At 69.4% G+C, this 114,624-nt stretch carries 107 protein-coding genes, 2 tRNA genes and 1 pseudogene (2 of these 110 only partly in view); 30 read left to right on the forward strand and 80 right to left on the reverse strand.

The features are described from left to right. Positions 1–175, reverse strand: the start of a protein-coding gene (gene dinB, locus ITJ62_RS09315) for a DNA polymerase IV (RefSeq protein WP_194601282.1). It extends 1,124 nt beyond the left edge of the window; only the first 175 of its 1,299 coding nucleotides appear in the window; its start codon is at positions 173–175; its stop codon lies beyond the left edge, outside the window. 82 nt (positions 176–257) lie between these two features. On the opposite strand from dinB, the gene ITJ62_RS09320 reads away from it, so the two are divergent. Further along, positions 258–1,583 carry an acyltransferase gene (locus tag ITJ62_RS09320; RefSeq protein WP_194601285.1) on the forward strand — a complete coding sequence of 442 codons (1,326 nt, stop codon included), beginning with the start codon at positions 258–260 and terminating at the stop codon, positions 1,581–1,583. On the opposite strand, the gene ITJ62_RS09325 is transcribed toward ITJ62_RS09320, so the two are convergent. The 4 genes from ITJ62_RS09325 to gatC form a co-directional block, all read right to left on the reverse strand. Then, positions 1,554–2,150, reverse strand: coding sequence for a hypothetical protein (locus ITJ62_RS09325; RefSeq protein ID WP_194601288.1), 597 nt, complete (start codon positions 2,148–2,150; stop codon positions 1,554–1,556). The genes ITJ62_RS09320 and ITJ62_RS09325 overlap by 30 nt on opposite strands. Positions 2,151–2,265: 115 nt before the next feature. After that, the gene (gene gatB / locus ITJ62_RS09330; protein ID WP_064295122.1) at positions 2,266–3,765 is read right to left on the reverse strand and encodes an Asp-tRNA(Asn)/Glu-tRNA(Gln) amidotransferase subunit GatB; all 1,500 of its coding nucleotides are present in this window, start codon (positions 3,763–3,765) and stop codon (positions 2,266–2,268) included. 3 nt (positions 3,766–3,768) lie between these two features. After that, positions 3,769–5,280 (reverse strand): Asp-tRNA(Asn)/Glu-tRNA(Gln) amidotransferase subunit GatA, encoded by a 1,512-nt coding sequence (gene gatA / locus ITJ62_RS09335; protein WP_064295121.1) that lies wholly within the window; start codon positions 5,278–5,280, stop codon positions 3,769–3,771. Beyond that, positions 5,277–5,576: an Asp-tRNA(Asn)/Glu-tRNA(Gln) amidotransferase subunit GatC gene (gene gatC / locus ITJ62_RS09340; protein WP_064295120.1), complete on the reverse strand. Its 300-nt coding sequence runs from the start codon at positions 5,574–5,576 to the stop codon at positions 5,277–5,279. Before gatC ends, gatA begins: the two co-directional genes overlap by 4 nt. 90 nt (positions 5,577–5,666) lie before the next feature. Here gatC and ITJ62_RS09345 point away from each other — a divergent pair, with 90 nt between their 5' ends. Beyond that, a complete protein-coding gene (locus tag ITJ62_RS09345) occupies positions 5,667–7,388 on the forward strand; it encodes a long-chain-fatty-acid--CoA ligase (RefSeq protein WP_240773595.1) in 1,722 nt (573 codons plus the stop codon). A 2-nt stretch (positions 7,389–7,390) separates the two neighbouring features. On the opposite strand, the gene ligA is transcribed toward ITJ62_RS09345, so the two are convergent. Further along, positions 7,391–9,718, reverse strand: a complete 2,328-nt coding sequence (ligA, locus tag ITJ62_RS09350) for an NAD-dependent DNA ligase LigA (protein WP_194601291.1) — start codon at positions 9,716–9,718, stop codon at positions 7,391–7,393. Between the two features lie 151 nt (positions 9,719–9,869). Here ligA and ITJ62_RS09355 point away from each other — a divergent pair, with 151 nt between their 5' ends. Then, positions 9,870–11,348, forward strand: a complete 1,479-nt coding sequence (locus ITJ62_RS09355) for a sugar porter family MFS transporter (protein WP_191940897.1) — start codon at positions 9,870–9,872, stop codon at positions 11,346–11,348. 60 nt (positions 11,349–11,408) lie between these two features. Here the strand turns inward: ITJ62_RS09355 and mnmA are convergent, their stop codons facing one another. Both mnmA and ITJ62_RS09365 read right to left on the reverse strand, forming a co-directional pair. Continuing rightward, positions 11,409–12,527, reverse strand: a complete 1,119-nt coding sequence (gene mnmA, locus ITJ62_RS09360; protein WP_229938575.1) for a tRNA 2-thiouridine(34) synthase MnmA — start codon at positions 12,525–12,527, stop codon at positions 11,409–11,411. 60 nt (positions 12,528–12,587) lie between these two features. Next, on the reverse strand, positions 12,588–13,811 hold the full coding sequence (locus ITJ62_RS09365) for a cysteine desulfurase family protein (protein ID WP_194601294.1): 1,224 nt from the start codon (positions 13,809–13,811) through the stop codon (positions 12,588–12,590). A 68-nt stretch (positions 13,812–13,879) separates the two neighbouring features. Here ITJ62_RS09365 and glgX point away from each other — a divergent pair, with 68 nt between their 5' ends. Together glgX and ybaK are read left to right on the forward strand one after the other, a co-directional pair. After that, positions 13,880–15,922 (forward strand): glycogen debranching protein GlgX, encoded by a 2,043-nt coding sequence (gene glgX, locus ITJ62_RS09370; protein ID WP_194601297.1) that lies wholly within the window; start codon positions 13,880–13,882, stop codon positions 15,920–15,922. A gap of 2 nt (positions 15,923–15,924) precedes the next feature. Beyond that, positions 15,925–16,416, forward strand: coding sequence for a Cys-tRNA(Pro) deacylase (ybaK, locus tag ITJ62_RS09375; RefSeq protein ID WP_194601315.1), 492 nt, complete (start codon positions 15,925–15,927; stop codon positions 16,414–16,416). 56 nt (positions 16,417–16,472) lie between these two features. Here the strand turns inward: ybaK and glgP are convergent, their stop codons facing one another. Then, the gene (gene glgP / locus ITJ62_RS09380) at positions 16,473–19,046 is read right to left on the reverse strand and encodes an alpha-glucan family phosphorylase (RefSeq protein WP_194601318.1); all 2,574 of its coding nucleotides are present in this window, start codon (positions 19,044–19,046) and stop codon (positions 16,473–16,475) included. Between the two features lie 149 nt (positions 19,047–19,195). On the opposite strand from glgP, the gene ITJ62_RS09385 reads away from it, so the two are divergent. Further along, positions 19,196–21,250, forward strand: a complete 2,055-nt coding sequence (locus ITJ62_RS09385) for an alpha-1,4-glucan--maltose-1-phosphate maltosyltransferase (protein ID WP_194601321.1) — start codon at positions 19,196–19,198, stop codon at positions 21,248–21,250. Between the two features lie 65 nt (positions 21,251–21,315). Then, the gene (gene glgB, locus ITJ62_RS09390) at positions 21,316–23,538 is read left to right on the forward strand and encodes a 1,4-alpha-glucan branching protein GlgB (protein WP_194602465.1); all 2,223 of its coding nucleotides are present in this window, start codon (positions 21,316–21,318) and stop codon (positions 23,536–23,538) included. Positions 23,539–23,616: 78 nt separating this feature from the next. Here glgB and ITJ62_RS09395 read toward each other — a convergent pair whose 3' ends face one another. The 11 genes from ITJ62_RS09395 to rpsB all read right to left on the reverse strand — a co-directional run bounded on the left by ITJ62_RS09395 (position 23,617) and on the right by rpsB (position 33,469). Continuing rightward, entirely contained in the window at positions 23,617–24,597 is a 981-nt protein-coding gene (locus ITJ62_RS09395; RefSeq protein WP_194601324.1) for a tetratricopeptide repeat protein, read from the reverse strand. Continuing rightward, positions 24,594–26,459 (reverse strand): hypothetical protein, encoded by a 1,866-nt coding sequence (locus ITJ62_RS09400; RefSeq protein ID WP_194601326.1) that lies wholly within the window; start codon positions 26,457–26,459, stop codon positions 24,594–24,596. The genes ITJ62_RS09395 and ITJ62_RS09400 overlap by 4 nt, the downstream gene beginning before the upstream one ends. 118 nt (positions 26,460–26,577) lie before the next feature. Then, entirely contained in the window at positions 26,578–27,321 is a 744-nt protein-coding gene (locus ITJ62_RS09405) for an alpha/beta hydrolase (protein ID WP_194601329.1), read from the reverse strand. 52 nt (positions 27,322–27,373) lie between these two features. Next, positions 27,374–27,664 (reverse strand): hypothetical protein, encoded by a 291-nt coding sequence (locus ITJ62_RS19005; protein WP_071260877.1) that lies wholly within the window; start codon positions 27,662–27,664, stop codon positions 27,374–27,376. Positions 27,665–27,714: 50 nt separating this feature from the next. Continuing rightward, complete coding sequence (locus ITJ62_RS09410) at positions 27,715–28,383, reverse strand: lytic transglycosylase domain-containing protein (RefSeq protein WP_240043904.1); 669 nt, start codon at positions 28,381–28,383, stop codon at positions 27,715–27,717. A 75-nt stretch (positions 28,384–28,458) separates the two neighbouring features. Beyond that, positions 28,459–29,016, reverse strand: coding sequence for a DivIVA domain-containing protein (locus ITJ62_RS09415; RefSeq protein ID WP_370581881.1), 558 nt, complete (start codon positions 29,014–29,016; stop codon positions 28,459–28,461). A 55-nt stretch (positions 29,017–29,071) separates the two neighbouring features. Further along, positions 29,072–30,118 (reverse strand): phosphatidate cytidylyltransferase, encoded by a 1,047-nt coding sequence (locus ITJ62_RS09420; RefSeq protein WP_240043907.1) that lies wholly within the window; start codon positions 30,116–30,118, stop codon positions 29,072–29,074. A 71-nt stretch (positions 30,119–30,189) separates the two neighbouring features. After that, positions 30,190–30,744: a ribosome recycling factor gene (gene frr, locus ITJ62_RS09425; protein ID WP_194601335.1), complete on the reverse strand. Its 555-nt coding sequence runs from the start codon at positions 30,742–30,744 to the stop codon at positions 30,190–30,192. 72 nt (positions 30,745–30,816) lie between these two features. After that, positions 30,817–31,530: a UMP kinase gene (gene pyrH, locus ITJ62_RS09430; RefSeq protein WP_056006822.1), complete on the reverse strand. Its 714-nt coding sequence runs from the start codon at positions 31,528–31,530 to the stop codon at positions 30,817–30,819. A gap of 169 nt (positions 31,531–31,699) precedes the next feature. After that, entirely contained in the window at positions 31,700–32,527 is an 828-nt protein-coding gene (tsf, locus tag ITJ62_RS09435) for a translation elongation factor Ts (RefSeq protein ID WP_064295106.1), read from the reverse strand. A gap of 18 nt (positions 32,528–32,545) precedes the next feature. Next, complete coding sequence (rpsB, locus tag ITJ62_RS09440) at positions 32,546–33,469, reverse strand: 30S ribosomal protein S2 (protein ID WP_064295105.1); 924 nt, start codon at positions 33,467–33,469, stop codon at positions 32,546–32,548. A 313-nt stretch (positions 33,470–33,782) separates the two neighbouring features. Here rpsB and ITJ62_RS09445 point away from each other — a divergent pair, with 313 nt between their 5' ends. Beyond that, a complete protein-coding gene (locus ITJ62_RS09445; protein ID WP_194601338.1) occupies positions 33,783–34,307 on the forward strand; it encodes a murein hydrolase activator EnvC in 525 nt (174 codons plus the stop codon). On the opposite strand, the gene ITJ62_RS09450 is transcribed toward ITJ62_RS09445, so the two are convergent. The 11 genes from ITJ62_RS09450 to ITJ62_RS09500 all read right to left on the reverse strand — a co-directional run bounded on the left by ITJ62_RS09450 (position 34,280) and on the right by ITJ62_RS09500 (position 43,470). Further along, entirely contained in the window at positions 34,280–35,209 is a 930-nt protein-coding gene (locus ITJ62_RS09450; RefSeq protein ID WP_194601341.1) for a tyrosine recombinase XerC, read from the reverse strand. The two genes, ITJ62_RS09445 and ITJ62_RS09450, sit on opposite strands and share 28 nt — an antisense overlap. A gap of 57 nt (positions 35,210–35,266) precedes the next feature. Next, a complete protein-coding gene (gene dprA, locus ITJ62_RS09455) occupies positions 35,267–36,607 on the reverse strand; it encodes a DNA-processing protein DprA (RefSeq protein WP_228498137.1) in 1,341 nt (446 codons plus the stop codon). Next, positions 36,604–38,133, reverse strand: coding sequence for a YifB family Mg chelatase-like AAA ATPase (locus ITJ62_RS09460; protein ID WP_194601345.1), 1,530 nt, complete (start codon positions 38,131–38,133; stop codon positions 36,604–36,606). Before ITJ62_RS09460 ends, dprA begins: the two co-directional genes overlap by 4 nt. After that, on the reverse strand, positions 38,133–38,489 hold the full coding sequence (locus ITJ62_RS09465) for a YraN family protein (RefSeq protein ID WP_064296323.1): 357 nt from the start codon (positions 38,487–38,489) through the stop codon (positions 38,133–38,135). Before ITJ62_RS09465 ends, ITJ62_RS09460 begins: the two co-directional genes overlap by 1 nt. Positions 38,490–38,611: 122 nt before the next feature. Then, positions 38,612–38,935, reverse strand: coding sequence for a DUF2469 domain-containing protein (locus ITJ62_RS09470; protein ID WP_071260887.1), 324 nt, complete (start codon positions 38,933–38,935; stop codon positions 38,612–38,614). A 12-nt stretch (positions 38,936–38,947) separates the two neighbouring features. Continuing rightward, a complete protein-coding gene (locus tag ITJ62_RS09475; protein WP_194601348.1) occupies positions 38,948–39,592 on the reverse strand; it encodes a ribonuclease HII in 645 nt (214 codons plus the stop codon). After that, positions 39,592–40,341: a signal peptidase I gene (gene lepB, locus ITJ62_RS09480; RefSeq protein ID WP_124769107.1), complete on the reverse strand. Its 750-nt coding sequence runs from the start codon at positions 40,339–40,341 to the stop codon at positions 39,592–39,594. Before lepB ends, ITJ62_RS09475 begins: the two co-directional genes overlap by 1 nt. 76 nt (positions 40,342–40,417) lie before the next feature. Next, the gene (rplS, locus tag ITJ62_RS09485; protein ID WP_056006851.1) at positions 40,418–40,765 is read right to left on the reverse strand and encodes a 50S ribosomal protein L19; all 348 of its coding nucleotides are present in this window, start codon (positions 40,763–40,765) and stop codon (positions 40,418–40,420) included. A 186-nt stretch (positions 40,766–40,951) separates the two neighbouring features. Next, complete coding sequence (locus ITJ62_RS09490; protein WP_086473558.1) at positions 40,952–41,482, reverse strand: hypothetical protein; 531 nt, start codon at positions 41,480–41,482, stop codon at positions 40,952–40,954. A gap of 78 nt (positions 41,483–41,560) precedes the next feature. Beyond that, entirely contained in the window at positions 41,561–42,220 is a 660-nt protein-coding gene (locus ITJ62_RS09495; RefSeq protein WP_194601351.1) for a response regulator transcription factor, read from the reverse strand. Continuing rightward, complete coding sequence (locus tag ITJ62_RS09500; protein ID WP_194601354.1) at positions 42,217–43,470, reverse strand: ATP-binding protein; 1,254 nt, start codon at positions 43,468–43,470, stop codon at positions 42,217–42,219. The genes ITJ62_RS09495 and ITJ62_RS09500 overlap by 4 nt, the downstream gene beginning before the upstream one ends. A gap of 112 nt (positions 43,471–43,582) precedes the next feature. Between ITJ62_RS09500 and ITJ62_RS09505 the strand changes: the two genes are divergently transcribed. Together ITJ62_RS09505 and ITJ62_RS09510 are read left to right on the forward strand one after the other, a co-directional pair. Continuing rightward, positions 43,583–45,088, forward strand: a complete 1,506-nt coding sequence (locus ITJ62_RS09505; RefSeq protein ID WP_194601357.1) for a PspC domain-containing protein — start codon at positions 43,583–43,585, stop codon at positions 45,086–45,088. Beyond that, complete coding sequence (locus ITJ62_RS09510) at positions 45,085–45,453, forward strand: hypothetical protein (RefSeq protein WP_194601360.1); 369 nt, start codon at positions 45,085–45,087, stop codon at positions 45,451–45,453. Before ITJ62_RS09505 ends, ITJ62_RS09510 begins: the two co-directional genes overlap by 4 nt. Positions 45,454–45,481: 28 nt before the next feature. On the opposite strand, the gene trmD is transcribed toward ITJ62_RS09510, so the two are convergent. From trmD to rpsP, 4 genes are all read right to left on the reverse strand, one after another. Then, positions 45,482–46,189 carry a tRNA (guanosine(37)-N1)-methyltransferase TrmD gene (gene trmD / locus ITJ62_RS09515; protein ID WP_194601363.1) on the reverse strand — a complete coding sequence of 236 codons (708 nt, stop codon included), beginning with the start codon at positions 46,187–46,189 and terminating at the stop codon, positions 45,482–45,484. Between the two features lie 141 nt (positions 46,190–46,330). After that, a complete protein-coding gene (gene rimM / locus ITJ62_RS09520) occupies positions 46,331–46,978 on the reverse strand; it encodes a ribosome maturation factor RimM (protein ID WP_370581882.1) in 648 nt (215 codons plus the stop codon). Then, complete coding sequence (locus tag ITJ62_RS09525; protein WP_064296312.1) at positions 46,979–47,230, reverse strand: RNA-binding protein; 252 nt, start codon at positions 47,228–47,230, stop codon at positions 46,979–46,981. A 2-nt stretch (positions 47,231–47,232) separates the two neighbouring features. Beyond that, a complete protein-coding gene (rpsP, locus tag ITJ62_RS09530; RefSeq protein ID WP_064296311.1) occupies positions 47,233–47,658 on the reverse strand; it encodes a 30S ribosomal protein S16 in 426 nt (141 codons plus the stop codon). Between the two features lie 251 nt (positions 47,659–47,909). On the opposite strand from rpsP, the pseudogene ITJ62_RS09535 reads away from it, so the two are divergent. Then, a pseudogene (locus ITJ62_RS09535) lies at positions 47,910–49,017 on the forward strand (glutamate--cysteine ligase). Positions 49,018–49,027: 10 nt separating this feature from the next. On the opposite strand, the gene ITJ62_RS09540 reads toward ITJ62_RS09535, so the two are convergent. Continuing rightward, entirely contained in the window at positions 49,028–49,408 is a 381-nt protein-coding gene (locus ITJ62_RS09540; protein WP_194601366.1) for an META domain-containing protein, read from the reverse strand. A 16-nt stretch (positions 49,409–49,424) separates the two neighbouring features. Continuing rightward, positions 49,425–50,978, reverse strand: coding sequence for a signal recognition particle protein (gene ffh, locus ITJ62_RS09545; protein ID WP_064296308.1), 1,554 nt, complete (start codon positions 50,976–50,978; stop codon positions 49,425–49,427). Between the two features lie 103 nt (positions 50,979–51,081). Between ffh and lipB the strand changes: the two genes are divergently transcribed. Together lipB and lipA are read left to right on the forward strand one after the other, a co-directional pair. Beyond that, positions 51,082–51,756 (forward strand): lipoyl(octanoyl) transferase LipB, encoded by a 675-nt coding sequence (gene lipB / locus ITJ62_RS09550; protein WP_194601369.1) that lies wholly within the window; start codon positions 51,082–51,084, stop codon positions 51,754–51,756. Then, entirely contained in the window at positions 51,753–52,769 is a 1,017-nt protein-coding gene (lipA, locus tag ITJ62_RS09555) for a lipoyl synthase (RefSeq protein ID WP_064296306.1), read from the forward strand. Before lipB ends, lipA begins: the two co-directional genes overlap by 4 nt. A 24-nt stretch (positions 52,770–52,793) precedes the next feature. Here the strand turns inward: lipA and ITJ62_RS09560 are convergent, their stop codons facing one another. Genes ITJ62_RS09560 through ITJ62_RS09570 form a run of 3 tightly spaced genes read right to left on the reverse strand, consistent with a single transcriptional unit; the run spans position 52,794 to position 57,898 of the window. After that, on the reverse strand, positions 52,794–53,294 hold the full coding sequence (locus ITJ62_RS09560; protein WP_192005129.1) for a DUF2004 domain-containing protein: 501 nt from the start codon (positions 53,292–53,294) through the stop codon (positions 52,794–52,796). Continuing rightward, a complete protein-coding gene (ftsY, locus tag ITJ62_RS09565; protein WP_064296361.1) occupies positions 53,294–54,172 on the reverse strand; it encodes a signal recognition particle-docking protein FtsY in 879 nt (292 codons plus the stop codon). The genes ITJ62_RS09560 and ftsY overlap by 1 nt, the downstream gene beginning before the upstream one ends. Before the next feature lie 54 nt (positions 54,173–54,226). After that, complete coding sequence (locus ITJ62_RS09570) at positions 54,227–57,898, reverse strand: AAA family ATPase (RefSeq protein WP_194601372.1); 3,672 nt, start codon at positions 57,896–57,898, stop codon at positions 54,227–54,229. Positions 57,899–58,047: 149 nt separating this feature from the next. On the opposite strand from ITJ62_RS09570, the gene ITJ62_RS09575 reads away from it, so the two are divergent. Next, positions 58,048–59,130 carry a GNAT family N-acetyltransferase gene (locus ITJ62_RS09575; RefSeq protein WP_194601377.1) on the forward strand — a complete coding sequence of 361 codons (1,083 nt, stop codon included), beginning with the start codon at positions 58,048–58,050 and terminating at the stop codon, positions 59,128–59,130. Between the two features lie 3 nt (positions 59,131–59,133). Here ITJ62_RS09575 and mutM read toward each other — a convergent pair whose 3' ends face one another. The 6 genes from mutM to ITJ62_RS09605 form a co-directional block, all read right to left on the reverse strand. Further along, entirely contained in the window at positions 59,134–60,024 is an 891-nt protein-coding gene (gene mutM / locus ITJ62_RS09580) for a bifunctional DNA-formamidopyrimidine glycosylase/DNA-(apurinic or apyrimidinic site) lyase (protein ID WP_192005132.1), read from the reverse strand. Further along, positions 60,008–60,685 carry a ribonuclease III gene (rnc, locus tag ITJ62_RS09585; RefSeq protein WP_086473824.1) on the reverse strand — a complete coding sequence of 226 codons (678 nt, stop codon included), beginning with the start codon at positions 60,683–60,685 and terminating at the stop codon, positions 60,008–60,010. Before rnc ends, mutM begins: the two co-directional genes overlap by 17 nt. A 91-nt stretch (positions 60,686–60,776) precedes the next feature. Beyond that, positions 60,777–60,986, reverse strand: a complete 210-nt coding sequence (rpmF, locus tag ITJ62_RS09590) for a 50S ribosomal protein L32 (RefSeq protein WP_056006932.1) — start codon at positions 60,984–60,986, stop codon at positions 60,777–60,779. 3 nt (positions 60,987–60,989) lie between these two features. Continuing rightward, positions 60,990–61,502: a DUF177 domain-containing protein gene (locus ITJ62_RS09595; RefSeq protein WP_071261222.1), complete on the reverse strand. Its 513-nt coding sequence runs from the start codon at positions 61,500–61,502 to the stop codon at positions 60,990–60,992. Positions 61,503–61,613: 111 nt separating this feature from the next. Continuing rightward, complete coding sequence (gene coaD / locus ITJ62_RS09600; RefSeq protein ID WP_194601380.1) at positions 61,614–62,096, reverse strand: pantetheine-phosphate adenylyltransferase; 483 nt, start codon at positions 62,094–62,096, stop codon at positions 61,614–61,616. Between the two features lie 19 nt (positions 62,097–62,115). Next, positions 62,116–64,284 (reverse strand): ATP-dependent DNA helicase RecG, encoded by a 2,169-nt coding sequence (locus ITJ62_RS09605; RefSeq protein ID WP_194601383.1) that lies wholly within the window; start codon positions 64,282–64,284, stop codon positions 62,116–62,118. Positions 64,285–64,355: 71 nt separating this feature from the next. Here ITJ62_RS09605 and ITJ62_RS09610 point away from each other — a divergent pair, with 71 nt between their 5' ends. After that, the gene (locus ITJ62_RS09610) at positions 64,356–64,928 is read left to right on the forward strand and encodes an RsmD family RNA methyltransferase (protein ID WP_194601386.1); all 573 of its coding nucleotides are present in this window, start codon (positions 64,356–64,358) and stop codon (positions 64,926–64,928) included. Between the two features lie 64 nt (positions 64,929–64,992). Here ITJ62_RS09610 and thiL read toward each other — a convergent pair whose 3' ends face one another. Then, the gene (gene thiL / locus ITJ62_RS09615; RefSeq protein WP_194601389.1) at positions 64,993–66,009 is read right to left on the reverse strand and encodes a thiamine-phosphate kinase; all 1,017 of its coding nucleotides are present in this window, start codon (positions 66,007–66,009) and stop codon (positions 64,993–64,995) included. A 25-nt stretch (positions 66,010–66,034) separates the two neighbouring features. Here thiL and ITJ62_RS09620 point away from each other — a divergent pair, with 25 nt between their 5' ends. Further along, entirely contained in the window at positions 66,035–66,526 is a 492-nt protein-coding gene (locus ITJ62_RS09620) for a DUF3515 family protein (protein ID WP_138946803.1), read from the forward strand. 21 nt (positions 66,527–66,547) lie between these two features. On the opposite strand, the gene ITJ62_RS09625 is transcribed toward ITJ62_RS09620, so the two are convergent. The 11 genes from ITJ62_RS09625 to ITJ62_RS09675 form a co-directional block, all read right to left on the reverse strand. Further along, a complete protein-coding gene (locus ITJ62_RS09625) occupies positions 66,548–67,639 on the reverse strand; it encodes a D-alanine--D-alanine ligase family protein (RefSeq protein ID WP_194601392.1) in 1,092 nt (363 codons plus the stop codon). Next, complete coding sequence (locus tag ITJ62_RS09630) at positions 67,542–68,633, reverse strand: NAD(P)H-dependent glycerol-3-phosphate dehydrogenase (RefSeq protein WP_229938610.1); 1,092 nt, start codon at positions 68,631–68,633, stop codon at positions 67,542–67,544. The genes ITJ62_RS09625 and ITJ62_RS09630 overlap by 98 nt, the downstream gene beginning before the upstream one ends. 37 nt (positions 68,634–68,670) lie before the next feature. Continuing rightward, a complete protein-coding gene (locus ITJ62_RS09635; RefSeq protein ID WP_191940861.1) occupies positions 68,671–69,411 on the reverse strand; it encodes a 1-acyl-sn-glycerol-3-phosphate acyltransferase in 741 nt (246 codons plus the stop codon). A 6-nt stretch (positions 69,412–69,417) separates the two neighbouring features. Further along, entirely contained in the window at positions 69,418–70,788 is a 1,371-nt protein-coding gene (gene murA / locus ITJ62_RS09640; protein ID WP_064296294.1) for a UDP-N-acetylglucosamine 1-carboxyvinyltransferase, read from the reverse strand. 19 nt (positions 70,789–70,807) lie between these two features. Beyond that, complete coding sequence (gene leuD, locus ITJ62_RS09645; protein ID WP_194601395.1) at positions 70,808–71,404, reverse strand: 3-isopropylmalate dehydratase small subunit; 597 nt, start codon at positions 71,402–71,404, stop codon at positions 70,808–70,810. Next, entirely contained in the window at positions 71,404–72,900 is a 1,497-nt protein-coding gene (gene leuC, locus ITJ62_RS09650) for a 3-isopropylmalate dehydratase large subunit (protein WP_079705635.1), read from the reverse strand. Before leuC ends, leuD begins: the two co-directional genes overlap by 1 nt. Before the next feature lie 192 nt (positions 72,901–73,092). Then, positions 73,093–73,461, reverse strand: coding sequence for a DUF4333 domain-containing protein (locus ITJ62_RS19315; RefSeq protein ID WP_194601397.1), 369 nt, complete (start codon positions 73,459–73,461; stop codon positions 73,093–73,095). 734 nt (positions 73,462–74,195) lie between these two features. Continuing rightward, entirely contained in the window at positions 74,196–75,122 is a 927-nt protein-coding gene (locus tag ITJ62_RS09660; protein WP_194601400.1) for a hypothetical protein, read from the reverse strand. Further along, complete coding sequence (locus ITJ62_RS09665; protein WP_121290177.1) at positions 75,119–76,174, reverse strand: serine protease; 1,056 nt, start codon at positions 76,172–76,174, stop codon at positions 75,119–75,121. The genes ITJ62_RS09660 and ITJ62_RS09665 overlap by 4 nt, the downstream gene beginning before the upstream one ends. A 164-nt stretch (positions 76,175–76,338) precedes the next feature. Further along, positions 76,339–76,411, reverse strand: a tRNA-Glu gene (locus ITJ62_RS09670). A gap of 108 nt (positions 76,412–76,519) precedes the next feature. Then, positions 76,520–77,422, reverse strand: a complete 903-nt coding sequence (locus ITJ62_RS09675; protein ID WP_194601416.1) for a YegS/Rv2252/BmrU family lipid kinase — start codon at positions 77,420–77,422, stop codon at positions 76,520–76,522. Between the two features lie 83 nt (positions 77,423–77,505). On the opposite strand from ITJ62_RS09675, the gene ITJ62_RS09680 reads away from it, so the two are divergent. Continuing rightward, a complete protein-coding gene (locus tag ITJ62_RS09680; RefSeq protein ID WP_124769078.1) occupies positions 77,506–78,144 on the forward strand; it encodes an MBL fold metallo-hydrolase in 639 nt (212 codons plus the stop codon). A 10-nt stretch (positions 78,145–78,154) separates the two neighbouring features. Here ITJ62_RS09680 and ITJ62_RS09685 read toward each other — a convergent pair whose 3' ends face one another. Further along, positions 78,155–79,249, reverse strand: coding sequence for an acyl-CoA desaturase (locus tag ITJ62_RS09685; RefSeq protein WP_191940856.1), 1,095 nt, complete (start codon positions 79,247–79,249; stop codon positions 78,155–78,157). A 372-nt stretch (positions 79,250–79,621) separates the two neighbouring features. Here ITJ62_RS09685 and ITJ62_RS09690 point away from each other — a divergent pair, with 372 nt between their 5' ends. Further along, the gene (locus tag ITJ62_RS09690; protein WP_056006986.1) at positions 79,622–79,825 is read left to right on the forward strand and encodes a cold-shock protein; all 204 of its coding nucleotides are present in this window, start codon (positions 79,622–79,624) and stop codon (positions 79,823–79,825) included. Between the two features lie 172 nt (positions 79,826–79,997). On the opposite strand, the gene ITJ62_RS09695 is transcribed toward ITJ62_RS09690, so the two are convergent. Next, entirely contained in the window at positions 79,998–80,699 is a 702-nt protein-coding gene (locus ITJ62_RS09695) for an SOS response-associated peptidase (protein WP_194601419.1), read from the reverse strand. 141 nt (positions 80,700–80,840) lie between these two features. On the opposite strand from ITJ62_RS09695, the gene ITJ62_RS09700 reads away from it, so the two are divergent. From ITJ62_RS09700 to ITJ62_RS09725, 6 genes are all read left to right on the forward strand, one after another. Next, on the forward strand, positions 80,841–81,578 hold the full coding sequence (locus ITJ62_RS09700; protein ID WP_194601422.1) for a hypothetical protein: 738 nt from the start codon (positions 80,841–80,843) through the stop codon (positions 81,576–81,578). After that, positions 81,575–83,170, forward strand: coding sequence for a DNA polymerase Y family protein (locus ITJ62_RS09705; RefSeq protein ID WP_194601425.1), 1,596 nt, complete (start codon positions 81,575–81,577; stop codon positions 83,168–83,170). The genes ITJ62_RS09700 and ITJ62_RS09705 overlap by 4 nt, the downstream gene beginning before the upstream one ends. A gap of 44 nt (positions 83,171–83,214) precedes the next feature. Continuing rightward, entirely contained in the window at positions 83,215–86,637 is a 3,423-nt protein-coding gene (locus ITJ62_RS09710; RefSeq protein WP_194601427.1) for an error-prone DNA polymerase, read from the forward strand. 154 nt (positions 86,638–86,791) lie between these two features. Next, entirely contained in the window at positions 86,792–87,268 is a 477-nt protein-coding gene (locus ITJ62_RS09715) for a DapH/DapD/GlmU-related protein (protein ID WP_079002213.1), read from the forward strand. Between the two features lie 106 nt (positions 87,269–87,374). Further along, complete coding sequence (locus ITJ62_RS09720; protein ID WP_194601430.1) at positions 87,375–88,781, forward strand: polysaccharide biosynthesis tyrosine autokinase; 1,407 nt, start codon at positions 87,375–87,377, stop codon at positions 88,779–88,781. Then, on the forward strand, positions 88,778–89,389 hold the full coding sequence (locus tag ITJ62_RS09725) for a low molecular weight phosphatase family protein (protein ID WP_194601433.1): 612 nt from the start codon (positions 88,778–88,780) through the stop codon (positions 89,387–89,389). Before ITJ62_RS09720 ends, ITJ62_RS09725 begins: the two co-directional genes overlap by 4 nt. 109 nt (positions 89,390–89,498) lie before the next feature. Here ITJ62_RS09725 and ITJ62_RS09730 read toward each other — a convergent pair. From ITJ62_RS09730 to ITJ62_RS09745, 4 genes are all read right to left on the reverse strand, one after another. After that, positions 89,499–89,570, reverse strand: a tRNA-Gln gene (locus tag ITJ62_RS09730). A gap of 91 nt (positions 89,571–89,661) precedes the next feature. Then, on the reverse strand, positions 89,662–90,582 hold the full coding sequence (locus ITJ62_RS09735) for an NAD(P)/FAD-dependent oxidoreductase (RefSeq protein ID WP_194601436.1): 921 nt from the start codon (positions 90,580–90,582) through the stop codon (positions 89,662–89,664). Beyond that, positions 90,579–92,099, reverse strand: coding sequence for a glutamate--tRNA ligase (gene gltX / locus ITJ62_RS09740; protein ID WP_194601439.1), 1,521 nt, complete (start codon positions 92,097–92,099; stop codon positions 90,579–90,581). The genes ITJ62_RS09735 and gltX overlap by 4 nt, the downstream gene beginning before the upstream one ends. Further along, a complete protein-coding gene (locus tag ITJ62_RS09745) occupies positions 92,092–93,054 on the reverse strand; it encodes a LysR family transcriptional regulator (RefSeq protein WP_370581883.1) in 963 nt (320 codons plus the stop codon). The genes gltX and ITJ62_RS09745 overlap by 8 nt, the downstream gene beginning before the upstream one ends. An 81-nt stretch (positions 93,055–93,135) precedes the next feature. Here ITJ62_RS09745 and ITJ62_RS09750 point away from each other — a divergent pair, with 81 nt between their 5' ends. Then, on the forward strand, positions 93,136–94,209 hold the full coding sequence (locus ITJ62_RS09750) for an aminotransferase class V-fold PLP-dependent enzyme (RefSeq protein ID WP_194601444.1): 1,074 nt from the start codon (positions 93,136–93,138) through the stop codon (positions 94,207–94,209). Positions 94,210–94,215: 6 nt separating this feature from the next. Here the strand turns inward: ITJ62_RS09750 and ITJ62_RS09755 are convergent, their stop codons facing one another. From ITJ62_RS09755 to ITJ62_RS09770, 4 genes are all read right to left on the reverse strand, one after another. Continuing rightward, a complete protein-coding gene (locus ITJ62_RS09755) occupies positions 94,216–94,980 on the reverse strand; it encodes a fumarylacetoacetate hydrolase family protein (RefSeq protein ID WP_192018155.1) in 765 nt (254 codons plus the stop codon). Between the two features lie 78 nt (positions 94,981–95,058). Then, positions 95,059–96,174 (reverse strand): branched-chain amino acid aminotransferase, encoded by a 1,116-nt coding sequence (locus tag ITJ62_RS09760; protein ID WP_194601446.1) that lies wholly within the window; start codon positions 96,172–96,174, stop codon positions 95,059–95,061. Positions 96,175–96,214: 40 nt separating this feature from the next. Further along, positions 96,215–97,270 (reverse strand): 3-isopropylmalate dehydrogenase, encoded by a 1,056-nt coding sequence (locus ITJ62_RS09765; RefSeq protein WP_194601449.1) that lies wholly within the window; start codon positions 97,268–97,270, stop codon positions 96,215–96,217. 100 nt (positions 97,271–97,370) lie between these two features. Next, the gene (locus ITJ62_RS09770) at positions 97,371–98,894 is read right to left on the reverse strand and encodes an MFS transporter (RefSeq protein WP_370581884.1); all 1,524 of its coding nucleotides are present in this window, start codon (positions 98,892–98,894) and stop codon (positions 97,371–97,373) included. A gap of 114 nt (positions 98,895–99,008) precedes the next feature. Between ITJ62_RS09770 and ITJ62_RS19180 the strand changes: the two genes are divergently transcribed. Then, positions 99,009–99,566 carry a TetR/AcrR family transcriptional regulator gene (locus tag ITJ62_RS19180; RefSeq protein ID WP_194601452.1) on the forward strand — a complete coding sequence of 186 codons (558 nt, stop codon included), beginning with the start codon at positions 99,009–99,011 and terminating at the stop codon, positions 99,564–99,566. A 114-nt stretch (positions 99,567–99,680) separates the two neighbouring features. On the opposite strand, the gene serA is transcribed toward ITJ62_RS19180, so the two are convergent. The 3 genes from serA to ITJ62_RS09790 all read right to left on the reverse strand — a co-directional run bounded on the left by serA (position 99,681) and on the right by ITJ62_RS09790 (position 102,314). Continuing rightward, complete coding sequence (gene serA / locus ITJ62_RS09780; protein ID WP_194601455.1) at positions 99,681–101,273, reverse strand: phosphoglycerate dehydrogenase; 1,593 nt, start codon at positions 101,271–101,273, stop codon at positions 99,681–99,683. A 115-nt stretch (positions 101,274–101,388) separates the two neighbouring features. Continuing rightward, entirely contained in the window at positions 101,389–101,760 is a 372-nt protein-coding gene (locus tag ITJ62_RS09785) for a bacitracin resistance protein (RefSeq protein ID WP_194601458.1), read from the reverse strand. A gap of 5 nt (positions 101,761–101,765) precedes the next feature. Beyond that, entirely contained in the window at positions 101,766–102,314 is a 549-nt protein-coding gene (locus tag ITJ62_RS09790; RefSeq protein WP_194602593.1) for a hypothetical protein, read from the reverse strand. 71 nt (positions 102,315–102,385) lie between these two features. Between ITJ62_RS09790 and ITJ62_RS09795 the strand changes: the two genes are divergently transcribed. Then, positions 102,386–102,772: a hypothetical protein gene (locus ITJ62_RS09795; RefSeq protein WP_370581885.1), complete on the forward strand. Its 387-nt coding sequence runs from the start codon at positions 102,386–102,388 to the stop codon at positions 102,770–102,772. 45 nt (positions 102,773–102,817) lie between these two features. On the opposite strand, the gene ITJ62_RS09800 is transcribed toward ITJ62_RS09795, so the two are convergent. The 6 genes from ITJ62_RS09800 to ITJ62_RS09825 form a co-directional block, all read right to left on the reverse strand. Beyond that, positions 102,818–103,573, reverse strand: a complete 756-nt coding sequence (locus ITJ62_RS09800) for a copper homeostasis protein CutC (protein ID WP_064296255.1) — start codon at positions 103,571–103,573, stop codon at positions 102,818–102,820. Positions 103,574–103,626: 53 nt separating this feature from the next. Beyond that, positions 103,627–104,538, reverse strand: a complete 912-nt coding sequence (locus tag ITJ62_RS09805) for a carbohydrate ABC transporter permease (protein WP_079705611.1) — start codon at positions 104,536–104,538, stop codon at positions 103,627–103,629. Further along, positions 104,535–105,539, reverse strand: a complete 1,005-nt coding sequence (locus tag ITJ62_RS09810) for a carbohydrate ABC transporter permease (RefSeq protein ID WP_079705610.1) — start codon at positions 105,537–105,539, stop codon at positions 104,535–104,537. Before ITJ62_RS09810 ends, ITJ62_RS09805 begins: the two co-directional genes overlap by 4 nt. Further along, the gene (ngcE, locus tag ITJ62_RS09815; RefSeq protein ID WP_079705609.1) at positions 105,536–106,942 is read right to left on the reverse strand and encodes an N-acetylglucosamine/diacetylchitobiose ABC transporter substrate-binding protein; all 1,407 of its coding nucleotides are present in this window, start codon (positions 106,940–106,942) and stop codon (positions 105,536–105,538) included. Before ngcE ends, ITJ62_RS09810 begins: the two co-directional genes overlap by 4 nt. 95 nt (positions 106,943–107,037) lie before the next feature. After that, positions 107,038–107,817: a sugar isomerase domain-containing protein gene (locus tag ITJ62_RS09820; RefSeq protein ID WP_194601463.1), complete on the reverse strand. Its 780-nt coding sequence runs from the start codon at positions 107,815–107,817 to the stop codon at positions 107,038–107,040. Between the two features lie 10 nt (positions 107,818–107,827). Further along, entirely contained in the window at positions 107,828–108,775 is a 948-nt protein-coding gene (locus ITJ62_RS09825) for a MurR/RpiR family transcriptional regulator (protein ID WP_194601466.1), read from the reverse strand. A 90-nt stretch (positions 108,776–108,865) separates the two neighbouring features. Between ITJ62_RS09825 and ITJ62_RS09830 the strand changes: the two genes are divergently transcribed. From ITJ62_RS09830 to ITJ62_RS09840, 3 genes are all read left to right on the forward strand, one after another. Next, positions 108,866–109,894 (forward strand): N-acetylglucosamine kinase, encoded by a 1,029-nt coding sequence (locus tag ITJ62_RS09830; RefSeq protein ID WP_194601469.1) that lies wholly within the window; start codon positions 108,866–108,868, stop codon positions 109,892–109,894. Further along, entirely contained in the window at positions 109,891–110,892 is a 1,002-nt protein-coding gene (locus tag ITJ62_RS19320) for a Gfo/Idh/MocA family protein (RefSeq protein ID WP_194601471.1), read from the forward strand. Before ITJ62_RS09830 ends, ITJ62_RS19320 begins: the two co-directional genes overlap by 4 nt. A 124-nt stretch (positions 110,893–111,016) precedes the next feature. After that, positions 111,017–112,339, forward strand: coding sequence for an alpha-L-fucosidase (locus tag ITJ62_RS09840; protein ID WP_194601474.1), 1,323 nt, complete (start codon positions 111,017–111,019; stop codon positions 112,337–112,339). A gap of 88 nt (positions 112,340–112,427) precedes the next feature. Here the strand turns inward: ITJ62_RS09840 and ilvC are convergent, their stop codons facing one another. The 3 genes in view from ilvC to ITJ62_RS09855 are tightly spaced (at most 48 nt apart) and all read right to left on the reverse strand, a layout consistent with a single transcriptional unit that may run on beyond the window. Next, entirely contained in the window at positions 112,428–113,456 is a 1,029-nt protein-coding gene (ilvC, locus tag ITJ62_RS09845) for a ketol-acid reductoisomerase (protein WP_194601477.1), read from the reverse strand. A gap of 48 nt (positions 113,457–113,504) precedes the next feature. Beyond that, a complete protein-coding gene (gene ilvN, locus ITJ62_RS09850; RefSeq protein ID WP_064296248.1) occupies positions 113,505–114,014 on the reverse strand; it encodes an acetolactate synthase small subunit in 510 nt (169 codons plus the stop codon). Positions 114,015–114,016: 2 nt separating this feature from the next. Beyond that, positions 114,017–114,624: the 3' portion of an acetolactate synthase large subunit gene (locus ITJ62_RS09855; protein ID WP_085510581.1), read on the reverse strand. 1,198 nt of this gene lie beyond the right edge of the window; only the last 608 of its 1,806 coding nucleotides appear in the window; its start codon lies off the right edge, out of view; its stop codon occupies positions 114,017–114,019.

Here is a 114,624-nt window from a genome sequence, read left to right on the forward strand (position 1 = left end):
CGACCGACCGCCCCTCCTTGTTGCCGACGATGATCGGCAGACCGCGCAGCTCGGGCCGTTCCAAGAGCTCGACCGAGACGAAGAACGCGTCCATGTCGACGTGGAGGATGGGGGTACCGCTGTCGTCGGCATCGTGCGCCGAGACGCGACGAGACGCTCCATCCTGCCGACTCATGACTCCATTGTCGCAGTCGCCTCCGACACGCTCTCCACAGGGGCCAAGGAGGGAGGGCTCGGCGACGCTAGGCTGTCCGGCGATGAGCACGCGAACGCGGACCGGGTCAGCCCCGGCGGTCCCAGACCTCTCCGGGCGGGACCTCGCCCTCGACCTCGTGCGCGTCGCGTGCGTCGTGACGGTCGTCATCGTCCACCTCCTGATGGTCGCGGTGGCCGTCGAGCCGGACGGCGCGATCGGCATCTCCCGAGCGTTGGAGCAGCAACCCTGGTTCGACACGGGTACCTGGTTCGGCCAGATCATGCCGCTGTTCTTCATCGTTGGCGGCTTCGCGACGATCACCGGCTGGCGCAGCACCGTCCGACGTGGTGGCGGGACCAGCGACTTCCTCCGGTCCCGGGTCTTCCGACTCGCCCTGCCGACGATCCCGGTCCTGCTCTTCCTCGCCGCGGGGCTGTGGCTCGCCGGGGCGCTCGGCGTCGACCCCGCCATCATCGAGGCCGTCGCCGCAGGCGTCGGGTCCCCGCTCTGGTTCCTGGCGGCCTACCTGCTGTGCCAGGCGGTCGCCCCGTTCCTCGCCACCTGCCACGACCGCCACCCCTTCCTGACCTGTGCGGCACTGCTGGCCGGCGTGATCCTCGTCGACGTCGTCCGTTACTCGACCGGCCTCCTCGGCATCGGTCTCGTCAACCTGGTGTTCGTCTGGCCACTGCTGCAGCAGTTCGGGTTCTTCCTGGCCGACGGACGTCTCCGCTCCGTTCCGCGCCTCGTCCTCGTGGCCGTGGTGCTGGTCTCCTACGGTGCGCTCGTGCCGATCACGACCTGGCTGCCGTACTCGACCAGCATGCTCGGCAACCTCAACCCACCGACCCTCCCCCTCGTCGTCCTCGGCGTCGGGCAGCTCGCCCTGCTCGCCCTGGCGCACCCGCTGCTCACGGCGATCATGCGGACCCGCGCCGCGCGAGCCGTCGTCTTCCTCATCGGGTCCCGGCTGATGACGGTGTACCTCTGGCATCTCCCCCTGATCATCGCGGTCGCCGGTCTCCAGCTCGCCCTCGGTATCCCCTTCGCGGAACCGCTGAGCGCGGCATGGTGGTGGACCCGACCGGTCGTACTGCTCGTCGTCGCGGTCCTGCTCGCGGGCGTCGGCACACTCCTCGGCCGCGTCGAGCACCCTCGCAAGCTGCGCCTCGACCCGGAGCGCAAGCCTGCACACGTCGCCGTGTGGATCGCGCTCGCGAGCGCCTTCATCATGCCCTTCGCGGAGATCTCCCACCCGCTCACCGCCGCGATGGCGGCTGCAGGTGCTGTCGGCTCGATCATCGCGGTCGTGCTCCTGAACCCGACCCGTCGGCCGGTCGAGCGCGTCGCGAGCGGATCAGACCAGGCCGTGGACCAGCGGCCGTAGCCATTCGCGGAAGGCCTCGCGGTCGTCTCGGAGCGACTCACTGACCACGATCGTGTCGGGCGCGACCACCCAGGCCCCCGGTCGGCAGATCGGGAGCACCTCGAGGTCCAACCGGAACGAGCTGGATTGTCGGCGCAACTCGAACTGGCGCTCGCGGATGAGTTCGTAGACGTCGGTGAGACGGCTCGGCGATCGACCTGCGAGCGCGCGTTCGTACTCACGGATACGAGCCGACGCCCAGCGGTGCGCCTCGTCGTACGCCCGGTAGGCGAGCTCCTGCAGATCGAGGGCTCGATCGAACACCTCGAAGTGTGGTGGACCGACCTCGGCCATGAAGAGGCGCGTGTCGCGACGGACGATCCCGGTCCACCAGCCGTCGAACTGGACCGCGAGCGCGTCGAGGTCGAGGCCGGCGACGTCGACCCGCTCCAGCCCCGGCGTGACTGCGGGAAGCTGCGCGACGCATCGCTCGCCGAGCCCTGCCATGTCGCGGAACGCGAGCGCCAGCATGAGGGCCATCGGAGCGTCTTCCGTGACCTGCCACCGCATGGTGCCTTCGACCAGCATGGCGGAAGTGTATGCCGGGCCCGCAGTCGGCACCAGGGCTTCCCCTGGCCGACGACATCGGGCCCGTGCCGCCGTCGTCGACGGTGGCATGGGCCCGATGGTGCAGCAGAGGCCGCTACTGCGAGGCGCGCTCCAGGACGAGTTCGCGCACACGTGCCGCATCGGCCTGTCCGCGCATCGCCTTCATCACGGCGCCGATGACCGCGCCGGCGGCCTGGACCTTGCCGTCGCGGATCTTGGCGAGGACGTCCGGCTGAGCGGCCAGTGCCTCGTCGATGGCGGCGATGAGCGGCCCGTCGTCGGACACGAGCGCGAGACCGCGAGCGTCGATGACCTCCTGAGGAGTGCCCTCCCCGTCGATGACGCCCTCGAGCACCTGGCGCGCGAGCTTGTCGTTGAGCGTTCCGTCCTCGACGAGCGCAGCGAGTGCCGCGACGTGCTCGGGCGACACGAGGCTCGTCGCCTCGACGTCGCGCTGGTTCGCGATCCGCGAGATCTCGCCCGTCCACCACTTCCGTGCAGCGGCCGGAGCTGCACCGGCCTCGACGGTGGCCGTGATCTCGTTCAGCAGACCACCGTTCACGACGTCCTGGAACTCCAGGTCGGTGAAGCCCCACTCGCTCTTCAGCCGGCGACGACGGACGGCCGGCTGCTCGGGCAGGGCCGCTCGGAGTTCCTCGATGAGTTCGGGCGACGGCACGACCGGGAGCAGGTCGGGCTCCGGGAAGTACCGGTAGTCGTCAGCGTCGCTCTTGGGCCGGCCGGCGGACGTGGCACCGGTGTCCTCGTGCCAGTGCCGCGTCTCCTGGACGATGGATCCGCCGTCCTTGAGGATCGCGGCCTGCCGCTGGATCTCGTAGCGGACGGCGCGCTCGACGGAACGCAGGGAGTTGACGTTCTTCGTCTCGGTGCGCGTGCCGAGCTTCTCCTGGCCGCGCGGGCGCAGCGAGATGTTGGCGTCGCAGCGGAGGTTCCCGCGCTCCATCTTCGCGTCGGAGATGCCGAGCGCCACGACGATGTCGCGGATCGCGGAGACGTAGGCCTTCGCGATCTCGGGCGCCCGGTGCTCGGTGCCGTAGATCGGCTTCGTGACGATCTCGACGAGCGGCACACCCGCGCGGTTGTAGTCGACGAGCGAGTACTCGGCACCCTGGATACGGCCGGTGGAACCGCCGATGTGCGTGAGCTTGCCGGCGTCCTCCTCCATGTGCGCGCGCTCGATCGGCACCGTCACGATGGTCCCGTCGGCCAGCTCGACGTCGACCGAGCCCTCGAAGGCGATCGGCTCGTCGAACTGCGAGATCTGATAGTTCTTCGCGAGGTCGGGGTAGAAGTAGTTCTTCCGCGCGAACCGGCTCGAGGGTGCGATCGAGCAGCCGAGGGCGAGCCCGAGGCTGATCGAGTACCGCACCGCCTGCTCGTTCACGACCGGGAGCGACCCGGGCAGACCGAGGCAGACCGGCGAGATGTTCGTGTTCGGAGCGTCGCCGAAGCCGTTCGGCGCCGAGGAGAACATCTTCGTCTTGGTGTTCAGCTCGACGTGCACCTCGAAGCCGAGCACCGGCTCGTACAGTTCGAGGGCTTCTTCGTAGGAGAGGAGCTTGTCCTTGGCCATGGGTTACCGACCTCCGAGAGCGGGTGCCTGCGAGATGAGGGTGTGCCCCCACGTCGATTCGAGGAGCGCCTCGAGGGCGGCGCCGACCCGGTAGAGCCTGGCGTCCTCCCGTGCTGGCGCCATGAACTGGATGCCGACGGGCAGACCGTCTTCCGGGGCGAGACCGATCGGCACGCTGATGCCGGGCACGCCGGCGAGGTTCGCCGGGATGGTGGTGACGTCGTTGAGGTACATCGCCAGTGGGTCGTCGATACGCTCGCCCAGCTTGAACGCCGTCGTCGGGGCGCTCGGGCTCACGAGGACGTCGACCTGGTCGAACGCCGCCGCGAAGTCGCGCTGGATGAGCGTCCGGACCTTCTGGGCGCTGCCGTAGTAGGCGTCGTAGTAGCCCGCGCTGAGCGCGTACGTGCCGAGGATGATCCGTCGCTTCACCTCGGGACCGAAACCGGCCTCGCGCGTTGCGGACATGACCTGCTCGACCGTGCCGCCACCCTCGGGCGTGACCCGCATGCCGAAGCGCACCGAGTCGAACTTCGCGAGGTTGCTCGACGCTTCGGCGGGGAGGATGAGGTAGTAGGCGGCGACGGCGTACTCGAAGTTCGGAGCGGAGACCTCGACGATCTCGGCACCGTTCGCCTCGAGTACCGCGAGCGCCTCCTGGAAGCGGCTCTTCACGCCGGCCTGGAAGCCCTCACCGTTGAGCTCGGTGACGACGCCGACCCGGAGGCCGCGCAGCACGTCGCCGCGCGCGCCCTCGCGGGCCGCAGCGGCCATCGACGGCCAGGCGTCGCGGAGCGAGGTGGAGTCGAGGGCGTCGTGCCCGGCGATGACGTCGTGGAGGAGGCCCGAGTCGAGGACCGTGCGGCTGACCGGCCCGACCTGGTCGAGTGAGGAGGCGAGTGCGATCGCCCCGTAGCGGCTGACCGCGCCGTAGGTGGGCTTCACGCCGACCGTGCCGGTCACGTGCGCCGGCTGGCGGATGGACCCGCCGGTGTCGCTGCCGAGGGCGATGGGTGCCTCGAACGCGGCGACCGCGGCGGCGGAGCCACCGCCGGAACCGCCGGGGATGCGGTCGAGGTCCCACGGGTTGTGGGTCGGGCCGTACGCGGAGTGCTCCGTGCTCGAGCCCATGGCGAACTCGTCCATGTTCGTCTTGCCGAGCGGCACGAGACCGGCGGCACGCGACCGGGCGACGACGGTCGCGTCGAACGGTGACAGGTACCCCTCGAGGATCTTGCTCCCCGAGGTGGACGGCATGTCCGTCGTGACCAGCACGTCCTTGATGGCGAGCGGGACGCCCGCCAGCTCGCCGAGGTCCTCGCCCGCGGCACGGCGTGCGTCGATGTCGGCGGCGACGTCGAGTGCGTGGTCCGACACGTGGAGGAAGGCGTGGACGTCGCCGTCGACCTGGGCGATGCGGTCGAGGTGCGCCTGGGTGGCTTCGACGCTGGAGACCTCGCCAGCGCGGAGCTTGCTCGACAGCTCGGCTGCCGTGAGACCGATCAACCCGCTCACTGCTCCTCCCCCAGGATCGCCGAGACCTTGAAGCGACCGTCGGCCGATTCCGGCGCGTTCTGCAGCGCCTGCTCCCGCGTGAGCGTGTTGCCGACGACGTCGTCGCGGTACACGTTCTCGAGCGGGATCGGGTGGCTCGTCGCCGGGACGTCAGGCGTGGCCACCTGCTGCACCTTCTGGATGTTGTCCACGATGGAGTCGAGCTCCGTCGTGAGGTGGGCGATCTCGTCCTGGCTCAGGGCGATTCGAGCGAGGTTCGCGAGATGCGCGACCTGCTCGGTAGTGATTTCCGACATGCGTCTCCCGTACGTGTAGCGGTGGCGGTCGCTCCAGTCTATTCGCCAGGGACGTGGTCGTCCGTCGGGCTCCGCCCCTACAGTGGGACGGTGACCCAGAACGACTCGAGCAGCCGTCCCCGTCCCCCGCACGAGCGTCCCTGGCTCGCGAGCTACGCCGCCGACGTGCCGGACGACATCCCCGAGCAGACCGGCAGCCTCGGCGATCTCGTCGAAGCCTCCGCCGCGAGCTACCCGGACGCCGTCGCGCTGGAGTTCTTCGGGTCGACCACCACCTACACGGAGCTCGAGGCGCTCATCGCCCGTGCCGCCGCCGGCCTGCGCGCACTTGGTGTCCGGGCGGGAGACCCCGTCGCCCTCATGCTCCCGAACTGCCCGCAGCACATCGTCGCGTTCTACGCGGTCCTCAGGCTGGGCGCCGTCGTCATCGAGCACAATCCGCTCTACACCCCCCAAGAGCTCCGCCACCAGTTCGAGGACCACCGCGCGACGTTCGCGATCGTCTGGGACAAGGTCGCCGAGCACCTGCAGGACTTCCCGGCCGATCTGGCGGTGCACTCGCTCGTGACGATCGACGTGACCCGGGCGATGCCGCTCCACATGCGCGCTGCTCTCCGTCTGCCCATCCCGAAGGCGAGAGCCTCACGGGCTCAGCTCACCGCGCCGGTCTCGGGCACCGTGCGGTGGGAGCAGCTCCTGACCTCGGGGCCGCTGCCGGCGAGCCATCCGAAGCCCGCGACCGACGCCCTCGCACTCATCCAGTACACGAGCGGGACGACCGGCTCGCCCAAGGGGGCCGCACTCACCCACGGCAACCTGCTCGCGAACGCGGCGCAGTCCCGCGCCTGGGTGCCCACGGTCAAGCGCGGGGAGGCCGTCGTCTACGCGGTGCTCCCGATGTTCCACGCCTACGGACTGACGCTCTGCCTGACCTTCGCCATGAGCATGGGCTCGCGCCTCGTCCTCTTCCCGAAGTTCGACCCGGCGCTCGTCCTCAAGGTCATGAAGAAGCGCCCGCCGACCTTCCTGCCCGCCGTCCCGCCCATCGCCGACCGACTCCTGACCGCGGCGACCGAGCAGGGCGTGTCACTGCAGGGCACCGAGATCGCCATCTCGGGCGCGATGCCGCTGCCGCACGACCTCGTCGTCCCGTTCGAAGCCGCGTCCGGCGGCTTCCTCGTCGAGGGCTACGGGCTCTCCGAGTGCTCCCCGGTCATCTCCGCGAACCCGGTCTCGACCGCACGGAAGCCCGGGACCATCGGCCTCCCGTTGCCGAGCACCGAGGTGCGCGTCGTGGATCCCGACGACCCGGAGACCGACCGGCCGGCCGGCGAGGCGGGCGAGTTGCTCGTCCGCGGCCCGCAGGTCTTCCACGGCTACTACAACAAGCCCGAGGAGACCGCCGCCGTCCTGCTCCCAGGCGGTTGGTTCCGCACCGGCGACATCGTGTCCATCGACGAGGAGGGGTTCATGACCGTCGTCGACCGGATCAAAGAGCTCATCATCACCGGCGGGTTCAATGTTTCGCCGAGCGAGGTCGAGCAGGTGCTCCGCGGGCACGCGTCGGTCGCCGACGCCGCCGTCGTCGGGCTCCCCGATCCCCACTCCGGCGAGCAGGTCGTCGCGGCCGTCGTCGCGGCTCCCGGTGCCACCGTGGATCCGGATGCCCTCCGAGCCTGGGCGCGGGAGATCCTCACCCCGTACAAGGTGCCGAAGCGGGTCGTCGTCGTCGACGAACTCCCCAAGTCGCTCATCGGCAAGGTGCTGCGGCGCCAGGTCCGCGACGAGCTGCTGCAGGCCGACGCGGGCTGAGCTCAGTCGGTCGGCGCCTCGTCGGCGGACGCCGCACCCTCAGCCTCATCCTCGGCCGGGGAGTCCGGCTCGCCGAGTGCTGCTGGACCCTCGGAGACGAGCAAGGCGAACTGCTCGGCGTCGATGATCCGCAGACCGAGTGCTTCGGCCTTCGCGAGCTTCGACCCGGCACCCGGGCCGGCGGCGACGAAGTCGGTCTTCTTCGAGACGCTTGACGCCGCCTTCCCGCCCGCCTGCACGATCGCTTCCAGCGCACCCTCCCGGGTGAAGCCCTCGAGCGAACCGGTGGCGACGACGGTGACACCGGACAGCACACCACCGGCCGCGACCGCCGCGCCGGGCCCCGGGTGTCCGGGTGTCGCCCACTGCACGCCCGCCGCAGTCCACTCCTCGACGATTTCGCGATGCCAGTCGACCTCGAACCAGGCGATGAGGGCGTCGGCGATGATCCCGCCCACGCCGTCGACCTCCGCGAGCTCGTCGCGGGTGGCCGCACGGATGGCGTCGAGCGAGCCGAAGTATTCCGCGAGTGACCGGGCGGCCACCGGGCCGACGTGGCGGATGTTCAGTGCCACGAGCAACCGGGCGAGCGGGCGGGTCTTCGCGCCGTCGAGGTTGGCGAGGAGTTCGATCGCGTTCTTGGACGGCACCGAGGACTCGTCGCCGTCGAACTCGTCCGCGGCCGGGTCGTGCACGCCGTCCTTCTTGGCGCGTCGGCGGCGGAAGGGCGTGACGCGCTTCTCGGATCCGTCCTCGTTGAGCTTGGGCAGCCCGGTCTCGTTGTCGCGGACGATCACGGTGACCGGGAAGATGTCGGCCATCGTGAGCGAGAAGAGTCCGGCCTCGGTCGTCAGCGGTGGTTCCGCGGGCTCCACCGGCTGGGTGAGCGCCGCTGCCGCCACCTCGCCGAGCGCCTCGACGTCGAGCGCGCCACGTGAGCCGATGTGCTCGACGCGTCCGCGCACCTGCGCCGGGCAGCTCCGCGCATTCGGGCAGCGCAGGTCGATGTCGCCCTCCTTCGCGGGGGCGAGGGTGGTACCGCACTCGGGGCAGTGCTCGGGCATGACGAACTCGCGCTCCGAACCGTCGCGGAGCTCGACGACCGGGCCGAGGACCTCGGGGATGACGTCGCCGGCCTTCCGGAGGACGACGGTGTCGCCGATGAGCACCCCCTTCGCCTTCACGACGTCCTGGTTGTGCAGGGTCGCCTGACGCACCTCGCTGCCGGCGACGAGCACCTTCTCCATGACGGCGAACGGGGTGGCGCGACCGGTGCGCCCGACGCTCACGACGATGTCGAGGAGCTTCGTGTTCACCTGCTCGGGCGGGTACTTGTAGGCGATGGCCCATCGCGGAGCACGACTCGTCGCGCCGAGCTCGCCGTGGAGCGCGAGATCGTCGACCTTCACGACGACGCCGTCGATCTCGTGCTCGACGCTGTCGCGGTGGGCGCCGAAGTACTCGATGAAGTCCGCCGCGCCGGTCGCCTCGTCGTGAACCCGGTAGTGCGAGGAGGTCGGGAGCCCCCAGCTGTGCAGCAACTCGTAAACCTGCGACTGTCGGGCGACGGGCGGCTGTTCCCACGCGCCGATGCCGTGGACGAGCATCTGCAGTCGGCTGAGCCGGTCGTGCATGAGTGCGAGCTGGGCCGGGTTCTTGCTCTCCGCCTTCTGGCGCAGGGAACCGCTGGCCGCGTTGCGCGGGTTGGCGAAGACCCGTTCGCCGGCCGCCGCCTGGTTGGCGTTCAGTTCGCGGAAGGCCTCGACCGGGAAGAAGATCTCGCCCCGGACCTCGACGACCTCCGGGAACTCGACCTCGGGGTCGGACGACGTCAGGCGCTCGGGGATGGAACGGATGTACCGCACGTTCTCCGTGACGTCCTCGCCGACGACGCCGTCGCCGCGCGTGGCCGCGCTCACGAGGCGGCCGCGCTCGTACCGGAGGTTGATGGCGAGGCCGTCGATCTTCAGTTCACAGAGGTACTGGACGGACCCTCCGGCGTCGCGCTCGACCTTGGCGGCCCAGGCGAGGAACTCCTCGATCGAGAAGACGTTGTCGAGGCTGAGCATGCGCTCGAGGTGCGTGACGGGGGCGAACAGCGTGGTCTCGGCGCGCCCGCCGACGGTCTGGGTGGGGCTGTCCTGGCTCTGCAGCTCGGGGAACAGACGCTCGAGCTCCTCGAGCCGCCGGAGCATCGCGTCGTACTCCTCGTCGGAGGCGAGCGACTCGTCGCGCTCGTAGTACGCGTCGCGGAGCTCGAGGATGCGCGAGGTGAGTTCCTCGGCCTCGGTCGATGCCTGCTGGAGGGTCTGTCCGGTGCTGTTCGCCACGGCGTCCAGTCTACGAGCGGCGTCCGACACCGGCGGGCGCTTGACACCCGGCACGTCCTCCCGGATGTGCGCAACGGGGTCGGGACGGGTCTCATCGAGGAGTAGGGTGTCGCAGTGCCGCAGGAACCATGCGCGCGGAATCGGAGGAACCATGTCCCAGTCCAGCAGTCCGGGAACGGGGGCGGCTCCTACCAGCAAGCAGCTGACCGCGCGCGTCATCGGCATCTCCGTCTCTGCCGCGGTCGGTGGCTTCCTCTTCGGGTTCGACTCCTCCGTGGTGAACGGCGCGGTCGACGCGATGCAGGACCACTTCGCGCTCAGTGAGGCGCTCATCGGCTTCGCGGTCGCGTCAGCGCTGCTCGGTTGCGCGCTCGGCGCCTACCTCGCGGGCCGGATCGCCGACAGCCGCGGCCGCATCTTCACGATGCTGCTCGGTGCCGGCCTGTTCTTCATCTCCTCCTTCGGAGCCGGCTTCGCCTTCTCCCCCTGGGACCTCGTCATCTGGCGCATCGTCGGCGGGCTCGGTATCGGCATCGCCTCGGTCGTGGCTCCGGCGTACATCGCCGAGATCGCGCCGAGCGCCATCCGCGGCCGTCTCGCCTCGCTGCAGCAGCTCGCCATCACGCTCGGCATCTTCGCCGCGCTCCTGTCCGACTCCGTCCTGGCGGGCGCCGCCGGCGGCGCCTCGAACCCGCTGTGGTTCGGCGTCGAGGCCTGGCGCTGGATGTTCATCGCCTGCGCGCTCCCGGCCGTGGTCTACGGCGTGCTCGCGATGCGGCTCCCCGAGTCGCCCCGGTTCCTCGTCCGCAAGGGCAAGTCGGACGAGGCCCGTCGGATCTTCGCGACCGTCTGGCCGCAGGAAGAGGTGGATCGCGCCGTCAAGCTCGCCGAGCAGGCGGTGAAGGACGATGAGCAGCAGAAGAAGGCGACCCTCTGGGGCGGACGCTTCGGGCTCCTGCCGATCGTCTGGATCGGCATCATCCTGTCGATCTTCCAGCAGTTCGTCGGCATCAACGTGATCTTCTACTACTCGACGACGCTGTGGAAGGCCGTCGGGTTCCAGGAGTCCGACTCGCTCCTCATCTCGGTCATCACCTCGGTGACGAACGTCGCGGTCACCGTCGTCGCCATCCTGCTCGTGGACCGCATCGGTCGACGGCCGATCCTCCTCGCGGGTTCCATCGGCATGACGGTCTCGCTCGGCGCGATGGCGATCGCGTTCACGCAGTCGATCACCGACAGCGCCGGCGAGGTCTCGCTGCCCCAGCCGTGGGGCACGATCGCCCTCGTGGCCGCCAACGTGTTCGTCGTAGCGTTCGGCGCGTCGTGGGGACCGCTCGTCTGGGTGCTCCTCGGCGAGATCTTCCCGAACCGCCTGCGCGCGAAGGCACTCGGTGTCGCGGCGATGGCGCAGTGGATCGCGAACTTCCTCATCACGGTCAGCTTCCCGGCCCTCGCCGCGTTCTCCCTGCCGGTGACATACGGCATGTACGCGCTGTTCGCGCTCCTCTCGTTCGTCTTCGTCCTCGCGAAGATCCCCGAGACGAACGGCCTGACGCTCGAGGAGGCGGAGACCCTCTTCGTCAAGAAGCCCAAGAAGTCCAAGGCGGGCGCACAGACCCGATCCTGACGACCCACGCGGAACGCCCGACGAGCCTGGCTCGTCGGGCGTTCCGTCGTTGCGGCGTCCTCAGGCGGAGGCGGCGGCTCCGACGGGCACCGCACTGACGGTGCGGTCGATCGTGAACTGGCCGAGGACGCGCGTCCCGCTGTACAGCACGGCGGTCTGTCCGGGAGCGACGCCGTCCAGCGGCGTCTCCGGGTGGACGACGAGCTCGCCGTCGACGAGCGTCAGTGCGGCGGGAACCGGGTCGGCGTGCGCACGGATCTGGACGTCGCACGGGATCGGCGCGACACCGACCTCCGGAGCCCTCCCTGCCCAGGTGAAGCGCGAACCGGCGATCTCGCCGATGGCGAGCGCCTCCTTCGGCCCGACGACGACCGTGTTGTCCTTCGGACGCACCTCGAGGACGAAGCGCGGACGTCCATCCGGCGCCGGCACGCCGAGGTGCAGGCCCTTGCGCTGGCCGACGGTGAAGGCGTGCGCACCCTCGTGCGAACCGACGACGGCTCCGTCTCGGTCGAGGACCTGGCCGGTCTCGGTGCCGACCCGCTCCCCCAGCCAGCCCTTCGTGTCGCCGTCGGGGATGAAGCAGATGTCGTGGCTGTCGGGCTTGTTCGCCACCGTGAAGCCGCGCTCCGCGGCCTCGGCACGGACCTCGGCCTTCGACGGCGTCGCCCCGAGCGGGAACATCGAGTGCGCGAGCTGTTCGGCGGTGAGCACGCCCAGGACGTACGACTGGTCCTTCGCCCAGGCACTCGCGCGGTGCAGCTCACGATCGCCCTCGGGGCTCGTGACGATGGTGGCGTAGTGACCGGTCACGACCGCGTCGAACCCGAGGTCGAGCGCCTTCTCGAGCAACGCCGCGAACTTGATCTTCTCGTTGCAACGCATGCACGGGTTCGGGGTCCGGCCGGCGCGGTACTCGGCGATGAAGTCGTCCACCACGTCGAGCTTGAAGCGCTCCGAGAAGTCCCACACGTAGTACGGGATGCCGATCAGGTTCGCCGCACGCTGGGCGTCCATCGAGTCCTCGATGGTGCAGCACCCGCGACTGCCGGTCCGGAGCGTGCCCGGCATCCGGCTGAGCGCCAGGTGGACGCCGACCACCTCATGGCCTGCGTCGACGGCGCGTGCCGCTGCCACGGCGGAGTCGACTCCGCCACTCATCGCTGCCAGAACTTTCACCGGGCAAGTCTACGCGCCAGCCGCTGGACGGCCACCCGCAAGCGGTGACGGGACGGCTGCTCAGGGACGAGCGCCCAGCGCCGTGTCGCGGTCGGCGGAACCGGCCCGACTCGCCTGTGCGTACGCGCGCGGCAGGGCCTGGAGGAAGTCGTCCACGTCCGTCTCGGTCGTCGTCCGACCCAGCGTGATCCGGAGGACCGATCGGGCCTCCGTCTCCGGGCGTCCCATCGCGAGCAGGACATGCGACGGTTCCGGGACGCCGGCCTGGCAGGCGGAACCCGTCGAGACCGCCACCCCTGCGAGGTCGAGGAGGAAGAGCATCGAGTCGCCCTGTGCGCCGGGGAACACGAAGTTCGCGTTCGACGCGAGTCGCTCGCTGGGATCACCCGTCAGCTTGGCCTCCGGAACGGTCGCCCGCACGCCGGCCACGAGTCGGTCGCGCAAGGCGCTGAGACGCTCCTGCTCCGCGGTCCGCTCGAGTGCCATGAGCTCCGCGGCGACGGCGAACCCGACGGCTGCTGCGACGTCCTGCGTGCCGGAGCGGAGTCCGCGCTGCTGTCCGCCACCGTGCTGCAACGGCTCCACCACGGCTGCGCGGCTCACGACCAGGGCTCCGATCCCCACGGGACCACCGATCTTGTGCGCGGAGACGCTGAGCGCGACGAGACCGCTGGCACCGACCGATCCGGATGCGGCGCGAAGGTCGGCGAGGTCGATGGGGAGGTGTCCGTAGGCCGAGACCGCGTCCAGGTGGAACGGCACCTCGGCGGCTGCGGCGAGCGCCGCCAGCCGGACGACGGGCTGGATGGTGCCGACCTCGTTGTTCGCCCAGAGTGCCGTCGCCACGGCGATGTCGGGGCCCTGGTCGGCGAAGCGCTCGGCCGCCGTGTCGAGTGAGACCCGGCCGAGGTCGTCGAGCGGGATCCAGAGCGGGGATGCACCCTCGTGGCGCTCGAGCCATTCGACGGTGTCGAGCGTGGCGTGGTGCTCCCCCGCGGGTGCGAGCACGGCGGCACGGCGTCGATCCTGCTGGCGGTGCCAGTAGAGCCCTTTGAGGGCGAGGTTGATGGATTCGGTGCCGCCGGAGGTGAAGACGAGTTCGATGGGGTCGCATCCGAGGGTCGCCGCGACCCGCTCACGTGCCTCTTCGAGGAGGCGGCGGGCCTGTTGCCCGGGGCCGTGGATGGAGGCCGGGTTGCCGACGGTCGCCATCGCGGACGCGTAGGCCTCGATCACCTCGGATCGCACCGGGGTCGTCGCGGCGTGGTCCAGGTACACCACCATGCCGCTCCTCCCCTCGCCGCGGTGTCCGCGGATCTTCGCGCACTCCCGCACTCACTACTGTAGAACCCATGAACGCTGGTGACCCCTTCCACGATCTCGGCGTCCGCCTCGGCCCGTCCGGTGGTGAGCTCCGCGTGTGGTCCGAGCATGCGGATGCCCTCGAACTCGTGATCTTCGACGACAAGGATCTGAACTGGATCACCCACTCGGTCGAGATGACCCGCGACGACGACGGGGTCTGGAGTGGGAGTTCCGAGGAGCTGGTGCTCGGCCGACGCTATGCGGTCCGCGCCTCCGGGCCGTCCTCGCCGAACAACGCCTTCGACCCGAGCCTGCTGCTGCTCGACCCCTACGCCCGCGGGCTCGCACGCGTGTCGGCCGAGCAATGGCGTTCCGTGGTCGTCGACGACGCGTTCGACTGGGGCGGTGTGCAGAAACCCCGCATCCCGCTCGACCGGACCGTCGTGTACGAGGCGCACGTCAAGGGGCTGAGCAAGCTGCACCCCGACGTGCCGGAGGAGCTGCGGGGCACGTACGCGGGCCTCGCCCACCCCGCGATGATCGCGCATCTGCACGATCTCGGGGTGACGAGCGTCGAACTGCTGCCGGTGCACGCGTTCACCTCTGAGCAGCGTCTCATCAAGCAGGGCCTCGTCAACTACTGGGGCTACAACACCCTGAACTTCTTCAGTCCACACGCCTCCTACGCGACGAAGACGGCTCAGGCGGGTGGCGCGGACGAGGTCCTCCGCGAGTTCAAGGGCATGGTGAAGCTGCTGCACGAGGCCGGCCTCGAGGTCATCCTCGACGTCGTCTACAACCACACCGCCGAGGAGGGTCCCGGCGGCCCCCGCACGAGCTTCCGCGGCATCGACAACGCGACCTACTACCGTCAGGACGCCACCGGCGCCTACATCGACGTAACGGGCTGCGGCAACACTGTGGACTTCGGCCACCCGGTCCCCCAGCAGCTCGTGCTCGACTCGTTGCGGTACTGGGCGGACGAGGTGCAGATCGACGGCTTCCGGTTCGACCTCGCTGCGACGCTCGGTCGGAACGAGGCGGTCGAGTTCACGCCCGACCATCCCCTGCTCGAGGCGATCGTCCACGACCCGTCGCTCGTCGACGCGAAGATGATCGCCGAGCCCTGGGACGTCGGGATGGGCGGCTGGCAGACGGGGAACTTCCCTGCCGGTTGGCACGAGTGGAACGACCGGTACCGGGATCGCGTCCGTAACTTCTGGCTCTCCGACATCGACTACGCGAGACGGGCGGACGCCCCGGTCGGGATCGGTGGGTTCGCGACCCGCCTGGCCGGATCGAGCAACACCTTCTCCGCTGAGCGCGGTCCGCTGGCCTCCGTCAACTTCATCACGGCCCACGACGGGTTCACCCTGGCCGACCTCGTCTCGTACGACGTCAAGCACAACGTCGGGAACGGCGAGTCCAACCGCGACGGGACGGACAACAACCGTTCCTTCAACCACGGTGCCGAGGGCCCGACGGACGACACGGCGATCCTCGCCGCTCGTCGCAAGGCGATGCGGAACCTGCTCGGCACGCTCCTGCTGTCGGCGGGTGTCCCGATGCTCACGGCGGGCGACGAGTTCGGGCGGAGTCAGCGTGGCAACAACAACGCCTACTGTCACGACTCCGAGCTGACCTGGGTCGGATGGACGAGGGAGCCCTGGCAGGACCAGTTGCTCGCGCACAGCCGCCGGCTCCTCGAACTCCGGCGCGAACACCCCGCCCTCCGACCGGAGCACTTCGCCGCCGCCGGGACGACGGTGCCCGGCGCGAGCGTCATGGACTGGTTCGACGCCTCGGGCGCGACCATGAGCACCGAGGACTGGACGAGTCCCCGGAACCGGACACTGCAGTTCTTCTCGACCAGCACGCCGGAGTCCGAGGAGCTCGACCGCGTGCTGCTCATCGTGCACGGCGTGGAGCAGCCGGTCGAGGTCACCTTGCCCGAGCACGAGGGCGTGACCGCGTTCGTGCGCATCTGGAACTCCGCGGACGATGCACCGACGTCCGAGGAGGAGCAGTTCGTCCCAGGCCAGACGGTCCCGGTCTCGGCCACGTCGATGCAGCTCTTCCGAGCCGTCTGACGATGGCGAAACGCAGGGCCGAGGGAGGCGGCACCCCGGCGACGATGACGTTGACCTCGCTGGGCATCCCCTTCACCCCGCGCTCCTACCGACACGACCCGTCGGTGACGGCCTTCGGTCTCGAAGCCGCCACGGCGCTCGGGGTCGACCCGCCCAGTGTGTTCAAGACCCTGCTGGCGGAGGTGGACGGGTCGCTCGTCGTCGCGATCGTCCCGGTCGCCGACCAACTCGACCTCAAGGCGCTCGCGGCGGCCCTCGGCGGGAAGCGGGCGACGATGGCGGATCCTGCCGTCGCCGAGCGGAAGACGGGCTACGTGGTCGGCGGCATCAGCCCGATCGGGCAGCGCACCACGCTCCCGACGGTGCTCGACGAGAGCGCCTTCGAGCACGAGACGGTGTTGGTCTCGGGTGGTCGGCGCGGGTTCGACCTCGAACTCGCCCCGTCCGACCTCGGATCGGCCGTGTCCGCCGTCGTCACGCGGATCGCCAGATAGTCGGATCCCTCGACGCACCGGTGCGAGGTCGCACCGACGCGTCGGAGGAGATCGCCCTACTGGTCCGCCACGGCGACGAGCCCGAGTTCCGCGGGGGTGAGGAGCAGCTCATGTCTCGGCACGATGCGCACCGTGTACCCGAACCCGCCGGCCCGATCGAGGGGAAGCGTCCCGGCGTACTCGAGTGTGTGCTCCGGCCGACTCGTCGACGGGGACTGCTGCTGCTCGAGCGGCTGCGTCCGGATGTCGAGCAGTTCACCCCCGGCACCGGGCACCCCGCAGACCACCTCGACGGTCACGTCCTCGGGTGACAGCGATCCCAGCTGGACGTAGGCGCGCAGCCGCAGTACGTCACCGACCTGCGGGACCGCGTCGACACCGCCGCTCTCGACATGGGCGACCGCCAGCTGTGGCCAGGCCTCGCGCACCCGCTGCTTGTAGGCTGCCAGCTCGCGCGCCCGCTGCTGATCGGACGCGTTGAGCTCACGCTCCATCGCCGCCGCCGGGAGGTACATGCGCTCCGTGTACTCGCGGACCATGCGGTCGGCACTGAGCGGTTCGGACAGCGTCGAGATCGTGTGTCGCACCATCTGCATCCAGCGCTGCGGCAGCCCGTCGTCCTCGCGCTCGTAGAACCGCGGCACCAGCTGGTGCTCGAGGATCTCGTACAGCGCCGTGGCCTCGAGGGCGTCGCGTTCCTCGTCGTCCGCCGCCCCGTCCGCCGACGGGATGACCCAACCGTTCTCGCCGTCCGCGTACTCGTTCCACCATCCGTCGAGGATCGACAGGTTCAGGGCCCCGTTGAGTGCGGCCTTCATGCCGGACGTCCCGCAGGCCTCGAGGGGACGCAGCGGGTTGTTCAACCACACGTCACAGCCGGGGTAGAGCGTCTTGGCCATCCCGATGCCGTAGTCCGGCAGGAAGACGATGCGCGATCGGAGCTCGGGATCCTGGGCGAACTGTACGAGGCGCTGGATGAGTCGCTTGCCGTCGTCGTCCGCCGGGTGTGCCTTGCCCGCGACGACGATCTGGACGGGCCGTTCGGGGTGGAGCAGGATCGCGCGCAGTCGGTCGGGATCGCGCAGCATGAGGGTGAGCCGCTTGTAGCTCGGCACCCGCCGGGCGAACCCGATCGTCAACACCTCGGGGTCGAGCAGTTCGTCGATCCAGGACGGGAGGACCGCTTGCGGGTTCTGGGTCCGATACCCGTCGGCGATCCGGCGCCGCACGTCGGCGACGAGGCGCTCCCGCATACCGTGCTTGCGCGACCAGAGCTCGGCGTCCGAGAGCGACGGATCGGACCAGTCCGCCCGACTCGTGTCGGTCGTCCCCCACCGGTCCACGGCGAGGTCGACGAGCGACGGATCCGTCCAGCTCGGGGCGTGGACACCGTTCGTGATCGATGTGATCGGCACGTCAGAGACGTCGAAGCCGGGCCAGAGGCCTCGGAACATCGCGCGGCTCACCTCGCCGTGCAACCGACTGACGCCGTTCGCGCGCTGTGCCAGACGCAGGCCCATGATCGCCAGGTTGAAGACGTCGGCCGAGCCGCCGTTCGCCGTCTCGTCGCCGAGTGCGAGGACGTCCGGTGCGGCGACGCCCGGGAGCAGGTCACCGCCGAAGTAGCGCGTGATCACCTCGCGGTCGAACCGGTCGATCCCGGCCGGAACGGGGGTGTGCGTCGTGAAGACGGTCCCGCCGCGCACGAGCTGCAGCGCCTCGTCGAAGGAGAGTCCGTTGCCGACGAGGTCGCTGATCCGCTCGAGCCCCAGGAAACCGGCGTGGCCTTCGTTGGAGTGGTAGACCTGCGGCAGCGCGTGGTCCGTGAGCTCGCTCCACTGCTTGATCGCTCGGACGCCGCCGATGCCGAGGAGGAGTTCCTGCAGGAGTCGATGCTCGCCGCCACCGCCGTACAACCGGTCCGTCACGCCGCGCAGGTCGGCGACGTTCTCCGGGATGTCCGTGTCGAGCAGCAGCAGTGGCACCCGACCGACCTCGGCGATCCAGACCCGTGCCGACAAGCTCCGGTCGTCGGGGAGCGCCAGGGTGACGGTGACCGGTGTCCCGTCCGGTTCCCGGAGCACGGTGACCGGGAGTCCGTCGGGGTCCTGCACGGGATAGGACTCCTGCTGCCAGCCGTCGTTCGTGATCGACTGCGCGAAGTATCCAGAGCGGTACAGGAGACCCACGCCGACGAGCGGCACACCCAGGTCGGAGGCGCTCTTCAGGTGGTCGCCGGCGAGGATGCCGAGTCCGCCCGAATACTGCGGCAGGGCCGCGGCGATACCGAACTCGGGCGAGAAATAGGCGATCGTCTGCGGTTTCGGGTCCGGGAGACCCTGGTACCACCGCGGCTCCTCCAGATACCGGCGGAGGTCGGCGTGCAAGGCGTCGGCCCGGCCGACGAAGTCCGCATCGGCGGCGAGTTCCGCCAGTCGCTCCGGTGTCACGAGTCCGAGGCCGCTGATCGGATCGTGGTCGGACTCGCGCCAGACGTCCGGTGCGATCTCGTCGAACAGGCGCTGTGTCGGCTCGTGCCAGGACCACCGCAGGTTCGCAGCGAGGGCGGTGAGCGAGGTCAGGGACTCGGGGATGAGCGCGCGGACGGTAAACCTGCGGATAGCCTTCACGCGCTCACTCTATGGCAACCGCAGCGGCCGCTCAGGACACGGCTGCGCCCGAGGCCTTAGCATGACGCGTGACACCCCGCGCGCCCCTTCATCGGTGGTCGTTTCGCGGTACGGTCGGACCAGTGGCACCGAAGGAGATGGAACGCACTATGCCGAAGTCAGTACCGCAGTCCTCCACCGTCGACGACGCCGTACCGGTGTCGCTCACGCTGTCCCCGAGCATCGGGCGCATCCCGATCCTGGATCCGACCCCCTCGGTCGAGGGTGGCCGCTGGCCGGCCAAGGCGTTCTCGGGCGAGGTGGTGCCGTTCGGCGCGACCGCGTTCCGCGAAGGACACGACCTCATCGGCGTCGAGCTCCTGCTCACCGATCCGCGCGGGAAGACGGTCGCGCGTCGGATGGCTCCGGGCGCCCCGGGCACCGACCGCTTCGAGGTCGAGGTCCAACTCGCGACGGAGGGCACCTGGCGGTATCAGGTCCGCGCCTTCGCCGACGAGTTCGCGACCTGGGAGCACAACGCCCGGGTCAAGATCGAGGCCGGTGTCGACGTCGAGCTCATGTACCTCATCGGTGCGCAACTCCTCGAGCGCGCCGCGACGGACAAGCTCCGCCCGGCGAAGGACCGCCGCTTCCTCACCGCCGCCGCCAAGCTCCTCCGCGACACCGACGCCGAGCCGGAAGCCCGGTTCGCGGTGCTCGACGATCCAGAACTCCTGGCCATCGCCGACCGTCGGCCGTTCGCCGGTCTCGCGAGCACGAGCGACGAGCGCGTGGTCCGCGTCGAGCGCACCCGGGCCGGCGTCGGTTCCTGGTACGAGTTCTTCCCGCGGTCGGAGGGTGCCGAGCGGAACCCGGACGGCTCCTGGACGTCGGGCACCTTCCGCAGCGCAGCCGGTCGGTTGCCGGCCGTCGCCGCGATGGGGTTCGACGTCCTCTACCTGCCGCCCATCCACCCCATCGGCGTGACGTTCCGCAAGGGACCGAACAACACCCTCACGCCCGGCGAGCACGACCCGGGCTCCCCCTGGGCGATCGGTGGAGCCGCGGGCGGTCATGACGCGATCCATCCAGACCTCGGCACGGAGAAGGACTTCGTCGCCTTCGTCCGCCAGGCGAAGAAGGTCGGCCTGGAGGTCGCGCTCGATCTCGCCCTGCAGGCGTCGCCGGACCACCCCTGGGTGACCGAGCACCCCGAGTGGTTCACGACCCTCCCCGACGGCACGATCGCGTACGCCGAGAACCCGCCCAAGAAGTACCAGGACATCTACCCGGTCAACTTCGACAACGACCCCGAGGGCATCCGGGCCGAGGTGCTGCGCATCGTCCGGCACTGGATCTCGCTCGGTGTCCGGATCTTCCGCGTCGACAACCCCCACACCAAGCCGCTCGACTTCTGGGAGTGGTTGCTCGCGACCGTCAACCGGACGGACCCCGACGTCGTGTTCCTCGCGGAGGCCTTCACCCGTCCGGCCCTGCTGCAGGGTCTGGCGAAGGTCGGGTTCCAGCAGAGCTACACCTACTTCACCTGGCGCAACACGAAGGAGGAGCTCGAGGAGTTCCTCGGCGCGGCAGCGACCGAGACCGCCGACTTCCTCCGGCCCAACCTGTTCGTCAACACGCCGGACATCCTCACCGAGTACCTCCAGTTCGGTGGCCGGGCGGCGTACAAGGTGCGCGCGGCGATCGCTGCGACCGCCGCGCCGACGTGGGGGGTCTACGCCGGGTACGAGCTCATCGAGAACGTCGCCCGTCCCGGTGCCGAGGAGAACATCGACAGCGAGAAGTTCGAGTACCGTCCGCGGGACTGGGCCGCTGCGGAAGCCGCCGGCACCTCGCTGTCGCCGTACCTCACCCTGCTCAACCGGATCCGGCGTGCGCATCCCGCCCTCCGGCAGTTGCGCAACATCAGCTTCCACTGGAGCGACGACGACCAGATCCTCGTCTTCAGCAAGCATCTCGACCAGCGGTTCACCGGCACGGGTGAGCACGACACCCTGCTCGTCGTCGCCAACCTCGATCCGCACTCGGTCCGACAGACCATGGTGCACCTCGACCAGACCGTGTTCGGTGGCGTCCCGGGCGGGAGCTTCGACGTCACCGACCTCGTCACGGGAGCCGAGTGGATCTGGTCCGACAGCAACTTCGTGCGCCTCGACGCCTTCACCGAGCCCGTGCACATCCTGAGCGTGAGGATCCGACCATGACGACCAGCCCTGTGACCCCAGACGGAGCCGCTGCACCGAAGCGCTCCGGCCGTCGAGCCGCACCGATGCCGGTCGACGCCACATCGGCGCCCCGGGAGCTCCCGCTCCCCTCCGTCGAGGACTGGATCCTCGACGCCGTCGCGGAGGGCCGCTACCACGATCCGCACGAGATCCTCGGCCAGCACCTGGTCGACCTCGGCGGGGTGAGCGACCCCCTCGTGGTCGTCCGCGCCAGACGCCCGCTGGCCGAGCAGGTCACGGCGGTGCTCGCCAACGGTGCGCGCGTCGAGCTCGCGCACGTCCGCGCCGGCATCTGGCAGGGCTTCCACGTCGACGGCATCATCGACTACACGCTCGACGCCCGCTACAGCGACGGGTCGATCTGGAACGCCGACGACCCGTACCGGTTCGCGCCGTCGATCGGTGAACTCGACCTGCACCTCATCGGCGAGGGTCGCCACGAACGGCTCTGGGACGCCCTGGGGGCACACGTCACCGAGCTGCGTGGGGTCACCGAGTCGGTCGCCGGCACCGCGTTCGCCGTCTGGGCACCCCACGCGCGCGCGGTCCGGGTCATCGGCGATCTCAACTCCTGGGACGGCACGGCGCACGCCATGCGCAACATGGGTGCGACGGGTGTCTGGGAGCTGTTCATCCCCACCATCGGCGCCGGCGAGCTGTACCGCTTCGAGATCCTGACCCAGCACGGCGACTGGGTCCGTCGGTCCGACCCGATGGCCCGGTTCACCGAGCGCTCCCCCGCCACCGCATCCGTGACCGGTGTCAGCGACTACCGCTGGACCGACGAGGCGTGGCTCGATCGGCGGGCCGCGAGCGATCCCCACAACGGGCCCATGAGCGTCTACGAGCTGCACGTCGGCTCCTGGCGTCCCGGGCTCGGCTACCGGGACCTCGCGGACCAGCTCATCGAGTACATCGCTGAGCTCGGCTACACGCACGTCGAGTTCATGCCGCTCGCCGAGCACCCCTTCGGCGGCTCCTGGGGCTACCAGGTCACCGGCTACTACGCGCCGACCAGCCGATTCGGTTCGAGCGACGACCTCAAGTACCTGATCGACCGTCTCCACGGTGCGGGGATCGGCGTCCTCATGGACTGGGTGCCCGGCCACTTCCCCAAGGACGAGTGGGCCCTCGCGAACTTCGACGGTCAGCCCCTCTACGAGCACCCCGACCCGCGACGTGGCGAACAGCCGGACTGGGGCACCCTCGTCTTCGACTTCGGCCAGCCCCAGGTCAAGAACTTCCTGGTGGCCAACGCCCTCTACTGGCTCGAGGAGTTCCACGTCGACGGCCTGCGCGTCGACGCCGTCGCCTCGATGCTGTACCTCGACTACTCGCGGAAGGACGGCGAGTGGCTGCCGAACGTCCACGGCGGGCGCGAGAACCTCGAGGCGATCAGTCTCCTGCAGGAGGCGAACGCGACGGCCTATCGACGGAACCCCGGCATCGTGATGATCGCCGAGGAGTCGACGAGTTGGCCCGGCGTCACCGCACCGACGAGCGAGGGCGGGCTGGGGTTCGGCCTGAAGTGGAACATGGGCTGGATGCACGATTCGCTCCAGTACATCGAGCACGACCCGCTCTACCGGTCGCACCACCACGGCGAGATCACCTTCTCGATGGTCTACGCCTTCAGCGAGAGCTTCCTCCTGCCGATCAGCCACGACGAGGTCGTGCACGGCAAGGGGTCCCTCCTCGCGAAGATGCCCGGTGACCACTGGCAGCAACTCGCGAACATGCGGGCCTACCTCGCCTTCATGTGGGCCCACCCCGGCAAGCAGTTGCTCTTCATGGGCCAGGAGTTCGGTCAGCCCTCCGAATGGTCGGAGGAACGCGGTCTGGACTGGTGGATCCTGGACCAGCCGAGCCACCGGGCACTGCTCGGCCTCGTGTCCCGACTCAACGCCGTGTACACGGAGCACCCGGCCCTCTGGGCCCTCGACCACGACGCCGCCGGCTTCGAATGGCTCGACGCCGGTGACTCGCAGAACAGCGTGCTCTCCTTCCTGCGCTGGGACGACGACGGCAACGTGATCGCCGCGCTCGTCAACTTCTCCGGCGCCCCCGTCGGCCCATACCGGGTCGGTCTGCCTCGCGCGGGTCGGTGGGAGGAACTCCTCAACACCGACGCCGTGGAGTACGGCGGATCCGGCGTGGGCAACTACGGATCGATCGAGGCGTCGGCGTCACCGTGGGCAGGACGCCCGGCTTCCGCCGAGCTCACCCTCCCCCCGCTCGGCATGATCTGGCTCAAGCACGTCGGCTGACCAGGCTTCCGCGGCACCCGGATGCACGACGAAGGCTCGCCTCCTGAGGGAGGCGAGCCTTCGTCGTGCATCGGTCGGTCAGTACAGGAGCCCGGTCAACCGGGCCCTGGCCTTCATGACGCGCGGATCGGTGACGCCGGCGACCTGGAACAGCTCGAGCAGGCGCGTCCGGACGGTGTCCTTGCCCGACTGGTCGAGGTCGGAGAACAGCGTCAGCAGCCGGTCGAAGGCGTCCTCGAGGTGCCCTCCGGAGAGGTCGAGGTCGGCGACGGTCAGCTGGGCGTCGAGATCGTCGGGAGCGGCGGCCGCTCGTCCGCGGATCTCATCGAGGGTCTTCCCCGTGAGGCGGTGCAGCAGACGGACCTGGGCGAGGCCGGCCACGGCCATGTCGTCCTTCGGGTTCTGCGCGATGGCCTTCTCATACGCGGCGATGGCCGTCGGGTAGTCGGCGCGCTCGATGGCCTCGTACGCCTCGGCGTGGAGGGGCGGCAGCGGCTCCTCGACGGGCTCGGCGGGGGCTGCGGCGTCGCCATCGGCGACGACGGCCCGACCGGAGACCCCGTTCTGCTCGGCCAGCTGCAGCAGCTGCTCGATGACATCGCGCACCTGCGACTCCGGGATCGCGCCGTTGAACATCGGCACCGGGCGTCCGCCCACGACGGCGACGACCATCGGGATCGACTGCGCCTGGAAGGCCTGGGAGAGCTGCGGGTTCGCGTCGACGTCCACCTTGGCGAGCACGAAGCGACCTGCGTATTCGGCGGCGAGGCGCTCGAGCACCGGCGAGAGCTGCTTGCACGGCCCGCACCATTCGGCCCAGAGGTCGATGACGACGGGGACCACTGAGGACAGCTCGACGACCTGTCCGAACCCGTCGTCCGTCGCGTCGAAGACGAGGGACGGGACCTGGACGGTCTGATCGGTCGTCGCGCCGGGCGCTTCTGCAGGCACGCCTGGCTGGGCCGGCACACCGGCGGGCGGCGCCTGGTGGCGACGCGCGAGGCCGGAGAGGTCGACGGCGCCGCGCAGGTGTGCTGCGCTCGGCTCCGCGGCACTCACGGGAGCTCCGATGCGGCGATGAGGGTCTGGGTGAATCCGAGCAAGGTGATCTTCTCTCCGGAGTTGACGGCTGGCACGTAGAACAGGAGCTGGTCGCCGTAGGTGGCCTGCGTCCCCTTCGCGCTCTCGGTGATCCCGGAGAGCGCGGCGACCGCACCCGAAGGTTTCACGGTAGCACCGGCTGTGACGACGGAGACCACCTCCCCCTCCTGCACGTTGACGGCGACGATCGCACCGGAATCGTTGGTCGCCAGCGCGACGTTCGGGCCGGTACCGGCGGCCGCCGAGAAGGCGATACTCGCCGTGGTGGGGAGGCTCGCGGCCTTCGTGGCGCGGTCCGCGGCGACCTGCGTGCGGAAGACGTCGCCATCGGCGTTGAACAGGCCGGCGAAGGTGCTCGCATCGCCGTTCGTGATGATGTCGGCGTACGCCGCGGCGATCTCCTCCGGCGGCATGACGAGCAGCTTCGAGTCCGGCGGGACGCTCGCGGCACCGATGGTCGCCGGCGCGACGTTCTCGAGACGGGCGCCCTCGAGGAGCTTCTCCGCGTAGACGACCTGGTAGTTGGACCGCGGATCCTGCTGGGTCATCACGAGGACCGTCGGCGACACCGTCTCGTCGGCCTTGTCCTGGATCGCGGTCATGACCGTCCGTGGCCAGGCGTCCGTCGCCTGAGGCAGCGTGAGCGTGACGGGTGACGCGGGGATGGGCGTCGCGCCAGCGGCGTCGGCCACCTTCGAGCGGAGGGCGTAGTTCGCGGTGCGCTCCTCGAGCGCCGGCCCGGAGAACCGGACGGCTGCGGCGGTACCGTCGAGCGCAGCATCGGCTTCGGACGCCGCCGTCGAGATCCGCGACACGATCCGCTCGACCTGAGGCACGGTGACGACGGGCGCCGCGAAGTCCTGGTCCTGGCTGTCGGCCGGCAGGTCCGTCGCGGTGACGGTGGGCGTCGGTGACGGCGCTCCGATGGTCGGCCAGTAGTCCTGGGAGCAGCCGCTCAGACCGAGCGTGCCGATGAGGACGAGCGGGACGCCCACGACGAGGGACCGGCGGAGCGGGGAGCGCTTCGTCTTGCCGGCTCCGAGTTCACGGGGGCGGCGCGGCTTCGGTTGTCTCGACATCTTCGTGATGCCCTTCTGTCCTTGTCCCGGACCCTTGCGACGCGGGCCTCGCGAGCGACGCATGCGCTGGATCCCCGAGAGGTAGAGCACGATGCCGGCGAGGAGCACGAGGATGCCACCGGCGATCAGCGGACCTGCCCACGGGGTGGCGTTGTCGAGTGGCCAGGAGAGGCGGAGGGAATCCGGAGCAGCGGCCGAGCCGTCGGTCGCGATGAGCACGTCGATGTCCTTCGGCAGGTTCATCGTCGCGATGACCGCGCCCGCTTCGTCGTACTCGCCGAGCCAGAGGTCGGATCCGCGCGGGTCCGGGCCCTTCTCGGAGGTGGTGGTGTCGTCGGTGGCCTCTGGGGCCGACGTCGCCGACGGCTCGGGACTCGGGGTCGCTCCGTCGTCGTCGGTGGCGTCCGCCTCGGCGGTGACGGTCGTGGTCGTCAGGGCGGTGCCGGCGCTGTTGACGCCGACCCGGCTGTAGGGCTCGTCGCCGAGCCAGGCCGCGATGTCGTCGGAGCGCCCGTAGCTCATGAACACCTGCGTGTCGCCGCCCGCGCCCGCCACGATGGACTGCGCTCCCGGCTGCGACTGCAGCACGCTCCCGGGGATGACGATGAACCGGTCACCGCTGTCGACCGTCGTGGACAGGCTGAAGGTGCCGGGCGAGAGGAACACGGTCCGTTGCGCGATTCCCGTCACGATCATGACGGCTGCCACGACGAACGCGGCGATGGCGAGAACGAAACGCACGGATTACTCTCCTCTGGCGTCGGAGCGACGCGGGTGATCCTGCGTCCGACGGGATCCGGCGGGTCGGGCCGGCAGGAGACGCAGGTGGTTCAGGCTATCGGAAATGACTGGGAGGCGGCTAGACGGCCGCTGGGAGGCCGGGGGCCGGCCAGTGCGTCGGGAGCGGTAACGCCTCGGGACGCACTGCAGCGACGATCTCGGTGAGCACGCGTCGGGTCTGACTCTCCCCCACCCACAGGTGCTTGGCACCGTCCACCGGGACCAGGGTGGCCCCGGGGAGCACGCCGAACCGTTCCGCCGCTTCCGCTGGTCGGAGGTAGTCGTCGAACTCGGGCACGAGGACGACCATCGGCCGGTCGTCGCCGGCCCAGGCCCGGAGCTCATCCTCCGTCGTGCGGTGCAGCGGCGGAGAGAGGAGGATCACGCCGTCGACGACCGGGTCGCGCCCGTACTTCAAGGCCAGCTCGGTCCCGAACGACCATCCGACGATCCACGGATGCGGAAGCCCGCGCTCGGCCACGAACGCCAGCGCGGCCTCGACATCGGCCCGCTCGCCGACGCCGCCGTCGAACGCGCCGTCGCTCGTCCCTCGAGGAGACGAGGTGCCGCGGGTGTTGAAGCGGAGCACTGCGATCCCCGCGAGCGCAGGCAAGCGCGCCGCGGCCTTCCGGAGCACATGGGAGTCCATGAACCCGCCGGCGGTCGGCAGCGGGTGGAGCGTCACCAGGGTCGCGACGATCTCGCCGTCGGCCGGCACCGCGAGCTCGCCGACCAGGGTCAGTCCGTCGGCCGTGTGCAGCTCGATCTCCTCGCGGACGGCGGGGAGTTCGGCGCCACCACGGATCTCGATGGTGTCGGTCATGGGTCAGTCCTCCGGAGCAGTGTGGTCGGGTCGATTCGCGGCGTGCGGACGTTCACCGGATCCGCCAGCAGTGGGAGTGCCAGTGCCGCCGGGCAGCGATGTCGGCCTGGTCGCCCAGGACCCCGTCAGCGCGCCACGTCACCACATGAGCGGTGCCGGGCGGGATGGACTGTCCGCATCCAGGACACACGTAGGTCTTCTGCGCACTGGAACCGCTGACGGGCTGGACGAACCAGGATCCGTCTCGATGGTCCTCGGTGCGTTTCCACCCCGCCATCAGCCGTTCGAGACCGTTACCCTCGTCGTCGCCGGGCCGTGGCCGGTGGCGGTGGTGTCGGGGCATGGGTCAAGTCTAGGCTCAGCCTCCACGACCGTGTCGGGAGGCGGTTCCGGTCAGTACCAGCCGTTGGACTCCGAGTGGGCCCACGCGCCACACGGCGTGCTGTACCGACTCGTGATGTACCCGAGACCCCAGGTGATCTGCGTCGCGGGGTTGGTGGCCCAATCGGCTCCGGCCGAGGCCATCTTGGAGCCGGGAAGCGCCTGCGGGATACCCGTGGCGCCGGAGCTGGCGTTGTAGGCGTACACGTTCCAACCCGACTCGCGGTTCCACAGGGAGACGAGACAGCTGTACTCGCCCTCGCCCCATCCATTGGCCATGACCATGTCGTAGGCGATGGCCTGAGCCGTACCCGGGTCGGGCGTGCCTGCCGCGGGAGCGCTGCCCGTGGACGAGGAACCGCCGCCGGTCGCGGCCGGTGTCGCCACGGGAGGCGGCGGGGGCGGAGCGACGACCTCGTAGCTGTCGCGGGCGAAGGTGTACTGGTAGTTCGAGCTTGCGACGACCGACTGCGCGGCGTTGCCACCGAACTGCGCCTGCTTCTCCGCATAGGAGGACGCCACGACGCTCGAGGTCGGGTCGACCATCGTCACGGCGACGAAGCCGAACGCAGCCGTCGCCGCGAAGATCCCGAGGACCTTCTTGCCGCGAGAGCGCGGCCGACGGTAGGACTGAACCGCCTTACCGGTGTTCGGCTGGGCTGATGGTTTCCACGGGGTCACGTCAGTTGAGTCTTGAGGCACGATGCATCGATGGTAGCCGAGAATGCCTGATCAGGCCACCTGGTCGCCCGACGCTCAGCGAACCGCCAGCATGACGTCCACGACGCTGTCGAGCAGTGCGTCGACCTGCGACTCGCGGTAACCGGCCCATTCGTTGCGGAACACGGCCGTGCGGACGCGGTCGATGTTGAGCGGTGTGCCGTCGTGGAAGTAGGCGACGAGGCGATCCGCGAGGGCGTCCACGTCCTTCCGGCTGTAGCCGCGGGCGAGCAGGCTCACGCGCTGGAACCGCTGGCCCTCCGGCCTCGTCAGCCGGTTGAGGATGACCTGCGCGGTGCCGCGGGCGTCGCGCAGCCATTCCTTGGCGCCGCGCTCCTCGACCGACCGCTCCCGCTCGCGGAGCGAGAAGGCGTCCTCGAGTCGCTCGAGCGCCGCGTCGACATGCTCGGTGCTGTAGCCACCCCGGACGAGCCGGAACGCAACGTGCCGGATGTCCTCGGCGCTGAGGATCGCATCGGCGTCGGCGTCGGTGTCCTGCCCGTAGGCGGCGCGAGCGCGGTCGAGGAACTCGTCGACCTCGGCCGGATCGTAGCCACGCTTCGAACGTTTTGCGGTGGGGAAGATCGTGCTCACCGGACCATTCTCCCCCATGAGGGGCTGATCGGGCGAAATCGGACCGCGCAGGGACTCAGACCGCGAGTCCGCCGAACAGGAGGTAGACCACGTAGGCGACGACCGCCGACGGCAGGATCGAGTCCAGGCGGTCGAGGAATCCCCCGTGCCCCGGAAGCCACGAGCTCATATCCTTCACGCCGATGTCGCGCTTGATGAGCGACTCCGCGAGGTCGCCGACCGTGGCACTGCCGAGGAGCAGCAGGCCGAGCAGGACACCGACCCACCACGGAACACCGAGCATGAGGATCGCGAGCAGCACGCCGGCCACGACCGAGACGACACCAGCCCCGGCGAAGCCCTCCCAGGTCTTGTTCGGGCTGATCACGGGCGCCATCTTGTGCTTGCCGAACGACAGACCGCTCACGTAGGCGCCGACGTCGACGCAGATGACGAGGATCAGGAAGGCGAGCGTCCACCACTCGCCCTCGGGCTGGGCGACCAGGAACACAGCGAAGGAGGCGAGGAAGGGGACGTAGACCTGGATGAACGTCCCGGACGCGAGGTCGCGGACGAGCGTGGGGAGGTCGGTCCGCTTCGAGGCGATGGCCTGCTCGGCCACGCGCCAGACGATGACGAGCAGGATGCCGAGCAGGACGACGGACCAACGCCAGACGTCGTGGAGGAAGAACGCCGCCGGCTGCATCGCGACGGCCGAGATGACGGTCGGGATCGCCGGGACCCGGCGCCCGGTCTGCTCGAGGGCCTTCCGCAGCTCCAGCGTGGCGAAGGCCACCACGGCCGAGGCCAGGACGACGAAGATCACCTTGAAGATGATCAGGCTCACGAGCATGATGCCGCCTGCGGCCACCCCGATGAGGATGGCGTTCACCAGGTTGCGGCCGACGCGCGCCTCGATGCGTTCGTTCGTCGCGTCGAACTGCGCCTTCGTCGCCTGGACCTGCCGTTCGATGTCGGCGCGTTTGGCGTCGACCTGCCGCTCGAATTTCGCGCGGCGGTCCTTCAGCTGGGACCGCAACTCCTGCGAGCCCGACTTGCCGGACCGGCCGGGCTCGGGCTTCGACGGATCGCTCGATCGCCCGGGAGCGACATCGTCTTCCACAGGTACCTCCAGCGGGCGTGCCGTCGGTCGAGGGACCGGTCGGCGAACGGAATCAGCGGTGGGACAGCGGCTCAGATGGAGAGCAGCTCGGTCTCCTTGGCCTTCAGCGCGGCGTCGACGGCGTCGATGTGCGCCTTCGTGACGGCCTCGAGCTCCTTCTCGCCGCGTGCGACGTCGTCATCGCCGACCTCGCTCTTGAGCGCCTCGAGGTCGTCCTTGCCCTTGCGACGGATGTTGCGGATCGACACCTTCGCGTCTTCACCCTTGCCGCGGACGATCTTGACGTACTCCTTGCGACGCTCAGCGGTCAGTTCGGGCATGGTGACCCGGATGACGGTGCCGTCGTTCGTCGGGTTGGCGCCGAGGTTCGGGATGTCGCGGATCGCCTGCTCGATGTCGCGCAGTGCGGACTTGTCGTAGGGCGTCACGACGATCGTGCGAGCTTCCTGGTTCTGCAGGGAGGCGAGCTGCGCCAGCGGCGTCGGCGTGCCGTAGTAGCTCACCAGGACCTTCTGGAACAGCTGGGGGTTGGCGCGACCCGTACGCACCGTGGCGAAGTCATCCTTCGCGGCCTCGACGGCCTTCGACATCCGGGTACCAACATCCGAGAGGACATCCGCGATCACGAGCACTCCTTTGATTGCATTACTGGGTTCAGTCTAGTCGGGCGGCGGGCCTCGGCCTGGCCGCCCTGCCGCCTAGGCGGAGGTGACGAGGGTGCCGATCGCGGCACCGCGGATGGCCGCCGTGACGTTGCCGGCCGGCTCCATGCCGAAGACGCGCATCGGCATGCCGTTGTCCATACAGAGGCTGAAGGCCGTCGAGTCGACGACCTTGAGGCCGCGCTGGAGCGCCTCCTGATAGGAGATGGTGTCGATCTTCGTCGCCGTCGGGTCGACGCGGGGGTCGGCGGTGTAGACGCCGTCGACGCCGTTCTTGGCGACGAGGACCTCGACGGCTCCGATCTCGAGCGCGCGCTGTGCCGAGACGGTGTCGGTCGAGAAGTACGGGAGTCCGGCGCCCGCTCCGAAGATGACGACGCGACCCTTCTCGAGGTGTCGCTCGGCACGGAGCGGGATGTAGGGCTCGGCGACCTGCGTCATGGCGATGGCCGACTGCACGCGCGTGGCGGCGCCGGCCTGTTCCAGGAAGTCCTGGAGCGCCAGGGCGTTCATGACCGTTCCGAGCATGCCCATGTAGTCGGCTCGGCCGCGGTCCATGCCGCGCTGGCTGAGCTCGGCTCCGCGGAAGAAGTTGCCGCCTCCGACGACCACTGCGACCTCGACCTCGGCGGTCGCCTCAGCGATCTCGCGGGCGATCGACCCGACCACGTCGGGGTTGACGCCCAACTGGCCGCCTCCGAACGCCTCACCTGACAGCTTGAGCAGTACCCTGCGCTTCTTCTCCGGCATCCGCCTGTCCTTCCTCGTCCCTCACACAACTTAGCGTCAGGAGCCGCCCGCTGTCCGCGACAGCCGTCGACTCGCTGGCTGGATCGTCACCGATCCCACGTGCACGGGTATGCCCGCGCACGCAAAGGGGTCCGGATCGCCACTGGCGATCCGGACCCCGTCACAACTGCTACGCGCCGACCTTGAAGCGGGCGAACCCGGTCACGGTGAGGCCCGCGTCAGCGAGCACCTTCTGCACGGACAGCTTGTTGTCCTTGGCGTAGTCCTGCTCGAGGAGCGCGACCTGCTTGAAGTACGAGGTCACGCGGCCCTCGACGATCTTCGGCAGTGCAGCCTCGGGCTTGCCCTCGTTCTTCGAGATCTCGGTGACGATCTCGCGCTCCTTCTCGACCTCGTCGGCCGGGACGTCGTCGCGGCTGAGGTAGGACGGGTTGGCGAACGAGATGTGCTGCGCGATGCTGCGAGCTGTCTCCGCGTCGTCGCCCGTGTAGCCGACGACCACGCCGACCTGCGCGGGCAGGTCCTTGTTCGTCTTGTGGAGGTAGACGGCGAAGTGCTCACCGTGCACCACCGCGAGGCGGCGGAGCTCGAACTTCTCACCGATGATCGCAGCGGAGTCCGCGATGACCTCGGCGACGGTCTTGCCGTCGGCCGGAGCCGCGTTCCCCTCTTCGACGGTGGTCGCGCCGGCGGCGACGACTGCGTCGAGGACGAGGTCGGCCAGGGCGAGGAACTTCTCACCCTTCGCGACGAAGTCGGTCTCGCAGGCGAGCTCGATGAGCGTGGCGGTGTCGCCGTTCTCCTTCGCGGCGACGAGGCCCTCGCTCGTGGAGCGGTCGGCACGCTTCGCGTTGCCCTTCGCACCCTTGAGACGCAGGATCTCGGTCGCCTTCTCGACGTCGCCATCGGCTTCGACGAGTGCGTTCTTGGTGTCGACCATGCCGGTGCCGAGCTGCTCGCGCAGCACCTTCAGGTCAGCGAGAGAAAAGTTGGCCATTGCTGGTGTCCTCCTTGATTACTTCTCGTCGGCGACGACGGCGGCAGCTGCGCCCTCGGCGTCGGCGGCGGACTCGGTTGCAGCGACCTCGACGTCTTCGACAGCCGGGGCTGCCTCGACGGCGTCGGTTGCGGCGATCGCCTCATCGGCGACCTTCTCGGTCTCGGCGGAACCCTGCTCGCCGCCCTGGAGCAGCTCCTGCTCCCACTCGGCGAGCGGCTCGGCCGGGGCGTCGCCCTCGGTCGGCTTCTGGTGGCGCTGGATGAGACCCTCGGCGGCGGCGTCGGCGATGATGCGCGTCAGCAGGCCGACGGAACGGATCGCGTCGTCGTTACCCGGGATCGGGTAGGTGACCTCGTCGGGGTCGCAGTTGGTGTCGAGGATGCCGATGACCGGGATGCCGAGCTTGCGCGCCTCGTCGATCGCGAGGTGCTCCTTCTTGGTGTCGACGACCCAGAGCGCCGACGGCGTCTTCGAGAGGTTGCGGATACCACCGAGCGACTTGTGGAGCTTGTCCAGCTCGCGCTTCTTGATGAGGAGTTCCTTCTTGGTGAAGCCGCTCTTGGAGGCGTCTTCGAAGTCGAGCTCCTCGAGCTCCTTCATGCGGGCGAGTCGCTTCGACACCGTCTGGAAGTTGGTGAGGAGGCCACCGAGCCAACGCTGGTTGACGTAGGGCTGGCCGACGCGCGTCGCCTGCTCGGCGATGACTTCCTGCGCCTGCTTCTTCGTGCCGACGAAGAGGATGGTGCCGCCGTGGGCGACCGTCTCCTTGACGAAGTCGAAGGCCTGGTCGATGTAGCCGAGCGACTGCTGCAGGTCGATGATGTAGATGCCGGAACGCTCGGTGAAGATGAAGCGCTTCATCTTCGGGTTCCAACGGCGGGTCTGGTGCCCGAAGTGCACGCCGCTGTCGAGCAGCTGGCGGATGGTTACGACGGCCATGAGCCGTTCTCCTGTTCTGCGCTCGCCACCGCACCGCTGACGCGGACGGGTGGGAGTGCCTCGGTTGTCTGACGGACCGGATGGCCTCGTCCCTGGTGCCCGGCGCACGTCCGCCACGCTCCGGAGAGCGAGGACCGATTGGAAGTGGTGGCCGAAATGGCACGCGTAGTCACCCCGACGAGCGAGGTGCTCCGTTCAGCATAGCATCAGGCCACCGTGATGACGGCGCTCCACAGGCCGTCCGACCAGGTCCGTCTCCCCGCTCCGAGGCGCCCACCCGCCCTCGCTCTCCCGAGCCCGTCAGGCTCGGATCATGATGACCTCGATCGCCAGTTGGTTCCTCATCTCCTGCCTGGTGCTCCTCGCACCCATGAGCACGTCTGGGGCGGCGCCGGCCTGGAGCTGGCCGATCGCTCACCCGCACGTCGTCACCGAGCCGTTCGTCGCGCCACCCGACCCGTACAGCGCCGGCCACCGGGGTGTCGACATCGCGGCATCGCCCGGTCAGACGGTGGCCGCAGCGGCCGCCGGCGTCGTGACGTTCAGCGGGACGGTGGTCGACCGCCCACTCGTCGTGATCCGGCACGACGACGGACACGTCTCGAGCATCGAGCCGGTGGTGGGTTCGGTCGACGTCGGTAGCCGCGTGACCCGCGGGGCACCGATCGGGACGGTCGGCGTCGGCGGACACTGCGCCGACGGCTGCGTGCACTTCGGGGTGCGGCTCGACGGCGTCTACGTCAATCCGATGCTGCTGCTCGGCGAGGTGCCTCCGGCCGTCCTGCTCCCACTGACCGCGACGGCGGGGGCTCAGGCCCGCGGGTGGGCGTTGCGGTAGCTCTCCTTGATGCGTTCGACGGAGACGTGCGTGTAGATCTGCGTCGTCGCGAGACTCGCGTGGCCGAGGAGTTCCTGGACCGCGCGGAGGTCCGCTCCCCCGTCGAGCAGGTGCGTCGCGGCGGTGTGCCGCAGGGCGTGAGGCCCTGCCGGACCACCACCGGGCACGGCGTCGAGGAGCCGGGCGACGAGCGTGTAGACGGAGCGCGGGCCGAGCCGCCCTCCGCGCGCGCCGAGGAAGAGGGCTGCACCGGGCGTCGGTCCGCGGTCGTTCGCGGCTGCACGGGCGACCAGCTGCGGGCGGGCGCTCGTGAGGTAGTCGACGATCGCCGACTGAGCGGGGACGCCGAACGGAACGACCCGCTCTCTGTCGCCTTTGCCCGTGACACGGACGGTGAGTCGGTCGAGGTCGAGGTCGTCCCGGTCGAGTCCGCACAGCTCGGACACGCGGAGGGCCGAGGCGTAGAGCAGTTCGACGACGGCGAGGTCGCGGAGGGCGTTCGGCTCCCCCGATGCGGCGCGGTCCTCGAGCCCCGCGAGGAGGTCGTCGAACGGGCCCCGGCCGACGACGCGTGGCAGGGTCCGACCCGTCTTCGGACTCCGGAGACGTGCAGCGACGTCCGAATCGACCCTGCCGGTGCGCAGGAGCCAGGCGCTCCAGGCCTTGGCCGTCGCGGTGCGTCGCGCGAGCGTCGCCTTGGACGAGCCTGCCTCGGAAGCGGCCCAGAGCCAGTCTCGGAGGAGGTCCAGCGTCACGCCGTCGACGAGCTCGACGTCGCGTCCGGTGGCGAAGTCGGCGAGCTGCCGGAGATCGGAGGCGTAGGCGCGAACGGTCTGCGGCGACAGCCGACGCTCGGAAGCGAGATGCTCCGAGAACCCGTCGATGCTGCTCCAGATGTCCACGTGGACAGCATGCCCCACGCGTCCGACGCCGTGGCCTTCCCCCGCCGACCGATCACCTCACGCCCGTCCCCCGACGAGCACCCACCCTCGTTCGCGTTCCTCGACGGCCCCGGCGAGATCGAGCGCACCGAGCACGCCGCTGACCTCTCGAGGACTCAGCCCACTCGCTTTCGCAAGCGCTTCGACGGTGCGCGGCGAGCGCGCGCTCATCACATCACGGACCCGGCGTTCCTCTGGCGAGGCGAACGCCTGCGCGTCCGCGTCGACCGCGGTCCATCCGGCGAGTTCCGCCATCTGCTCGGCGTTCGTCACGCAGGTGGCGGCGTACTCACGGATCAGGCGGTGGCAGCCCGCCGACGACGGACTCGTGACCGGGCCGGGCACGGCTCCGAGCGGACGCCCGAGGGACGCAGCGTGACCCGCCGTGTTGATCGACCCGGAGCGGTCGCCGGCCTCCACGATCACCGTCGCAGCCGAGGCTGCGGCGATGAGTCGGTTCCGCTGCAGAAATCGCCATTTGGACGGTGTCGACCCGCACGGTGATTCGCTGATGACGGCTCCACCGGCCTCGCGGATCCGACGGATGAGCGCATCGTGACCGGCCGGGTACGGCCGATCGACCCCACCTGCGAGATAGGCCACGGTCAGGCCGCCGCTCCCGAGGGCGGCTCGGTGCGCCGCGCCGTCGATGCCGTACGCGGCACCCGACACGATCGCGAAGCCCCGATCGACGAGCCCGGCCGCCGCCTCGAGGGTGACGTGCTCGCCGTAACCGGACGCGGCCCGGGCCCCGACCAACGCGATGGCGCGTTCTCCCGCAGGGACTTCGGGAGAACCACGCAGCCAGAGGGCGTGCGGCGCGTGCACACCGAGGTGGTCGAACCCCGCATGCCAGCCCGGAGCGCCTGGCAGGAGTAGTCGGACGCCGACCTCGATGGCCACCTCGCATGCGGCGACGAGGTCAGCCGAGACGAGACGGGGGCGCCAGCGTTCCAGCGCACTTCCGAGCACGCGGGAGGCGGGCATCGCGGCGGGATCCTCGGACTCGGCATCGGCCGACGTCGAGCCCGAGCCCCTCGACCACTCGCTGCCGAGGATACGGCGCTGCAGTTCGGTCGGCCCCACCCGGTCCAGAACCGCTGACAGTGCGCCCGCAGGGCCGAGCGCACCGACCACGAGCCCGGCCACGCCATCGCCCGGTTCGGCGATCATCGTCCAGGCTGCCCGAGCGAAGGCCGCCCGTATCCCGGTGTTGCCGACGTTGTCGTCGGCCTCCGAGATGTGCTCGGCACCTCCATCTGCGCGAGGACCGCCCACGGCCTCAGCCGGCTCCAGGCCGCCGAGTCCACGGACGAGGCGTTCGACCAAGTCGCGGTCCAAGCCGAACCACGCGCTCATGAGATGCCCTTCCGCAGGAAGAGGGCGCGCCCCAAGTGGTCGGCTGTGGGGCTACCGGCCCCGTCGAGGTCGGCAAGCGTCCAGCTCAGTCGGAGGATGCGGTCGTAGCCACGCATGGTGATCCCTCCCCGCTCGAGGGAGCGGTCCAATGCGGTGGTGACGGACCTGGGCAGCCGCATCCGCGGGCTCCTGAGCCAGGTGCCGCTCGCCTGTGCGTTCGTGGTCCAGCCGGTGCCGGCCAACCGCTCGGCACTCGCGGCCCGCACCGCTTCGACGCGGGAACGGGCCTCAGCGGTGGAGACCCCACCCTCCTGCGAGAGACTCGTCAGTGCCGAGGTGATCCTGTGCACCCGCACGCGGATGTCGATCCGGTCGAGGAGCGGCCCCGAGATCCGCCCGAGATAGCGTCGACGGGCCTGCGGTGGACAGGTGCAGACGCCGTCCGCCGTGCCGTACTGGCCGCAGGGGCAGGGGTTCGCGGCGAGGACGAGTTGGAAGGCGGCCGGGAACGTCGCGCTGCCGTGCGCACGATGCACGGTGACCACGCCGGCTTCGAGTGGCTGACGCAGTGAGTCGAGGACGTCGGCGCGGAACTCCGGTGCTTCGTCGAGGAAGAGCACGCCGTGCGCCGCGCGCGCGGCTGCCCCGGGCCGGATCTGGCGCGAACCGCCACCGATGATCGCCGCTGCCGATGACGAGTGGTGCGGGCTCTCCCACGGTGGTCGTCGGGCGAGCGCGCCGTCTGGCGGCAGACCGATGAGCGAGCGGAGGCAGCTGACCTCGACCGCTGCCTCGGGCTCGAGGTCGGGAAGGATCTCGGGGAGCCGGGCGGCCAGCATGGTCTTGCCGGCACCGGGAGGTCCGACCATCATGACGTGGTGCCCGCCGGCCGCCGCCGCGACCATTGCATCGACCGCGTCCGGTTGTCCGACCACGTCCGCGAGATCGAGTGGGTCGGGCGTGGGTATCCGGTCGACCCGTTGCCGGACCGGTTCGAGGTCGATCGCGGTCAGTTCTGCACCGTGCCAGATGGCCGCATCACGCAGCGAGGTCGCCCCGATCACCGTGACGCCAGGCACGAGCTGCGCCTCCTCGACGTTGGCCGTCGGCACCATCACCGCGTCGTAACCGGCGCGGGCGACGGCGAGGACGGCCGGCAGCACGCCGACGAGCGGACGGAGCCGACCGTCGAGCCCGAGCTCACCGAGGTGCACGACCCGCTCGGCGGACTCCCGGCGGACAAGGCCTCCCACGGCGAGACAGGCGATCGCCATGGAGAGGTCGAAGGCGCTCCCCTGCTTGGGCAGCGACGCGGGAGACAGGTTGATCGTGAGCTTGCCACCGGGCAGCTCGCAGCCGGAGTTCGCCGTCGCACTCTTGATGCGGTGTGCGGCCTCACCGAGCGACTTGTCGGGAAGGCCGACGATCGCCATGCCCGGCACGGTCGCGGCGGCCGACGCCTCGACCTCCACGATCGCGCCAGTGAGTCCGGCGAGTGCGACCGACCAGGTGCGTGCGACGGCCATCAGGAGACTCCCCGCAGGTGCTGGAGTCGCATGTCCCCTTCGGAGGGCAGCACGATGCCGACGACGTCGACGCGCATCCGCCTCGAGCGCGGTCGGTGCTCAGCGCACCAGGCCCCGGCGAGGCGACCGATCCGGGCCAGCTTGCTCGGCGTGACCGCCTCTGCGGGATCACCGAAGCCGACGCCGGAACGGGTCTTCACCTCGACGAAGACCAGCGTGCCGTCGTCGTCCGCGACGAGGTCGAGTTCACCCTGCGGGCATCGCCAATTGCGGTCGAGGATGCGGTATCCGCACGCCTCGAGATGATCCGCCGCCACCTGCTCGCCGCGTCGGCCGAGCTCGTCCTTCCGTGCCATGTGCACCTCCTGGCATCCAGCCAAGCGTGCAGACGAGACTCGTTACTCAGAGGTGGGTCCGCCGTCGACGAGCGTGCGGCGAAGCGCGCCTGTGGAGCGCTGTCGGTCACGGCAACCGCGCCCTACTCGTCGAGCGTGAGTTCCTTCGGGAGCTCGAAGTCACGCGAGGACAACTGCTCGACGTTGACGTCCTTGAACGTGAGCACTCGGACGCTCTTGACGAACCGGTCGGACCGGTAGACGTCCCACACCCAGACGTCGGTCATGGAGAGCTCGAAGTAGAAGTCGTTCGCCGTGTCGCGTCGCACGAGGTCGACCTCGTTGGCGAGGTAGAACCGGCGCTCGGTCTCGATCACGTACTTGAACTGACCCACGACATCGCGATACTCGCGGTAGAGGGCCAGTTCGACCTCGCGGTCGTAGTCTTCGAACTCGTCTTCGTCCATGGTCTCTCCAGTCTACGTGTAGGCGGGCAGCCAGCTGCTCCGGTGGTGGAGGGTCAGGCCGTGCTCGGAGAGGGCCGACAGATGCTGCGCCGAGCCGTATCCCTTGTTGCCCTCCCACCCGTACTCCGGCAGTGCCTCGTGCAACTCGATCATCAGTCGGTCGCGGTGCACCTTGGCGAGTACGGACGCTGCGGCGACCGACGCGCAGTCCCGATCCGCTTTGACCCTCGTGGTGATGGTGAGCGGTCGCTGGAGCGCCCGGCTCAGCCAGTCGCTGTTGCCGTCGAGCAGGACGGTCGATCCCGCGACGTCCGCGCCGACGGCGTGCAGTTCGAGCAGTGCTCGACGGCCCGCGAGTCCGAGGCACGCGGTGATGCCGAGTTCGTCGACCTCCGCCGGACTCGCGAGTCCGACGGCCCCGTACAACACCCACTCGCGGGCCAGCGGTTCCAGGCGGGTCCTCGCTCGCTCGCTCAACAGCTTCGAGTCGCGGAGTCCCTCAGGGAACGGCCCGCACGCCGGGGCGACCAGCGCGGCGCCGACGGCGACCGGGCCGGCGATCGCTCCGCGACCCACCTCGTCCATGCCGATGACCGACGGGACACCCGTAGCGAACAGTTCGTGCTCGACCTCGAGGGTCGGTTCGCTGACGGCCATCACTCCTCTTCTGGGGCGGGGATGCCCTGGAAGACGGTCGGGTAGTTGTCGAGCCAAGCCCAGTTGCTGGACGGCCAGGTGATGACGAACGCGCGCCCGACGACGTTGTCTATCGGGACGAAGCCCCCACCGGGGGTGTCGCCGTTGTACCGGGAGTCCTTCGAGTTGTACCGGTTGTCGCCCATGACCCAGAGCGAGCCCTCCGGGACGACGATGTCGAACGGGTCTCCGGACACCTTCTCGGTGCCGGCCGGAAGCTTCACGTACGGTTCGTTCAGCGGAACCCCGTTGACCGTCATCTGCCCGAGCGGGTTGCAGCATGACACGTGGTCGCCCGGCAAGCCGATGACGCGTTTGATCAGGTGGTCGTCGCTGTCGGGAGCGACGAGGCCGAAGATCGACAGCACCCATTCGACGGCTGCGGTGACGGGAGGCTGCGGAGCCTCGACCGTCTGCGGGAGCCAGCCGCCCGGATCCTGGAAGACGACCACGTCGCCGCGGTTCAGCGAGACCACGTCGGGGACGAGCTCGTTCACCAGGATGCGGTCCTGGATCTGCAGCGTGTTCTCCATCGACCCGGACGGGATGTAGAACGACCGGACAAGGAAGGTCTTGATGAGGAAGGAGACCAGCAGCGCGACCACGAAGATGATGAGGAGGTCGCGAAGGAAGAGCAGCGCTCCGCGTTTGCCGCGAGGGCGCTGCTGGTGATCGGGCGACGCGTCTGCCGCCAGGGAATTGTCTGTCATTTAACCGCCTGAGCTCCCCACCAGCTTATCCGGTGGGGAGCTCAGGAATGATCGCGGAGGGCGACCGGGAGGATGACTAGTTGTCGCGCTTCTCCTTGATCTTCGCCTTCTTGCCACGGAGCTCGCGGAGGTAGTACAGCTTCGCGCGACGGACGTCACCGCGGGTGACGACCTCGATGTGGTCGATGTTCGGGGAGTGCACCGGGAAGGTACGCTCGACGCCGACCTGGTAGCTCACCTTGCGGACCGTGAAGGTCTCGCGGACACCCTCGTTGGAGCGGCCGATGACGACACCCTGGAAGACCTGGATACGGGACTTGTTGCCCTCGATGATGTTCACGTGCACCTTGACGTTGTCGCCGGCGCGGAAGTCGGGGATGTCCGACTTGAGGGATGCTGCATCGACTGAGTCGAGAATGTGCATGATGATTCCATCTCTGCGACCGCCACAGGTCGACCGCTGAATACGTTCGGAAGGAAGGGTGTGCCCGATGCCGGCGTTCCCCTGTGGCAGAACTGCGGAGGCACAAACAGCAATTGTGTCATGAAAGGGCCTCGGATGGGAAACCGGGCCCCGGACGACGCAGGCGACGACGGTGGATACGACCGCTCAGCGGCGCTCGTCGGGCTTCGACTCCTCGATCACGATGAACTCGCCGCCGTCGATCGGACCGGGATCGAACCGCGGCTGCGGCGGGATCGCCGATCCGGGGACCGTGCCTGGCCCGGCTGCAGCGGCCATGCGCTCGAATTCGGCCATCGTCTCCCGGGCGCGGCGTGCCGTCTCGGAGATGAGTTGCGCGATGACGCCCCAGAAGGCGGCGAGGCCGGCGACGACGCCGAGGACCGCCCAGAGGGCGACGCCCGAGCTGAACGAGCCGAAGCAGATGATCGTGATGTGCCAGAGCGTGAGCAGGCCGACGTCCGTCCAGGACACGAGCTTCGTCGTCCGGACGCTGGCCCTGGCGGAGATCAGGAACGCGATCGCGGCGAGCGCGATGGCGAGGATCGGCATGGCGATGAAGAGCCCGAACAGGCTCCAGCCGCTCTCACCGAAGAGTCCCCATCCGACGAACGGCCAGGCGGGCAGCACGAAGATCGCAGCGAATCGCCAGTAGTAGAACGCCCGACGGATGATCATGTCTCTCAGGCTACCGCCGGGCTCCTGAGCGCGCACTGGTCGTTCGCTGTCGGCCGATGTCGGTTCCGGCCCGCGTGGTCAGAGGAGCTTACGCTGCAGCGCCCAGGCGGCCAGTTCGTGGCGTGAGGACAGCTGCAGCTTGCGCAGCACGCTCGACACGTGGGTCTCCACGGTCTTCACGGAGATGAACAGCTCCGTCGCGACCTCCTTGTAGGCGTAACCACGGGCGATGAGGCGCATGACCTCCTGTTCACGGGCGGACAGCCGGTCGAGCTCGTCCACGGACTCCGCCGTCTCCCCCGTCACGGCGCCGAAGGCGTCCAGGACGAAGCCCGCGAGGCGAGGCGAGAAGACCGCGTCGCCGTCGTCCACCCGCCGTGCGGCCTCCGCGACCTCGGCACCCGAGGAGCTCTTCGTGATGTAGCCGCGTGCACCGGCCCTGATCACGCGGACGACGTCCTCGGCGGCGTCCGAGACGCTCAGCGCGAGGAACCGGGTGGCGGGCGCGGTCGTCACCGAGCCGGCGATCACGTCCGCACCACCGCCACCAGTGCCGCCCGGCAGGTGGACGTCGAGCAGCACGACCTGCGGGCGCGTCTCCCCGATCACTCGGATCGCCTCCTCCACGTCGCCGGCCTCGCCCAGCACCTCGATGCCGGGATCGAGTTCGCTGCGCAGGCCGGAACGGAAGATGGAATGGTCGTCGACGATCACGACGGTCAGTGGTCGGTCGCTCATGGTCGGCTCCTCGGAACGGTCGGGACGGTGTCGGGCTGCGGCGCAGTCGGCGCGGCGTCGTGGACGGGCAGGACGAGACGGACCTCGGTACCTCGCCCGCCGGGCCCCGAACGGATGGTCGCCTCGCCACCGATGCGCTGCATCCGGCCGATGATCGACTCCCGCACCCCGAGGCGGTCCCGCGGGACCTGTTCCAGGTCGAAGCCGGGGCCGCGGTCGGAGATCGACACCTCGATCCGCTGCGGTGCCGTCTCCAGGTAGACGGAGACGTCGCCGCCGGCGTGACGTGCCGCGTTGAGCACGGCCTCCCGTGCGGCGGCGAGGAGCGGCTCCGGGGCGTCGTCGATCGCACGCCCGACCGCGACGACGTCGACGCGCACCGCGTGGTCGGCCTCCACCGCGGCCGCGATGGTCCGCAGCTCGGTCGCGAGGTCGCCCGTCGGAGCGGTCCCGCCGGAGAAGAGCCAGTTCCGCAGCTCGCGCTCCTGTGCCCGCGCGAGACGGGACGCCTCGCTCCCCGGACCGGCCTGCTGCTGGATGAGCGCGAGCGTCTGGAGCACGGAGTCGTGCAGGTGCGCGGCGATCTCGGCGCGGTCGGCCTCGCGCATCCGCGCGGCGCGCTCGTCGGCGAGGTCGCGGTTGAGCTGGAGCGCCCAGGGGGCGATGACCACGGCGACCCCGAGGAGCACGGCGATCGCGGCGACGATGACCGTCCACATGTTCGGGCGGTCACCGGTGACGAAGAACAGGAGGATGCCGAGGACGACGAGGACGAGCGCTCCGAGCACGCGGATCAGGAGGGCACGTGAGCCCTCACCGCGACCACGCTCGCCGAACTGCCGCCACGCGAGTGCGGCTCCCGCGAGGACGACGATGACGGGGATGACGGCCTCGAGCGGGATGTCCAGCCCGGTCCGGGTCGCGATCAGTGCGGTCCCGGCCGCGAGCAGGGCGATCCCGAGCAGCACCTCCGTGATCGGCGCGCGACGGGGGCCGTCGAGGTCCTCTCCGTCGTCGTTGGAGGCAGGCCGGAGCAGGTGCTCCCGGGGATCGAGCGGTGCGTCCGCGCCCTGCGTCGGCGTCATGACCCACAGCCACACGTAGAGGAGCAGGCCCGCTCCGCCGCAGCACGCGAGGATGACCGTCGCCGTCCGCACCGCGGCGACGGGGAGACCGGTGTGCTCGGCGAAGCCGGCGCAGACACCGCCGAGCAGGCGGCGCCTCGGACGGATCATCACCTCGGTTCCCATGGAGCCATCCAAGCAGTTCGGGGTGCGGTCGGCACCCTGGGACGGCAGGATCAGGGTGCACTCAGGGTCATGCCGGATGGGCCCGACCCGGACGCTTCGCCAGAATCGGAGCATGACGAACCACAGCACGCCGCCCACCGGAGCAGAACCGGGGGCACCAGCCCCGCAGGATCCGACGACCCGCTTCTTCGACTGGTGGCGGTCCACCGGTCTCCGTCGCTCGAGCGACTCGTGGCTCGGCGGTGTCGCCGGTGGTGTCGCGGCCCGGCTCGGCCTCGATCCGATGATCGTGCGCGGAGCCCTCATCGTCATCGCGATCCTGGGCGGGCCGGTCCTCTTCGTCTACGCCGCGGGCTGGGCGCTCATCCCCGACCAACAGGGTCGGATCCACCTCGAGCGTGCGATCCGGGGCGTCTTCGACCCGGCGATCGTCGCGATCGGCATCCTCGCGGTCCTCACCGCCGTGCCGTTCATGCGCGGCCTCTGGTGGGACGGCGTGCCGCATGCGTGGAACCTGCCCGGGTGGCTGGAGTCGACCATGACCGCCGGTTGGGTGATCGCCCTGGTCGCCGCAACTGTCTGGCTGATCGTGATGTTCTCCCGCCGCGACCCAGGGCGGGCGACTCCGCCTGAGACACCGACGCAACGCGACCCGTGGACCAGCGAGGCCTCGATCCCGAAGCCGACGGCACCATCGCCCACGGCCTCCCCCTCGGGCCCTGCCGGCTCGGCTCCGGCCTCCCCCGGTGCCGCGAACCCGGTGTCGCTCGCGAAGGTCGACGGTTCGCCAGGTGATGCGGGCGTGACCGTCCCGCTCCCTGGAGCCGTCACCGCCACCGCGTGGGACGGGGCTCCGAGCCAGCAGCGCGGTTGGACGAGTCAGGAGTTCCGGGACGAGATGAGCCGCCAGCGAGCCGAGCAGCAGGCCGAGCGTGAGACGAAGGCTCGAGAGCGTCGTGCGCAACACCCTGGAGCGGCCTTCGTGGCGATCACCCTCGGACTGGCGCTGCTCGCCGGTGCCGGCGCGGCCGTCATCGCGGCGAGCGCCGGGTTCTCGGTCCCGGTCGTCGTGGTCATCGGGCTCGCCGCAGCGCTCGGTGCACTCGCCGTCGCGACGATCGTCGCGGGCATCAGCGGACGGGAGAGCGGCTGGCTCGGACTGTTCACCTGGGCCGCCGTGATCTCCTTGCTCGCCACCGGGGTGTTCCCACTCGGCTCCTCCTTCCTGCCGGTCGGACGCACGACCTGGACCGTGACGTCGACGGATGCGGACGACCGACGCGGCTACGTGATGATCGCCGGCCAACCCACGCTCGACCTCGGCGAACTCGCCGACGACGACGCGTTGCGCGGTGGCACGATCGACGTGTGGATCCTCGCAGGCGAGGTCGACGTGCTCATCCCCGAGGACGTGCCGGTGATCGTCGAGTTCTCAGCGATCGCGGGCACCCTGGACACGGGACGCGACGGTCGGGACAGGACGGACCGACGCGGCGGAGCCCTCTTCCAGGATGAGGCACGGTACGGACGAACGGCGTCAGGAGACACGACGCGGGTACGGGTGTGGACGGTCGCCGGCAGCGCTGTCGTGACCGAGGAAGCGGAGGCGGGACGATGAGCGAGCAGGACGACCGGACCGGAGCGGCGGACATGTCGTCCCCAGCCGACGCGGCGACGGAACCGACTCCTTCGGAGACCGCTCAGACGGCCGCCACGGAGTCGACCAGAGCCCAGCCGACCACTGCACAGACCGCAGATGAGCCGAGGAGCGATGTCGGCCCGAAGGACCGAGGCGGTCGACCACCGCGCTTCGGCACGATCCTCTGGGGCGTGCTCCTGCTCGTCTTCGCCGGCGCCATGCTCGTCACCAACCTCACCGAGGTGCGCATCGACCCCCTGGGGTGGATCACCGGGGCGATCATCGCGACCGGGGCAGTCCTCGTCGTCGCCGGCATCGCCGCCGCCGTGCGGCGTCGACCCTGACAGCCGTCAAGCACGGAACCCTGCGCGCTCAGGCGTCCGGCTCGTCGGTGGGCAGCAGATCCGGGCGGACCTCGCGGGTCCGCTCGATCTGCTGCTGACGACGCCACGTGGCGATCGCACCGTGGTTGCCACTCAGGAGCACCGGCGGCACCGGGAGTCCTCGCCACTCAGCCGGCTTCGTGTAGCTCGGGTACTCGAGCAGCCCGTCTTCGTGCGACTCCTCGACGAGACTCTCGGGGTTGCCGACGACCCCCGGGACGAGCCGACCGATCGCCTCGATCATCGCCATCACGGCGACCTCTCCCCCGTTGAGGACGTAGTCGCCGAGGCTCACCAGCCGGACCCGCGCTCGGCTGGCCGTGTGGTCGAAGACGCGGTGGTCGATGCCCTCGTACCGGCCGCAGCCGAACACGAGGTGCGGCTCGGCCGCGAGCTCGCGGGCCATCGCCTGGGTGAACACCTCACCCGCCGGGGACGGGAAGATGACCAACGGCTCCTCCTCGGTGTCGTCACCCAGGATGCCGTCGAGCGCCTCACCCCAGGGCTCCGGCTTCATGACCATGCCGGCTCCCCCGCCGTACGGGGTGTCGTCGACGGTGCGGTGACGGTCGTGCGTCGAATCCCGCAGGTCGTGGACGTCCAATTCGATGAGCCCGCTCTGCTTCGCCTTGCCGAGCAGCGAGAGGTCCAGGGCATCGAAGAAGGTCGGGAAGATCGTGACGATGTCGATGCGCATGAGGAGCAGTCTATTCGCGCGACGGTCGTCGTCTCGGTCGCGTCGGTCAGCCGATACGACGACGACGGAGGCGCCGGTTGCACGCAACCGACGCCTCCGTCGTGGGTGTTCCGAGCCGGGAGAACCGACTCGGAACGGGATCTACTGCTCCGGCTGCGACGCTCCGGTGTCGACCTGAGCCTCGTCGGAGGCCTCGGATTCGACTGGGCCGGCCGTCGTCGTCTCGGGGGCGTCGTCGGCCTCCGGGAGTTCCTCGAACAGGCCGGTTGGCGGCGTGACCGTGACGATCCCGGCGGTGATGTCGACCGTGGGGACGATCGCCTTCACGAACGGGACCATGACCTCGCCGTCGCCGGTCTTCACGATCAGGAGGTCCTGAGCCGGGAAGTGGTCGACGCGAGCGACGGTACCGACGGCGACGCCGTCGCGGTGCACGGCCAACCCGACGAGCTGGTGGTCGTACCACGCGTCGTCATCGACCGGCAGCTCGGTGGGGTCCTGCTCGACCCAGAGGATCGCCTTCACGAGGGTCTCCGCCTCACTGCGATCGGAGATGCCGACGAAGAAGGCGACCGGCTGGCTGTTGTACCAGCGCAGTTCGATCAGCTCGAGCGTCTTGCCGCGCCACTTCGATCCTGCGGGGACCTGGAGCGTGAACGTCGCGCCCGGGGTGAACCGGTGCTCCGGCTCATCCGTGTAGAGCTCGACCTTCAGGGCGCCCTTCAGGCCATGGGCTTTCGTGAGCCGACCGACCCGCAACTGGGTCTTCGGCTCCGTCTCGTCCGCCACCTACGCGCTGGCGCCGGAGGCGTCCGTGTCGACCACGTCGACTCGGACCCGCCGACCGTCTGCCAGCGCTGCCACGAGGGTGCGCAGGGCTTTGGCCGTCCGGCCGGCACGACCGATGACCCGGCCGAGGTCCTCGGGGTTCACACGAACCTCGAGGACCTCGCCACGGGCGGAGTTCTGTGCCGTGACGCGAACGTCATCCGGGTGATCGACGATCCCCTTGACGAGATGTTCGAGCGCGGGAGCGAGCAAGACTACGCCTGCTCTGCTTCAGCGGCGTCGGCAGCGGGCGCCTCGGCCTCGGCCGGAGCAGCCTTGGCCGCGGGGGCCTCAGCCTTCGGCTTGAGGACGGGCTTCTTCTTCTCGTCGGCGACGAAGGCGGCCTTCGGCTCCTTGACGCGGACGGTGCTCACGGCGTCCTTGTCGCCCTTGAACTTGCCCCAGTCACCGGTGAGCTTGAGGAGTGCTGCGACCTGCTCGGTCGGCTGGGCGCCGACGCTGAGCCAGTACTGCGCACGCTCGGAGTCGACCTCGATGAACGAGGGCTCCTCGGTAGGGTGGTACTTGCCGATCTCCTCGATGACACGACCGTCGCGCTTCGTGCGCGAGTCTGCGACGACGATGCGGTAGTACGGCGCACGGATCTTGCCGAGACGCTTGAGACGGATTTTGACAGCCACGATTCTCCTGAATGATGTGATGTTTGATGTGCTCGCTGCCGAAAGGTGGGGCCACACGCTCGACGCGAAAACTGTGGTTGCTGCGGGCGTCGGATAGAGGGTCGAACTCCGCGCAGACTCAACTCTCTATTCTGCCAGACATCGGGCGATCTGGGTAATCCGACGACACCGATACCGGATGACCCCTCCACCCCGTGTGAAGATGGGCTGGCGCGCGGCATCCGGCCGCGCCCTGCGGGAGGTCGACGCCAATGCCCATCGAGTTCGCCAGATCCGAGCGTTCGACCGTCGGCCTCGAATGGGAGGTCGCCCTCGTCGACCGCGACACCGGCGATCTCGTCGGCGCCGCGGACACCGTCCTGTCGGAACTCCGCCCGAGCGACGGTTCCGATCATCCGCAGATCACCAACGAGTTACTCCTCAACACCGTCGAGCTCGTCTCGGGCGTGCACCACACGGTCCCCGAGGCGATCGCTGACCTCGAGGGCCAGCTGGCCGAGGTGCGGGCGATCACGGATCCGATGGGCGTCGAACTCATCTGCAGCGGTTCGCACCCGTTCGGCCAGTGGTACGACCAGCAGGTCACCGACAAGCCCCGGTACCACAAGCTCATCGACCGTACCCAGTGGTGGGGCCGCAACATGATGATCTGGGGCGTGCACGCGCACGTCGGCGTCGAGACGGTCGACAAGGTCCTCCCGATCATGAACGGGCTGCTGACCTATCTGCCCCACCTCCAGGCACTGTCGGCGTCCAGCCCCTACTGGGGCGGGGTCGACACCGGGTACGCGTCGAACCGCGCGCTCATGTTCCAGCAGCTCCCGACGGCGGGTCTCCCCTACCAACTCTCCGACTGGGAGCAGTTCGAGGCCTACGTCGACGACATGACGGTGACCGGCATCATCGAGGACCACACCGAGGTCCGCTGGGATGCGTGCGTGCGACGGGGCGTCGACCGTCGCGGAGTTCGGCGCCCTCGCCTCGCTCATCCACTGCCTCACCGAGCACCTGTCCGACCGCCTCGACGCCGGAGAGCGCCTGCAGACCCTGCAGCCGTGGTACGTCCGCGAGAACAAGTGGCGTGCGGCCCGGTACGGCCTCGACGCCGAGATCATCCTCGACTCCTCGGGCCACGAGCGCCTCGTGACCGACGACCTCCACGACCTGCTCGACACCCTCGCGCCGGTCGCCCGTCGGCTCGGCTGTGCGGACGAACTGGCGAGCATCGCAACGATCATCGAGCACGGCGCGAGCTACCAGCGGCAGCTCGCCGTCGCCCACGCGAACGGCGGCAGCCTGCAGGCGGTCGTGAGCTCGCTCGCGAAGGAGCTGCGACACGGGGTCCAGCCCTCCGCCTGACGAGGCGGCGTCACTCCGCGCGGTCGAGCGTCCCGATCCGCGCGCCGGCGTCGTCGGTCACGGTCAGGCGGCCGCCGTCGTCCGAGAGCGTCGCCTGTGCGATCCCCCGCAGCCAGGTGTCGACGCCCGGGCACGCCATCAGGGTGCTCGCGACGTCGGAGACGACGACCGCGTCGTCCTCGGCGCGCCAGGAGCCGGAGAGGCTGTTGCAGCCGTCCGAACCACTCACGCGACCGTCGTCGGTGAACACCAGGTGCGGGTCGGCAGCGCCGGTCCCCTCACCCCAGGTGCCCAGGACGCGTTCGCCCGGAGACGGAGCGGAGCACCCGGCGAGCATGCCCGCGGCCAGAACGACTGCGACGACCGAGGCCGGTGCCCTCAGCGCGCGCATACCGCCTCCGCTCGACTCAGCGACCCAGGAACTTCTGCAGCTCGGCGAGCTCCGCCTCGGTCGGGGCCGCTGATCCCGACGACGAACCGCCGCCGAGGCCGAATCCAGCGCCCGTAGCGGCAGCCTGCGTCTCGACGGCGCCGGCGTTCTCCGCCGCGCGCTTGGCCGGGTTGCCCGAACGGGAACCCTTCTTCTTGGCCTGCGGCTTCGGTCGGTTCGTCCGTGCACCGGGGACCGGACCCATCCCGGGGATGTTCGGCACGCCACCCTTGGCGACGGTCTTCATCATCTTGGCCGCCTGCTCGAAGCGGTTGACGAGGGCGTTGACCTCGGTGACGGTCATGCCGGAACCCTTGGCGATGCGCAGGCGACGGGATCCGTTGAGGATCTTCGGGTTCGTGCGCTCGGCGGTGGTCATCGACTGGATGATGGCCTCGGTGCGGACGATCTCGCGCTCGTCGAAGTTCTGGAGCTGCTCCTTCATCTGCCCCATGCCGGGGAGCATGCCCATCATCTTCTTGATGGAACCCATGCCGCGCAGCTGCTGCATCTGCTTGAGGAAGTCGTCGAGCGTGAAGGAGTCGGTCGCGAACTTCTCCGCGACCTTGCGCGCCTCCTCCTCGTCGAAGTTCTGCTGCGCCTGCTCGATGAGGGTGAGGATGTCACCGAGGTCGAGGATCCGGCTCGCCATGCGGTCGGGGTGGAAGGGCTCGAAGTCGTCGAGACCCTCACCGGTCGACGCGAACATGATGGGGCGTCCGGTGACGGAGGCGATCGAGAGTGCCGCACCACCGCGGGCGTCGCCGTCGAGCTTGGAGAGCACCACGCCGGTGAAGTCGACGCCGTCGAGGAAGGCCTTGGCCGTCGCGACCGCGTCCTGACCGATCATCGCGTCGATGACGAAGAGGACCTCGTCGGGATCGACCGCCTTGCGGATGTTCGACGCCTGCTTCATGAGCTCGGCGTCGACGCCGAGTCGTCCGGCGGTGTCGACGATGACGGTGTCGTAGAGCTTCTGCTCGGCGAACCGGACGCCGTCGCGGGCGACCTTGACCGGGTCGCCGACCCCGTTGCCGGGCTCGGGAGCGTAGACGGGGACGCCCGCCTGCTCGCCGACGACCTGGAGCTGGTTGACGGCGTTGGGGCGCTGGAGGTCGGAGGCGACGAGGAGCGGCGTGTGGCCGTCCTTCTTGAGCCACTTGGCGAGCTTGCCCGCGAGTGTCGTCTTTCCGGCACCCTGGAGTCCGGCGAGCATGATGACGGTCGGCGGCTTCTTCGCGAACTCGAGACGGCGCTGCTGTCCGCCGAGGATCGTGACGAGCTCGTCGTTGACGATCTGGACGACCTGCTGCGCCGGATTGAGGGCCTTGCTCACCTCGTCGCCGAGGGCGCGCTCGCGTACGCGACCCGTGAAGTCCTTGACGACGTCGAGTGCGACGTCCGCGTCGAGGAGGGCGCGACGGATCTCGCGGACGGTGCCGTCGACATCGGCCGCGGAGAGCTTGCCCTTGGTGCGGAGGTTCTTGAACGTATCCGCGAGGCGGTCAGAGAGTGTGCCGAACGTTGCCATGATCCCTCCAGTTTAGGGCAGACCGCGGCGCGAGCCGGTCGATCACCGGAACGGTCGGGAGATGAGTATTTGGACGGCGTCCAACAATGCTATCGTGGCGGCCATGACACAGTTCCTCATCGCCGGGCTCGCGCCCGCATTCGTCCCGTACCGCGAGGGTTGGGCGCTGCAGCGTCGGGTCCATGAGGCGGTCGTCAGCGGTGAAGGGCCGGAGCACCTCATCCTGTGCGAACACGAGCCCGTGTACACGGCGGGTAAACTGACCCGGCCGCATGAGCGTCCCGACGACGGCACACCGGTCGTCGAGGTCGATCGCGGCGGCCGCATCACCTGGCACGGACCCGGACAGCTCACCGGCTACCCGATCGTCCGCCTCCCGGAGCCGGTCGACGTCGTCGCGCACGTCCGCCTGCTCGAGGAGGTCATGCTGCAGACGATCACCGAGCTCGGCGTCATCGGTCGCCGCATCGACGGCCGGTCGGGTGTCTGGGTCGACCCGGTCGCCGGCGGACCTGCCGCGAAGATCGGCGCCGTCGGTGTCCGGGTGCAGGCCGGGGTCACGCTGCACGGCTTCGCGCTCAACTGCGACAACTCCCTCGAGCCCTTCGGCCACATCGTCGCGTGCGGCATCGCCGATGCCGGGGTCACCACGATCAGCGCCGAACTCGGTCGACGGATCACGCCGAGCGATGTCGCCGAGCGCGTCTCCGAGATCTTCGAAGCACTCCGGCCCGGCTGGACGGCCGCGTCCGTGACCACGATCGGAGCGGCCGCGTGAGCGGCTGCGGCGCACCGGCACCCGCTCCCGCGGCGGACACCGGCGGACGGAAGCTCCTGCGGCTCGAGGTCCGGAACGCCCAGACCCCCATCGAGCGGAAGCCCGACTGGATCAAGACCCGCGCGACGATGGGACCCGAGTACCGACAGCTCCAGGCGCTCGTGCAGGAGGAGGGCCTGCACACGGTCTGCCAGGAAGCCGGCTGCCCGAACATCTTCGAGTGCTGGGAGGACCGCGAGGCGACCTTCCTCATCGGCGGGTCGCAGTGCACGAGGCGCTGTGACTTCTGCCAGATCGACACCGGCAAGCCGGCCGACTACGACCGCGACGAGCCACGGCGGGTGGCCGACTCGGTGCAGCGGATGCGGCTGCGCTACGCGACCGTCACCGGTGTGGCGCGCGACGACCTCCCCGACGAGGGGGCGTGGCTGCACGCCGAGACCGTCCGGCGCATCCACGAGACGAACCCGGGGACGGGGGTCGAGATCCTCGCGACCGACTTCTCCGGCAACCCCGACCTCCTCGGCGAGGTGTTCGCCTCCCGTCCGGAGGTGTTCGCACACAACGTCGAGACGGTCCCACGCATCTTCAAGCGCATCAGGCCCGCCTTCCGTTACGAGCGCTCCCTCGACGTCCTGACCCAGGCGCGTGCCGCCGGCCTCATCACGAAGTCCAACCTCATCCTCGGGATGGGCGAGGACCGGAGCGAGATCAGTCAGGCGCTCGAGGATCTGCACGAGGCCGGCACCGACATCATCACCGTCACCCAGTACCTCCGGCCGACGCCTCGACACCTCCCCGTGGACCGCTGGGTCAAGCCGCAGGAGTTCCTCGAGATCAAGGAGGAGGCCGAGGAGATCGGGTTCCTCGGTGTGCTCGCAGGTCCGCTCGTCAGATCGTCCTATCGCGCCGGACGCCTGTGGGCGCAGTCGATGACGGCGAAGGGCCGCGAGGTCCCCGAGGGACTGCAGCACCTCGCAGACGCCTCACTCGGCTTCGCCCAGGCGGTCTGAGGCCGACGCCCCGACCGGTCGGGCTCAGTCCTCGCTCGTGACCCCGGTGACCTCGCCGTCGGAGCTGTACGCGACCATGAGCACGCCGTCGAGCTGGTCCGCGTCGAGCGAGTACTCGAAGATCGCGAACGCCTCGTCGCCGTTGTGCTGATGCGGCGCGAACCCGACGCTCAGCAGCGTCATCGACCTGATGACGTCGACGTCGCGGTCTCCGGACTCGTCGACCAGGACGTCCGGCAAGGACTCCCCCAGCTCCTCGACGGCCTGGATGATGTACTCGGTCACCTCGGAGGTGCGGTCGTCGACCTCGCTCAGCATCGCCTCGCGCGAACGCAGGTCGAAGCCCTCCAGGGCGAGGATCATCGCGGCCGCCAGATCGAGGGCATCGGCCGGGATGTCGTCCTCGTCCGGGGCGCTCAACGAGATGGAGACGGACTGCTCCCCGACGTCGATGTTGTCGGACCAGTAGACGCCACCGCCAGGCTCGGTCGCGATGATGCCGAAGTAGTCGTGTTCGATCGCCATCAGCTGCCCACCAGATTCTGTGCGAAGACGTGCGGCGTGAAGCCGGTGAGGTCGCCGATGCCCTCACCCTGACCGACGAGCTTGATCGGGATGCCGGTCTTCTCCTGCACAGCGAGGACGAACCCGCCCTTCGCGGAACCGTCGAGCTTCGTCAGGACGAGCCCAGTCACCCCGGCGTGCTCGATGAACGCCTGCGCCTGCGACAGACCGTTCTGACCGGTCGTCGCGTCGAGGACGAGGAGGACCTCGGCGATGGGCGCCTGCTTCTCGACGACGCGACGGATCTTGGACAGCTCGTCCATGAGCCCGCCCTTCGTCTGCAACCGACCAGCGGTGTCGATGATGACGATCTCGGTGCCGGTCTGCTTGGCGTACTCGATCGTCTGGAAGGCGACGGACGCCGGGTCCTGTCCCTGCTGCTGGGGGCGGACGATCTGTGCGCCGGCGCGCTCGGCCCAGGTCGCCAGCTGCTCCACGGCAGCGGCACGGAAGGTGTCCGCGGCCCCCACGACGACGGTGCGGTCGTAGTTGCGCAGGAACTTCGCGAACTTGCCGATGGTGGTCGTCTTGCCGACCCCGTTGACGCCGACGACGAGGACGACCGCCGGACGCTCGCTGAGCTTCAGCGTCGTGTCGAACTTCGACAGCCGCTCCTCGACCTCCTCGCGCAGCATGCGCTGGAGGTCGCGTGGGTCGGTGGTCCGGTAGCGGTCGACGGAGGCGTGCAGGCCCGTGACGATCGACTCGGTGACGTCGGGACCGAAGTCGGCACCGATGAGCGCGTCCTCGAGGTCCTCCCAGGTGGTCTCGTCGATCGTCGGACGTTGGAACATGCCTTTGAGGGCACCGGAGAGTGACCAGGGTGTGCGTGCAGCCATGGTCTCAGCGTAGCCGTCGGCGACGCGGTCCCGTCGCGTGGGGACGAGACCGGATCAGCTCGCGCGTTCCGCAGCCACGCGCTGACCGACGACGGCCGACACCCCGTCCTGACGCATCGAGACGCCGTAGAGGGCGTCAGCGATCTCCATGGTGCGCTTCTGGTGCGTGATGACGATGAGCTGGCTCGTCTGACGGAGGTCCTCGAAGATGGTGAGGAGCCGCCCGAGGTTCGCGTCGTCGAGGGCCGCCTCCACCTCGTCCATGATGTAGAACGGGCTCGGTCGGGCTTTGAAGATGGCGATGAGGAGGGCGACCGCGGCGAGCGAACGCTCCCCGCCAGACAGGAGCGACAGACGCTCGATCTTCTTGCCGGCGGGCTTGACCGACACCTCGATGCCCGTGGTGAGCATGTGCTCGGGATCGGTGAGCGAGATGCTGCCCGTGCCGCCCGGGAACAGGATCGGGAACACCTCGGTGAAGGCGGCTTCCGTGTCGGCGAACGCCGAGGCGAAGATGACCTCCATCTTCCCGTCGATGTCCTCGATGATCGACAGCAGGTCGGCGCGGGTGCTGGTGAGGTCGGCGAGCTGTTCGGTGAGGAAGCGGTGGCGCTGTTCGAGTGCCGCGAACTCCTCGAGCGCGAGCGGGTTGACCCGTCCGAGTTGGGCGTAGGTGCGCTCCGCTGCTGCGAGACGCTTCTGCTGCTCGGCGCGGACGTAGGGCGTCGTCGGCACGTCGTCCGACTCCTCGGTGGGTTCCTCCTCCGGCTCGGCGTCCGGCGTCGCGGGTCCGTCTGCAAGTGCCTCGGGCGCCTCGTCCGAGTCGGGCGTCGTCGTCTCGGGCGAGACCTCCGGACCGGTGTCGTCGGCCGCTCGCACAGCCGAGCGGGCGGTCGCGCGGGGTGTCGGAGGGTCGACGGGCACCGGAACCTCGGGCCCGTACTCGGCGACGAGCACGTCCTCGACGAGTCCCAGCTCCGACCCGGCGCGCTCGAGCAGACCGGACAAGTGGAGCTTCTTCTCGTAGATCTGGAGTTCGAGGCCGTGGACGCTCTCGGTGACGACCTGCAGCCGCTGCCGGAGCGTGTGCTCCTCGCCGCGCAGTCGCACGAGTTCGGCGTTCCGGCTGGACCGTGTCGCCTCGGCTGCAGCGAGCGCGACGCGGGCCTCGGTGACCGACCGGTCGACCGAGTCGAGGACGGGCGGGAGCGCCTCCGTCACGGCGGTAGCGGCCGCGGCCTGGCGCGCACGGATGACGGCACGCCGAGCCGCTTCCTCAGCTGCCGCCTGGTCGACCTGCCGCTGCCGCTCGAGGTTCGCGACCGCGAGCTCCTCCGCCCGCACGCGTTCGCGCGCGGTCTCGAGAAGGAGGCGGTGCTGCACTTCGGCCTCGCGCGCCGCGTCCAGTTCGGCGGAGAGCCCATCGCGTGCCGACACGTCGAGGAGCGGTCGTGGACGCGCGCGAGCGGTGTCGTGGTCCAGCTTGGCCCGTTCCACGGCGGCAGCGGCGTCGGCGACCGCCGCCTCCGCCGTCCCGGCGGCTGCGAGGAGGCGGTCGTGTTCGGCCTGCGCGGATTCGTATCGGACCGTGACCCGGTTCACGCGCTCGGCCTGTGAGGCACGGTTGGCGTCGAACTCGCGGAGGGCGCTCAGCGCAGCCTGCGCGGTCTGCTTCGCCTCCTGCAGGATCGTGCGCTGCTCGGCCAGTGCGAAGCGCGCCCGCTCGATGAGCGACTCGACCTCGCCGTGTCGATCGGCTGCCGCATCGCGTTCGGCCAGCAGTTCGATGCGGCTCTGCGCTCCGCCGCTCCCCCCGCGGACGATGCTGTCCGTGACGACCGCGCCGTCACGGGTCACGAGGGTGAACGCGCTGAGTGACGAGCCGAGTCGGTCGTACGCCGCGATCGCGTCGTCGAGTGAGTCGACGACGAGGACCGAGGCGAGGATCCCCAGCACGCCAGGAGGGGCCTCCACCAGCTCGGCAGCCGAGGTGAACCCGGCGGGCGCGTCCGGGACGTCTCGAGCACCGTCGGCGATGACGATCTCGACCCGGCCGAGATCCTGGTCGGCCGCGTGATCGAGCGCCCGACGGGCGGCGTGCCGGTCGACGGCGACGGCGGCCTCCGCGAGCGTGCCGAGCGCTGCGGCCACAGCCGACTCGTGGCCGGGTCGGACCTGCACCCGGTCCGCGACGATCCCGTCGATCCCGTCGAGACCGCTCGATGCGAGTTCGGCCGAGCCGGTCTTGAGGTCGAGGGCGCGAGAGAGTGCACTGGTCTTGGCGCCGAGCGAATCGCGTTCACGTTCGAGGGTGTGGAGCTGCTCGCGCAGGCCCTCGATCTCCCCTTCGGCCTCGGCTGCGCCGCGTTGGGCCGCCTCGTAGGCGTCGTCGAGTCCGGAGTCGGCGGCGTCCGCCAGGGTCGGGTCGTCCTCGAGCGCCTCGTACTCCAGCCGTGCGGCGTCCAGACGGAGGGCAGCGGCGTCGATCGCGTTCTGCTGGCGCAACGCCTCGCCGCGGACCGCGGCGAGTTTGGACCCGGCGGCGTCGACGGCGCCCGCGAGCTTGGAGAGCTCCAGGTCGTGTCGTGACACGAGCGCGCTCTGCGCTGCGATCTCGACGTCCACCGCGTCGAGTGCGGCGCGCTTCGCCCGGGTGTCCGCCTGCGCCTCCTGCAACGCGCGCTCCGCGTCGGCGACCGCCACCCGCAGTCCGTCGATCTCCGCGGTCGCGTCGGCGACCATCTGCTTCGTGATCCGGGGTTCGGCGGCCGTCGTGTCCGTCGATGATCCGAGCAGCGCGAGCCGCTGGTTGGCGAGCGTGTACAGGTTCCGGAGGCGCTCCTGCACGCTCTCGAGCTCGAAGGTGATCCGGCGGGCGTCGTCGACCGCGTCGCCGAGTTGGGCCTGCTCGATCCGGTTGATCCGCAGTTCCGCCTGTTCCAGCTGCTCCTGGAGGACGAGGCGCTCGCTGTGGCGCTCGCTCTCCGAGCGGTTGTGCTCGTCGAGGGAACGCCGGAGGCCCACGACGTCGTCCGCGAGGATCCGAGCGCGGGCGTCGCGGACGACCGCTGCGATCGTCTGCGCCTCCCGGGCGATCTCCGCCTGACGACCGAGCGGCTTCAGCTGCCGGCGGATCTCTCCGGCGAGGTCGCTCAACCGCGTGAGGTTGGTCTGCATCGCCTCGAGCTTCCGGAGCGTCTTCTCCTTGCGTCGACGGTGCTTCAGGATGCCGGCCGCCTCCTCGATGAAGCCGCGTCGCTCCTCGGGCGTCGCCCGCAGCACCGCGTCGAGCTGCCCCTGTCCGACGATGACGTGCATCTCACGGCCCAGCCCGGAGTCGCTGAGGAGCTCCTGGACGTCGAGCAACCGGCACGTGTCGCCGTTGATGGCGTACTCGCTCCCACCGTTGCGGAACAGGGTGCGGCTGATCGTCACCTCGGTGTACTCGATGGGCAGCGCGCCGTCGCTGTTGTCGATGGTGAGCGTGACCTCGGCTCGACCGAGCGGTCCCCTGGTCGATGTGCCGGCGAAGATGACGTCCTCCATCTTGCCGCCGCGGAGGGTCTTCGCCCCCTGCTCGCCCATCACCCAGGCGAGCGCGTCGACGACGTTCGACTTGCCGGAACCGTTGGGACCCACGACGCAGGTGACGCCTTGCTCGAACGCGAAGGTGGTGGGGTGCGCGAAGGACTTGAACCCTTTGAGCGTCAGGCTCTTCAGGTACACGCGCACCTCCTCTCCCGCGTCGCGGATGCTGTGCACTACGGTAGCGAATCCGCGGACGGACGAGGGACACCACGCTGTGCCGGCCCGCCGGGGCGGTCGTAGCATGGACCGCATCGCCCAGGACGGTCTGGTGTGGGAGGGAGGCGACGATGCGCGTCACGATCGACGAGGTCGAGATCCCGGCGTCCGGGAGCTCAGCCGTGTTCGACGCGGTCCAGGAGGTCGCGAACACGCTCGAAGCGGAGATCTGGTCCACCGACGACTTCGCCCTGACTTCCGCCATGACCCTGCCCGAGTACCGCGACCAGCGATTCCAGCGACGCGTCCTGCTCGCCGCCGTCCTCGACGGCCGTGTGGTCGGTCGCGGCTGGCTCGGGTACGGCACCGAGGCCGACGCGGTGACGGCCTCCCTGGACGTCGGTGTCCTCCCCGAGGCGCGTCGTCGTGGGATCGGCACAGCGCTCCTGTCGGAGTCGGAGCGACGGGCCTTCGCGGCCGGTCGCCCGACGGTGACCGCCTTCACCCAGCACGCCGTCGACGACATTTCGGTCGACGAACCACTCATCGGTGCGAGCGTCGGCGAACGGGCTATCCCTGCGAACGCCGCGGCGAGCCGGTTCATGCTCGCTCGTGGATACGCCCTCGCGCAGGTCGAGCGGACCAACCGCTGCGACCTCGCCACGACGCTCGGGGAGCTGCCGGACATCGTCGCGGCGTCCACCGCCCGAGCCGGGCACACATACCGTCTCGTGCACTGGGTGGACCGCACCCCCGACGAGCTGCTCGGCTCGCTCGCGACGGCCCGCGAACACATGGCGACCGACATCCCGGCCGCCGATCTGGAACTCGACCCCGAGGTCTGGACGCCTGATCGCGTCCGCGCCCGCGAGGATCAGCTGGCGGCGTCTGGCGACCACGCGATCGTCGTCGCCGCCGTCCACCGCGACAGCGGCACGGTCGCCGGGTACAGCGAGCTCGTCCTCGGCGAGGGCAAGGAACACGCGGAGCAGTGGGACACGCTCGTGCTCGCCGACCACCGGGGACACGGCCTCGGACTCTGGATGAAGGCGGCGAACCTCATCGCACTCGCCGATCAGGCACCCGAGCGGTCCCGGATATACACCTGGAACGCCGACGAGAACGCGCACATGCTCGCGATCAACGACCGACTCGGTTTCCGCATCGTCGGCTACTCGGGAGAGTGGCAGCGCCGACTCCCCCGCAGCGACTGATCGTCAGGTGCGGCGCTGGCACACGGGACAGCGGTGCGAGCCGCGGTTCATGAACTGCTCGCGGACGATGAGCGTGCCGCAGCGCGCGCACGGTTTGCCCTGCCTGCCGTAGGCGTTCAGGCTGTGGGCGAAGTACCCCGCCTGACCGTTGACGTTCACGTACTGGGCGTCGAAGCTCGTCCCGCCCTCGGCCAGGGCCTTGGCGAGCACGGCACGGACCTCCTCGAGCAGCCGGCCGGCGCGTCCGAGCCCGAGACGGGCGGTCTCCTGCTCGGGGTGGATGCGCGCCGCCCAGAGCGACTCGTCCGCGTAGATGTTGCCGATCCCGCTGACCAGGGTCTGATCGAGGAGCGCCCGCTTCACACCGGTTCGTTTCTCGCGCAGTCGTCGGAGGAAGACGGCGTCGTCGAAGGCCGGGTCCATCGGGTCTCGGGCGATGTGCGCGACCTGGTCGGGCACCATCGCGACCTCGTCGCCGAACCCGCCTGCGGCTCCGTCCGTCGTCGGGACGAGCGCGGTCACCGCCATGGAGCCGAAGATCCGCTGGTCTACGAAGTGCAGCCAGAGCTCGCCGTGCTCGGGATGCTCCAACTGCAAGCGGATGCGCAGGAGTCGGTCGGCGTCGTCACCGGGCGACCGGAGCAACATCTGCCCGCTCATGCCCAGGTGGCCGACGATCGCCTCATCGTCGTCGAGGGGGAACCAGAGGAACTTCCCGCGTCGGACGGCCGATCGGATGGTCCGCCCCGTCAGCCGTGCGGTGAAGTCGGCGACACCACTCGCGTGGCGGCGCAGGGAGCGTTCGTCGAAGACCTCGACGCCGGCGATCGTCGCGCCGCTGACGGCGGGCTCCAAGCCGGCGCGGACGACCTCGACCTCAGGGAGTTCCGGCACTGATCCGCGACCAGGCTTCCAGGGCCGCCGCCATCTCGGCGTGCTTCTTGCTCGTACCGGAGCCCGTCGCCGTGACGGCAGTGCCCACGGTGACCGTCGCGACGAACCGTCGGTTGTGGTCGGGGCCGGAGCTGGCGATCTCGTAGACGGGCGCCGGCGCACCGATGGCCGCGGCGGCCTCCTGAAGGCTCGTCTTCGGGTCCATCGCCGCACCGAACCGCTCGGGGTTCTCGAGCAGGGGGTTCACCAGCCGCAGGACGAGTGCCGTCGCCGCGTCGGGTCCGGCCGACAGGTACGTCGCGCCGATGACGGCCTCCATCGTGTCGGCCAGGATGGACGCCTTGTCGCGGCCACCGGTCTGGTCCTCGCCCTTGCCGAGCTTGATCCGCTCGCCCAGCCCGATCGAACGCGCGACCTCAGCGAGCGCGATCGTCGAGACGAGGCTCGCACGTCGCTTCGCCAGCTGCCCTTCGTCGAGGTGCGGGAAGTCGCGGTAGAGCATGACGGTGACGGCCTGCCCGAGGATCGAGTCGCCGAGGAACTCGAGGCGCTCGTTGTGCGGGAGTCCACCGTGCTCGTACGCGTACGAGCGGTGCGTCAGCGCCAGGTCGAGCAGCTCGTACGAGACGTCGACACCCAGTTGCCGTGCGAAAACGACCACACCGGGATCGGTCTCCGATGCGGAGCCGATTCCGGTGTGGTCGGAATGATTCGTGTTCACGCTGTTCGAACGCGGACGTTCAACGCGCGGATCAGACGTCTGCGACCTTGCGGCCCTTGTACTCGAGGTACAGGGCGGTGCCCTGCGAGTCCTCGACGACCTTGGCGCGGTGCGGCAGGCTGTACGTGACGCGGCCGTTCTCCACCGTCTTCACGAGCGTCGGCACGGCGGCCTTCCACTGCGAGCGACGCGAGCGGGTGTTCGAGCGCGAGACCTTCCGCTTCGGGGGGTTTCCAGCCATGATCTATCTCTCTTCTGTGTCTGCAGCGGCGCGCTGGGCGCTACTGGCGTCTGTGTCAAGTACGGAGTCTGAGGACAAGCCCGCGAGCGCAGACCAGCGAGGATCTGCGACGTCGTGAGGGTGTCGTTCCGGACGTTCGGCCAGCCGCTCACCGGTCTCGGGGTCGAGTCCGGGGCAATCCGGCTGGCACACCGGCTGAAACGGTAATGCGAGAACTACCGCATCTCTGACCAGAGGTTCAAGATCCACGTGGTCGTCGTGAACCTCGAAGTCAGACGCTTCCGAATCAGGATACGCGAAAAGTTCCTGAATCTCGACTTCGACAGGCAGTTCGATGTCGCGGAGGCAGCGTCCGCACTCGCCGGTCGCCAGTGCGTCGACGTCGACGGTCACGAGGATCCCCTCGTGAACGGACTCGAGACGCACCTGCTCGGAGAGCGTCGTGCCCTCCTGGACGGCGACCAGACCCTCGCCCCAGCGCTCGGCGAGCACCACCTCGAGGTCGTGCTCGCGCATCTCCCCGGGACGGTTCACCAGATCGCGCACGTTGACGCTGAACGGCGAATTGTTCGTTCTCTTCCTAGTCACGATCGACGATTCTACGCCGAACCCGACCGGGAGGACGCCCTAGCCCTCCTGGAGGAAGGCCGCCACCACCTGCGGGACGTACGGACTGACATCGCCACCGAGTGCGGCCACCTGCCGGACGAGTGAACTGGAGACGTGCGCGTGCGCGGGATCAGGCAGGAGGAAGACCGTCTCCACGCCGGCGAGGCTGCGGTTCATGATGGCCATGGGCGTCTCGTACGCGACGTCGACCTGCGAGCGGATGCCCTTCACGAGCACGCTCGCGCCGACGTCCGTGCAGTAGTCGACGAGCAGGCCGACGTTCCACTGGGCGACGACGATGTTGTCGGGCAACCCGCCGTCGGCGATGGAGCGCTCGAGCAAGGACACCCGCTGCGGCATCGGCAGCAGCGCGGACTTGTCGGGGTTGTGCACGACCAGCACGTGCAGTTCGTCGAAGATGCGCGCCGCCCGCTCGATGACATCCAGGTGACCGAGGGTGACTGGGTCGAACGATCCGGGGACGACGGCGATCCGCTTCATGTCGCCAGCCTATCGGTGCTCAGTTCTTGGCGAGCGCGGCCCGGTCGGATTCGTCGAGGCGTCGGCGGAGCGCTTCGGCCAGCACCGGGTGGTCGGCGAGGTCGGGATCGGTGTCGAGGAGCTCGGCGGCATCCGCCCGCGCCTCGATGATGACCTCGCTGTCGTGCACGACCCGGAGCAGTTTGAGCGAGGACCGCCCGCCCGACTGCATGCTGCCGAGGACGTCACCCTCGCGCCGCAGCTCGAGGTCGACCTGCGCCAGGTCGAAGCCGTCGAGCGTCGCGGCAACCGCGTCGACGCGTTCGCGTGCGGTGCTCTCCGCCTCCGCCGCGGTGACGAGCAGACACAGCCCGGGGACGCCGCCTCGACCGACGCGTCCGCGGAGCTGGTGGAGCTGCGACACCCCGAAGCGCTCCGCGTCGAGCACGACCATCGTCGAGGCGTTGGGGACGTCGACGCCCACCTCGATGACCGTCGTCGCCACGAGCACGTCGATCTCACCGGTGGCGAAGGCCCGCATCGTCCGGTCCTTCTCCTCCGCGCTCATCCGGCCGTGGAGGACGTCGATGCGTCGGGACGCGAGCAGTGGGTGGGTGCGCAGCTGCTCCACCGTGGTGAGCACGGACGCGATCGGGCGCGCCGGGTCGGCGTCCTCCTCGAGTTCCTCACCGGGCTCGACCTCCTTGGCGTCGATCGCCGGGCACACCACGAACCCCTGCCGTCCCTGCGCGAGTTCCTCGGCGAGGCGCTCCCAGACGCGGGAGATCCACCGCGGGTGATCGGCCAGGGCGACCACAAAGCTCTCGATCCCCTGCCGGCCGCGTGGCAGCTCCTTGATGATGCTGACGTCGAGGTCGCCGAAGACGGTCATGGCCACGGTCCGTGGGATCGGCGTCGCGGTCAGCACGAGGACGTGCGGCGGTGTGCGTCCCTTCTGACGGAGCTGGTCGCGCTGCTCCACGCCGAAGCGGTGCTGTTCGTCGACGACGACCATCCCCAGATCGGCGAAGGTCACGGCGTCGCCCAGCAGCGCGTGCGTCCCGATCACGATCCGTGCCTGGCCGGCGACGATCCGCAGCAGCGCCCGTTTGCGATCGGACGTCGGCAGCTGGCCGGTGAGCAGCGTCGGCATGAGCTCGGCTGAGAGGTCGGGCCCGAGCGAACGGACGATCGACCGCAGGTGCTGCGCCGCCAGGACCTCGGTGGGCGCCAGTAGCACCGACTGTCCCCCGCTGTCGGCGACGGCCGCCATGGCCCGGAGGGCGACGAGCGTCTTGCCCGAACCGACCTCGCCCTGGACGAGCCGGTTCATCGGATTGGGCTGCGCGAGGTCGGCCGCGATCTCCGTGCCGACCGTCTGCTGGTCGCCGGTCAGCTCGAACGGGAGCGCGGCATCGAGGCGCTCGAGGTAGCCGCCGGCTTTCGGCACGCGGGGTTCGGCCGCCAGCGCACGGGTGGCCGCACGCTGCTGGAGCAGGGCCGTCTGGAGGAGGTACGCCTCCTGGTACCGCAGGCTGCGGCGACCGCGCTGCCAGTCGCGGTCGACCGTCGGGCGGTGGACGGCCCGGATGGCGGCGTCGAAGGAGAGTTCACCCCTCGCCGCCCGGACCGACCGCGGAACGGGGTCCTCCTGCGGCGGCAGGGCGTCGAGCACCAGCTCCACGGACTGCTTGAGGTTCCAGCTCGTGATCGTGCTCGTCGCCGGGTAGATCGGGATGGGCGCCTCCGACCACGCCTTCGCCTGGGCGTCCGCGAGCGCGGGTGCGTCGGCGTCGTCGGGGAAGAGCTGATATTGCGGGTGCGCGAGCTGATAGCTGCCGCGGTAGTCGCCGACCTTGCCCGCGAAGATGCCACGCAAGCCCGGCCGGAGTTCGTTCGCCCGCCAGGGCTGGTTGAAGAAGGTGAGGTTGAGCCGACCCTGACCGTCTGAGATGACGACCTCGAGGATGGAACCCTTGCGTTGCTTCATCTGGCGGTCGCGGACCTCGAGGACGTCGGCGACGATCGTCACGTCCTCGCCGAGCGGCAGCTGGCCGATGACCGTCAGCTCGCCGCGCTTCGCGTAGCGACGCGGGTAGTGCTCGAGGAGGTCGCCGACGGTCTCCACGCCGAACGCCTTCTGGAGTGCTGTCGCGGTCCGGCCGCCGAGGACACCGCCGAGCTTCGTGCCCAGCTCGATCCCCGTCATGCCGTCGATTCTATTCGGGACCTCGGACACCGCGGTTCGCTCGGCTTCGCACAGCCTGCGAGGATGGGACCATGGCCGGCATCAGGATCATCTCGGGTTTCGCCGGATCACGCACGATCCGGGTCCCGGGCAGCGGTACACGACCGACGAGCGATCGCGTCCGCGAGGCACTCTTCTCCGCGTTGGAAGCTCGCGACGTGATAGCCGGCGCCGAGGTGCTCGACCTGTACGCAGGCTCGGGGTCGCTGGGGCTCGAGTGCGCCAGCCGGGGTGCCGCCGTGGTCACCCTCGTCGACCGGGGGTCGGAGGCCGCGAAGCTGTGTCGGGACAACGCGAGGATCGTGACCTCGGCAGCGCCTCGCGGCGCGGCACCACGCATCACGGTGCACGCCAAGTCGGTCGGCGCCTACCTGTCCGGGGCGACGGTCCCGTCCGACCTCGTCTTCATCGATCCCCCGTACGACCTCCCCGAGGCGGAGCTCACGGCCAACCTCGCCGCGCTCGTCGGTCTGGTCACCGACGACGGGCTCGTGCTCGTCGAGCGGAGCTCCCGCTCGCCCGAACCGGCCCTTCCCGACGCGCTCGAGGTCCTGCGGAAGAGCACCTACGGCGAGACCGTCGTCTGGTGGATCACGCCGGTCTGAGCCACCGCGTCACCGTCACCGCGTCACCGCACGGACCTCGCGCCACGGCGGCCGGGCACACCGCTCAACCGGACGCATCGTCCCAGTCGCGGTAAGGATCCCAGCCGGCGCGACCGTCGTAGGCCACACCGTCGACGAGGACCCCGGCACCGGTCCGGGCCGTGCCGATGGCCCGGAAGCCGGCGGGGATCGTGGTGGCGGACGGGAACGTCGCCAGGAGGGAGTGGTCCTCGCCGCCGGCAAGGGCGAGCGCCACGTCGGCACCCAGGTCCTCGGCCCGCAGGTCGATCGCGACCCCACTCGCCCGCGCGAGGCGACCGGCGTCGAGCGCGAGCCCGTCCGACAGGTCGAGCATCGCCGTGGCACCGGCGACGGCGGCGACGACCCCGGCCGCGATCGGTGGCCGTGGCGCGAGTTGTGCCTCCACCTCGACCCGGTGATCGCGTCGTAGGACGGATGCTGCCTCGGCCGAAGGCACACCGTCGGTGTCGACCCCACGTGAGAAGAGGAGTCGCAGACCTGCCGCAGCCGAACCCAGCTCCCCCGCGACCGCGACCACGTCGCCGGGTCGCGCTCCGTCACGCCGGACGGGGCTACGACCCTCCAGGTCGCCGAACGCCGTCACCGCGATCATGAAGACGTCGGACACGGCCAGATCGCCGCCGACGACACCGCAGCCGGGCGCGAGCTCGGCACAGGCGTCGCGCAGTCCGTCGGCGAACCCGTCGAGCACGGCGACCGGCAGGTGCTTGGGCATGGCGAGTGCGACGACGAGTGCCGTCGGACGCGCCCCCATCGCCGCGACGTCCGCCAGGTTGCTGGCCGCAGCCTTCCACCCCAGATCGTGGGCGCTCGACCACGCCAGCCGGAAGTCCGGCCCGTGGATCATCGTGTCCGTCGTGACGACGAACCGACCGTCCGGCGCCCGGACGACCGCGGCATCGTCACCCGGCCCGAGGAGTTCGGCGTCGGCGTGCGGGAGACGGGGGAAGATGCGCTCGAGCAGATCCCCCTCGGCGAGGTCCCCGACACAGGGCCCGACCGTTCCGTGATCGTCGGACGCGCTCCCAGACTCGTTCATGGGATCAACGGTAGCCTGGTGGGCGATGTCCCCGATTCGTGTGCTCCTCGCCACCGCCCTCGCCGCAGCCGCAACCCTGGCCCTGGCCGGCTGCGCGCCCGCCGTCGCGCTCGAACCCGCCGCCGATGCGAACAACCCGCAGTGCGCTGAGGTCACGGTTCGTCTGCCCGACGTCGTCGCCGAATTGCCCGAGCGAGGGACCGACGCCCAGGCCACCGGCGCTTGGGGCGATCCGGCGACGGTCCTCCTGCACTGCGGCGTCGCGATCCCCGGCCCGACCACGCAGCAGTGCCAGTCGGTGAACGGCGTCGACTGGATCATCGACGACGCCGACGCGCCGAACTACCGGTTCACCACCTTCGGGCGCACGCCCGCGGTCGAGATCGTGCTCGACGGCGACGCCGTCGCCAGCAGCACCGTCCTGGCCGATCTGGCGCCTGCCGTGTCCGTGCTCCCCGTCACCGGGAAGTGCACCGCCCTCGGCGACGCAGACCTCCCGATCCCCACCGACGGCTGACCGTTCCCGGCGCCACGCCGCTCAGGATCGAGCGCGCGCGACCTCGATCAGCTCGGTGATGAGCTCGGGGTAGCTGAGCCCCGAGGCCAACCAGCAGCTCGGGAACATCGAGATCGGGGTGAACCCCGGCATGGTGTTGACCTCGTTGACGACGAAGCCGTCCGCGGTCAGGAAGAAGTCGACCCGGGCGAGCCCTGCGCAGCCCAACGCCTCGAACGCCCGACGCGAGAGGTCCTGCATCTCCGACAACTGCTCGGGAAGAAGGTCGGCGGGGCAGACGAGCTCGATACCGGGGGCGTCGAGGTACTTCGCCTCGAAATCGTAGAAGTCGCGTCCGGTCACGACGACCTCGCCGGCCACCGAGACCCGAGGTGCCTCGCCGGGGAGGGATTCGAGGACCGCGCACTCGATCTCTCGGCCCACCAGACCGGTCTCGACGAGCACGGTCGAATCCTCGGCGAGGGCCAGCTCGATCGCCGCACGGAACGCATCCGGCGTCGACACCTTCGACACGCCGACGCTCGAACCGGCTCGCGCCGGCTTCACGAACGCCGGTGACCCGAGCGATCCGAGCGATGCGAGCACCTCCTCGGGTGCCGTGGCCCAGTCGTGGGCGGTGAACCGCACCCACGGGGCGACGGCGATCCCGGCGGCCTGGAGCACCGTCTTCGTGAAGTGCTTGTCCATGCCGAGGGAGGACGCGAGGACGCCGGAGCCGACGTACGGGAGGTCGACGAGCTCGAGCATGCCCTGCACGGTGCCGTCCTCGCCGAACCGACCGTGGAGGATCGGGAAGACGATGTCGATGGGGCCGAGGGTGAACGGGACGCCGTCCTCCCCGACGACGGTCAGCTCACGGCTGCCGACGCGCTCAGGCCAGCGCACGGCCGGCCGCGAGGGGTCGACCGCCGGCAGGTGGGCGGGGTCGAGCGCGTACCGGCTCGGGTCGTCGACCTCGAGGACGTACGAGCCGTCGTGGGCGATCCCGACCGGGTAGACGTCGTACCGTTCGCGGTCAATCGCGGCGAGGACGCCGCCCGCCGTTGCGCAGCTGATCGAGTGCTCGCTTGAACGGCCTCCAAAGAGCACCACCACTCCGGTCTTGTGCGTCATCGTTGCTTCTCTCCCCCTGGGGTTCGTCGTCGTCGGTCGTGAGGTGCGGTGCGATGTCCTTCGGGTCGAGCGTGCCGTCGAGCACCTGCTTGACCTGTTCGACGATGGGCATCGCGACCCCCTTCGCCTTGGCCAGCTCGAGCACCGGTGCCACGGACGCGAGCCCCTCCGCGGTCTGCTGCATCTGTTTGACGACGTCGTCGAACTGATACCCCTGGCCGAGCAGACGCCCCGCCGTGTTGTTGCGGGACAGCGGCGACTGGCACGTCGCGATGAGGTCCCCGAGCCCGGCCAGGCCCGAGAGGGTCTCCGGCTGCGCGCCGTGGGCCACCGCGAAGTCGGTCATCTCGACCAATCCGCGCGTGATGATGGAGGCCTTCGTGTTCTCGCCGTAGCCGACGCCGTCGACGATGCCGATCGCGACGGCGATGAGGTTCTTGAGCACACCGCCGAACTCGGTACCGATGACGTCGGTGTTCACGAAGCTGCGGAAGTACCGGTTGCGCGCGAGGAGTGCGACCGTCTGCGCCGTCTCGAGGCTCTCCGAGGAGATCACGGCGGCCGTCGGCTGCTCGCGGGCGATCTCGAGCGCGAGGTTGGGGCCCGAGGCGACGGCGATGCGTGACGGGTCGATGTCGAGGGTCTCGCGGATGACCTCGCTCATCCGGGATCCGCTGCGACGCTCGACGCCCTTCATGAGCGAGACGACGATGGTGCCGTCCTCGAGGTGCGGGCGGAGCGCGATGAGGTTGTCGCGCAGGGACTGGCTCGGGACGGACAGGAACACGACCGAGGCACCGCGCACGGCGTCGACCATGCTCGCGGTCGCCGTCATCCGCATCGGCAGATTGATCCCGGGCAGGTAGTCGCTGTTGCGCTTGGCCTCGGTGATCTCGCGAGCGAGCTCGGGCCGTCTGGCCCACATGACCACGTCGGAGCCACCGTCCGCGAGGATCTTGCCGAACGTCGTGCCCCAGCTGCCCGCTCCGAGCACGGCGACCCTCGTGGCGGCCGGTGGTTGCGGAACGTTCCTAGGACTCAAAGCGGCCTGTCTCCTTCTGCTGGTGTTTCGAGGGATCCCAACGCTCCGTGGGAGCTTGGGCACCGCGCAGTTCCTCGCAGAGGGCGGTGATGGCCTGCATGACGACCTCGGTCGCCTCGTTCAGCGTCTTCGAGTCTAGCTGCCGCCCGGCGAAGGCCGAGAGGTCCACCGGCTCGCCGATGGCGACCTCGACGCGCTTCCGCAAGGGGAACACCCGCAGCTTGCCGTACCTGGGCATGACCTCCTGCGTGCCCCAGTGCGCGGCGGGGATGATCGGCAGGCCGTGCGTGAGGGCGATCCGGACCGCGCCGGTGCGCCCGCGCATCGGCCACAGGCCCGGGTCACGCGTGAGCGAACCCTCGGGGTATACGACGACGCCCTGACCGCGTTCGGTCAGGTGTGCTGCAGCGCTGACCGGATCCATCCCGCGGGCGGAACCCTCGCGCTCGACGGGGATCTGCCCGGACTTCCGCAACAACCACCCGACCACCGGGACCTTGAACAGACTGCCCTTCGCCATGAAGCGAGGCTGTCGCCCGAGCCGCCAGACGGCCACGCCCATGATCAGCGGGTCGAACTCGCTGTCGTGGTTGGGCGACAGGATGAACGGCCCCTCCTGCGGCAGGCGTTCGCCGTGCCGGACGCGGAGCTTGACGAGAGCACTGAACGGCGGGATCGCGATCGACGACAGCAACCAGTAGATCGACGGCCTCGACCGTTCCACCCCCACGGCGGACTACTTCGTTTCGAGGACGAAGTCAGCACCGAGCTGCTGGAGCTTCACGATGAAGTTCTCGTACCCGCGGCTGATGATGCCGACGTTGCTGACCGTCGACTTGCCCTCGGCGGTGAGCGCCGCGATGAGGTGGCTGAAGCCACCGCGGAGGTCGGGTACCTCGATGTCGGCACCGTGCAACGGCGTCGGTCCGTTGATCACGGCGGCCTGCTCGAGGTTGCGCCGCGGCACCCGACGAGGCGTACCCGACAGCCCGTTGGGGTGCACGACGATGTTCGCGCCCATGGTGTTGAGCGCGTCCGTGAAGCCGAAGCGGTTCTCGTAGACGGTCTCGTGGACGATCGACTCGCCCGTCGCCTGCGTCAGCGCGACGATGAGAGGCTGCTGCCAGTCCGTCATGAAGCCGGGGTGCACGTCGGTCTCGATGACCACGGGCTTCAGCTCCTCCTTGCGGTAGAACCGGATGCCGTCGTCGGTGATGTCGAACCCGCCACCGGCCTTGCGGAAGATGTTGAGGAACGTCATCATGTCCTGCTGCTTCGCGCCGCCGACGAAGACGTCGCCGTCGGTCGCGAGCGCGGCCGACGCCCAGCTCGCTGCCTCGTTGCGGTCGCCGATGGCCGTGTGGTCGTACCCCTCGAGCTTGTCCACACCCTCGATGAGGATCACGCGGTTCGGCTCGTAGGAGATGATCGCGCCCATCTTCTGGAGGACGGCGATGAGATCCATGATCTCCGGCTCGATCGCCGCACCCTTGAGCTCCGTGGTGCCCTTGGCGCGGACCGCCGTGAGCAGGACCTGCTCCGTGGCGCCGACACTCGGGTACGGGAGATGCACCGTCGTCCCGTGGAGACCGTTCGGGGCCGAGAGACGGATGCCCTGCGGGAGCTTCTCCACGACCGCGCCGAACTTGCGGAGCGCGTCGAGGTGGAAGTCGATGGGGCGGTCGCCGATGCGGCAACCTCCGAGGTCGGGGATGAACGCCGCCCCGAGGCGGTGGAGCAGCGGCCCGCAGAACAGGATCGGGATCCGGGAGAAGCCGGCGTGCGCGTCGATCTCCTCCATGTGGGCGGACTCGACGTTGGTCGGGTCGAGGCGGAGCTCGTTCGGGTTCTCGCCCTCCGTCACGTCCACGCCGTGGATCTCGAGCAGGGAGCGGACCACCCGGACGTCGCTGATGTTCGGCACGTTGCGCAGGACGCTGACGTTCTCGCCGAGCAGCGACGCCACCATCGCCTTGGTCACGAGGTTCTTGGCACCCTTGACCTCGATGCGGCCCCGGAGCGGGATACCGCCGTTGATCGTGATGCGGTCGACATCGAGTCCGACCGACGAGCCTGCCGCCTGTGACGCCTGGACGAGTGAATTCAAACCGGTACCTACTGCCTTGCTACTTGACGGGAATGGTGCGGGGCAGCCAGTTCGGCCGCCGGGCTTCGAATGCGGTGATCTGCTCCTCGCTACGGAGCGTCAGCCCGATGTCATCGAGTCCTTCGATGAGCCGCCACCGAGTGTAATCGTCGACCTGGAACGAAACCGTGAGATCGCCGACCGTGATGGTGCGGGAGATGAGGTCGACGACGGAATCCGCGCCTGGAGCGGCCTCGATCGCAGCCCAGAGCTGCTCGAGCTCCTCCTCCGTGACCTGGGCGGCCAGGAGGCCCTGCTTGCCGGAGTTCCCGCGGAAGATGTCGCCGAAGCGGGACGACACGACGACCTTGAACCCGAAGTCGCGCAGCGCCCAGACGGCGTGCTCACGCGACGACCCGGTACCGAAGTCGTGCCCGGCGACGAGGATGCTCGCGCCCTGGTAGGCCGGCTGGTTCAGGATGAAGTCGGGGTCCTGGCGCCATCCGGCGAAGAGTGCGTCCTCGAAGCCGGTCTTCGTGACCCGCTTCAGGTAGACGGCGGGGATGATCTGATCGGTGTCGACGTTGGAGCGCCGCATCGGAGCGGCGACGCCGGTGACGGTCGTGAACTTGTCCATCAGGCGTGCACGCCTTCCTGCTCGGTGGCCGCGTGTCTGCCGGGCTCGACCTCGAGGTCGGCCGGGCTGGAGAGTGTTCCGCGGATGGCGGTCGCCGCGGCGACGAGCGGCGAGACGAGGTGCGTGCGGCCGCCCTTGCCCTGGCGACCCTCGAAGTTGCGGTTCGACGTCGAGGCGCAGCGCTCCCCCGGCGCGAGCTGATCGGGGTTCATCCCGAGGCACATGGAGCATCCGGCGAACCGCCACTCCGCACCGAAGTCGGTGATGATCTTGTCGAGCCCCTCGGCCTCCGCCTCGATCCGAACCCGGGCGGAACCCGGGACCACCATCACCCGCACACCCTCGGCCTTCGTGCGGCCCTCGATGACGGAGGCGAACGCCCGTAGGTCTTCGATCCGGCTGTTCGTGCAGGAGCCCATGAAGACCGCGTCCACCGGGATCTCCTTCATCGGGGTCCCGGCTTCGAGCGCCATGTACTCCAGCGCGCGCTCGGCGGCGGAGCGCTCGTTCGGGTCGGCGATGGCCGCGGGGTCGGGAACGTTCTCGCTGAGCGAGACACCCTGGCCGGGGTTGGTACCCCAGGTGACGAAAGGTTCCAGCGTGTCGGCGTCGAGGAAGACCTCGGCGTCGAAGGCGGCGCCTTCATCGGTCGCGAGGGTGTCCCAGTAGGCGACGGCTTCGTCCCAGTCGGCTCCGGTCGGAGCGTGCGGGCGGCCCTGCAGGTAGTCGTAGGTGATCTGGTCCGGGGCGACCATCCCGGCCCGGGCCCCGGCCTCGATCGACATGTTGCAGATCGTCATGCGGCCCTCCATGGAGAGCGCACGGATCGCCGAGCCGCGGTATTCGAGGACGTAGCCCTGCCCGCCGCCGGTGCCGATCTTCGCGATGACGGCGAGGATGATGTCCTTCGCGGTCACGCCCGGCCGCAGCGTGCCTTCGACCGTTATCGCCATGGTCTTGAACGGCTTCAACGGCAGCGTCTGCGTGGCCATGACGTGCTCGACCTCGCTGGTGCCGATACCGAAGGCCATGGCCCCGAAGGCGCCGTGGGTCGAGGTGTGCGAGTCGCCGCAGACGACCGTGATCCCGGGCATCGTGAGGCCGAGCTGCGGCCCGACGACGTGCACGATCCCCTGATCGAGGTCGCCGAGGGAGTGGATCCGCACCCCGAACTCCGCGGCGTTGCGACGGAGGGTCTCGATCTGCGTGCGGCTCGTGAGGTCGGCGATCGGCTTGTCGATCGCGAGCGTCGGGGTGTTGTGGTCCTCGGTCGCGATCGTGAGGTCGACGCGACGCAGCGGCCGGTCGGCCAGGCGCAGACCGTCGAAGGCCTGCGGGCTCGTCACCTCGTGGACGAGGTGCAGGTCGATGTAGATGAGGTCGGGCGTGCCGTCCTCACCCTTGACGACGAGGTGGTCGTCCCAGACCTTCTCGGCGAGCGTGCGCGGGTGCTCGGGAATGCTCGGGACGGACGGATCGGCGTTCAGCTGCGACATGTCGTGGAATTCCTTCAAACGATGAGTGGTCAGGCGTCAGCGACCTCCGCGACGAGGGAGCCTGGAACTAGGCCTCGTCGCGGCTGGGAAGGAGGAGCAGCCCGGACAACATTCGCCCAGCGTACCACCCGGTCAGTGGCGAAGCCGTCGGCACCGTCGTCGCTCGAGGGGACGCCGGTACCGACACCCCGGCTACTTCGGCGCGTCGATCCCGACGCGGTACTGCCCCTGGTCGTTGATGACCTCGACGGCCACCGGGTAGCTCTTCGCGTTGTACGAGAACGTGCACTCGAACTGTGTCCCGGTCGTGGCCGGCTGGTCACTCGGGCACTCGACCTTCTCGACGTCTGCGAGGCCGAAGTCCTGCTTGAGCACCTCGGCCACACCGGTCTGCACCGAGCCGCGGTCGAGCATCGGCGTGAACAGGCGACCGACCGAGAGGAGGGTGAGCGGGACGGCGATGAGCGATGCGGCGACCGCACCGACGAGCACGCCGATCCAGAGCTTGCGCCCGAGCGGCTTGCGCGCGGGTTTCCGGCTCGGAGCAGGCTGCTGGCCCACGACGCCGTACTCGGGGCCGGGTCGGAACGGACCGGTCTGCTGTGGACCGGACTGCGATCCTTGCTGTTGCGGACCTGGCTGGAACGGGCCGGTCGGGTGCTGCGCCTGTCCCGGACCGAAGGGCTGTGGCCCGGTCGGGCGTGCCTGACCGTAAGGAGGTTGACTCTGCGGCCCCTGAGGCTGGTTCTGAGGCTGACCCTGCGGCGCGCCGAGCGGACGTCCCTGCGGAGCCTGGCTGGGGGCCCGACCCTGCTGAGGACCCCCGGGCGCGTGACCGGGCTGACCATTCGCTGTCGGGGGCCGGAACCCGTCCGGACCGCCTGGCCGCCCCTGCTGCTGCGGCTGCTGGTTCGGAGCTGCGTTCGAGGGCCGCTGCTGCTGCGCCCACGGCTGCCCACCGGGCGCGCCGGCGAACGGCGCTCCGGACTGGGTGCGAGGTTGCGGCGCAGGACCGTTGGGCTGCTGCCCTGGGGCGCCTCCCTGCGGACGGGGCCCTCCCCCGGTCTGACCAGGCGCGGGCGGCTGAGACGGGCCGTTCTGCGGCGGTCCGTTCTGACCCTGCGGCGCGCCGTTCTGGGGTGCACCGTTCTGCGGCGGCGTCTGACGCTGCGGGCTGCCCGGTCCGAACTCCAGGCGGGGTGCGTTCGGGTCGGGGAATCCCGGCGGCTGCTGGTCGGGGCGCAGGGGGCCGCCGACCGGGGGCTTTCCGAGGTCCTCGGGTTTCTGGTCGTCGGTCATTTCCTCAACTCCTCGATCCGATCCCAGAACGCGGCCTGATCGGCCGCCGGGATCACCGTCACGTCGAATCCTGATGGTGCGGTCGGCAGGTCTTCGAGCGTCGACGTGCCCGACACCTCGAAGCCGGCCTGCAGCTGCAGCTTGCTCTCGCTCTCGACCGTCCCGCTCAACTCCATCTTCACGAGGCCACCCTCGGCATTCTGGAAGATCGTCACCGGTAGGAGGGTCGCCAGGTCGTCCTCGCTGAACGACGACACGAGGTCGTCCGGGAGGTCGAAGAGCGTCCCGACGGCCAGCACGCTCTCGAGGCTCGCGCTCGTCGAGATCTGCGAGGAGCCGTCGTTGCGCATCGAGACGACGACGCTGCTGAGCGCGCCGTCCCCCGAGCTGCGAGTGGTTTCGACCGCGCTGTAGATGTCGCACGCGATGGAGATGCCGGGGTAGACGCAGGCCGGCCCGAGCGAACCTTCGGCGTCCTCGTCAGCCACGTACTGCGTCTGGACGGCCACCCACTCCGTGGGCGCGAGCTCCTTGAGTTCACCGCCGAGCAGCAGGAGGTCGTAGTCGACTCCCGCCTGGTGATAGATGTCGACGGTGTCGCCGTCGGCCGAGCCCTTGTCCTGGCTGAACGACGCGGTCGGGTCGCCGAAGAGCACGACCGAGTCGTTCTCGTGCGACTCGAGGTCTCCCGAGACGGCGTGGACGTATGCCGACCCGATCACGTCCGGCGCCTGGCCGATCTGGGCTGACAGCAACTCCAACCTCGCCTCGGCGAGATCCTGCATGTAGCTCTGCTGGGCGGCGGCGTCGGGGAACGCCGATCCGGGCGTCGTGCACGCGCTCAAGGCGAGCGCGGCGCTCCCGGCCAGAGCCAGAACACCGATCCGCCGCCGGCGTCGCGTCAAACTCGCGCTGGCGGTCATGACCCCTCCGCCAGAGCGTCGTTGTACAGGGTGAGCGCCCGCTGTCCGAGCACGGGGCCCTCGAGCCAGGAACCGTCGCCGCGCGAGGTGACCGAGGTGACGTACCCGGCACCGGTGGCGGGATCCAGGCGGGTGAGCCAGCCCCCGCCCGAGCAACCCGGGGTCATGAGGCAGTCGACCCGGTATCCGGCGTATCCCTTCGTGGCGGCCTGGCTCGCGCAGTAGCGCTGCGACTGGCCGTCGAACGGTGCGGCGGACGGATACCCGATCACTGTGATGCCCTCGGGCGGCGTACCGAACGAGATGCCCTGACCGCCGGTCACCTCCTGGATCTTCTGGCCTGCAGCGTTCGGGGCGAGCCGGATGAAGGCGAAGTCGTAGGCCCAGCCGTTGCCGCTCGTCGCGCCGCTGGCGTCCGAGGTCGCCTCACTCGTGAACTCGTCGGGGACGTAGGTGCTGACTCCGGCCCACTGCCCGTAAGGCTGGGTCTGGCCGTTGGCCGCGTCGGCAGGTATGAAAATGATGTTTTCGGCGAGCTGTTTGCCGTACGTGTCCCAGACGCAGTGGCCCGCCGTCAGGACGAGGTCCATGGTCGGGGCGTTGACGACGCTCGCGGAACAGACGTACGTGGCACCGCCGATGGAGAAGTACAGACGTCCCTGCGTCGCCGCCGCCAAGCCGGTCGCCGGGTACGGGTCGCCGGCTGCTGTCGGGGTGATGGCCTTGACGTCGACGTCGGGACCGACCCCGGTACTCGGGTGCACGACCACGCCGGTGGCCTGGTCGCCCGTGAGCGTGTCCTCACCCGGCTTCAGATCCGGTGCCGTCGCTCCGCCGAACTTGTCGTCGGTCCAGTAGTCGTTGACCTCCTGGGGACTCGCGTCGAAGTCCTTGCGCAGCGTGTCGTCGGTGCCGCCGGCGACGTCGACGACGGGGCCGGCACCGCCGGCCACGGGCTCCCCCGTCACCGGGATGGAGCACCCCGTCAGCAGGGCGGCGAGGATCAGGACTGCGGCTGTCGCCGGAGCGCGGCGCTTCTGCTTCACGGTCACCCGGCCAAGCTAGCACGCAGCGGCACTCGGCGAGATCGGTGCGGGCCCTGCCTTCGGAGCGTCCCGGAAGGCCCGCGTGGCCATCCCGAGGCGCACCCGAGCCGCCAAATGAACGAAGCCCCGCTTCCTGATGACTCAGGAAAGCGAGGCTTCGTTCGGTGTTGTGACCCCAACGGGATTTGAACCCGTGCTGCCGCCGTGAGAGGGCGGTGTCCTAGGCCGCTAAACGATGGGGCCGTAAGCAACGGATATGAGTATGCCATACGATTTCGAGCCGTACAAATCGAGGCCACCAGCGGCATCCGACGGGCGTGTCGCGCAGTGGTCTCGGTCGGGCCGACAGGCTCAGGCGAGCACGCGGAGGGCGCCGGGGACCACGTCGATCGTGACCGGCAGCGGACCGATGCGCTCCCCGTCGGCGTAGGCCGTGATGCCGTCCGCGGCGATCGAGACCGAACGGACCCTCGACAGTCGCACGATGTCGAGATCCGTGTGGGCACCCGAGAAGACCTTGGGGAACAGCCGGAGGAACCGGAATCGGGACACGGGTGCGACGACGAAGAGGTCGATTCGGCCGTCGGCGAGGTCCGCCTGCGGCGCGATGAGCATGCCTCCACCGATCGAGGTGTTGTTCGCGACGGCGAGGAGGACGGCGTCGACCGTCTCCGGCGCCCCGTCCACGGTCAGCTCGTACCGGCGGGGTCGCAGAGCCAGGAGCTCACGGAGGATCGCGATCGTGTACCGACTGCGCCCGCGCGGCCGTCGCATGCGGTTCGCCCGTTCGTTGACGAGGGCGTCGAAGCCTGCGGACACCGCACCGACGAACCAGGTCGTCCGCTCGCCGTCCGTCACCGTGCCGGCGTCGATCACGCGCGGCTCGCCCTCGAGCGCACGGAGCAGGGACGCGATCGCGGCTGCGGGATCCCCCAACGGGATCCCGAGTCCCCTGGCGATGTCGTTGCCCGTACCGGACGGGACCACGCCGAACGGCAGGCCCGAGTCACGCACCGCCTCGACGGCCAGACTCACCATGCCGTCGCCACCGACGACGACGAGCGCGTCCAACCCAGCCTCGATGGCAGTCCGCACCGCGCTCCGGAGCTGCCCGACGGTCTGCTCCTGCAGGCGGACGGCGCGGTGCCCGGCTTGCTCGAGGGCGTCGAGCACCATCGGGCCCACGGTTCGGGTCGAGCCGAACGACGCGGTCGGGTTGATGGCGACGCCGATGCGTCGGGGCTGCGTGGTCACCTGCCGATTCTGGCAGGCCCGCAGCGGGCGGACACCCGGACGACCGGGTTGCCCCCGGCGCTCCCACGGTATTCACTCGTCCTATGAGACTCACGAAGTTCGAACATGCAGCATTCCTCCTCGAGACGGACGGCGCCAAGCTGATCGTCGACCCGGGCGCGTTCACGTCGCCGATCGCCGATGTGGAGCACACCGCGGCGGTCCTGATCACGCACCTGCACCCCGACCACTGGACCGCGGAGCACCTCGACCGCATCCTCGCCGCGAGCCCGGAGGCCGTCCTCTACGGACCGGCCGGTGTCGCCGCCGCCGCGGACGGCTACGACATCACCGTCGTCGCTCCGGGAGACGTGGTCGAAGCCGGGCCGTTCACGCTCCGCTTCTTCGGCGGGACCCACGCGGTCATCCATTCGTCGATCCCGGTGATCGACAACGTGGGCGTCCTCATCAACGACCTCGTGTACTACCCCGGCGATTCCTTCGCCGTCCCCGAGGGCGTCGAGGTCGACGTCCTGGCCGCCCCGGCTGGTGCACCGTGGATGAAGATCTCCGAGGGCATGGACTTCGTCACCGCCGTCGCGCCGAAGCGCGCGTTCGGGACGCACGAGATGGTGCTCTCGGGGCCGGGACAGAGCATGTCGCACGACCGCCTGCAGTGGGCGACCGAACAGGGCGGCGGGACCTACTACCCGCTCGCCCCGCTCGACACGCTCGAGGTCTGAGCCCGATCGACTACCGGCGGCGGAAGTTCGCCGCCGCCGGGCAGTCGAACGGGTCGCGGGCTGAGAGCCCGACCCGGTTGAGGTACTCGATGACGATGGCGTAGGACTGCAGCAGGGTCGTCTCGGTGTACGGCACCTGCTGGGTCTCGCAGTGCTCCCGAACGATGACGCGAGCACGGGCCAGAGCCGGGCGAGGCATGCTCGGGAACAGGTGGTGCTCGATCTGGTAGTTCAGGCCGCCCATGAAGGTGGCCATGCCGAAGCCGCGGACGTTGCGCGAGGTCAGCACCTGCTTGCGGAGGAAGTCGAGCTTCATGTCGGCCGGGATGATCGGCATGCCCTTGTGGTTCGGCGCGAAGGACGCACCCATGTAGACACCGAAGACCGCGAGCTGGACGCCGAGGAACGCGAACGCCATGCCGACGGGCAGGAAGAGGAAGATCGCGGCCAGGTACAGACCGACGCGGGCGACGATCATGCTGATCTCGGCGGCGCGGCCGTCGACCTTGCCCGGACCGAAGAGGGTCTTGAAGGACAGTGCGTGGAGGTTGATGCCCTCCAGCATGAGGAGGGGGAAGAAGAGGTAGCCCTGCTTCCGGGTGATCAGCGCCTGCAGGCCTTTCGCCTTCGCCGCGTCCTCCTCGATGAAGGAGATCGTGTCGATCTCGATGTCGGGGTCCTTGGTGACCTGGTTCGGGTTCGCGTGGTGGCGCGTGTGCTTCGTCATCCACCACGAGTAGCTGATGCCGACGATGCCCGCCGCGAGGAAGCGCCCGGCGCGGTCGTTCGCCCGACCCGACTCGAAGACCTGACGGTGCGAGGCCTCGTGGGCGAGGAAGGCGAACTGGGTGAGGATGATGCCGAGCGCGCCGGCGATGAGCAACTGGAACCAGGACTCGCGGAGCAGGACGAACCCGGTGACGCAGCCGAGGAGCGCGATCACGAGGAACGAGAACGTCAGGATGTAGAACATGCGGTGGCGGCGGAGGAGTCCCGCCTCGCGAACCGTCTTCAACAGCGACGAGTAGGAGCTGGTGACGTTCGTGGCGCCGGGCTTGCGGGGGCTCGTGGCACGAACCGGGCCGAGGATGGCTTCAGTTGACATGGGCACTCCGGAGGAATCGTGTCGACTTCCCAGCCGGGGTGGTGAGCGGACGCTCGGGCGAGCATGCGCTCTGCAGATGGCCTCAGCCTACGGTCGACGGCTGGGGAATCACCGCAGACCGCGAGATCCGCTGGAGATACCCAGGCATCACGTCGAATGACGGAAAAAGATGCAGAATTGGCCAATCCGTTACGTGTTCGGCTGCCGTTTCGAGCCGAGATGGGCTAACGTGGATCGAAGTTGTTGTGTTGCGCAGGTATTTCAAGCCGCGTTTCCACCGATGGATACGCTGCTTTTCTGAGGAGCGAGCAAAGAACACCGCGACGAACGGGCCCGAAAGTCGGGAACGGTCACTCATGAAAGAGGAAATACATGTCAACTGGAACTGTGAAGTGGTTCAACGCCGAAAAGGGCTTCGGATTCATCACTCCTGACGACGGCAGCGCCGACGTCTTCGCACACTTCTCCGCCATCGCGACGAGCGGCTACCGCTCGCTCGAGGAGAACCAGAAGGTCGAGTTCGAGACCAACCAGGGCCCCAAGGGCCTGCAGGCCGAGAACATCCGCCCCCTCTGATTCTCTGATCAGTCGGAGCTGACGATCCGAGCGGCCGGTCATTCCAGCCCTCGCGTCTGAGACACCGAGAACCGCCCCTGACGTTCGCGTCAGGGGCGGTTCTGTGTGTCCGGGGTAGGTTTCGTGTCTCCGGGGCGGTTCCGTTCCGTGCCTCCGGCCGACTCTCCTGCGGCTACTCCTGGACGGGGAGGATGAGCTCCGGTCCATCGCCCTGCAACGGCGCCACCCGGTGGAAGACGAGCTGCTCCGCGACGTCGGTCGCTGCGGACACCATCTCGTCGACCTCGTCCTGGTCGGCCTCGTGGTGCGGATCGAGCCAGGCGTCCCAACATTCCGGAGGCAGCGTCACGGGCGTCCGTGGGTGCAGCTCCTGCAAGGGACCGACCGCCGACCGCGTGAGGATGGTCGCGCTCAGCACCCAACGCCGCGGGTCGTCGTCCGGTAGCGAGCGGTCGCGCCACCACGAATAGAGGGCCGCGAAGACGATCGGTTCACCACCAGCGGTCTGCACGTAGTACGGGGTCTTCGTCGCGCCCTCGGTGTGCCACTCGTAGTACCCGGCGGCGGGGACCAATGCGCGCTTCTGTTTGACCGATGGCGCGAACGTGGGCTTGGTGGTGACCTCCTCCGCGCGAGCGTTGAAGGTCGGGTACTGACTCTTCAGCTCGGTGGCGAACGACGGCACGAGTGACCACCGCGCCGATTCGAGCCGGCGGACCACCGGCCCCGTCTTCACCGAGTCGAGGATGATCGGGATCTGCTCGGTCGGGCGCACGTTGTACGAGGGCCCGGGCAGCTCGGCAGCCGCGTGGTCGATGTCGAAGAGCTCGATGAGTTCCTCGGTGGATTCGGTCACGACGAAACGTCCGCACATGGGCCCAGCGTACCGGGCGCCGCTGACACCGCGGGCCGCGTGTCGGTGGGATGCCGGACCATGGTCGAGTCATCCGTCAGTCGTCGTCGAGACCGGATCGAGCCGGTTGACTTGTTCGAAGATATGTTCGAATATTGAGCCATGGCCCTCCGCGCACTCGTCGACTCCCCCGTCAGGGCGGACACCGCGACCGAGCTGCACGAACTCCAGGGGCGCATCAAGCGGATGCAGGGGACGCGCCTCGACACCCGATCCCTGCCGACCGCTCCTGAGCTCTCCCGGCTCCTGCCCGGTGGCGCCCTCCAGGCCGGAGGCAGCTACTCCGTGCTCGGCTCCACGGCGCTCGCCATGTCGCTCATGGCCGGGCCGTCCGCAGCCGGGACCTGGTGCGCCGTCATCGGTCTCCCGTCGTTCGGCGTGGAGGCGGCGGCCTCCATGGGCATCGACCTCGAACGACTCGTCCTCGTCCCCCAGCCCGGTCCGGACTGGCTCACGGTCACCGCGGCCATGGCCGACGTCGCCGGCGTGCTCATCACAGCGCCTCCCGGACGGATCGCCCCGAGCGACGCCGCCAGACTCGCGGCTCGCCTCCGGCAGCGCGAGGCCGCACTGATCGTCCTCGGTTCCTGGCCGCAGAGCGATGCGACGTTGCGCGTGACTGAGAGCTCCTGGAGCGGCCTCGGGGCGGGGCACGGACATCTCCGGCATCGGCGGCTCACCGTCAGCTCGATGCTCGGCCAGGGGGCTGCGGGCCGGCCCAGGACCGCGCACCTGACGCTGCCCCTGGGATCGACCGAGGGCCGCACCGCGCCGCTCGCCGGCTCCAGCCTCCTCGACGACGACACGGTCGTCCGGCTCCCGATGGTCGTGAACCGATGACGACCGAACCGCCTGCGGGACCGGTCGAGCGCACCATGGTCCTCTGGTGCCCCGACTGGCCGATCGTGGCGGCACGACTCTCTGGAACGCTGTCCGAGGACACGGCCGACGCCCCGCTGGCCCTGGTCGAGCATGGTGAGGTCCTGGCCTGCGACGCCAGCGCACGTCGAGCAGGAGTGCGGCGTGGACTCCGTGTCCGCGAGGCCGAGGCACGCTGTCCGGAACTGGCGACCGCCGACTACGACCCGGTCGTCGACACCCGCGCCTTCGAGCCGATCCTCCTCGGCATCGAGGAGCTCATGCCGGGCGTCCAACCCTTCCGGGCCGGGCTCTGCGCCATCCGATCCCGAGGACCGAGCAGATACTACGGCGGCGAGTCGGCTGCGGCAGAGGTCCTCCTGGCCCGTCTCGACGAGCTCGGTGTCCCCGATGCACGGATCGGCATCGCCGACGGCCCCTTCGCCGCGGAGCAGGCCGCGAGGTCCACCGCGTTCCAGCAGGACGGTTCCCGGATCCTCGTCATCCCCTCCGGAGCCTCTCCCGCCTTCCTGGCCCCGCTCCCCCTGTCCACCCTCGGGCGCCCCGAACTCAGCTCACTGCTGCACCGGCTCGGGATCAGCACCCTGGGGGCGTTCGGCGCACTGCCCGCGACCGAGGTCCGCGACCGCTTCGGCCCCGATGGCGCCCGAGCGCACCGCCTCGCAGCCGGCGCGGACGCCCGAAGCGTCGTCCCTCGCGTGCCGCCGACAGAGCTGGCCGTGTCGATCGCCTTCGAGCCCCCGCTCGACCGCATCGACCAGCTGACCTTCGGGTTCCGGCAGTCCGCGGAACGGTTCATCACCGGCCTGGCGGAGGCCGGCCTCGTGACCACCGCGATCACGATCAGCATGCGGAGCGAGCGCGGGGAGCGCTCCACCCGCACCTGGCTCCACCCACGCTGGTTCACCGCCGGCGACGTCCTCGATCGCGTGCGCTGGCAGTTGCAGGGCGCGTCCGACATCGATCACGGACTCGCCTCCCCCGTCGAACTCGTCGAGGTCGTCCCGGAGACCCTCGACGACGCTGCGGAACACGAGGAAGGACTCTGGGGCAGCGGACCGGACGAACGCATCCACAGCGGACTCGCCCGCGTCCAGAGCATGCTCGGCCACGACGGCGTCGTGACCGCGGTGCCGTCCGGCGGCCGCCTCCTCCTCGACCGCCGCATCCTCGTCCCCTGGGGCAGCGTTCCGCCGGGTGGTGAGGCGGCCGTGGCCGAACGTCGGAACCGGCCGTGGCCAGGGACCATCCCGGGAGCGGCTCCGTCGACCGTCTTCGACACCGCCGTGCCGGTCGAGGTCGTCGACGCGACGGGCCAGGCTGTGGCGGTCGACGAGCGCAGCACCGTGAGTGCAGCACCCGCACGGTTCTTCGCCCTCTCGGACTGGCACGTCATCGACGGTTGGGCCGGCCCCTGGAGCATCGACGAACGCTGGTGGGACGACGACGGCCACCATCGCGTCCACCGTCTCCAGGTCCTCGACGACTCGGGTGACGCCTGGCTGCTCCTGTTGGAGGAGCAGCACTGGAGGGCCGAGGCCCGCTACGACTGAACCGCATCACGTCCGCACCACACCGCATGACGAAGGAGCCCAGCATGGGATGGAACAACCCCCCGGTCTCATGGTCGGAGTTCGAGCGCCGTCTGTCCGACGCGAGCCGTCCGGCCACCCTTCCGCTGGGAGCCGACGGTGGGGACAGCCCGGCCTGGTCGCGGAAGCGTCAACCGTACGTCCCCGAACCACCGGAGCAGCGCCCGCCGACGACGCGGGTCCCCTATGCGGAACTCCACGCGCACTCGAGCTTCAGCTTCCTCGACGGCGCGAGCCCGCCGGAGCGGCTCGTCGAAGAGGCTGCGGCACTCGGCCTGCACGCGCTCGCGCTCACCGACCACGACGGTTTCTACGGTGTCGTCCGGATGGCCGAGGCGGCGGAACGGTTCCCCGACCTCCGGACGGTCTACGGTGCCGAACTGTCCATCGGCCTGGACCGGCCGCAGAACGGCGTCCCCGACCCCGTCGGGCATCATCTGCTCCTGCTCGCCCGTCGAGCAGAGGGGTATCACCGCCTGGCCGGCGCGATCACGGACGCACAACTCGCCGACGGAGCCGAGAAGGGTCACCCGATCTACGACCTCGAGCGGCTCGCCGCCTCCGTCGCCGGCCACGTGACCGTGCTCACCGGGTGCCGCAAGGGGTTCGTCCGCACCGCGCTCCGTGAGCACGGTCTGGAGGCCGCCGCCGCCGCGGTCGACCGACTCGTCGCCCTGTTCGGTCCGGAGCACGTCGTCGTCGAGTTGAGCGACCACGGCCACCCGGAGGACTCGGCGGAGAACGATGCACTCGCCGAGATCGCGGCGTTGCTCGACCTCACCGTCGTCGCCACGGGCAACGTCCATTACGCCACGCCCGAGCAGCATCGACTCCAGACCGCGCTGGCGGCCGTCCGAGCACGACGCAGCCTCGACGAGCTCGACGGATGGCTTCCCGCGGCCGGGACCGCGCACCTGCGGAGCGGAGCCGAGATGGCGGACCGGTTCGCCAGATACCCCGGAGCGGTGGCACGGAGCGTCGAGCTGGCCGACGAACTCGCCTTCAGCCTGCGGGCGGTCCGCCCGAAGCTCCCGCGACAGCGCGTCCCGGAGGGCCATACGCCCATGAGCTGGCTTCGGCACCTCGTGCTCGAAGCCGTCCCCGTCAAGTACCCCGACGCCACTCCCGAACACCTCCGACGCATCGAACGGGAGCTCGAGGTCATCGAGCAGAAGGACTTCCCCGGGTACTTCCTGATCGTGCACGACATCGTCAGTTTCGCCCGCGGCCGGGGCATCCTCTGCCAGGGACGCGGTTCCGCCGCGAACTCGGCCGTCTGCTACCTGCTCGGGATCACCGCCGTCGACTCGATCTTCTACGAGCTGCCGTTCGAACGGTTCCTCTCCAGCATGCGGGAGGAGGAGCCCGACATCGACGTCGACTTCGACTCCGACCGGCGCGAGGAGGCCATCCAGTACGTCTACGAGACCTACGGGCGCCGCAACGCCGCTCAGGTCGCGAACATCATCAGCTATCGGCCGAAGTTCGCCGTCCGCGACACCGCCAAGGCGCTCGGGTACAGCCCCGGTCAGCAGGACGCCTGGTCGAAACAGGTCGAGCGTTGGGGCGGGGTCATGTCGAGCACCGACCACGACATCCCCGAGCGCGTCGTCGGCCTCGCGCAGCAGATGCTCACCCTGCCCCGGCACCTGGGCATCCACTCGGGTGGCATGGTGCTGACCGATCGGCCGGTCGGCGAGGTCTGCCCGATCGAGCACGGGCGCATGGACGGTCGCACGGTCCTCCAGTGGGACAAGGACGACTGCGCCTGGATGGGTCTCGTCAAGTTCGACCTCCTGGGTCTCGGCATGCTCTCGGCCATCCAGTACTGCTTCGACCTCGTGGCCGAGCACACCGGGGAGCGCTGGACCCTGGAGACCATCCCGAAGGACGAAGCAGGGGTCTACGACCAGCTCTGCCGGGCCGACACCATCGGGGTCTTCCAGGTGGAGAGCCGCGCGCAGATGGGCATGCTGCCGCGCTTGCTCCCCCGCCGGTTCTACGATCTCGTCATCGAGGTCGCCATGATCCGCCCGGGGCCCATCCAGGGCGGCGCGGTGCACCCCTACCTGCGCCGGAAGACCGGCCAGGAGCCCATCACCTACCTCCACCCGAGCCTCGAACCGGTCCTCGAACGCACGCTCGGCGTGCCGCTGTTCCAGGAGCAGCTCATGCAGATGGCGATGGCCGTCGGTGGGTGCTCGGCCGAGGATGCGGACCTCCTGCGCCGGGCGATGGGATCGAAGCGCGGCGAGGAGAAGATCGAGAGCCTCAAGGACACGCTGTACCTCGGCATGGCCGGTAACGGCATCGTCGGAGCGGACGCCGATGCCGTGTACGCCAAGATCCAGGCCTTCGCCAACTTCGGCTTCGCCGAGAGCCACTCCCTGAGCTTCGCCCTCCTCGTCTACGTGAGCGCCTGGCTGCGTCTGCACTACCCGGGGGCGTTCCTCGCGGCCCTGCTCCGGGCGCAGCCCATGGGGTTCTACTCGCCGATGACGCTCGTCGCCGACGCCCGCAGACACGGCGTCTCCGTCCTGCGTCCCGATCTGCATCGCTCCGGCGCACAGGCCGGCCTCGAAGCGCTCGACCCCGAGGCCGCCCCCGGTGCCCCGGTCGCTCCCGGCGGGCGCACGCGCTGCCTCGAACACGAGCAGGGACCGACCGGGCTCTTCGATCCGCTCCTTCCCGACGATTCGGCAGGACACCGGCGCGACGGCGCACTCGCCGTCCGGCTGGGTCTCTCCTCCGTCCAGGGGATCGGTGAGGAGCTCGCGAAGCGGATCGTCGCCGAACGGGAGTCCGGAGGGCTGTTCACCAGCCAGGCCGACCTGGCCAGGCGGATCGGCCTGAGCTCCTCGCAGTTGGAGTCGCTGTCGGCGGCGGGCGCCTTCGACGGATTCGGCCTCACCCGTCGTGAGGCGATGTGGGGCGCAGCGCAGGCCAGTCGGCATCGTCCCGACCAGCTCGAGGGGACGTTCACGACCGTGCAGCCGCCGTTGCTTCCGGTTCCGACGGCCGCCGAACAACTCATCTCCGACATCTGGTCGACCGGGATGTCGACCGACGACCACCCCATCCGCCACGTCCGAGCCGAACTCACACGACGAGGTGCGCTGCGGTCCGACGAACTCCTGACGGCGCAGACGGACCGTCGCGTGGAGGTCGGGGGTGTCGTGACGCATCGGCAACGGCCGGCGACGGCGAGCGGCATCACCTTCATGAACCTCGAGGACGAAGCGGGACTCGTCAACGTGATCTGCAGCGTCGGTGTCTGGAACCGGTATCGCCGCGTGGCCAGGGAAGCCCCGGCGATGGTGGTCCGCGGCATGCTGGAGCGATCACCGGAAGGCATCGTCAATCTGGTGGCGGATCGGTTGGAAGCGCTCCGGATCGGGGCGAACACCCGTTCGCGCGACTTCCAATGACCGGTCACGACCAAACCGCGGCGGTCTCCTCCTCCGAACACCCTCTACAGCACAGCACGAGACTCATGGGATTCCCAGGCAGGCCCCGGGAAGGAATGACCGGGAGCCACCCGGCGTTGTCCCCAGTGTTGAGTAGACCAGAAGGGGGTCACCCATGGCGAGAGTGTACGAAGAGATCGAAGGCCGGACCGGCGAGGTGGAACGGTACCGTCACCACCCGAACGGCAAGGGCATGGTCGCAGCTCGTGCACTGATCGATCCGTCGGCGTTCATCGAACGCACCACCTTCGTGGAGGCTGACGCGGACATCCGTGCCAACGCCTGGATCGGTGCCGGAACCTGGATCGACCGGTCCGCGGTGATCGGCGAAGGCGCCTTCATCGGCGCGAACGTCCACATCGGGGAGCGCTGTGTCATCGGACGCGGAGCGCGGGTCGGAAGCGACGCCCGTCTGGGTGCCGATGTCCAGGTCGCCCACGGCGCGAGCGTCGATCGGGATGCCAGGGTCGCAGACCGCACCGTGGTCGGCAGTGAACGACCGGTCATGACCGAACCGACGGTCCGTCAGACGAACCGCGCCCCGCGCCGACCTCGTGCGAACGGCACCGACCGGTTCGGGAAGGCCGCCTGAACGGCAGACCGCCCCGCCACCGTCAGGCAGGGCCCGGACTCGTGAGTCCAGGCCCTGCGTCATGTCCGCCGACGCGACGCGCATGTCAGACGACTAACATATCAGGATGGACCTGAAGGACTACCTGCGCATCCTCCGCCATCGTTGGCTGCTCATCGTCGCGATCACGTTGGGGGCCACCGCACTCGCCCACGGATACACGCTCATCACCAAACCCGCCTACCAATCGACGGGCCAGCTGTTCGTGGCCGTCACCGGTGGAGACTCCGTGGGCGACCTCAATCAGGGCAACACCTTCGCCCAGAGCCGCGTCGCCTCATACGTGATCCTCGCCACCGGCTCGACGGTGCGGTCCACGGTGGCTGACCGCCTCGACCTCGACCCCGTGTCGCTCATCGGGAAGATCTCAGCGTCCAATCCCGCGCAGTCGGTCCTGATCAACATCTCCGCCGTCGACAGCGATCCGGTTGCGGCAGCCCGCATCGCGAACACCGCAGCCCAGGTGCTCGTCGACCTGGTCGACGATGTCGAGAGCGCCAACGAGGTGGGCTCCGCCGGTGCACCAGGTGATCCGACCCCGGTCGGGCTGACGATCGTGGAACCGGCGTCTCCACCCCGGTCGCCCGTTGCGCCGAACGTGCTGCAGAACCTCGCGGTGGGCGTCCTCACCGGCCTCGCCCTGGGCGTCGGGATCACGCTGCTCATCGAGGTCCTCGACACCCGACTCCGTGGTCGTTCGGCGATCGAGAAGCTCACGGACACGAGCATCCTCGGCGCCTTCCACACGGAGCCCACCGACGCGGCTCAACTCATCCTCGGATCGACGGAGAGCTACAGTCGGCGCGCCGAGAGCTTCCGGCAACTTCGGACACACCTCCAGTTCGTCTCCATCGACGGCGGACTCCGCAGCGTGATGGTCACGTCCTCGGTCCCGGGCGAAGGGAAGAGCACCACCGCGGCGAACCTCGCGCTCGTCCTCGCAGAGGCGGGGAACGCCGTCCTCCTCGTCGATGCGGACCTGCGCCGACCCCGCCAGCACGAGATGTTCGGACTCGAGGATGCGGTCGGGCTCACGACCGTGCTCACCGGCAGGATCAGCCTCGGCGATGCCTCGCAGGCGGTCGACGGGGCGGGGCGTCTCGCCGTCCTCACCTCCGGCGAGCTGCCGCCGAATCCGAGTGAACTCCTCGGATCGGCGGCGATGGAGCGCGCGCTCTCCGAGATGGAACGCGCGTACGACGTGGTGGTCATCGACACACCCCCGCTCATCAACGTCTCGGACCCGACCGCACTGTCGACCCTCGCGAGCGGGGTCCTGCTCGTCGCGTCGGCCGACGGACGATTGCACCGCGATCAGCTCCGGCAGTCCCTCGAGAACCTCAGCTTCGTCCAGGCGAAGCTCCTCGGGGTCGTCCTCAACCGCCTCGAGGTGGCTCGAGGAGAGCAGTCGTCGTCCTACGCGTACTACCACCGGACCGCCCCGACGCGTCGACCGCGGCGGACCACAGCATGAACACCCCGCTCGATCCGCCTCCGACCCGGATCCTGATCGTCTGCACCGGCAACATCTGTCGGTCCCCGTATGCCCAATTTGTTCTCGGCGGCGGGCTGGCGGAGGTCGACGCGTGCGGCTTCGAGGTGCGGAGCGCCGGGACGGGGGCACTGCGCGGACACCCGATCGATGCCTCGAATGCGGCGTTACTCGGCCCGCTCGCCGCGACGGCCGCCGGCTTCACCGCGACGCAGCTCACCGCCGACCTCGTGGCTCGACAGGACGTCGTCCTCACCATGACGCGGGAGCATCGCAGCGCCGTCCTCAGGTTGTGCCCGGAGGCGCTGCGTCGAACCTTCTCCCTGCGTGAGTTCGCCCGGCTCCTCGACACCGTCGACTCGGGACGACTCCCCCGCCCTCGAGCAGGGCGCTGGAAGCATCTCGCCCCCGAACTGGCGGCCAACCGGACGAGCGCGCGACTCCCCGATCCGGCGCAGGACGACGTCGTCGACCCGTTCGGTCAGGGCCCGGAGGTCTTCCGTCGGATGGCCTCGCAGATCATCCCGGCCGTCGAGCGCATCATCGCGTTCGAGCGCACATCCGTGGAGGAGGATTCGGAGCCGCGGTGAGAGACGTCGGTGGTTCGGCGGCGTCGCCAGCCCACGGAGCTGCACAGCACGCCGGAAACGACGAAGGCCCGCGATGATCGCGGGCCTTCGTCGTGGTGATGGTGTACTGCTGGGGTACCTGGACTCGAACCAAGAACAACTGAACCAGAATCAGTCGTGTTGCCAATTACACCATACCCCACTGTCAGAACCGAAGCCCCGACCGAAGAACAACACTAGCCTACGGAGGCGGCCGTCTCAAATCGAAGCGTCCCGGGCGCGTCGCGGGTCTCTCAGCCGGGGACGCCCGCGAGGTCCCGGTTGAGTGCTCTGGACACCCGAGCGCCGTTCCCGGCCGCGACGATGAGCTGCTGCGGACCGGGAGGCGTGATGTCCCCGGCGGCGTACACGCCCGGCACGGACGTGCGACCCCAGGCGTCGACCACGACGTACCCGTCGGTGTCGCGATCGAGCGAGAGCTGTTCCAGATATCCGAGGGGCGCGGCCCACTGCGGCCGCACGAAGCCCCCGGAGCGCGGGATGAACGCACCGTCGGCGAGGCGGACACCGGTGAAGCCGTCGCGACCGCCGTCGAGCTCCGCGATCGCACCCCGCTCGACCCGGATGCCCGCGGAGGCGAGCGCGGCCTCCTCGGGACCGGTGACGGTGTCGGTACCGTTCGTGAAGACGATGAGGTCCGACGACCACTGTGCGATGAGGATCGCCCATTCCGCCAGGTCCGTCGTCTCGCCGATGAGCGCGAGCGGCGCGTCGGCCTTCTCGTACCCGTCGCACTCGACGCAGCTGTGCAGGTCTGTTCCGTAGAAGGCCCGCAGGTTCGTGACCTTCGGCAGCGTCTCCGTGAGACCGCTCGCGACGACGACCGTCCGGGTCACGACGTCGCGATCCGGCTCGCCACGGACCCCCTGGGCGACGACGTGGAAGCCGTCAGTGGTCGCCTCGATCGACTGCACGGACGCGAACTGGACCTCCGCGTTCGCGTAGGCGGCAACCTCCTCGCGCCCCATTCGCCGGAGATCCAGCGGAGCGATGCCGTCGCGGGTGAGGAAGCCGTGCGAGCGCAGCGTCGCGGCGTGCCGTGGGCGATTGCCGTCGAGCACGAGGATGCGACGACGCGCGCGAGCCAGGTTCAGCGCGGCCGAGAGCCCCGCGGGTCCCGCGCCGACCACGACGACGTCGTACGAGTCGCTCATGACGCGAGGTGCGCGGAGAGCCGATCGAGTCGCGTGATCGATTCCGTCTTCCCGAGGATCTCGAGCGACTCGAAGAGCGGCGGGGAGATCCGACGCCCGGACGCGGCGACGCGCAGCGGGCCGTAGGCGATACGGGGCTTCAGTCCGAGGCCCTCGATGAGCGCGCCGGCGAGCGCGTCCTGGATCGAACCAGCCGTCCACTCCGACTCGGGGACGAGCTCGAGTGCGCCGATGGACGCGGCGAGCACCTCGCCGGCGTTCGCCGGAAGACCCTTGAGCGCGTCCTCCTGGTACTCGAGCTCCGCGGCACCGAGGAACAGGAAGCCGAGGAGCGCGGGGACTTCTCCGAGCAGCGCGATGCGCTCCTGGACGAGCGGGGCGGCCTGCTCGAGCACGGCCTGCTGCGCCTCGGTGACGGGCTCGATCACCACACCGGCCTCGACGAGGTACGGCGTGATGCGGCCGAGGAAGTCGGCCGGCTCCAGCAGTCGGATGTGGTCGCCGTTGATCGACTCCGCCTTCTTGAGGTCGAAGCGCGCCGGGTTCGGGTTGACGTCGACGACGTCGAACGCGGCGATCATCTCGTCGATCGAGAAGACGTCGCGGTCGCCGCTCAGCGACCACCCGAGCAGCGCGAGGTAGTTGATGAGCCCCTCCGGCACGAAGCCGCGGTCGCGGTGGTGGAAGAGGTTCGCCTCCGGGTCGCGCTTCGAGAGCTTCTTGTTGCCCTCGCCCATGACGTACGGGAGGTGACCGAACCGCGGGACGAAGGTCGTGAGACCGATGTCGATGAGCGCGTGGTACAGCGCGATCTGCCGCGGCGTCGACGGCAGCAGGTCCTCGCCGCGGAGGACGTGCGTGATCTGCATGATGGCGTCGTCGACGGGGTTCACGAGCGTGTAGAGCGGCTTGCCGTTCGGGCGCACGAGGACGAAGTCCGTGAACGACCCGGCCGGGAAGGTGATCTCACCGCGCACGAGGTCGTCGAAGCTGAGGTCGTCGTCCGGGACCCGCAGACGGAGCGCCGGCTCGCGGCCCTCGGCTCGGAACGCGGCGCGCTGCTCGTCGGTGAGGTCGCGGTCGAAGTTGTCGTACCCGAACTGCTTCGGCCGGCCAGCCGCCTCGTTGCGGGCGTCGATCTCGTCGGCGTTCGAGAAGCTCTCGTAGAGGTGCCCGGCAGCCGTCAGCCGCGCGATCACGTCGGCGTAGATGTCGCTCCGCTCGGACTGCCGGTACGGCGCGTGGGGTCCGCCGACGCCGACGCCCTCGTCCCAGTCGAGCCGCAGCCACGTGAGCGCGTCGACGAGCTGCTCGTAGCTCTCCTCGCTGTCGCGAGCGGCATCGGTGTCCTCGATCCGGAAGACGAGCTTGCCCCCCGTGTGCCGGGCGTACGCCCAGTTGAACAGCGCCGTGCGGACGAGACCGACGTGCGGCGTGCCGGTCGGCGACGGGCAGAACCGGACGCGGACGTCGGTGCCGGAAGCCGTGGAGAAGGGGTGCGTAATCGTGTCAGACATCGCCTGTCATCTTAGTCGCGCCGCCCAGGGACGCGGCGATCCGCAGGAGTGCAGCGACGGCGGGGATGCGGTCCGCGTGCTCGGCGCTGACGAGGTGGAGTGCCCGGTCGTCGTCGTTGCGCGTCGGCAGCACGACCACCTCGGTCGGCAGCTGTGCGGCCGCGAGCGCGAGGGTGGGCAGCAGGGCGACGCCGAGCCCGGCCGCCACCAGGGCGGTGACCGCGATCGCGTTGTCGGTCTCGTGCGCGATGACGGGCTCGAAGCCGCTCGACCGGCAGAGACCGAGGAGATGACCTCGGCAACGGGGACAACCCGCGATCCAACGCTCACCGGCGAGGGCCGCGAGGTCGACCTGTCGGTCACCGGCTCGAGCATGTCCGACCGGGAGCACGAGACGCATCGGGTCGGTTCCGAACCGGCGCACGCGGAGCCCGGCCGCGCTCTCCCGATGCGGGTCGTCCGGATCGTCCGGGTAGCTGAAGGTGATCGCGACGTCGGCTTCACCGGCACGGACCGCGGCGACGGCCTCCGGCGGTTCGGCCTCGACGAACGAGACCCCGATCCCCGGATGCTCGTCGGCCAGGCGAGCGAGGAGCTGCGGCACGAGCATCGAGGACGCCGAAGGGAAGGCGACGAGGCGCACCCGCCCACTCCGCAACCCCGCGAGTGCCGCGAGCTCCTCGGACGCCGCGCGCACCGCTCGGTCCACCGCCACCGCGTGTCCGGCGAGGATCGCACCGGCCTCGGTGAGGCGGACGCCCCGACCGACGCGCTCGACGACCGGCATACCGAGCCGTCGCTCGAGCCGTCGGAGATGCTGGCTCACCGCCGGTTGACTCGAGCCGAGCGCGTGCGCGGCGGCCGTGATCGACCCGGTCGAGGCGATGGCGCCGACGACGAGGAGGGAACCGGCGTCGAGGGCCGATGACGAGGGCGGAGGTGAAAGGGTGGACACCCTCGAAGCATAATCCTCCGTTATGGTTCTCATCGAGAGCCGGTCCTTGTCGTATGGATACCCGGCGAAGAGACTGGATGCATGAGCACCCTCAGCCTCCAGGAAGCCAGCGGATCCTTCCCATCCGCACCCGGCTACCTGGCCGCCTGCACGCTGGGACTGCCGACGACGGGCACGACGGACGCCATCATGGCCGACCTCTCCGCGTGGCAGGCGGCTCGAACCGATGCAGCCGCCTACGGCGCCGTCGTCGAGCGGGTGCGCGGCTCCTTCGCCGAGCTGGTCCACGTGCCGGTCCGCTCGGTCGCGATCGGATCCCAGACCTCCGCCATGGTCGCCATGGTCGCGGCGTCGGTGCCGGACGGCGCCGAGGTCCTCTGCGTCGAGGGCGACTTCAGCTCACTCGTCGCTCCATTCCTCATGCAGGCGCACCGCGGCGTGCGTGTCCGCCACGCACCGCTGACCGAACTCGCCGCCCACATCGACGCCTCGACCTGGCTCGTCGCCTACTCCGCGGTGCAGTCCGCGACCGGCGCGGTCGCCGACGTGGTCGCGATCCGTGAGGCGGCGGCCGTGCACGGCGCGCTGACGCTCAACGACCTCACACAGGCGGCCGGGTGGCTCCCCGTCGACGCCTCGGCCGACGACATCACCGTGTGCCACGCCTACAAGTGGCTCTGCGCGCCACGAGGCGTTGCGTTCATGACGGTGCGCGACGAGGTGATGGACCGCCTCCGGCCGAGCCAGGCCGGTTGGTACTCGGGCGACGACGTCTGGTCGTCCTGTTACGGCCCGTCCTTGCATCTCGCCGAGAGCGCACGACGGTTCGACGTCTCCCCCGCCTGGCAGGCCTGGGTCGGCGCCGAGCCCGCCATCGTCCTCTTCGCGGCGGTCGACGCCGTCGCCGCGTACGAGCACGACACCCGGCTCGCAGCGGCGCTCCGGGCGGGCATCGGCGAGAGCCGGTCGCTCCTCACCGGGACGGCCTCGGCCATCGTCACGTGGGCGGATCCCGATGGACACGACCTCCGGGCGCTGCAGTCGGCCGGGATCACGGCATCGGGTCGCGCAGGCCGGGCGAGGGTCGCGTTCCACCTCTGGAACACCGACGACGACGTCGCAGCTGCGCTGACCGCTCTCGGCCAGCGCAGCTGACGCCGGTCAGGGTCGGCGGCCGGTGTTCCGGAGGATGCCGATGCCCGAGACCTCGACCTCGACGACCTGGCCGTCGGTGAAGGGTCCGACGCCGGCCGGCGTCCCGGTCAGGATGACGTCACCCGGGAGGAGCGTCCAGACGGCGGACGCGTATTCGACGATCGCGCCGATGGAGTGCACCATGTCGGAGAGTGGGGCGTGCTGGCGGACCTCACCGTCGACGCGGGTCTCGATCGTCGCGCCGTCGAAGGAGAACTCCGTCTCGATGTAGGGGCCGAGCGGGCAGAACGTGTCGAAGCCCTTCGCGCGGGCCCACTGGCCGTCGGACTCCTGGAGGTCGCGGGCCGTGACGTCGTTCGCGATCGTGTAGCCGAAGATGACCTCGTCGGCACGCTCCGCGCTGACGTTCTTGGCGACGCCGCCGATCACGATGGCGAGTTCGCCCTCGAAGTCGATGCGCTCGGACTGCTTGGGGAAGACGACGGCGTCTCCCGGCCCGACCACCGAGGTGTTGGGCTTCAGGAAGAGCAGCGGCTCGGCGGGAGCCTCCCCACCCATCTCGGCTGCGTGGTCGTGGTAGTTCTTGCCGACGGCGACGACCTTGGAACGAGGGATGACCGGCGCGAGCAGGACCGCATCCGCGAGCGGGACGCGCTCCCCCGTCGGTTCGAAGCCCGAGTAGAGCGGATCGCCGTCGAGGACGACGAGATCCGCATCGTCGATGATGCCGTAGCGGATGGCCTGATCGTGACTGAAGCGAGCGATTTTCACCAGGCCAGCCTATCCCGAGGTGCCCCGGCGACACGGAAGCCCCGCACGAGGTGCGGGGCTTCCCAGGCTGCTCGGAGGCTATTCGGCGTCGAGACGCGTCATCCACCCGTGACGGTCGGGCAGACGGCCGTACTGGATGTCGGTCAGTTCCTGACGCAGCGACATCGTGAGTTCACCGGCGGGAGCGTCGGCATCGCCCACGGTGAAGTCCTTGGCCTTCAGCTGCGCGATCGGCGTGACGACCGCAGCCGTCCCGCAGGCGAACACCTCGACGATGTCGCCGCTCTCGACGCCCTCGCGCCACTCGTCGATCGTGACCCGACGGCGCTCCACCCGGTGTCCGCGGTCCTCCGCGAGCTGCAGGATGCTGTCGCGCGTGATGCCCTCGAGGATCGAGTCCGACTCCGGCGTGACGAGCGTGCCGTCGCGCTTGACGAGGACGACGTTCATCCCGCCGAGCTCTTCGATGTAGGTCGCCTCCTGTGCGTCCAGGAAGAGCACCTGTGCGCACCCGTGCTCGTACGCCTCGGCCTGCGGGAGCAGGGAGGACGCGTAGTTGCCGCCGGTCTTCGCCGCCCCGGTGCCGCCCTTGCCCGCACGGCTGTAGTCGGTGGACAGCCAGATGGACACGGGGGTGACGCCGCCGGTGAAGTACGCGCCGGCCGGGCTGGCGATGATGTAGTAGTTGACCTTCTTCGCGGGGCGGACGCCGAGGAAGGCCTCCTTGGCGAACATGAACGGCCGCAGGTACAGGCTGGTCTCCGGCGCGGACGGCACCCAGGCGCCATCGACGGCGATGAGCTGCTTGATCGACTCGACGAAGTACTCGACCGGGAGCTCCGGCAGCGCGAGCCGCTTGGCCGAGCGCTGCAGGCGACGGCCGTTGGCGTCGGGGCGGAACGACCAGATGGACCCGTCGGCGTGACGGTACGCCTTCAGGCCCTCGAAGATCTCCTGGGCGTAGTGGAGGACGGCGGCGGCCGGGTCGAGCGAGATCGGACCGTACGCCTGGACTCGTGGGCGGTGCCATCCACCGCGCTCGGACCAGCAGATGTCGACCATGTGGTCGGTGAAGTGCTGCCCGAAGCCCGGGTCGGCGAGGATCGCGTCGCGCTCTGCGGCGGGGACGGGCTGCTCGTTGGGGGTCACGGTGAAGGCGAGTTCGCGCTGCGCCATGGGGAGGTTGATCGTCATGATGGTGTCTTCCGTCGTGATCTGCGTGTCTGGTGGGCGTCTACCGGTTCGCCGCGAGGGCCGCGATCGCATCGCCGACCGCGGTCGTCGTGCGTGCTGCGCCGGTGCGGGCGGCGATGTCGGCGGTGACGGCAGTGGCGACTCGCGCCGCCTCCGTCTCGAGGCCGAGATGCGACAGCATCAGGGAGACGGAGAGGATGGCGGCGGTCGGGTCGGCCAGCTGCTTCCCGGCGATGTCGGGCGCCGATCCGTGGACGGGCTCGAACATGCTCGGGTACGTGCCGTCCGGGTTGATGTTTCCCGAGGCCGCGAGTCCGATGCCGCCGCTGATCGCGCCGGCCAGATCGGTGAGGATGTCGCCGAAGAGGTTGTCCGTGACGATGACGTCAAATCTAGCAGGATCCGTGACGAGGAAGATGGTGGCAGCGTCGACGTGCAGGTAGTCGACCGCGACGTCGGGGAACTCCGCGGACACCGCGTCGACGACGCGCTTCCAGAGCGACCCGGCGAAGACGAGGACGTTGGTCTTGTGGACGAGGGTCAGCTTCCCCCGACGCGCGGCCGCAGCGGCGAACGCGTAGCGCACCACCCGTTCCACCCCGTAGGCGGTGTTGACCGACACCTCGTTCGCGATCTCGTGCGGCGTGCCCTGGCGGATCGCTCCGCCGTTGCCGACGTACGGCCCCTCCGTGCCCTCACGGACGACGACGAAGTCCACGTCGCCGGGCTCGCTCAGCGGGCTCGGGACGCCCGGGTACACGACGGTCGGGCGCAGGTTCACGTAGTGGTCGAGGCTGAACCGGAGCTTGAGGAGCAGCCCACGCTCGATGTTCGCGTTCGCGAGCCGGGGGTCGCCGGGCACGCCGCCGACCGCTCCGAGGAGGATGGCATCGTGCGAGGCGATCGCGGCGAGGTCCGCGTCGGTCAGCACGTCGCCGGTCTCGAGGAACCGCGCGGCGCCGAGCGAGAAGGGCGTCTGCTCGAACCGGACGTCGCCACCCTGCACCGCCGCATCGAGGACCTTGAGCGCCTCGCCGACGACCTCGGGACCGATCCCGTCGCCGGGGATGACTGCGAGCTTGACGTTGCGGGACATGCGACTCCTGAGGATGCGACGACGGTGTGCGCCCAGCTTAATGCCTCCGACCTCGGGTGGATCGTGCCACCCGTCTCCGGGTGGCACGATCCACGGAGCCCTACCGGACCCGGCGCAGACCGATCGCCGCGACGAGCATGGCGGCCACGATGAGGCCGACGCCGATCCACGCTGCGACACCGACACCGCTGTCGAAGGCGTGCCGCGCGGAGTCCATGAGTGCGCCCGCGAGGTCACCGGGCAGCTGCTCGGCGACCGTCGCCGCACCACCCAGGGTCTCCCCCGCCGCCTGCTGCTGGGCGGCGGTCAGTCCGTCCGGCAGGACGACCGAGGAACGGTAGGACGCGGTGAGCACGGTGCCGAGCGTCGCCGTGCCGAGCACAGCGCCCAGCTCGTAGGCGGTCTCTGAGACGCCGGATGCCGCCCCGGCCTTCTCCGGCGGCGCACTCGCGATCACGAGCTCGTTCGACACCGTCTCGGCCGAGCCGATGCCGAGCCCGAGGGCGACGAAGGCGAGGCCGATCCCGAGGGCCGACACGTCTCCTCCGGTGATCGCGATGGAGGCGTATCCGACGGCGGAGACGACGAGTGCGATCGGGGCCACGATGCCCGGACGGACCCGCTTGGAGATGGGCACGATCACGAGACCGGCGATGATCATCACGATGAGCCCGGGGAGCAGGACGAGCCCGGCGTCGAGCGGCTGCAGACCCAGCACCAACTGCAGGTGCTGCGACACGAAGAACAGCCCACCGACGAGCGCCGTCACGCTCAACAGGTTGATGACCACGGCACCGCTGAACGATGCCCGCCGGAACAGGCTCAGGTCGAGCAGCGGGTGCTCGAGGCGGAGCTGACGGCGGATGAACAGGACGCCACTGACCACGCCGACGACCATCGAGACGACCGTGAGCACGTCGAAGCCGGCTTCCGCCAGGTGCTTGATGCTGAACACGAGTGGCGTCATCGTCAGGAGGATGAGCAGGATGCTCGGAACGTCGATGCGTCCGGGGTTCGGGTCCTTCGACTCGGGGATGAGGAAGGGCGCGAGGACGACGAGCGGCAGGAGCACCGGGACGGCGAGCAGGAACACCGCGCCCCAGGCGAAGTGCTCGAGGATGATCCCACCGACGATCGGCCCGAGCGCGCTGCCGGCGGCGAACCCGCTGGCCCAGACGGCGATGGCGAACCGTCGCTGGTCGCGGTCGAGGAAGATGTTTCGCAGCAGCGAGAGCGTCGACGGCATGAGCATTGCTCCGAAGAACCCGAGTGCCGCCCGAGCCGCGATCAGGAGCTCGGCGCTGGGCGCGAACGCCGCGGCGACGGAGACGACGCCGAACCCGATGGAACCGATGAGCAGGAGGCGACGACGACCGATGCGGTCCCCCAGGCTGCCCATCGACACGAGCAGGCCGGCGAGCACCAGCGGGTAGATGTCGACGATCCAGAGCAGCTGCGTCCCGGTCGGGGTGAGCGCGCTCGAGATCGCGGGCAACGCGAAGTTGAGGACCGTGTTGTCGACCGACACCAGCAGGACGGGGAGCATGAGGACGGCGAGCGCGAACCAGGCTCGCCGACCGGCACGGGGAGCGGCGACGGCGGTGGGTTCGGTGGCGGTGGACACGATGACCTCTTTCAAAGCGTGGAGAACGGCGCCGGTCGGGCGCCGCCCGCTCGACTATACCGTCCAGCCGGTATAGTATCAATCCGAATCCGACGAGCCGAATACGATGGAGCCATGGCGAAGCAGACCGCAGCCCGAGAACGCGTCCTCGACGCCTTCGCCGAACTCCTCATCGAAGAGGGCGAACGCGCCGCCACCCTCGACGCCGTCGCCGCGGCGGCCGGCGTCTCCAAGGGCGGACTGCTCTACCACTTCGGCAGCAAGGAGGCGCTCGTCGATGGCCTCATCGACCGGCTCTCGGAAATGAGCGAGGCCGACACGGCGCGGATGCTCGCGGCCCCGGAGGGCGTCGTCGAGTACTTCGTGCGCACCTCCGTCGACTGCGGCACCCCGTTCGACCGGACGATCATCGCCGTCGCGCGGCTGGCACAGGGGCAGCACGCCCAGGCGAGCGGCGCGATGGCGGACATCCGCCGGAGCTGGTTGCGCACGGTGGAAGATGCCGTCGGCGACCCGGACACCGCCCGCGCCATCGTGCTGATGTGCGACGGTCTCTACGCCAACACGGGGCAGCTCGGCATGGGGGTCAGCGATCCCGATGAGGGCAGCGACGAGGCGATCGAGCGGCTCCTGGCCGTCATCGCGCGGCTGCTTCCCGCCGGCGGGCACTGAGCCGGGACACCCCGACGGCCACACCGGAACGGCCTCGTCGCCAGCGTCTCAGCCTACGGACGACGATGCCCCGCACCGGTCGGCGCGGGGCATCGGGTCGGAGCAGCGGTCGGGTTACTGCACGGTGATGTCGATCTCGCGGAGCAGCGTCGCGTCGATCGTCTCGCGGATGACCTCGAGGACGTCGTCGTCGACCGGCGAGTCGACCGTCAGGACGCTGAGCGCCGGGCCACCGGCCTCGTGACGGGCGATCTGCATGCCCGCGATGTTGATGCCCGCCTCGCCGAACCGCTGACCGTAGACGGCCACGATGCCGGGCCGGTCGGTGTAGACCATCACGATGTGGTGCTTCGCGAACGGCACCTCGACGTCGTAGCCGTTGATCTCGACGATCTTCTCGGTCTGCTTCGTGCCCGTCAGCGTGCCCGACACCGAGATCTGCGATCCGTCGCTGAGGGCTCCGCGCAGCGTGATGACGTTGCGGTACTCCTCGCTCACCTCGTCGGTGAGCAGGCGCGCGACGACACCGCGCTGCTCGGCGAGCAGCGGGGCGTTCACGTACGAGACCGTCTCGCTGACGATGTTCGTGAAGATCCCCTTGAGCGCGGCCAGCTTCAGCACGCTGACGTCGTACCCGCTCAGCTCGCCGTGGACCTCGACGTCGACGCTCGTGAGCGACGAGGTCGACAGCGCGGCGAACACCTGCCCGAGCTTCTCGACGAGCGGGATGCCGGGACGGACGTACGGGTCGATCACGCCGCCGGCGACGTTGACCGCGTCCGGGACGAGTTCGCCGCCGAGCGCGAGACGCACGGACTTGGCGACCGAGACGCCGGCCTTCTCCTGTGCCTCATCCGTCGACGCACCGAGGTGCGGCGTCACGATGACGTTCTCGAGCCCGAGCAGCTTCGTGTCGGTGGGCGGCTCGCTGACGAAGACGTCGAGGCCGGCACCGGCGATGACGTGGTTGGACAGCGCCTCGTACAGCGCGTCCTCGTCGATCAGACCGCCGCGGGCGACGTTGACGACGTAGGCCGTCGGCTTCATGAGCGCGAACTGCGGGCCGGCGATCATGCCCGTCGTCTCCGGCGTCTTCGGCATGTGGATGGTGATGAAGTCGGACTGCGCCAGCAGCTCGTCGAGCGTGACCAGCTGCACCCCGAGCTGCTGCGCACGAGCGGACGTGATGTAGGGGTCGTAGGCTATGACGTTGGTGCCGAACGCCTGCAGGCGGGCCGTGATGAGGGCACCGATACGGCCGAGGCCGATGATGCCGATGGTCTTCTCGTACAGCTCGGTACCGGTGTACTTGGACCGCTTCCACTGTCCCTGGGCGAGCGCGGCGTGCGCGGCCGGGATGTGGCGGGCGAGGCTCAGGATGTGGCCGACGGTGAGCTCGGCAGCGGAGATGATGTTCGACGTGGGCGCGTTGACGACCATGACCCCGGCCGCCGTGGCCGCCTTGATGTCGACGTTGTCGAGACCGACACCCGCACGTGCGACGACCTTCAACCGGGTGGCCGCCTGGATGGCCTCCTCGTCGACCTTGGTCGCGGATCGGACCAGGATGGCGTCGGCGTCGGCGATCGCCGCGAGCAGAGCCGGGCGGTCCGTCCCGTCGACGGAGCGCACGTCGAAGTCGGGCCCGAGGGCGTCGACGGTGGCTGGTGAGAGTTCTTCGGCGATCAGTACGACCGGTTTCGACACGGAACGGTTCCTTCGCAGTAGCAGTGGGGTGGGCAGCGCGTCGGTGTCCGGCGGCCATCGCAAGCCTATCGGAGGCGCACCGGGCGGTTCGTCGTGTGACGAGGCGACGGCCGGGTCAGACGGAGAGGTCGATCAGCTGCTGCGCGCCGAACATCGCGAGGACCGACAGTGAGATCGCCGCGACGACGCACAGGGCGACGAGGTAGCGCACGGCCTGCTCGCCGAGCGACCGGTCGCGACCGGTCCAGAAGGCGATCGCGAAGGCCACGATCGGCAGGAGCAGGCCGCCGATGAGGACGACCCAGCCGAGCGGCAGGACCGGCACGGCGAGGCCGTTCGCCGTCCCGACGATGCCGACGAGGTTGCCGACGGCTTCGAAGACGTCATAGGCGAAGAACAGGCCGAACAGGACGGCGATGGACCAGCTGAGCCAGCCGCGTCGCTCGGCGGCGGGTTTCGACACGGGGTCCGCGGTGGTGGAGGGCATCAGGGTCACACTCCTCGGAGGAACGGCCAGGGCAGGATGAGCACGACACCGAGCAGGAGCATCGCGATCCTGACGACGGGTCTGCCGCCACGCGTCAACCAGAGCGTCGCGGCCATCCACACGGGTCCCGCGGCGACCGCGAGTCCCTGTCCGAGATCGAACATGAACCGGCCGACCGCGTCGCTCGGCACGGCCGCGTCAGGACGGAACGCCGAGATGAGCCAACCGACGCTGTACAGCAGGAAGACCCCGCCGAAGATGCCGAGCGTGACGAGCATGACCGAACTCATCTGCTCGCGCTCACCGGCGGCAGCCTCGTCCGTGACCCGGTCGGTCGGCTTCGCGACGTCGACCTCGACAGGAGGGGCGACCGGTTCCGCACTCGGACCGGCCGACTCCGAGGCCGGCTGGACCGCCGCGGTGGCCCGACCACGCGTGATCGGCTGCTGCGATGCGGGCTCGAGCGTGGTCCGGTCGCCGGAAGCCGAGGCGTCGAGCGTCGGATCGTCGTCGCCCGCCCAGCTCAGCGCGTCTTCGTCCCGCGGCTCAGTCATACCGCCAGCCTATCGCCGCCGGGCCGACCACCGAGTGCGGCGATCCGCACTCGACGGAGCAGAATTGCCTGGTGAACCCGTTCCCGCTCCTGCAGTCCGTCCTGACCGTCGTCCTCGCGATCATGTTCATCGGCATGGGAGTCCTCCACTTCCTCCCGGGACCGGCGAAGACCATGGCCGCGATGATCCCGGGACCGCTGCGGAGCAGCACCATCACACCGCGGATGCTCGTCGTCTTCACCGGTGTGTGCGAGATCGCGGGCGGCGTCGGCCTGCTCGTCCCACCCACCAGGCTCGCCGCAGTGGTCTGCCTGATCGTGTTCCTCGTCGCGGTGTTCCCGGCGAACGCCGCGGCCGCGCGCCAGCCCGAGCGGTTCGGTCGCCTCGCCGTGCCGTTCGTCCCACGGCTCATCGGTCAGCTCGTGCTGATCCTCGCCCTCGTCATCGTGGCGCTCTGATCGCTCGCCCGGATCGATCGAGGATCCCCTCGATGCCGGCGGATCTCAGACGGCGACGGCAGCGCGCCTGGCCGCGGCCACCGCGCGAGCGACGGTCGTCGCGTCCGTGATGTCGTAGCTCGGCGATCCTCCGCCGGGGCCGGTCTCGGTGACCCGGCCGGCACGACGACGGGCGGAGAGGTGCACCGCGTCGACACCCGCCCGGGCGAGGGCGGGGATCGCATCGATCGTGACGCCGCCACCGGCCATGATCTGCATCGAGCTGTCGCCCCTCGAGGCCATCTGCGCGAGCTTCTCGGCACCGTCGATGCTCGCCCGCGCACCGCCGGACGTCAACAGACGGTCCACACCGGCGTCGCGCAGCTGGTCGGCGGACCGGACGGGGTCGGTCGTGGCGTCGACGGCCCGGTGGAACGTCACCGCGAGCGAGCCCGCAGCCTGACGCAGCTGCGCCAGCGCCTCCAGGTCGATCGTCCGGTCGGACCGGAGGGCGCCGACCACGATGCCCGCAGCACCCGCGGCCTCGAGCGCGAGGATGTCGCCGGACATGACGTCGATCTCCGCGGGCGAGTAGACGAAACCACCCTCTCGCGGACGCACGAGGACGTGCACGAAGTCGCTGAGCCCGGCTTCGTCTGCAGCGCGGACCGCCGCCATGACCAGTCCGATGGAGGGGGTGAGCCCACCGGTGCCGAGGGCCTGGCACAACTCGACCCGCTGGGCTCCCTCGCGGATGGCGATGCGGACCCCCTCCACGTCCTGGACGGCGATCTCGACGGCGATTGGCGACTGGAGGCTCATTGGACCCATTGTTCCAGTGATCCGCTCGGGCCGAGGACGCGCACGCCGCTGCGCTACTTGTCCGTGCCCTGCGACACCGAACCCTGCAGCTGGCGCTGGAAGATCAGGTACACGATGAGCACGGGGACGACGGTGATCACGGACGCCGCGAAGAGTGCACCGAAGTCCACCGAGTACCCGGCCTGGGCGGCGAACGACGCCATCCCCTGCGTCAGGACGTAGTTCTGCGGGTTCGAGTTGAGCGCCACCGGGAGGAGGAACTGGTTCCACAACCCCACGAAGTTGAGGATCGCGACGGTCGCGAGGCCCGGCCTCGCCATGGGCAGCATCACCTGGAAGAAGGTCCGCCACTCCCCCGCTCCGTCGATCGCGGCCGCCTCCGCGATGGAGACCGGCAGCGATTTGAAGAACGAGAACAGGAAGAACACCGTGAACGGGAAGGCGAACGCCGCGTACGTGAGGATGAGTCCCGGGAGCGAGTTGAGCAACCCGAGGCTCTGCAGCACGAAGAACAACGGCACGATCGCGAGGAACACGGGGAACGTGAGGCCGGCGAGCATCAGGTAGTAGATGGCCCGGCTCCCGAAGAAGCGGAACCGCGCCAGCACGTATGCACACATCGAGCCGAACAGCATGGTCACGATGAGGGCGCCGAACACCACCACGATCGAGTTCAGGAAGAAGCTCCCGATACCGGCCGTCGTCCACGCGTTCACGTAGTTGTCGAAGTTCCATTTCGACGGCAGCGAGAACGGCGAGGCGAAGATCTCGGAGCTCGTCTTGAACGACGACATGACCGTCCAGAGCAGCGGGACGACGACCACGATCGACCAGATGATGAGCACGGTGTGCGATGCCGTCCCGACGACGCGGTCGCCCGTGGTCGGCTTGCGGCTGGCCGGTGTGCGCGTGCCGGTTCCGACGACCGCCGGGTTCGCGGTCGTCGCCGTGGTCTGGACGGTCATTCCGCCACCCCTTCATCGTTGCCGCCGGTGAGTCGGCTGACCAGGAAGACGACGCCCGCGAACATCAGGGTGACGAGCGCGAGCACGACTCCCATCGCACAGGCGTAGCCGAACTGGCCCTTGGTGAACGCCGTCGTGAAGAGCTGCTGCGACATCACGAGCGTCGTGTTGGACGGGCCGCCGCCGGGATTCAACGCGGCCATGTACACGAACGCGTCGAGGGCGAGGATGCCCATGTAGATGTACGCCGTCTGGATGTTGTCCCGGATCAACGGGATGGTGATCGTGAGCGCGGTCCGCAGGCGACCCGCGCCGTCGATCCGTGCCGCCTCGTACACCTCGGCCGGCACACCCTTGATCGCCGCGATGAAGAGCACCGTGTAGAACCCGATGAGTCCCCAGACGATGACGAACATGGTCGCGATCATCGCCGTGTCCGGCGAACCGAGCCAAGCGAAGGAGGTGAACTGGTCGAGCCCGATGCCGGTCAGGAAGCCGTTCAGCAGCCCGGACGACGGGTCGTAGATCTGCTTCCAGATGAGGCCGATGACGATGGCCGGCACGACGTACGGGAAGAAGGTGATCACGCGGTACACGCTCGAGTTGCGGAGGCCGCGGATCGGACCGTTGCTCGGTCCGCCGATCGTGATGAGGGAGGCGAAGAGGAACGCGATCCCGAGGGTCACGAGCGGCAGGACGATCGCGAGCGCGACACTGTTGCCCATGGACTGGAGGAAGGTCTGGTCCTGGAAGAGCTTCGTGTAGTTCGAGAACCCGACGAAGTCCATGCCCGGGGAGAACCCGGACCAGTTCGTCAACGAGTAGTACGCCGCCTGCGCGAACGGCGAGACCACGAAGACGACGTACCCCACCACCGGCACGATCAGGAAGACCAGGAAGAACGAGACCCGGTCGAACGTGAAGTCCCGGCGGCGCAACCGCCGGGCGGCGGGAGGGGTAGCCCCTCCCACCTTCCCGATCGGCGTGCCGACCGCCGTCATTTGACGGTGACCTTGTCCACGGAGTCGTCGTTGCGGACCTTGTCGGAGATGTCCTGCATGCCCTTGGTGAGCGTGGCGACGTCGGAACCGCCCTGCAGGAACGTGTTCCACAGGACGAGGAGGTCCGTGTTGAGTCCGTACAGGTCGATGAAGCTCCACGAGAACACGTCGGTGCCCGCGTCGTTCAACATCTTCACCTGGGACACGAGCGCCGTCGAACCGAAGCCGTCCTCGGGGATCGTGTCCTTGACGATCGTCGACGAGAAGGTCGTCTTGGCGAAGTTCACCGCGGCGTCGTTCGACAGCATGGCCCGCAGGAACTCCTTGCCACCGCCGACGTTCTTGCCCTGCGACGGGACGATGAACCCTTCACCCGCGGTGCTGTGGAGCGCCGAGTACGGCAGGGCGGAGTCGGCGGAGACCGTCGGCTCGGGCGCGCCGGTCATCTTGAAGCCGTCCTTCGTCTGGGTCTTCATCTCGTTCTCGATCCAGCCACCCGAGGGGTAGAGGATGAAGTCCTCCGAGTTGCTCCACTGCGCCTGCGCAGCGGTGAACTGCGTTCCGGCGCCTCCGGGCTTGACGTACCCGGCGTCGATGATCGCCTTGAGACCCTTGAGCACGTCCTGGACGGCCGGCTTCGACCAGCAGTCCGCCTCGAGGTTCTCGAGCGCCAGACGGACCTCGTCGCCGCCCTCCTTGATCGCGGACGCGATCGCCATCGTCAGGTAGTAGGTGGCCGCCTCGGTGCCCCAGCCGAACAGGTACTTGCCCTGCGCCTTGGCCTTCGCACCGAGGTCGAGTGCCTCGGCCCAGGTCTTCGGGGGCGTCCAGCCGTTCGCCTCGAAGAGCGCCGCCGAGTACCAGACCGCGTAGACCGTCAGCACGTAGTTCAGCTGCACGAACTTGCCGTCGAAGGTGCCCGGCTCGACGACACCCGGGTAGAGGGTGTCCTTGATGACCTTGCCCTCGTAGTTCTTCGCCTCGATGACGTCCGTCAGGTCGGCGAGCTGCTCGCGGATGGTGTTGATGCCGATGAGGCCGGCGCCGCTGTTGTCGATGACGTCCGGCGGGTTGCCTGCGACGAACCGCGGCTGGAGGGTCTGCGCGATGTTCGTCGCGGCCGTGACCTTGACGGTCGAGCCCGCCTGCTGCTTCTCGACGAGCTTCCCGGCGAACTCGGTGTACTCGATGCCGTACCCGCCCTTGAAGATGACGGCGTCGACCGTCGAGTTGGCGGCCATGCCGAACGGGTTGTCGGCCGAGACCGGTCCGCCGGTGGTGGTGGCCCCGCCTCCGCCGCCGACACAGGACGCGAGCGTCCCGCCCAGCGGGAGGAGGATCGCGGTCGCGAGTGCTCCTCGCAGGAAATCGCGGCGTTGGAGCGTTGCTGGCTGCTTGTCCATCGGTCTACCTTCCAGTGATTCGAGTGTTGCCCGGGTGTGGTGCTGTCGGGGTGGTGTTGTCGGGTGTGTGGTGCGGGTGTTGCGACGCCTCGGGTTCAGGCGTCACGTCTGATCCGGCCTCGGTAGCGGTCCTCGAGCACACTGTTGTGCTCGTCGCCGCCCGGGATGTTGGCCGAGATGTAGAGCGGTGGGGTCTCGCCGGTCGCCGCGATCCTCGCCGCGACGCCGATGGTGAGGAGCTGCGCGAGATAGGCCGCCGTGATCGAGGACACCGCGCCGACCGGGACGCCGTCCTGGACCTCGATGGTCGCGTCGCCGAACGGAGCACGGTTGTCGAGCACCACGTCGGCCACCTCGGAGAGCCGCAGCCCGCTCGGGTGTTTCGGCTCGACGCGCGAGGTGTGCTCGAGCGAGGTCACGGCGATGACGGGGTGGCCGTGCTCCTTGGCGATCAGGGCGAGTCCCACGATCGACCCGTTGACGCCGGAGTTCGACGCGATGATGAACACGTCGCCCTCCCCCACCGGGGAGATCGCGAAGAGCTCCGCTGCGACGTCGCCGCTGCGCTCCAGCGCGGCACCACCGAGGTCGTCGACGGACCGTGCGCCGCGGAGGACGACGTCCCGCAGGGCGATCTTGTTGGTCGGGATCAGTCCACCGGCGCGGCCGGCGATCTCCATCGCGAACGCCTCCGAGTGGCCGGTGCCGAACGCCTGGATGACCGCTCCGCGCTCGAGGGCCGCGACCAGCAGGTCGATCGCGGGGTCGAGTTCGCCGGACCGGGCCGCCTGGGTGATGTCCGCGAGGCGCGAGGTGACCTCGTCGGTGTAGCGATCGACGTGATCCGTCCAGGTCGTGGTGGATGTGGTGCTCATTCGGTTCCTCTCAGACGCCCACGGGCGAGGCGGTCTCGGACAGGGCTCCGGCCTTGGTCGGTCGGCGGTGCGGGGCGACCGCGAGGGCGGAGGCCGCGAGGCGCTTGGTCGTGCGCTCGAAGTTCTGCTGCGCGACGAACAGGTACAACAGGTCCAGGACGAACAGCTGACCGTGCTTGGCGGAGAGGTCGTCGGGCTGCAGGAACCGCTCATGGGCCGAGGTGATGATGGCCAGCGTCGACGCGGCGACGAGTGGGGAGTCCGGGTTGTTGCTGATCGCCACGGTGAGCGCGCCCGCGCGACCCGCCTGGCGGAGCATCTGGATGGTCTCCTCGGTGCGCCCGGTGTTGCTGATCCCCAGGGCGACCGATTCGGGGCCCTGGATCGCCGCGCTCGTAAGGCCCGCGTGGACCTCCGACCAGGCGTGCGTGCTGATGCCGATCCGGTACAGCCTGGCCTGCATCTCGTCGGCGAGCATCGCGCTGCCGCCGACACCGTAGATGTCGACGTTCCGGCTGCGCGCGATGGCTGCGGCGATCTCGAGCATGACTTCGAGGTCGATCACGTCGGCGGTCTCCCGCAGCGTCCGCGTGTGCGCGTTGAGCAGCGTGCTCAGGACGTCCGGAGCCGAGTCGTCGGGGCCGAACGCCCGGCCGATGTCGGTCTGCCAGGAGTCGCGAGCGGTGCTGCGACCGAAGTCCTTGGCGAGGTCGACCCGGAACGGCGCGTAGCCGGTGTATCCGATGATCCGGCAGAAGCGGGTGATGGTCGCCGCTGAGACGCCCGAATCGGCTGCGAGCTCACCGATCGTGAGGGTGAGGGGCGCGTCGGGGTTCTCCAACAGGTAGTCCGCGATACGCAGCATGACCCCGGACATCTCCGGCATCCGCGACCGAATCCGGTTGGTCACGCCGGTGGCGTGCTCGACCGGTGGGTCGGTGCGGATGGAAACAGTCATGGAAATTCCTTTTCTCCTTCGTTGGAGTGACGCGAAACTGATTCTTACAGTACGTTGTGGCCCACGGCAACATGTTTCGAGATGATGACGATGATGAAAACAACTCTGGCGGTCGACGCCGGCGGCACCTCGTCCCGCGCGGTGCTGGTGGACGCCTCCGGACGGCGCCTCGGTTCCGGGCGCGCGGGCGGCGGGAATCCGACGTCCTCCGGCGTGGACAGCGCTGCCACGCAGATCGCGCTCGCGGCTCGTGCCGCCCTCGACCAGGCCAGGACGACGTCGTCCATGTCGCCCCTCCCGTCCGGGTCGCCCGTGGTGATCACGCAGGCGGGGCAGGTGTCCGACGCCTACCGCCGCACCCTGGACGCGCACCTCGTACCGCTCGGACTCGGACCGGTCGTCATCGAGCCGGATCTGCTCGGCATGTACGGCTCCGGCTCGGCGTCGCCGGACGGCGTCGTGCTCGTCGCGGGGACCGGGAGCGTCGCGGGACGGATCAGGGACCGTCTCGTCGTCCGGGAGGTCGGCGGTGCCGGCTGGCTCCTCGGCGATGGCGGCTCCGGATTCTGGATCGCTCGGCGCGTGATCCGCGCGGTCGCCGCCGACCTCGACGGCATCGGACCCCGCACGGGACTCACCCCGCTGCTCTCCCAGGCGGTCGGGTTCACTCCGGACCCGTGTTCATCCGGTGACGCGGACCACCGCCGGTCCCCGGTACTCGACACACTCATCCGCTCGGTGAACGACGGTCCCCCCATCGCCATCGCCCGCCTGGCGCCGCTCGCCTTCCAAGCCGCGGACGACGAGGTCGCGCGGTCCATCCTCGACGCTGCCGTCGACCGCTTGGCGGTCCTCGTGGAACGGGTGCTGGCTCCGGATTCGGACCGCAGAGAGAGCACGCTCGTCGTCGGCGGCAGCGTGCTCGTCGACGGGCTCCTCCCGTCCATCCCCTCAGCCGCGGAGCGCCTGTCGTCGGCCGCCGCCGGGGCCCGACTCGTCCCGGTCGCCGACGGCCTCGTCGGAGCCGCTGCCTTGGGCATCAGGATGCTGGGCGGAGACGTCGACGACGCGAGGCTCAGCCGCCTGCGCGAGGACCTGGCTGCTGGGGCGACGCGGTGACGGCGGACCGGATCGCCGTCATCGGCACCGGTGCCATGGGGCTGGCGCACGTCCGCGCGCTCGCCGGACTCGGTGCCGCGGACCGGATCGCCTACCTGTGCTCGGCCCGGTCGCCGAGAGCCATGCCGGAGGCACCGGCCGCACGACTCACCACCTCGGTCGACGAGGTGCTCCGGGACGCCTCCGTGGGGATCGTCGTCATCTGCACGCCGACCGACACCCATCGGGACCTCGCCGTCAGGGCACTCCGTGCCGGCAAGCACGTCCTGCTGGAGAAACCGATCGCCCTGACGCTCGCCGACGCCCAGGCGATCCTGCGCACCGCCGACGAGTCCGGCCGGACGTTCATGGTCGCGCACGTCGTCAGGTTCTTCGGCGGGTACGAGGCGATCGACGACGCGGTGCGCGCTGGCGCCGTCGGCACACCCCTCGCCGTCACGGCCGAACGGCTGAGCTCCCCCGCCGCCCCGTCACCGTGGTGGCAGGACGAGCGACGATCCGGCGGCCCCCTCGTGGACTTCGCGATCCACGACTTCGACCAGCTGAACCAGCTCCTCGGCCAGCCGCGATCCGTGTCAGCACGGCGCACCGGCACCGGGCGCCCGATCGAGACGACGGTCGACTACGCCGACGGGGGTATCGGGCGCGTCCTCATCTCCATGGAACTCCCGCCGGCCTTCGGATTCAGCTCGGCCATCGAGGTGCTCGGCAGCACCGGGCTCCTCGCCCACCGATTCGTCGGCGGGTCCCCGACCCACACACCGCCGCTCTCGCTCGACGCCCTCGGGACGGCCGCCGCGCACGGCCTCTTCGACCTCGACGAGACCGACCCCTACCGACGACAGATGGCCTCCTTCCTCGACTGCGTGGAGCGAGACGTCCAACCGTTCCGAGTGACCGGCCGAAGTGCCCTCGCGGCCCTGACGGTCGCGTTGGCGGCGAAGGCGTCGCTGGACACCGGCGTGCCCGTGCAGGTCTCCGAAGCCCACGACGCCTGAACCGTCGACACGCAGGAGGTCCGACGTCCCGACCACGCCGGTCCACCGGACAGCAGACATCCGACCTTTCGTGTTAGCCTGCCCCCGCACCGCCGTGAACCCACTCGACGATCGAAGGGCCGCCGTGACCGAGACCACCACCACCCGACCCGATACCGCCTGGTTCGACGAGGCGAGATTCGGATTGTTCCTGCACTGGGGCCTCTACGCCCTCCCCGCACGCCATGAGTGGGTGCAGACGCGGGAACGCCTCTCGGCCGAACACTACGAGCGCTACCGCGAGCACTTCGACCCCGACCGGTTCGACCCCCGCGCCTGGGCCAAGCAGGCCAAGGCGGCCGGCTTCCGGTACGCGGTCCTCACGACGAAGCACCACGACGGCTTCTGCCTATGGGACTCGGCACTCACCGACTTCACGTCCATGCACACGCCCGCCGGCCGCGACCTCGTGGCGGAGTTCGTGGAGGCCTTCCGCGCCGAGGGGCTCCGGATCGGCTTCTACCACTCGCTCATCGACTGGCATCACCCCGACTTCACGGTCGACGGCATCCACCCGCGACGCGACGACCCCGAGGCGCTCGCAGCGAACGCCGACCGGGACTGGTCACGCTACCGGGACTACCTGCACGGCCAGGTGCGCGAGCTGCTCACCGGCTACGGCCCGATCGACTACCTCTTCTTCGACTTCAGCTACTCACAGGGCATCGAAGGCCTGCCGGGCAAGGGCGCCGCCGACTGGGGCTCCGAGGAACTCGTCGAGATGATCCGCGGGCTGCAGCCGGAGATCCTGATCAACGACCGCCTCGAACTCCCGGGCGACGTCACCACCCCGGAGCAGTACCAGCCCGTGGTGACGCCGGTCGACTCCGACGGCGAACCCCTCCGGTGGGAGGCCTGCCAGACCTTGAACGGCAGCTGGGGGTACGACCGCGACAACCTCGACTACAAGTCGCCGGAGCTGCTCCTGCGGATGCTCATCGATTCGGTCTCGAAGAACGGCAATATGCTGTTGAACATCGGACCGACCGCGCGCGGGACGATCGATCCGCGGGCGATCGAACGGCTCGAGGTCCTCGCCGACTGGTTCGCACTCCACGAGCGGGCGATCCGAGGATGCGGGCCGTCGGAGTTCAGCAGCCCGAGCGACGTCCGATACACGCAACGGGGCGACCGGCTGTACGTGCACGTCTTCGCGTGGCCGTTCGTGCACCTGCACCTGCCCGGTCTCGGCGGCCGGGTGCGCTACGCCCAGCTGTTGTCGGACGGCTCCGAGGTGCCGTTCCAGGTGCATCGCCCCGAGCACGATCTGCCGAACCAGCACACCCAACCGAAGGGACTCGGTCCCGACACCGTGACCCTGCACCTGCCGATCGGTGAACCCGACACCCCGATCCCGGTCATCGAGATCTTCCTCGAGCCCGGCACGACCGGAGCAGCAACGGCCTGAGGTCTCCCGCAGACGACGGAACGCCCGCCCCGACGGATCGGGGCGGGCGTTCTGGCTCGGTGCCGCTGAGCGGCTGGACGAGCGGAGACTAGCGGGCGACGCTGCCGTCGACGTAGTCGTCGTCGTTCGAGGCGTTCCACGCGAAGAGCTTGCGCAGCTCGCGACCGGTGGCCTCGATCGGGTGGTCCTCGCCCTTCTTGCGCAGCTCGAGGAACTCGGGAGCGCCGGCGTCCTGGTCGTCGATGAAGCGCTTGGCGAAGGTGCCGTCCTGGATGTCCTTGAGGACCGCCTGCATGTTGGTCTTGACGCTCGGGTCGATGACGCGCGGGCCGGAGACGTAGTCGCCGTACTCAGCCGTGTCGGAGACGCTCCAACGCTGCTTGGCGATGCCACCCTCCCAGATGAGGTCGACGATGAGCTTCAGCTCGTGGAGCACCTCGAAGTAGGCGATCTGCGGCTGGTACCCGGCCTCGGTGAGGGTCTCGAAGCCGTACTGGATCAGCTGCGAGACGCCACCGCACAGGACGGCCTGCTCGCCGAAGAGGTCGGTCTCGGTCTCCTCGGTGAAGGTGGTCTTGATGCCACCGGCACGGAGGCCACCGATCGCCTTGGCGTAGGACCAGGCGAGCGCCCAGGCGCCACCGGTCTCGTCCTTCTCGACGGCGACGATGACGGGGACGCCGCGGCCGGCCTCGTACTCGCGACGGACCGTGTGGCCCGGGCCCTTCGGGGCGACCATGAAGATGTCGACGCCCTCAGGAGCCTCGATGTAGCCGAAGCGGATGTTGAAGCCGTGGCCGAAGACGAGCGCCTTGCCCGGAGCGAGCTGGTCCTTGATGGACTCGGCGAAGATCGTGCGCTGGTGCTGGTCCGGAGCGAGGATGACGATGACGTCGGCCCATGCGGAGGCCTCGGCGACGTTCTTGACGGTGAAGCCCTGCTCCTCGGCCTTGGCGATCGACTTCGAGCCGTCCTTCAGGCCGACGACGACCTCGACGCCGGAGTCGCGGAGGTTGAGCGCGTGTGCGTGGCCCTGCGAGCCGTAGCCGATAACGGCAACCTTCTTGCCCTGGATGAGCGACAGGTCTGCGTCCTGGTCGTAGAAAATCTCAGTCACTGGTGGTTCTCTCCTTGGTTGTGGTTTCGCAATATGCCGCAGATGCGACTAGTTCTTGAAGACGCGTTCGGTGATGGACTTCGAGCCGCGCCCGATGGCGAGGAGACCCGATTGGGCGATCTCCTTGATGCCGTAGGGCTCGAGCACCTTGAGGAGCGCGGTCGTCTTCCCGGAGTCGCCCGTGACCTCGATCACGAGGGCGTCGGTCGCCACGTCGACGACGCGGGCCCGGAACAGGTTGACGGCTTCCAACACCTGGGAACGGGTGGAGTTGTCGACGCGGACCTTGATGAGCAGGTGCTCACGCTGGACGGACTGCGCCGGATCCAGCTCGACGATCTTGATGACGTTGATGAGCTTGTTCAGCTGCTTCGTCACCTGCTCGAGCGGAAGCTCCTCGACGTCGACGACGACCGTGATCCGGGACAGACCCTCGATCTCGCTGTGGCCGACCGCGAGGCTCTCGATGTTGAAGCCCCGACGGGCGAACAACCCGGCGACGCGGGTCAGCAGACCGGGCTTGTCCTCGACGAGGAGGCTCAGGACGTGGCTGCTCATGCTCAGGCCTCCTCATCGAACGACGGACTGTGGTCCTTGGCGTACTGGACGTAGCTGTTGCTGACACCCTGCGGCACCATCGGCCACACCATCGCGTCGGCACTCACGACGAAGTCGATGACGACCGGACGGTCGTTCGTCTCCAGGGCGAGCTTGATGGCGGCGTCGACCTCCTCCTCCTTCGTCACGCGGATCGCGAGGCAACCGTAGGCCTCGGCCAGCTTGACGAAGTCGGGGATCCGGATGGTGTCGTGCCCGGTGTTCAGGTCGGTGTTCGAGTATCGACCGTCGTAGAAGAGCGTCTGCCACTGGCGGACCATGCCCAGCGAGGAGTTGTTGATGATCGCGACCTTGATCGGGATGTTGTTGATCGTGCAGGTCGCGAGTTCCTGGTTGGTCATCTGGAAGCAGCCGTCGCCGTCGATCGCCCACACGTGGCGATCGGGCTGGGCCACCTTGGCGCCCATGGCCGCGGGGACCGAGTAACCCATGGTCCCGGCACCGCCGGAGTTCAGCCAGGAGTTCGGACGCTCGTACTTGATGAACTGCGCCGCCCACATCTGGTGCTGGCCGACGCCCGACGCGAACACGCCCTCCGGCCCGGTGATCT

It is taken from the genome of Plantibacter sp. VKM Ac-2876 (assembly GCF_015350715.1).
GTDB classification, from domain to species: domain Bacteria; phylum Actinomycetota; class Actinomycetes; order Actinomycetales; family Microbacteriaceae; genus Plantibacter; species Plantibacter auratus.

Coding starts and splice junctions, on each gene's coding strand:
- ITJ62_RS09320 (WP_194601285.1), top strand. CDS start 258: ATGAGCACGCGAACGCGGACCGGGTCAGCCCCGGCGGTCCCAGACCTC.
- ITJ62_RS09325 (WP_194601288.1), bottom strand. CDS start 2,150: ATGCTGGTCGAAGGCACCATGCGGTGGCAGGTCACGGAAGACGCTCCG.
- gatB (WP_064295122.1), bottom strand. CDS start 3,765: ATGGCCAAGGACAAGCTCCTCTCCTACGAAGAAGCCCTCGAACTGTAC.
- gatC (WP_064295120.1), bottom strand. CDS start 5,576: ATGTCGGAAATCACTACCGAGCAGGTCGCGCATCTCGCGAACCTCGCT.
- ITJ62_RS09355 (WP_191940897.1), top strand. CDS start 9,870: ATGTCCCAGTCCAGCAGTCCGGGAACGGGGGCGGCTCCTACCAGCAAG.
- ITJ62_RS09365 (WP_194601294.1), bottom strand. CDS start 13,811: ATGGTGGTGTACCTGGACCACGCCGCGACGACCCCGGTGCGATCCGAG.
- glgX (WP_194601297.1), top strand. CDS start 13,880: ATGAACGCTGGTGACCCCTTCCACGATCTCGGCGTCCGCCTCGGCCCG.
- ybaK (WP_194601315.1), top strand. CDS start 15,925: ATGGCGAAACGCAGGGCCGAGGGAGGCGGCACCCCGGCGACGATGACG.
- ITJ62_RS09385 (WP_194601321.1), top strand. CDS start 19,196: ATGCCGAAGTCAGTACCGCAGTCCTCCACCGTCGACGACGCCGTACCG.
- glgB (WP_194602465.1), top strand. CDS start 21,316: ATGCCGGTCGACGCCACATCGGCGCCCCGGGAGCTCCCGCTCCCCTCC.
- ITJ62_RS09405 (WP_194601329.1), bottom strand. CDS start 27,321: ATGACCGACACCATCGAGATCCGTGGTGGCGCCGAACTCCCCGCCGTC.
- ITJ62_RS19005 (WP_071260877.1), bottom strand. CDS start 27,664: ATGCCCCGACACCACCGCCACCGGCCACGGCCCGGCGACGACGAGGGT.
- pyrH (WP_056006822.1), bottom strand. CDS start 31,530: ATGCCGGAGAAGAAGCGCAGGGTACTGCTCAAGCTGTCAGGTGAGGCG.
- tsf (WP_064295106.1), bottom strand. CDS start 32,527: ATGGCCAACTTTTCTCTCGCTGACCTGAAGGTGCTGCGCGAGCAGCTC.
- rpsB (WP_064295105.1), bottom strand. CDS start 33,469: ATGGCCGTCGTAACCATCCGCCAGCTGCTCGACAGCGGCGTGCACTTC.
- ITJ62_RS09445 (WP_194601338.1), top strand. CDS start 33,783: ATGATGACCTCGATCGCCAGTTGGTTCCTCATCTCCTGCCTGGTGCTC.
- dprA (WP_228498137.1), bottom strand. CDS start 36,607: ATGAGCGCGTGGTTCGGCTTGGACCGCGACTTGGTCGAACGCCTCGTC.
- ITJ62_RS09460 (WP_194601345.1), bottom strand. CDS start 38,133: ATGGCCGTCGCACGCACCTGGTCGGTCGCACTCGCCGGACTCACTGGC.
- ITJ62_RS09465 (WP_064296323.1), bottom strand. CDS start 38,489: ATGGCACGGAAGGACGAGCTCGGCCGACGCGGCGAGCAGGTGGCGGCG.
- ITJ62_RS09470 (WP_071260887.1), bottom strand. CDS start 38,935: ATGGACGAAGACGAGTTCGAAGACTACGACCGCGAGGTCGAACTGGCC.
- ITJ62_RS09475 (WP_194601348.1), bottom strand. CDS start 39,592: ATGGCCGTCAGCGAACCGACCCTCGAGGTCGAGCACGAACTGTTCGCT.
- lepB (WP_124769107.1), bottom strand. CDS start 40,341: ATGACAGACAATTCCCTGGCGGCAGACGCGTCGCCCGATCACCAGCAG.
- rplS (WP_056006851.1), bottom strand. CDS start 40,765: ATGCACATTCTCGACTCAGTCGATGCAGCATCCCTCAAGTCGGACATC.
- ITJ62_RS09490 (WP_086473558.1), bottom strand. CDS start 41,482: ATGATCATCCGTCGGGCGTTCTACTACTGGCGATTCGCTGCGATCTTC.
- ITJ62_RS09495 (WP_194601351.1), bottom strand. CDS start 42,220: ATGAGCGACCGACCACTGACCGTCGTGATCGTCGACGACCATTCCATC.
- ITJ62_RS09500 (WP_194601354.1), bottom strand. CDS start 43,470: ATGGGAACCGAGGTGATGATCCGTCCGAGGCGCCGCCTGCTCGGCGGT.
- ITJ62_RS09505 (WP_194601357.1), top strand. CDS start 43,583: ATGACGAACCACAGCACGCCGCCCACCGGAGCAGAACCGGGGGCACCA.
- ITJ62_RS09510 (WP_194601360.1), top strand. CDS start 45,085: ATGAGCGAGCAGGACGACCGGACCGGAGCGGCGGACATGTCGTCCCCA.
- trmD (WP_194601363.1), bottom strand. CDS start 46,189: ATGCGCATCGACATCGTCACGATCTTCCCGACCTTCTTCGATGCCCTG.
- ITJ62_RS09540 (WP_194601366.1), bottom strand. CDS start 49,408: ATGCGCGCGCTGAGGGCACCGGCCTCGGTCGTCGCAGTCGTTCTGGCC.
- ffh (WP_064296308.1), bottom strand. CDS start 50,978: ATGGCAACGTTCGGCACACTCTCTGACCGCCTCGCGGATACGTTCAAG.
- lipB (WP_194601369.1), top strand. CDS start 51,082: ATGACACAGTTCCTCATCGCCGGGCTCGCGCCCGCATTCGTCCCGTAC.
- ITJ62_RS09560 (WP_192005129.1), bottom strand. CDS start 53,294: ATGGCGATCGAACACGACTACTTCGGCATCATCGCGACCGAGCCTGGC.
- ftsY (WP_064296361.1), bottom strand. CDS start 54,172: ATGGCTGCACGCACACCCTGGTCACTCTCCGGTGCCCTCAAAGGCATG.
- ITJ62_RS09575 (WP_194601377.1), top strand. CDS start 58,048: ATGCGCGTCACGATCGACGAGGTCGAGATCCCGGCGTCCGGGAGCTCA.
- rpmF (WP_056006932.1), bottom strand. CDS start 60,986: ATGGCTGGAAACCCCCCGAAGCGGAAGGTCTCGCGCTCGAACACCCGC.
- ITJ62_RS09595 (WP_071261222.1), bottom strand. CDS start 61,502: ATGCGCGAGCACGACCTCGAGGTGGTGCTCGCCGAGCGCTGGGGCGAG.
- coaD (WP_194601380.1), bottom strand. CDS start 62,096: ATGAAGCGGATCGCCGTCGTCCCCGGATCGTTCGACCCAGTCACCCTC.
- ITJ62_RS09605 (WP_194601383.1), bottom strand. CDS start 64,284: ATGACGGGGATCGAGCTGGGCACGAAGCTCGGCGGTGTCCTCGGCGGC.
- ITJ62_RS09610 (WP_194601386.1), top strand. CDS start 64,356: ATGGCCGGCATCAGGATCATCTCGGGTTTCGCCGGATCACGCACGATC.
- thiL (WP_194601389.1), bottom strand. CDS start 66,009: ATGAACGAGTCTGGGAGCGCGTCCGACGATCACGGAACGGTCGGGCCC.
- ITJ62_RS09620 (WP_138946803.1), top strand. CDS start 66,035: ATGTCCCCGATTCGTGTGCTCCTCGCCACCGCCCTCGCCGCAGCCGCA.
- ITJ62_RS09625 (WP_194601392.1), bottom strand. CDS start 67,639: ATGACGCACAAGACCGGAGTGGTGGTGCTCTTTGGAGGCCGTTCAAGC.
- leuD (WP_194601395.1), bottom strand. CDS start 71,404: ATGGACAAGTTCACGACCGTCACCGGCGTCGCCGCTCCGATGCGGCGC.
- leuC (WP_079705635.1), bottom strand. CDS start 72,900: ATGTCGCAGCTGAACGCCGATCCGTCCGTCCCGAGCATTCCCGAGCAC.
- ITJ62_RS09660 (WP_194601400.1), bottom strand. CDS start 75,122: ATGACCGCCAGCGCGAGTTTGACGCGACGCCGGCGGCGGATCGGTGTT.
- ITJ62_RS09680 (WP_124769078.1), top strand. CDS start 77,506: ATGAGACTCACGAAGTTCGAACATGCAGCATTCCTCCTCGAGACGGAC.
- ITJ62_RS09685 (WP_191940856.1), bottom strand. CDS start 79,249: ATGTCAACTGAAGCCATCCTCGGCCCGGTTCGTGCCACGAGCCCCCGC.
- ITJ62_RS09690 (WP_056006986.1), top strand. CDS start 79,622: ATGTCAACTGGAACTGTGAAGTGGTTCAACGCCGAAAAGGGCTTCGGA.
- ITJ62_RS09695 (WP_194601419.1), bottom strand. CDS start 80,699: ATGTGCGGACGTTTCGTCGTGACCGAATCCACCGAGGAACTCATCGAG.
- ITJ62_RS09700 (WP_194601422.1), top strand. CDS start 80,841: ATGGCCCTCCGCGCACTCGTCGACTCCCCCGTCAGGGCGGACACCGCG.
- ITJ62_RS09705 (WP_194601425.1), top strand. CDS start 81,575: ATGACGACCGAACCGCCTGCGGGACCGGTCGAGCGCACCATGGTCCTC.
- ITJ62_RS09710 (WP_194601427.1), top strand. CDS start 83,215: ATGGGATGGAACAACCCCCCGGTCTCATGGTCGGAGTTCGAGCGCCGT.
- ITJ62_RS09715 (WP_079002213.1), top strand. CDS start 86,792: ATGGCGAGAGTGTACGAAGAGATCGAAGGCCGGACCGGCGAGGTGGAA.
- ITJ62_RS09720 (WP_194601430.1), top strand. CDS start 87,375: ATGGACCTGAAGGACTACCTGCGCATCCTCCGCCATCGTTGGCTGCTC.
- ITJ62_RS09725 (WP_194601433.1), top strand. CDS start 88,778: ATGAACACCCCGCTCGATCCGCCTCCGACCCGGATCCTGATCGTCTGC.
- ITJ62_RS09735 (WP_194601436.1), bottom strand. CDS start 90,582: ATGAGCGACTCGTACGACGTCGTCGTGGTCGGCGCGGGACCCGCGGGG.
- gltX (WP_194601439.1), bottom strand. CDS start 92,099: ATGTCTGACACGATTACGCACCCCTTCTCCACGGCTTCCGGCACCGAC.
- ITJ62_RS09750 (WP_194601444.1), top strand. CDS start 93,136: ATGAGCACCCTCAGCCTCCAGGAAGCCAGCGGATCCTTCCCATCCGCA.
- ITJ62_RS09760 (WP_194601446.1), bottom strand. CDS start 96,174: ATGACGATCAACCTCCCCATGGCGCAGCGCGAACTCGCCTTCACCGTG.
- ITJ62_RS09765 (WP_194601449.1), bottom strand. CDS start 97,270: ATGTCCCGCAACGTCAAGCTCGCAGTCATCCCCGGCGACGGGATCGGT.
- ITJ62_RS19180 (WP_194601452.1), top strand. CDS start 99,009: ATGGCGAAGCAGACCGCAGCCCGAGAACGCGTCCTCGACGCCTTCGCC.
- ITJ62_RS09785 (WP_194601458.1), bottom strand. CDS start 101,760: ATGCCCTCCACCACCGCGGACCCCGTGTCGAAACCCGCCGCCGAGCGA.
- ITJ62_RS09790 (WP_194602593.1), bottom strand. CDS start 102,314: ATGACTGAGCCGCGGGACGAAGACGCGCTGAGCTGGGCGGGCGACGAC.
- ITJ62_RS09800 (WP_064296255.1), bottom strand. CDS start 103,573: ATGAGCCTCCAGTCGCCAATCGCCGTCGAGATCGCCGTCCAGGACGTG.
- ITJ62_RS09805 (WP_079705611.1), bottom strand. CDS start 104,538: ATGACCGTCCAGACCACGGCGACGACCGCGAACCCGGCGGTCGTCGGA.
- ITJ62_RS09810 (WP_079705610.1), bottom strand. CDS start 105,539: ATGACGGCGGTCGGCACGCCGATCGGGAAGGTGGGAGGGGCTACCCCT.
- ngcE (WP_079705609.1), bottom strand. CDS start 106,942: ATGGACAAGCAGCCAGCAACGCTCCAACGCCGCGATTTCCTGCGAGGA.
- ITJ62_RS09820 (WP_194601463.1), bottom strand. CDS start 107,817: ATGAGCACCACATCCACCACGACCTGGACGGATCACGTCGATCGCTAC.
- ITJ62_RS09825 (WP_194601466.1), bottom strand. CDS start 108,775: ATGACTGTTTCCATCCGCACCGACCCACCGGTCGAGCACGCCACCGGC.
- ITJ62_RS09830 (WP_194601469.1), top strand. CDS start 108,866: ATGATGAAAACAACTCTGGCGGTCGACGCCGGCGGCACCTCGTCCCGC.
- ilvN (WP_064296248.1), bottom strand. CDS start 114,014: ATGAGCAGCCACGTCCTGAGCCTCCTCGTCGAGGACAAGCCCGGTCTG.